General features: G+C 45.7%; 97 protein-coding genes (1 of these 97 only partly in view). 57 read left to right on the forward strand and 40 right to left on the reverse strand.

The features are described 5' to 3' along the window. The 15 genes from BUB19_RS09720 to BUB19_RS09790 form a co-directional block, all read right to left on the reverse strand. On the reverse strand, positions 1–1,130 hold the beginning of the coding sequence (locus BUB19_RS09720) for a hypothetical protein (RefSeq protein ID WP_073094353.1). It extends 1,387 nt beyond the left edge of the window; 1,130 of the gene's 2,517 nt are visible here — the first part of the coding sequence; its start codon is at positions 1,128–1,130; the stop codon falls past the left edge of the window. Beyond that, positions 1,130–2,563 carry a RagB/SusD family nutrient uptake outer membrane protein gene (locus BUB19_RS09725; protein WP_073094354.1) on the reverse strand — a complete coding sequence of 478 codons (1,434 nt, stop codon included), beginning with the start codon at positions 2,561–2,563 and terminating at the stop codon, positions 1,130–1,132. The genes BUB19_RS09720 and BUB19_RS09725 overlap by 1 nt, the downstream gene beginning before the upstream one ends. Before the next feature lie 17 nt (positions 2,564–2,580). After that, a complete protein-coding gene (locus BUB19_RS09730; protein ID WP_073094634.1) occupies positions 2,581–5,760 on the reverse strand; it encodes a SusC/RagA family TonB-linked outer membrane protein in 3,180 nt (1,059 codons plus the stop codon). 29 nt (positions 5,761–5,789) lie between these two features. After that, complete coding sequence (locus BUB19_RS09735) at positions 5,790–7,283, reverse strand: L-fucose/L-arabinose isomerase family protein (RefSeq protein ID WP_073094355.1); 1,494 nt, start codon at positions 7,281–7,283, stop codon at positions 5,790–5,792. A gap of 25 nt (positions 7,284–7,308) precedes the next feature. After that, a complete protein-coding gene (locus tag BUB19_RS09740) occupies positions 7,309–8,565 on the reverse strand; it encodes an MFS transporter (protein WP_073094356.1) in 1,257 nt (418 codons plus the stop codon). A 311-nt stretch (positions 8,566–8,876) separates the two neighbouring features. Beyond that, the gene (locus BUB19_RS09745) at positions 8,877–9,650 is read right to left on the reverse strand and encodes a GntR family transcriptional regulator (RefSeq protein WP_073094357.1); all 774 of its coding nucleotides are present in this window, start codon (positions 9,648–9,650) and stop codon (positions 8,877–8,879) included. 245 nt (positions 9,651–9,895) lie between these two features. Next, positions 9,896–11,032, reverse strand: coding sequence for a hypothetical protein (locus tag BUB19_RS09750; RefSeq protein WP_073094358.1), 1,137 nt, complete (start codon positions 11,030–11,032; stop codon positions 9,896–9,898). A gap of 566 nt (positions 11,033–11,598) precedes the next feature. Next, positions 11,599–13,485 (reverse strand): DUF4838 domain-containing protein, encoded by a 1,887-nt coding sequence (locus tag BUB19_RS09755; RefSeq protein WP_073094359.1) that lies wholly within the window; start codon positions 13,483–13,485, stop codon positions 11,599–11,601. Between the two features lie 46 nt (positions 13,486–13,531). Next, positions 13,532–14,380, reverse strand: coding sequence for a sugar phosphate isomerase/epimerase family protein (locus BUB19_RS09760; protein WP_073094360.1), 849 nt, complete (start codon positions 14,378–14,380; stop codon positions 13,532–13,534). A 35-nt stretch (positions 14,381–14,415) separates the two neighbouring features. Continuing rightward, positions 14,416–15,867 carry a sulfatase gene (locus BUB19_RS09765; RefSeq protein WP_073094361.1) on the reverse strand — a complete coding sequence of 484 codons (1,452 nt, stop codon included), beginning with the start codon at positions 15,865–15,867 and terminating at the stop codon, positions 14,416–14,418. A gap of 135 nt (positions 15,868–16,002) precedes the next feature. After that, complete coding sequence (locus BUB19_RS09770; protein ID WP_073094362.1) at positions 16,003–16,383, reverse strand: PH domain-containing protein; 381 nt, start codon at positions 16,381–16,383, stop codon at positions 16,003–16,005. 374 nt (positions 16,384–16,757) lie between these two features. Further along, positions 16,758–17,864 carry an HTTM domain-containing protein gene (locus tag BUB19_RS09775; RefSeq protein WP_245802821.1) on the reverse strand — a complete coding sequence of 369 codons (1,107 nt, stop codon included), beginning with the start codon at positions 17,862–17,864 and terminating at the stop codon, positions 16,758–16,760. After that, entirely contained in the window at positions 17,845–18,429 is a 585-nt protein-coding gene (locus tag BUB19_RS09780; RefSeq protein ID WP_073094635.1) for a hypothetical protein, read from the reverse strand. Before BUB19_RS09780 ends, BUB19_RS09775 begins: the two co-directional genes overlap by 20 nt. A 22-nt stretch (positions 18,430–18,451) precedes the next feature. Continuing rightward, positions 18,452–19,870: a phytoene desaturase family protein gene (locus BUB19_RS09785; RefSeq protein ID WP_073094363.1), complete on the reverse strand. Its 1,419-nt coding sequence runs from the start codon at positions 19,868–19,870 to the stop codon at positions 18,452–18,454. A 357-nt stretch (positions 19,871–20,227) separates the two neighbouring features. After that, positions 20,228–20,692 (reverse strand): hypothetical protein, encoded by a 465-nt coding sequence (locus BUB19_RS09790; protein ID WP_073094364.1) that lies wholly within the window; start codon positions 20,690–20,692, stop codon positions 20,228–20,230. 325 nt (positions 20,693–21,017) lie between these two features. Between BUB19_RS09790 and BUB19_RS09795 the strand changes: the two genes are divergently transcribed. From BUB19_RS09795 to BUB19_RS09820, 6 genes are all read left to right on the forward strand, one after another. Then, positions 21,018–21,284: a hypothetical protein gene (locus tag BUB19_RS09795; RefSeq protein ID WP_143155995.1), complete on the forward strand. Its 267-nt coding sequence runs from the start codon at positions 21,018–21,020 to the stop codon at positions 21,282–21,284. Continuing rightward, positions 21,281–21,721 carry a response regulator gene (locus tag BUB19_RS09800; RefSeq protein ID WP_317041583.1) on the forward strand — a complete coding sequence of 147 codons (441 nt, stop codon included), beginning with the start codon at positions 21,281–21,283 and terminating at the stop codon, positions 21,719–21,721. Before BUB19_RS09795 ends, BUB19_RS09800 begins: the two co-directional genes overlap by 4 nt. A gap of 457 nt (positions 21,722–22,178) precedes the next feature. Beyond that, the gene (locus BUB19_RS09805) at positions 22,179–24,524 is read left to right on the forward strand and encodes a TonB-dependent receptor (protein WP_073094366.1); all 2,346 of its coding nucleotides are present in this window, start codon (positions 22,179–22,181) and stop codon (positions 24,522–24,524) included. 257 nt (positions 24,525–24,781) lie between these two features. After that, positions 24,782–25,402 (forward strand): hypothetical protein, encoded by a 621-nt coding sequence (locus tag BUB19_RS09810; protein ID WP_073094367.1) that lies wholly within the window; start codon positions 24,782–24,784, stop codon positions 25,400–25,402. Next, the gene (locus BUB19_RS09815) at positions 25,399–25,704 is read left to right on the forward strand and encodes a winged helix-turn-helix domain-containing protein (RefSeq protein ID WP_073094368.1); all 306 of its coding nucleotides are present in this window, start codon (positions 25,399–25,401) and stop codon (positions 25,702–25,704) included. The genes BUB19_RS09810 and BUB19_RS09815 overlap by 4 nt, the downstream gene beginning before the upstream one ends. A gap of 177 nt (positions 25,705–25,881) precedes the next feature. Next, a complete protein-coding gene (locus BUB19_RS09820) occupies positions 25,882–27,123 on the forward strand; it encodes a hypothetical protein (protein ID WP_073094369.1) in 1,242 nt (413 codons plus the stop codon). A 14-nt stretch (positions 27,124–27,137) separates the two neighbouring features. Here BUB19_RS09820 and BUB19_RS09825 read toward each other — a convergent pair whose 3' ends face one another. The 3 genes from BUB19_RS09825 to BUB19_RS09835 all read right to left on the reverse strand — a co-directional run bounded on the left by BUB19_RS09825 (position 27,138) and on the right by BUB19_RS09835 (position 29,063). After that, on the reverse strand, positions 27,138–27,542 hold the full coding sequence (locus BUB19_RS09825; RefSeq protein WP_073094370.1) for a SpoIIAA family protein: 405 nt from the start codon (positions 27,540–27,542) through the stop codon (positions 27,138–27,140). 116 nt (positions 27,543–27,658) lie between these two features. Then, on the reverse strand, positions 27,659–28,057 hold the full coding sequence (locus tag BUB19_RS09830) for a hypothetical protein (protein WP_143155996.1): 399 nt from the start codon (positions 28,055–28,057) through the stop codon (positions 27,659–27,661). Between the two features lie 403 nt (positions 28,058–28,460). Beyond that, entirely contained in the window at positions 28,461–29,063 is a 603-nt protein-coding gene (locus tag BUB19_RS09835) for a superoxide dismutase family protein (protein WP_073094372.1), read from the reverse strand. 277 nt (positions 29,064–29,340) lie between these two features. Between BUB19_RS09835 and BUB19_RS23955 the strand changes: the two genes are divergently transcribed. Beyond that, entirely contained in the window at positions 29,341–29,559 is a 219-nt protein-coding gene (locus tag BUB19_RS23955; RefSeq protein WP_143155997.1) for a hypothetical protein, read from the forward strand. A gap of 74 nt (positions 29,560–29,633) precedes the next feature. Then, the gene (locus tag BUB19_RS09840; protein ID WP_073094373.1) at positions 29,634–31,751 is read left to right on the forward strand and encodes a T9SS-dependent choice-of-anchor J family protein; all 2,118 of its coding nucleotides are present in this window, start codon (positions 29,634–29,636) and stop codon (positions 31,749–31,751) included. A gap of 78 nt (positions 31,752–31,829) precedes the next feature. On the opposite strand, the gene BUB19_RS09845 is transcribed toward BUB19_RS09840, so the two are convergent. Further along, complete coding sequence (locus BUB19_RS09845) at positions 31,830–32,036, reverse strand: hypothetical protein (protein WP_073094374.1); 207 nt, start codon at positions 32,034–32,036, stop codon at positions 31,830–31,832. Positions 32,037–32,468: 432 nt separating this feature from the next. Here BUB19_RS09845 and BUB19_RS09850 point away from each other — a divergent pair, with 432 nt between their 5' ends. The 5 genes from BUB19_RS09850 (at position 32,469) to BUB19_RS09870 (ending at position 38,679) form a co-directional block, all read left to right on the forward strand. Further along, complete coding sequence (locus BUB19_RS09850) at positions 32,469–34,046, forward strand: hypothetical protein (RefSeq protein ID WP_073094375.1); 1,578 nt, start codon at positions 32,469–32,471, stop codon at positions 34,044–34,046. Positions 34,047–34,205: 159 nt separating this feature from the next. Beyond that, complete coding sequence (locus BUB19_RS09855) at positions 34,206–35,438, forward strand: M16 family metallopeptidase (RefSeq protein ID WP_073094638.1); 1,233 nt, start codon at positions 34,206–34,208, stop codon at positions 35,436–35,438. Continuing rightward, positions 35,438–36,076 (forward strand): O-methyltransferase, encoded by a 639-nt coding sequence (locus tag BUB19_RS09860; RefSeq protein ID WP_073094639.1) that lies wholly within the window; start codon positions 35,438–35,440, stop codon positions 36,074–36,076. The genes BUB19_RS09855 and BUB19_RS09860 overlap by 1 nt, the downstream gene beginning before the upstream one ends. A 5-nt stretch (positions 36,077–36,081) precedes the next feature. Then, positions 36,082–37,662: a LysM peptidoglycan-binding domain-containing protein gene (locus BUB19_RS09865; protein WP_073094376.1), complete on the forward strand. Its 1,581-nt coding sequence runs from the start codon at positions 36,082–36,084 to the stop codon at positions 37,660–37,662. A 33-nt stretch (positions 37,663–37,695) separates the two neighbouring features. Then, positions 37,696–38,679, forward strand: a complete 984-nt coding sequence (locus tag BUB19_RS09870; protein WP_073094377.1) for a DUF3078 domain-containing protein — start codon at positions 37,696–37,698, stop codon at positions 38,677–38,679. On the opposite strand, the gene BUB19_RS09875 is transcribed toward BUB19_RS09870, so the two are convergent. From BUB19_RS09875 to BUB19_RS09885, 3 genes are all read right to left on the reverse strand, one after another. After that, on the reverse strand, positions 38,676–39,014 hold the full coding sequence (locus BUB19_RS09875) for a hypothetical protein (RefSeq protein ID WP_084097160.1): 339 nt from the start codon (positions 39,012–39,014) through the stop codon (positions 38,676–38,678). The genes BUB19_RS09870 and BUB19_RS09875 overlap by 4 nt on opposite strands. A gap of 242 nt (positions 39,015–39,256) precedes the next feature. After that, the gene (locus BUB19_RS09880) at positions 39,257–40,396 is read right to left on the reverse strand and encodes a DNA polymerase III subunit gamma/tau (protein WP_073094379.1); all 1,140 of its coding nucleotides are present in this window, start codon (positions 40,394–40,396) and stop codon (positions 39,257–39,259) included. A 147-nt stretch (positions 40,397–40,543) separates the two neighbouring features. Further along, the gene (locus BUB19_RS09885; protein ID WP_073094380.1) at positions 40,544–41,407 is read right to left on the reverse strand and encodes a GNAT family N-acetyltransferase; all 864 of its coding nucleotides are present in this window, start codon (positions 41,405–41,407) and stop codon (positions 40,544–40,546) included. 95 nt (positions 41,408–41,502) lie between these two features. On the opposite strand from BUB19_RS09885, the gene BUB19_RS09890 reads away from it, so the two are divergent. The 4 genes from BUB19_RS09890 (at position 41,503) to BUB19_RS09905 (ending at position 45,492) form a co-directional block, all read left to right on the forward strand. After that, a complete protein-coding gene (locus tag BUB19_RS09890; RefSeq protein ID WP_317041584.1) occupies positions 41,503–43,032 on the forward strand; it encodes a DUF5687 family protein in 1,530 nt (509 codons plus the stop codon). After that, positions 43,029–43,727, forward strand: coding sequence for an ABC transporter ATP-binding protein (locus BUB19_RS09895; protein ID WP_073094381.1), 699 nt, complete (start codon positions 43,029–43,031; stop codon positions 43,725–43,727). Before BUB19_RS09890 ends, BUB19_RS09895 begins: the two co-directional genes overlap by 4 nt. 75 nt (positions 43,728–43,802) lie before the next feature. Then, positions 43,803–45,032 carry a sulfite oxidase gene (locus tag BUB19_RS09900; RefSeq protein ID WP_073094382.1) on the forward strand — a complete coding sequence of 410 codons (1,230 nt, stop codon included), beginning with the start codon at positions 43,803–43,805 and terminating at the stop codon, positions 45,030–45,032. A 4-nt stretch (positions 45,033–45,036) separates the two neighbouring features. Next, on the forward strand, positions 45,037–45,492 hold the full coding sequence (locus BUB19_RS09905) for a hypothetical protein (protein WP_073094383.1): 456 nt from the start codon (positions 45,037–45,039) through the stop codon (positions 45,490–45,492). Position 45,493: 1 nt separating this feature from the next. Here the strand turns inward: BUB19_RS09905 and BUB19_RS09910 are convergent, their stop codons facing one another. Continuing rightward, complete coding sequence (locus BUB19_RS09910) at positions 45,494–46,879, reverse strand: DUF3748 domain-containing protein (RefSeq protein WP_084097162.1); 1,386 nt, start codon at positions 46,877–46,879, stop codon at positions 45,494–45,496. A 137-nt stretch (positions 46,880–47,016) separates the two neighbouring features. On the opposite strand from BUB19_RS09910, the gene BUB19_RS09915 reads away from it, so the two are divergent. The 8 genes from BUB19_RS09915 to BUB19_RS09955 all read left to right on the forward strand — a co-directional run bounded on the left by BUB19_RS09915 (position 47,017) and on the right by BUB19_RS09955 (position 60,797). Next, entirely contained in the window at positions 47,017–49,170 is a 2,154-nt protein-coding gene (locus BUB19_RS09915; protein ID WP_073094384.1) for a TIM-barrel domain-containing protein, read from the forward strand. A gap of 296 nt (positions 49,171–49,466) precedes the next feature. After that, positions 49,467–49,901 carry a hypothetical protein gene (locus tag BUB19_RS09920; RefSeq protein ID WP_073094385.1) on the forward strand — a complete coding sequence of 145 codons (435 nt, stop codon included), beginning with the start codon at positions 49,467–49,469 and terminating at the stop codon, positions 49,899–49,901. Between the two features lie 692 nt (positions 49,902–50,593). Continuing rightward, positions 50,594–53,851: a SusC/RagA family TonB-linked outer membrane protein gene (locus tag BUB19_RS09930; RefSeq protein ID WP_084097163.1), complete on the forward strand. Its 3,258-nt coding sequence runs from the start codon at positions 50,594–50,596 to the stop codon at positions 53,849–53,851. Position 53,852: 1 nt separating this feature from the next. Further along, positions 53,853–55,328 (forward strand): SusD/RagB family nutrient-binding outer membrane lipoprotein, encoded by a 1,476-nt coding sequence (locus BUB19_RS09935; protein WP_084097165.1) that lies wholly within the window; start codon positions 53,853–53,855, stop codon positions 55,326–55,328. 124 nt (positions 55,329–55,452) lie between these two features. Continuing rightward, positions 55,453–57,156 carry a gamma-glutamyltransferase gene (gene ggt, locus BUB19_RS09940; RefSeq protein WP_073094387.1) on the forward strand — a complete coding sequence of 568 codons (1,704 nt, stop codon included), beginning with the start codon at positions 55,453–55,455 and terminating at the stop codon, positions 57,154–57,156. Positions 57,157–57,488: 332 nt separating this feature from the next. Beyond that, entirely contained in the window at positions 57,489–59,297 is a 1,809-nt protein-coding gene (typA, locus tag BUB19_RS09945; RefSeq protein ID WP_073094388.1) for a translational GTPase TypA, read from the forward strand. Positions 59,298–59,458: 161 nt separating this feature from the next. Next, positions 59,459–60,433 carry a 6-phosphofructokinase gene (gene pfkA, locus BUB19_RS09950; RefSeq protein WP_073094389.1) on the forward strand — a complete coding sequence of 325 codons (975 nt, stop codon included), beginning with the start codon at positions 59,459–59,461 and terminating at the stop codon, positions 60,431–60,433. Position 60,434: 1 nt separating this feature from the next. After that, positions 60,435–60,797, forward strand: coding sequence for a hypothetical protein (locus BUB19_RS09955; protein ID WP_073094390.1), 363 nt, complete (start codon positions 60,435–60,437; stop codon positions 60,795–60,797). Here BUB19_RS09955 and miaA read toward each other — a convergent pair. Next, positions 60,782–61,696 (reverse strand): tRNA (adenosine(37)-N6)-dimethylallyltransferase MiaA, encoded by a 915-nt coding sequence (gene miaA, locus BUB19_RS09960; RefSeq protein WP_073094391.1) that lies wholly within the window; start codon positions 61,694–61,696, stop codon positions 60,782–60,784. The two genes, BUB19_RS09955 and miaA, sit on opposite strands and share 16 nt — an antisense overlap. Positions 61,697–61,743: 47 nt before the next feature. On the opposite strand from miaA, the gene BUB19_RS09965 reads away from it, so the two are divergent. From BUB19_RS09965 to BUB19_RS09985, 5 genes are read left to right on the forward strand one after another with little or no spacing between them, the layout of a single operon-like run. Next, positions 61,744–62,502 (forward strand): response regulator, encoded by a 759-nt coding sequence (locus BUB19_RS09965; RefSeq protein ID WP_073094392.1) that lies wholly within the window; start codon positions 61,744–61,746, stop codon positions 62,500–62,502. Then, positions 62,495–62,875, forward strand: coding sequence for a response regulator (locus BUB19_RS09970; protein ID WP_073094393.1), 381 nt, complete (start codon positions 62,495–62,497; stop codon positions 62,873–62,875). Before BUB19_RS09965 ends, BUB19_RS09970 begins: the two co-directional genes overlap by 8 nt. Before the next feature lies 1 nt (position 62,876). Beyond that, positions 62,877–63,155 carry a hypothetical protein gene (locus BUB19_RS09975; protein WP_073094394.1) on the forward strand — a complete coding sequence of 93 codons (279 nt, stop codon included), beginning with the start codon at positions 62,877–62,879 and terminating at the stop codon, positions 63,153–63,155. Further along, the gene (locus BUB19_RS09980) at positions 63,152–63,913 is read left to right on the forward strand and encodes an MBL fold metallo-hydrolase (RefSeq protein WP_073094395.1); all 762 of its coding nucleotides are present in this window, start codon (positions 63,152–63,154) and stop codon (positions 63,911–63,913) included. The genes BUB19_RS09975 and BUB19_RS09980 overlap by 4 nt, the downstream gene beginning before the upstream one ends. 1 nt (position 63,914) lies before the next feature. Then, positions 63,915–65,480, forward strand: coding sequence for an NFACT RNA binding domain-containing protein (locus BUB19_RS09985; protein WP_073094396.1), 1,566 nt, complete (start codon positions 63,915–63,917; stop codon positions 65,478–65,480). A gap of 297 nt (positions 65,481–65,777) precedes the next feature. On the opposite strand, the gene pyk is transcribed toward BUB19_RS09985, so the two are convergent. Together pyk and BUB19_RS09995 are read right to left on the reverse strand one after the other, a co-directional pair. Continuing rightward, positions 65,778–67,208, reverse strand: coding sequence for a pyruvate kinase (gene pyk / locus BUB19_RS09990; RefSeq protein ID WP_073094397.1), 1,431 nt, complete (start codon positions 67,206–67,208; stop codon positions 65,778–65,780). Between the two features lie 13 nt (positions 67,209–67,221). Next, a complete protein-coding gene (locus tag BUB19_RS09995; protein ID WP_073094398.1) occupies positions 67,222–67,650 on the reverse strand; it encodes an IPExxxVDY family protein in 429 nt (142 codons plus the stop codon). Positions 67,651–67,798: 148 nt separating this feature from the next. Here BUB19_RS09995 and BUB19_RS10000 point away from each other — a divergent pair, with 148 nt between their 5' ends. Genes BUB19_RS10000 through BUB19_RS10020 form a run of 5 tightly spaced genes read left to right on the forward strand, consistent with a single transcriptional unit; the run spans position 67,799 to position 73,088 of the window. Beyond that, positions 67,799–68,035 carry an acyl carrier protein gene (locus BUB19_RS10000; protein ID WP_010855324.1) on the forward strand — a complete coding sequence of 79 codons (237 nt, stop codon included), beginning with the start codon at positions 67,799–67,801 and terminating at the stop codon, positions 68,033–68,035. Positions 68,036–68,054: 19 nt separating this feature from the next. Beyond that, entirely contained in the window at positions 68,055–69,308 is a 1,254-nt protein-coding gene (fabF, locus tag BUB19_RS10005; RefSeq protein WP_073094399.1) for a beta-ketoacyl-ACP synthase II, read from the forward strand. Positions 69,309–69,310: 2 nt separating this feature from the next. After that, positions 69,311–70,054, forward strand: coding sequence for a ribonuclease III (rnc, locus tag BUB19_RS10010; protein ID WP_073094400.1), 744 nt, complete (start codon positions 69,311–69,313; stop codon positions 70,052–70,054). Between the two features lie 36 nt (positions 70,055–70,090). Further along, positions 70,091–71,947: an NAD(+) synthase gene (gene nadE, locus BUB19_RS10015; protein WP_073094401.1), complete on the forward strand. Its 1,857-nt coding sequence runs from the start codon at positions 70,091–70,093 to the stop codon at positions 71,945–71,947. 31 nt (positions 71,948–71,978) lie between these two features. Next, positions 71,979–73,088 carry a prolipoprotein diacylglyceryl transferase gene (locus BUB19_RS10020; RefSeq protein WP_073094402.1) on the forward strand — a complete coding sequence of 370 codons (1,110 nt, stop codon included), beginning with the start codon at positions 71,979–71,981 and terminating at the stop codon, positions 73,086–73,088. A 1-nt stretch (position 73,089) separates the two neighbouring features. Here BUB19_RS10020 and yidD read toward each other — a convergent pair whose 3' ends face one another. Continuing rightward, positions 73,090–73,311: a membrane protein insertion efficiency factor YidD gene (gene yidD, locus BUB19_RS10025; RefSeq protein WP_073094644.1), complete on the reverse strand. Its 222-nt coding sequence runs from the start codon at positions 73,309–73,311 to the stop codon at positions 73,090–73,092. Between the two features lie 76 nt (positions 73,312–73,387). Here yidD and BUB19_RS10030 point away from each other — a divergent pair, with 76 nt between their 5' ends. The 3 genes from BUB19_RS10030 (at position 73,388) to BUB19_RS10040 (ending at position 77,846) form a co-directional block, all read left to right on the forward strand. After that, positions 73,388–74,833 carry a BamA/TamA family outer membrane protein gene (locus BUB19_RS10030; protein WP_073094403.1) on the forward strand — a complete coding sequence of 482 codons (1,446 nt, stop codon included), beginning with the start codon at positions 73,388–73,390 and terminating at the stop codon, positions 74,831–74,833. Between the two features lie 80 nt (positions 74,834–74,913). After that, positions 74,914–75,747 carry a PorV/PorQ family protein gene (locus BUB19_RS10035; protein WP_073094404.1) on the forward strand — a complete coding sequence of 278 codons (834 nt, stop codon included), beginning with the start codon at positions 74,914–74,916 and terminating at the stop codon, positions 75,745–75,747. Next, the gene (locus tag BUB19_RS10040) at positions 75,744–77,846 is read left to right on the forward strand and encodes a ComEA family DNA-binding protein (RefSeq protein WP_245802822.1); all 2,103 of its coding nucleotides are present in this window, start codon (positions 75,744–75,746) and stop codon (positions 77,844–77,846) included. Before BUB19_RS10035 ends, BUB19_RS10040 begins: the two co-directional genes overlap by 4 nt. 41 nt (positions 77,847–77,887) lie before the next feature. Here the strand turns inward: BUB19_RS10040 and mscL are convergent, their stop codons facing one another. Beyond that, positions 77,888–78,310: a large-conductance mechanosensitive channel protein MscL gene (mscL, locus tag BUB19_RS10045; RefSeq protein ID WP_073094405.1), complete on the reverse strand. Its 423-nt coding sequence runs from the start codon at positions 78,308–78,310 to the stop codon at positions 77,888–77,890. 125 nt (positions 78,311–78,435) lie between these two features. Here mscL and BUB19_RS10050 point away from each other — a divergent pair, with 125 nt between their 5' ends. The 6 genes from BUB19_RS10050 (at position 78,436) to BUB19_RS10075 (ending at position 86,279) form a co-directional block, all read left to right on the forward strand. Beyond that, positions 78,436–80,514, forward strand: coding sequence for a S9 family peptidase (locus BUB19_RS10050; RefSeq protein WP_073094406.1), 2,079 nt, complete (start codon positions 78,436–78,438; stop codon positions 80,512–80,514). Positions 80,515–80,669: 155 nt separating this feature from the next. Beyond that, positions 80,670–82,097, forward strand: coding sequence for a circularly permuted type 2 ATP-grasp protein (locus BUB19_RS10055; protein ID WP_073094407.1), 1,428 nt, complete (start codon positions 80,670–80,672; stop codon positions 82,095–82,097). Between the two features lie 15 nt (positions 82,098–82,112). Next, a complete protein-coding gene (locus BUB19_RS10060) occupies positions 82,113–83,093 on the forward strand; it encodes an alpha-E domain-containing protein (RefSeq protein WP_073094408.1) in 981 nt (326 codons plus the stop codon). Next, complete coding sequence (locus tag BUB19_RS10065) at positions 83,090–83,830, forward strand: proteasome-type protease (protein WP_073094409.1); 741 nt, start codon at positions 83,090–83,092, stop codon at positions 83,828–83,830. Before BUB19_RS10060 ends, BUB19_RS10065 begins: the two co-directional genes overlap by 4 nt. A 59-nt stretch (positions 83,831–83,889) precedes the next feature. Continuing rightward, positions 83,890–84,747, forward strand: a complete 858-nt coding sequence (locus BUB19_RS10070) for a transglutaminase family protein (protein WP_073094410.1) — start codon at positions 83,890–83,892, stop codon at positions 84,745–84,747. Positions 84,748–85,034: 287 nt separating this feature from the next. Beyond that, positions 85,035–86,279, forward strand: a complete 1,245-nt coding sequence (locus tag BUB19_RS10075) for a metallophosphoesterase (RefSeq protein ID WP_073094411.1) — start codon at positions 85,035–85,037, stop codon at positions 86,277–86,279. Positions 86,280–86,399: 120 nt separating this feature from the next. Here BUB19_RS10075 and BUB19_RS10080 read toward each other — a convergent pair whose 3' ends face one another. The 3 genes from BUB19_RS10080 to BUB19_RS10090 all read right to left on the reverse strand — a co-directional run bounded on the left by BUB19_RS10080 (position 86,400) and on the right by BUB19_RS10090 (position 91,619). Further along, a complete protein-coding gene (locus BUB19_RS10080) occupies positions 86,400–89,450 on the reverse strand; it encodes an efflux RND transporter permease subunit (protein ID WP_073094412.1) in 3,051 nt (1,016 codons plus the stop codon). 3 nt (positions 89,451–89,453) lie between these two features. Continuing rightward, a complete protein-coding gene (locus BUB19_RS10085) occupies positions 89,454–90,527 on the reverse strand; it encodes an efflux RND transporter periplasmic adaptor subunit (protein WP_073094413.1) in 1,074 nt (357 codons plus the stop codon). Positions 90,528–90,872: 345 nt separating this feature from the next. After that, a complete protein-coding gene (locus tag BUB19_RS10090) occupies positions 90,873–91,619 on the reverse strand; it encodes a TrmH family RNA methyltransferase (protein ID WP_073094414.1) in 747 nt (248 codons plus the stop codon). Between the two features lie 5 nt (positions 91,620–91,624). On the opposite strand from BUB19_RS10090, the gene tamL reads away from it, so the two are divergent. From tamL to BUB19_RS10105, 3 genes are read left to right on the forward strand one after another with little or no spacing between them, the layout of a single operon-like run. Continuing rightward, positions 91,625–94,054 (forward strand): translocation and assembly module lipoprotein TamL, encoded by a 2,430-nt coding sequence (gene tamL / locus BUB19_RS10095; protein WP_084097169.1) that lies wholly within the window; start codon positions 91,625–91,627, stop codon positions 94,052–94,054. 21 nt (positions 94,055–94,075) lie between these two features. Next, complete coding sequence (hemF, locus tag BUB19_RS10100) at positions 94,076–94,987, forward strand: oxygen-dependent coproporphyrinogen oxidase (protein WP_073094415.1); 912 nt, start codon at positions 94,076–94,078, stop codon at positions 94,985–94,987. Next, a complete protein-coding gene (locus BUB19_RS10105; protein WP_073094416.1) occupies positions 94,984–95,577 on the forward strand; it encodes a phosphatase PAP2 family protein in 594 nt (197 codons plus the stop codon). The genes hemF and BUB19_RS10105 overlap by 4 nt, the downstream gene beginning before the upstream one ends. Here the strand turns inward: BUB19_RS10105 and BUB19_RS10110 are convergent. Continuing rightward, a complete protein-coding gene (locus BUB19_RS10110; RefSeq protein ID WP_073094417.1) occupies positions 95,561–96,151 on the reverse strand; it encodes a riboflavin synthase in 591 nt (196 codons plus the stop codon). The genes BUB19_RS10105 and BUB19_RS10110 overlap by 17 nt on opposite strands. 124 nt (positions 96,152–96,275) lie before the next feature. Between BUB19_RS10110 and BUB19_RS10115 the strand changes: the two genes are divergently transcribed. The 6 genes from BUB19_RS10115 (at position 96,276) to BUB19_RS10140 (ending at position 100,097) form a co-directional block, all read left to right on the forward strand. Continuing rightward, positions 96,276–96,932 (forward strand): protein-L-isoaspartate(D-aspartate) O-methyltransferase, encoded by a 657-nt coding sequence (locus BUB19_RS10115; RefSeq protein ID WP_073094418.1) that lies wholly within the window; start codon positions 96,276–96,278, stop codon positions 96,930–96,932. A gap of 11 nt (positions 96,933–96,943) precedes the next feature. Next, a complete protein-coding gene (locus BUB19_RS10120; protein WP_073094419.1) occupies positions 96,944–97,480 on the forward strand; it encodes an acyl-CoA thioesterase in 537 nt (178 codons plus the stop codon). Positions 97,481–97,501: 21 nt separating this feature from the next. Then, entirely contained in the window at positions 97,502–98,062 is a 561-nt protein-coding gene (locus tag BUB19_RS10125; RefSeq protein WP_073094420.1) for a hypothetical protein, read from the forward strand. Between the two features lies 1 nt (position 98,063). Then, the gene (locus BUB19_RS10130; protein WP_073094421.1) at positions 98,064–98,387 is read left to right on the forward strand and encodes a DUF3817 domain-containing protein; all 324 of its coding nucleotides are present in this window, start codon (positions 98,064–98,066) and stop codon (positions 98,385–98,387) included. A gap of 9 nt (positions 98,388–98,396) precedes the next feature. Next, positions 98,397–99,419, forward strand: a complete 1,023-nt coding sequence (locus tag BUB19_RS10135) for a hypothetical protein (RefSeq protein WP_073094422.1) — start codon at positions 98,397–98,399, stop codon at positions 99,417–99,419. Positions 99,420–99,602: 183 nt separating this feature from the next. Beyond that, complete coding sequence (locus tag BUB19_RS10140; RefSeq protein WP_073094423.1) at positions 99,603–100,097, forward strand: Dps family protein; 495 nt, start codon at positions 99,603–99,605, stop codon at positions 100,095–100,097. Between the two features lie 87 nt (positions 100,098–100,184). On the opposite strand, the gene BUB19_RS10145 is transcribed toward BUB19_RS10140, so the two are convergent. The 7 genes from BUB19_RS10145 to alaS form a co-directional block, all read right to left on the reverse strand. Continuing rightward, entirely contained in the window at positions 100,185–102,638 is a 2,454-nt protein-coding gene (locus tag BUB19_RS10145; protein WP_073094424.1) for a leucine-rich repeat domain-containing protein, read from the reverse strand. Continuing rightward, the gene (locus BUB19_RS10150) at positions 102,625–103,464 is read right to left on the reverse strand and encodes a hypothetical protein (RefSeq protein ID WP_073094425.1); all 840 of its coding nucleotides are present in this window, start codon (positions 103,462–103,464) and stop codon (positions 102,625–102,627) included. Before BUB19_RS10150 ends, BUB19_RS10145 begins: the two co-directional genes overlap by 14 nt. Continuing rightward, positions 103,461–104,039 (reverse strand): hypothetical protein, encoded by a 579-nt coding sequence (locus BUB19_RS10155; protein ID WP_073094426.1) that lies wholly within the window; start codon positions 104,037–104,039, stop codon positions 103,461–103,463. The genes BUB19_RS10150 and BUB19_RS10155 overlap by 4 nt, the downstream gene beginning before the upstream one ends. Before the next feature lie 25 nt (positions 104,040–104,064). Next, entirely contained in the window at positions 104,065–104,535 is a 471-nt protein-coding gene (locus BUB19_RS10160) for a nucleoid-structuring protein H-NS (protein WP_073094427.1), read from the reverse strand. A gap of 346 nt (positions 104,536–104,881) precedes the next feature. Then, the gene (locus tag BUB19_RS10165) at positions 104,882–106,000 is read right to left on the reverse strand and encodes a TlpA disulfide reductase family protein (protein ID WP_073094428.1); all 1,119 of its coding nucleotides are present in this window, start codon (positions 105,998–106,000) and stop codon (positions 104,882–104,884) included. A 2-nt stretch (positions 106,001–106,002) separates the two neighbouring features. Beyond that, positions 106,003–107,487, reverse strand: a complete 1,485-nt coding sequence (gene gatB / locus BUB19_RS10170; RefSeq protein WP_073094429.1) for an Asp-tRNA(Asn)/Glu-tRNA(Gln) amidotransferase subunit GatB — start codon at positions 107,485–107,487, stop codon at positions 106,003–106,005. A 73-nt stretch (positions 107,488–107,560) separates the two neighbouring features. Continuing rightward, a complete protein-coding gene (gene alaS / locus BUB19_RS10175) occupies positions 107,561–110,197 on the reverse strand; it encodes an alanine--tRNA ligase (RefSeq protein WP_073094430.1) in 2,637 nt (878 codons plus the stop codon). 153 nt (positions 110,198–110,350) lie between these two features. Here alaS and BUB19_RS10180 point away from each other — a divergent pair, with 153 nt between their 5' ends. The 4 genes from BUB19_RS10180 to BUB19_RS10195 all read left to right on the forward strand — a co-directional run bounded on the left by BUB19_RS10180 (position 110,351) and on the right by BUB19_RS10195 (position 113,806). Next, complete coding sequence (locus BUB19_RS10180) at positions 110,351–111,328, forward strand: M23 family metallopeptidase (protein WP_073094431.1); 978 nt, start codon at positions 110,351–110,353, stop codon at positions 111,326–111,328. 289 nt (positions 111,329–111,617) lie between these two features. Further along, the gene (locus BUB19_RS10185; RefSeq protein WP_073094432.1) at positions 111,618–111,968 is read left to right on the forward strand and encodes a MerR family transcriptional regulator; all 351 of its coding nucleotides are present in this window, start codon (positions 111,618–111,620) and stop codon (positions 111,966–111,968) included. Continuing rightward, a complete protein-coding gene (dprA, locus tag BUB19_RS10190) occupies positions 111,952–113,073 on the forward strand; it encodes a DNA-processing protein DprA (protein ID WP_073094433.1) in 1,122 nt (373 codons plus the stop codon). Before BUB19_RS10185 ends, dprA begins: the two co-directional genes overlap by 17 nt. Before the next feature lie 73 nt (positions 113,074–113,146). Further along, positions 113,147–113,806, forward strand: a complete 660-nt coding sequence (locus tag BUB19_RS10195; RefSeq protein WP_073094434.1) for a hypothetical protein — start codon at positions 113,147–113,149, stop codon at positions 113,804–113,806. A 288-nt stretch (positions 113,807–114,094) separates the two neighbouring features. Here BUB19_RS10195 and dnaN read toward each other — a convergent pair whose 3' ends face one another. Then, positions 114,095–115,219 carry a DNA polymerase III subunit beta gene (dnaN, locus tag BUB19_RS10200; RefSeq protein ID WP_073094435.1) on the reverse strand — a complete coding sequence of 375 codons (1,125 nt, stop codon included), beginning with the start codon at positions 115,217–115,219 and terminating at the stop codon, positions 114,095–114,097. Positions 115,220–115,343 lie beyond the last annotated feature (124 nt).

Consider the following 115,343-nt stretch of genomic DNA (forward strand, 5'->3'; position numbering starts at 1 on the left):
TAACGGTCCAGCCAGGGACTGTTGATCCACCAGGGGTCATGGGTATAGTACCTGAAGGGGAACCTGGAATCTGGCAATTCCGCCATTCTGGACATGTACCCGGCCAGCTCTAAACCAAAATCACCATCCAGTGCTGCCCATGGAGAATTGGGTGGCGGCAACATGTTAAAACCTCCCTCATAGATTCCCTTAAGATCTACCGCATCCCTTGCAAGGTCGGCACCTACCGAAAGATTGGTTCCACGGGTCTGGATAGGAAAATCCGGACATTCCTCGCGAAAGAGCATCCAGAATTGCAGTACTTTTTCTGTAGCATCATTTAACTTTTCTTCCTGAAACTCCTTCCCGGAAAAAATCGCACCGGTTGCAGACCATCCTTCTGCCCCAAAGCCGAACCCATTGCTAAACCAGATGTAATCGAAACCCAGGTCAGAAAGAAAATGCTGGCTCTGCCTGCCGAAAAAGGTTCCAAAGGGCGTTTGGTCGGGAATCCCTTCAGGAAAGCCGGCGTAGGCTTCAGCATCCCCTTCCAACACCGAATAACTGCTCACAAAGGTCTTGTGTCCCATGGCATTGCCACCCAATATTTCCGGGTGTTTATCGTATTTAAAAGGGGATTTTGCGAATTCCGGACCGGGATCGAATGTAGCCCCTACCAAAATTGGCTTGCCTGTAACTTTTCTACCGGCCTCCTTCAGCGATTGGACGATAAAAGCCAGATCAGCATATACAAAATCAGGCGGGTCTTCCCGATACAGGTAGGCCCTTTCGTGTAGGGATAGCGACTCGGGTGCTGCGCCAACCTCATGTGCTGTATTGGGGTTACCCATGTATTTGGCCCATTCCAGCGGCTGGTCCGGATGGCCCTTGTAATCCAGGATTTCCGAGCCGTCACCCGTCCACAGCATCACAGACACGGTGTCAGCATGCCGGAGCAGTGACTGCCACTGGGTAAACATTTCATGGGCTACCGCCCGGATATACGCCTTTTCGTTTACCTTAAAAGGCTTAAGGGAAGCCTCCAACGTGATGTTGTTGAAAGGCTTTCCCTTCAGATAATTCTGGGCTTTGGCCTGCCCCGCTGCAAGCATACAGAGCAGGAGTATCCAATACCTACAAACTACATTCATTAGTATCCCGTGTTTTGTCCCAGTTCAGGATTGATGTCAATTTCCCTCAGGGGAATGGGCATCACCAGATTATGTTCCTCAACAGTAAAGTTCATGTTATTCTGCTGGAAATACCCGTTCATGACAGGCAATAGTCTGCCGGTTCTTACCAGGTCGTACCACCGGTGCCCTTCCAGAAAAAACTCAACCCTCCTTTCCTGCTCCAAAGCCTCCGCCAATTCCTGAGAGGACAATCCCGAAAGGTCATCCAAACCGGCCCGATTACGCACCTGATTCAGGTATTCCAGTGATTCCCCGGTATTCCCGGTTTGGTTGAGTGCCTCAGCATACATGAGCAGTACATCTGCATACCTGAGTGCGGTGAAATTCACACCCCCGTCACCTTGTACGCCCGTTGTAAAATCAACAAACTTAAGTCCATACAGCTCATCTTCATATTCCCCGGTGACCAGCAGTACAGAATCTCCGATGGAAGCCTCTCTCCTCAGATCGCCACTTTCATAGGCATCAGCCATATCGGGCGTAGGCAGCACCCGTCCGGAGCCTTGCATTTGATTGGGGAAAATATCCATATCAAACCTTGCCGGAGTAAAAATGCTGGAAAATCCATTGCCCACGCCCAGGTTACCGGACATGAATTTGATTTCAAATACAGACTCATCAAGGTCGTCGTTTCCCGGACTAAACAGGGCTTTGTAATCCTCATTAAGGCTGTAAACACCGCTATCTATCACTTCCCTGAGTACTGTAGCTGCACGACCGTACTCCTGATTGGTCAGGTAGACCTTACCAAGCAGAGTTTTGGCAGCTCCGGTAGAAGCCCGCGATTTTTCCAATCCATCTACGCCGTCCAGCAGCGAAGCCGCCTCCTCCAGGTCCTGTACGATTCGGGCATATACCTCTTCGACCGGCTTGCGGGACATGTCATATTCATTGATCGCTGCCGGACTCCTGAAGGCTACATCTACCAACGGCACCCGGCCGAAGGTTCTCACGAGATTAAAGTAAGCGTAGGCCCTTAGAAAGAGGGCTTCGCCGCGGATCTGATCCTTCGAACCAGCAATCATTTCCACATCGTCCAGCCTGGAAAGGATATTGTTGGACCTGGAAACAGTCGTAAAGCAAATGGACCAAACGGTATTCAGAAAACCATTGGCCGGCGTAAAATTCACCTCGTCCAGCTCCACCTCGGAGACCATGGGTGAGGTCCATTGGATTTCTGCATTATCCGTGGTCAATTCGCCCAGATATACCAATGCGGTACTGTGGAGGTTTTGCAGCCCGGAATAACTACCAATCAATGCCGTCTCAAAATCGTTGGCATTTTGGTAGAACGATCCTTCGCTGATTTGATGTTCAGGTTCCAGTTCCAGAAAATCGGAACAGGATGGCAGCAACAGACAGCTAAATATATATATCCAATATCTTTTCATGACAGTTTTAATTTAGGTTACAGGGTTATTTTGAGGCCGAGGGTATAAGTCCTTGGAAGCGGGTAGTTCAGGTAATCCAGCCCGGCATTGACCACATTGCTTCCCGTGGTAGTAGATTCCGGGTCATAGCCGGGATAATCTGTCCAGGTGTACAGATTGGCTACGTTGGCATATACATTTAATCGCGTTAGCTTAAACCTGCTCACCAGTTCCTGAGGCATTTCATATCCGAGCATCACATTTCTGATCCTCACAAATGAGGCATCAAAGAGAAAGTTGGACGAGGTACCAAAACCGTTGGCATGGTTGCTCCGGATAGCCCGGGGGATGATCCCGTCTCCGGGATCCTCCTCGGATCTCCACCTCCGGTCCTGAATGGCCAACCCATTCTGAACGCTGTTTGAACCCATCAGAGAGCCGCCGGACATCAGATAGGTCTGCGCTCCCTGGGACCCAACCAGGGAAACATTGAAGCTGAAAGCGCCCCATCTGAAATTATTGTCCATACCCCATACAAAGTCAGGCCAGGGATCGCCCACTATTTTGCGATCGTTTTGATTGATCACGCCATTGCCATCCACATCTTCAAATTTAAGATCTCCTGCCTGCGTCCTGGGATGAAACAATGCGGCACCATCGACCTCTTCACTCGTCATGAATACACCTAGCTTGTTGATCAGGAAAAAACTGGATACGGGATAGCCCACCTGTGTGACCTGAAACCCGGATGTCGCTATTCTTCCTCCTTCGGTAGCCAATTTCAATACTTTGTTCCTATTCGCAGTAAAGGTAAAATTGCTGTTCCAGCCGAAATTGGTTTGATTGATATTAACGGTATTCAGACCCAGTTCAAGGCCTCTGTTTTCAATATCCCCGATGTTTTGGGTAGAACTGGTAAACCCGGAAGCCGCTGGCAACTGAACCGCCAGAAGCAAGTCTGTTTTGAGATCTCGGTAAACGTCTGCCGTCAGATTTACCCTATCCTGAAATAACCCCAGATCCAATCCAAAGTTAGTCTGCCTGGAAATTTCCCAGGTAAGGTCATCGTTGGCAAGGCTGCTTGGCACCAGGCCCGGGATCAAGCCGCTGTTGTTGATATAGCGGGTAGTATTCAACAAGCCGATATGGGTATAGTTACCGATCTGATTGTTACCCGAAATCCCATAACTGGCCCTAAGCTTCAAATTGCTCAGGAAATCGGCATCGCTTAGAAATTCCTCCTCAGAGATATTGTATCCCACAGAGAAGGATGGGAAAGATCCCCATTTGTAATTACTGCCAAACCGGGAGCTACCATCTCTTCTTACGGTGGCGGTAAACAAGTACTTGTCATCATGGGAATAATTAACCCTTGCCATTAGAGATAGCAGCGACCATTCATTCAGGGTTTGGGTACCTGCATTTACAATTCCTCCTGAAAGGTAGGTCACATAGTTGGTTGGAAAATCAGAAGCTCCTGCAGAAAGCCGATCGCTGCTGTTTTTCTGGGCTGTAAACCCGACTACTGCATTCAGCGAATGCCTGTTGTCTATTATCCGGTTATAAGTGAAAGTGTTTTCATTCAGCCAGTTCAGATTCTCTATTTTGGTAGCACCGGCAGTGGCCGGGTAGTTCAGAGAAGTATATAAAGGCACAGCGTTTGAGCGCCACAGGCGGGTATTGTTAGAACTAAAATTTACTCCTGCAGAAGTCCTGAACATCAGGTTTTCGGTTATATCTACCTCTAGGTAATTGTTGGTAAATACGTCCATCACCTTTCTTCTGTCCTGGGTTCCTTCACTTACGGCCAGTACATTGGCCAGAAATCCCAGTCCATCGGTTACATCCGCCTGGTTAAAGTAATAATTTCCTTCATCATCGTAAACCGGTATTGTGGGTGAGGCGGCAAGGGCATTGGACAACAAGCCTCCCTGTCCGTAATGGGATTCCGTATTGGCAAAACGGCCATAACCGTATGAACCGTAGGTTGAGGTTCCCACACGTATTTTGTCTGTGATCTGAGCATCAAAATTGACGCGCAGATTGAAACGATTGTAGTCTGAATTAATCACTATTCCTTCCTGGGAGAAATAGCCCGCCGAGATAAAAAAATTGGTATTTTCAGTGCCTCCACGTGAGGAAAGCTGAATATTGCTGACCGGTGCTGTTCTGAAAATGACATCCTGCCAGTCGGTGTCGGTAGTAATGGATGAGGGATTCCGAAACTCCGGCCTTACCCGGGTAGCCACACTTCTGACCTCATTGGGATCATCAATATTGCCTCCTGCATATACCCAGGCATTGTCTCTGCCATCTGCTACAAAATCTGCGTATTGCCTGGCATTCATCAGATCCAGCTTATTGGCCACCTCCTGGTAGCCATGGGAAATGTCCAGGTTGATTTGTGCCTTTTCATAGGACCCTCTCTTGGTGGTAATGATTACTACACCATTTGAGCCACGGGATCCATAGATGGCGGTGGCAGAAGCATCTTTCAATATTTCAATGGACTCGATATCCGATGGGTTTATAGAGGTGAGCGGGTTGATCCTGTTGGAAGTGTTGGAGGCCATGTTTTCCGATGAAAAACTAGATCCGCCATAATTGCTCATATCCGAGTTGCCTCCGCCATCCACCGGATAGCCATCAATGACATAGAGCGGTTGGTTGCCGCCGGTGATGGAACTTACACCCCTCACCAGGATATTCACATTACCCCCGGGTGCACCGGTGGTCTGGTTGATCTGTACCCCCGGTACCTTACCCTGTAGCATCTGGTCAAAACTGACTGAGGAAGGCTGTAAAAACTCTTCGGATGTGATCCTGGAAATGGAGCCGCTCAGGTCTTTCCTCCTTTGGGTACCATAGCCTACGACCACCACTTCATTGAGTTGCTGCTGATCCGTCGCCAGGCGGACATTAATATTGCTCTGGCTTCCCACAGGTACTTCCTGTGTCACATAGCCCACATAGGAGAAAATCAAAACAGAACTGGTACTGTTTACCGCAATCTGAAATTGTCCGTCAATGTCTGTCACGGTGCCATTGGAGGTTCCTTTTTCCAGGACGGTTACTCCCGGAATGGTACTGCCATCTTCAGCAGCGGTCACTGTCCCGCTGATGTTCAGCCGCTCGGTGACTTGCGCAAACAGGTTGTAATGTCCGGGAAAAATCCCCAGCAACAGTACAACCGCCGAAATTTTGAAAGCTGTTTTCATGGTATTTTGGTTTTGGTTATTTTCTTGGTTCAAGACACAATTACCGATTCGATCTGCAGGTAATTGGCTATTTTCTGAATGCTGCCGGCATGATGGCCGATCCCCAGCGCAAAATGATGGGTAGGCCCTTCCTTGACCCACCTGGTGAGAAAGGTCCTCACATCTGGTTTGAAGAAACCCCTGGTATTGGTGTTGCCGGTTGGGGGGATCGGACCTTCGACCGACTCGCCCTCGGCGATGACAAATTTGAATTTTCCTTCATACGTAGACCCTATGCTCAACATGGTAATGGGGCCCTCCTTGATCTTGAACTCCACGCCTGCGCCGAAACCCGGCTTGCCATGGTATTTTTTTAGACTTCTCAATACCGGTTTTCCCTGCGCTATGGAGATATTGTGAGGACCATCATGACCTACCAGTACAAAGTTTTCCTTAAAATCCACGGGATGAAACTCCGCAAAGCTTCCTCCTATTCCCAGGCGATCCATGATCAACATGGCCAGGCAGGTCTTTAGATCTGACTCCCCGCACATGGGAAATCCGGAACTGGTAAGCAGGGAATTGCCAACGATCAGGTTGGACATGACCAGTTGGGTATCACTATTGTCCTCGCCGTTGTAATAATAAGCCAGTCCATCCAGCTCCTCCCGGGCGATAAATTTTTTCAGTGCCAGGGATGCCTTTGCGGCCACGCTCAAATCTGCAGGTTTTAATTTTTCTGATATGGGATCGGATACCGGATCCGGTGTGTCAAAAAACGAGAGAATACGTTCTTCCTCCTGCCTGACCTCAACTTCATTGAGCCCACTGACATACTGGTGAACGATCTGGTTGGCCTCGCACTGGACCACATGCACCCCAAAATGGGCAGTAAGCATGGTCGCATCGGTATGCATGTCCAGCATGGCTTCAATAGGATGGCCGATATGCCCTATCCGGGCTGTTTTAAGTGCATGCAATACCTTCGCTATCCTGCAATACTCGCCAATCAAGGCCTCAGCCTGCGGATCATCGTGCAAGGTACCTATTATGACCTCAGGAACCTGCTTGCCCAGGCGTACGGCTACGCCGGCAAATTCCGGAAGGGAACAGATATCGTCATTGTACAATTGCATGTAGGTGGATGCCCTGGAATAGTCCATCGCTTTATCCGGCTGCAAGGCTACCAGTACGATGGGAACCTCCATATTTTTGATGATCGCTCCAAAGGTGCTGGAGGTAGCATAGGTGAGCATGTCACAAAAAATCAAATCCAGATCAGCGGATTTAAGTTTTGGCACCAGGGCATAGGCGGATTGGGCATCGTCTACGAGTCCAAAATCCACGACCTCCACCTGATGAGCGTGAAGCTTTTCCAGAAAGACCGCCTGCTTTTTCAACAGGTCCTCAAGTAAACCCTCAAACTGAGACCAGTATTTGAAGTATCCAACCCCAAAAACCCCTATTCTGGGTTTCGATTCCATTCGCCGCTCGAGTTGATGGCTTTCAGCTTCCCGATTCATGTCATTTGTCGGCTTGTTCATTTTTCTATCGTTAAAAATTAAAATTTTATCTTTTGTTCGTTTCCGGTAAGGACAGCTTGTTGTCAAAGGCCATTGCCGTAATCCGTGGTACAAAAACCAGCAATATGACAAATGCAAGCGGGTACATGATCCCGGAGACCAGCCATAAGGGGCCATAGGCGTAATTTTGGGCCACCCATCCGATTACCGGATTCAGTATCATACCGGATACTGCCCCGGCGGTACCCGATAGCCCCACTACCGTAGAGGTTGCGTATTTGCCGAAAACATCTGTAATGGCTGTGATGTAATTGGTGATCCAAAAACCGTGTGCAAGCATCATCAGTGACATGAGCAAAATGGCCACTTCTACAGATGAGACGATGGAGATAAACGGTGCCACCAAAGTGACCGCAGCCGCAAAACCCATTACCCATTTCCTTGCGGCATTGATTGACAGGTTACGGGCCACCAATTTGTCCGAAAACCAGCCTCCCAGTATATTTGAAATGCCCAGGGCCAGGAATGGAATCCAAAACAATTCTCCAATCCGCTCGAACGACAGTTCTCTTTCCTGATTGAGGTACTTGGGTACCCAAAACATCAAAAAGTAAAACACCGGATCCAATAAAAACCGGATCAGTATAAAAATCCATACGGTGCGGATTTTAAGCAGGCTTGAAAGAGGCAATTGCTGGCTTCGCTGGGGCTCTACTGATTTTTTACGGTCGAGGTTCTGCAGGCTTTTTTTCCAGGATGTGGAAAACCAGGCGATCACCCAGATGATCCCAAAAATACCCGGAAGAATAAAAGCCCAACGCCAGCCATACTGGCCGGATATGATGATGGTCAATGGAGGAGCGACCACTGCGCCGATTGCGGCACCACCAATGGCAACTCCATTGGCCAGGGCCCGCTCTTTTTCGCCAAACCATTCATACACCGTCTTGGCCGCCCCGGGGAAACACCCCCCCTCTCCCATGCCCAGAAGAAATCTGAATCCCAGCAAATGGTAAAAACTGCTCATTACCCCGTGAAGCGCGCTGGCGATCGACCAAATGCCGACCGACAGGCCCAGCCCCAACTTTCCTCCTACCTTATCTATCAGGCGACCTCCTACTGTAAACATCAGCGCATAACTGATCAAAAATCCGGTATTCACCCAGCCGTATTCCACATCAGAAATATTCAGCTCCTCCTGGATCTTGATGATGGTCATGGACAAGACTTGTCTGTCCAGAAAATTCAGGCCGGTGGCTACAAACACCAGCACCAGTATATACCAACGGATTTTTGGGTTCATTTACTTAACGCTCTAAGTTATAAAAGCAATAATATGACCTTTGAACCTAAAAAACAAGAACCAGGCATCTATTTGGTACATATTTTTGATAAAAAGGTTTTTTACCTAATATAAATCTATTTTTTATTGTAGGTAAAAATTTATCCTAACGCACTATGATAGAAATCGACAAGGTAAAGAAGGTACTGGAAATGATCAAAGTTTTAACGTAATCACCTGAGGGAAAGAGCTGTTGATCCTAAAACCCAAATATGATTCTGAAATAGGTAAAGAAAAAAATCCAGGTGGTGAGAAAAAATATTCGAGGAAAATCAGACCTTTTTTGTTCCAGAATGGACAATCTCATTGTATTCCGGATGCGCAATAATGGCAAATTTGTATTTATCACCGCGGTACAATGATTTTTCCAGCTCCAGCACGTCTCCGGGTTGGCACATTACCACACTATCCAATATGAAAACCGGCAGGGCTTCCGGGGCTTCAAAATAATTGGTACTGTCATCAGAAGGAAGGATAATGGTACTCAGGTTTTGTTTGATATCAGAGATTTTGTGATTGTACTTGTCCTCGTACACTTTAAAATAGGATAAATCAGTTGAAAGCATGTTTATCCGGGGACAGAGCCTGATGGAGATGTATTTGGTTTCGTCCTTGAGCAACAGGTCATCTGCATACCTCAACTGATGCACTTTCAGCACAGGTCCCTCCATGATGTAATGTTTGCCGCTGATCTCCGTCGAAATACCATGATCCAGGATGGTCTTTTCCAATACCACCGTCTTTGGCTGAAAGCCTTCCACCTTGAGTCCTTCGTCAAACCCTCGTCTCGTTGCGTCTATAGAACCCAATACCCGAAGCAGGTGATGGTCTTCGGTTTTGTTCAATACAAAAGTACCCTTACCCTTGATGCGTTGGGCATAGCCTTTGGATTCGATCTGCTGGAGACTTTTACGGGCGGTCGTATTGCTGACGCCAAAAGTTTGGATCAGTTCGTTTTCCGATGGAACTTTATCGCCGGGGAGAAGCTCCCCTGACCTGATTTTATCAATTATCCAATCGCTGATCTTGACGAATTTAGGTTTCATCTGTTGTGGTTTTAAAAAAGGTATTTATTGATATTTTGTTAACGTGCTTCTTAGCAATAGGCCGCTGTTGCCCAATGCCCGTTAGCATTGCAGGCAGCATGTGTTAGGTCTGCAAAAGTAAATTAAAATGATTCAAACACCACGTCAGGAATTAAAAACATGACTTATCGCCCTCATGACCCACATTTTAATAGTTCAATTGGGCAGGTTTATGATAAAAATAATTTCAATTAACATGCAGATGCTTATTTCTTCACCAACAGAAGTTTATAAAACGTGATGTATTCCTGCTCTTCTCCGACAAAGTCATCATCCCTGAGGGCGTAAAAGGGCTTGTCTAGCCCTTCGATATTCATAATTCTCCCAATTCGGTATGGAACAATGATTTCATTGGAAAGAATGGTATCTGGAGAAATGATTTTCAGCACCTGTTTCTGAAAATCCTTGTATTTGGGGAAGTTTTTTGGAAGGTTTAATTCGTTTTGCACGAATATTTCTTCGTCTATTCCTTCTTCATAGTAAACTACTGTCCCTTTTTCTGTAACAAAAAGCTGTCTTATCGCCCCATCAAGCATTCTGCTTCCAGAGATATATTGATATTTCTCCTGGTGTTCGCCATTATCCAAAAACTTTGACGGTTTAAAGTTTACCGTGTGTAGGTAAGAACCTCCATCATTAAGGTCAAAGACATGAATCATCGGTTCATTGCTTAATGCCAGGTGAAGTCTGGTACCCGAAATCCCAAATTGGATCCAAGGTCTTTCAAAGAATTTATCAGAGGAATATCTAGAGGTACTCGGGATCTTGATTAGTGGTACCGAACCTCCTGTTTTCGAATCAATTTTTTCTAACAAAAAATGGTCTCGGATGAAATATGGATCGTAAGGGTTTGCCCCATCTCTGCCAGGATAGTAACTGATCAAGGAATCATTCCAAAAATCCAAACTTCGAAAAAAGCCCCCTCCGTCGTTTGCTTGGCTTGGAAAGGGAAGGGTTATTTCTTGCTTCAACGTTAAATCCCTATTTAGCTCGTACAACCATCCCACGAAACTCGCTGCAAAAAGCCTCCCGTCATCCGTGTACCGTAGTTGGGTTGGGTATAGAACTTTTCCGGGGCCATCCGTTGGGTAAGACCTTTCATAATGAATCTTTCCAGTGGAGTCAAACTCAATCAATTTATTTTCCTGAAAATTAAAAAACACCCCTTTCCCATTTCTAAAATCTCCACCACCAACACTCCCCAGGTAATCTACTTGAATAGAGTCAAGAATCACGAGTTCCCAATCGGTTGACTCTGAACTTTTGCTGGAGAGGTTCGTCTGGTCGCTACACCCATAGACCAATACCACCATTGATAATAAAAAAATACGAAAATTGATCATTTGAAATTGGTTTAGCATATAAACGGTTAAATCGCCCACCTCCTGGACGCTATCTGGTAGGAGCAATTTAATGGTTTTTAGGCTGTATACCTTGGCTTTATTCGCATCTTTTTGAATAAACTAGTTATTACATTTCTTCGCCCTCGCTAAGCATTCCGCTATAGCTGAACCTTCTGTTAGTTTTCGGTATTCTTTTCCTTTAGAAAGTACGAATCCTCACCAATAGACCCGTCTGCCGCCGAAATGTGCGAAATCAACTCCTAACAGGGACCTTAAGCGTAGTAGCTTAAACCATTTAAAAAAATCAACTGGTTATCCGGTTTCCCTTCGGCCCGGAACGCGCCTGATTGTTCCCGAGCCATCAATAGCTTTTAACCCTACTTTCCGCCATTTCGGTTGGCATGGATTGTGGGTCGGGGCCGGTTTGCATCGTAAACAGCCACCGGGCATCTTCTTCATCAGTAGTGGAATTCCAATATTCCAAAGTTGCGAACGTGAAAATTCTTACCGGAGGGGAGCATGATACCAGGTAATAACCGAAATCGCAGTAAATGGTAAAGATTGACTCAGTCTTTTGAACTGACCATTGAATACTTTTCCAGGTATTCCTTCGGGGGGGTATGCCACTCGGAAAGCCGGCTTACATCGGTCCGAAAACAGTGGTAAATGAAGTCGTAAAGCAGTTCGCTTATTTCCTTAGGCAACTTCCTTTTTGCCCCTGAATCCAACATTTCCCACTGCTCAGCCTCATTTTCTTTTTCTATCTCCAGCATGGCATAGCTTACCGGCAATCGTGCAGACCTGACACGTTCAAGTTGATCCGGATAATTCCTCACTGACCATTCGGCTTTTTCGAAAATTCCGTTGTACGCTTGTATAAGGTCCGGAGTGAGGAATGAGTCCTGCTCCTCCTCAGGGCTACCGAAGATGGATAGCTTCCTCCCGGTGAAACCCTTGTTGTGATCATGCAGTAGATTGATGTAGGCTTTTATATGTCCGGCTGCCTGCCCATAATAAGCCAGTAAGAAATCGGTCATTTCCTTTTCCAGATCTACTTCCGGATCATTGACCAATTTGGTCAGCAAGTAAGCCCTCAGAGCAGCAAATTCCCCTCCGGATTGGATGTTTCCCTGAGCAAAAACGGCGCTTACCCGGTTTTCCTTTAAGAACCTGATATTGGGCTGAAGGGTACGCAGGTTTGGAAAGGGGGAAATCAGATTTGAAAACTGAATGTTATAATCCCAGACCAGAATATTATCTGTCAACTTACCCCAGCCTTTCAGGTCTTCGCTGAATGCCGGATCTCCCGACTCAAGGGGTTCGTTTCTCGTGCTCTCTATGCTACAAAGCATGATATTCACATTGTCTGCAGGCACCAGCTCCTTTGGGGGTACGCGGGTATATTGGTAGGCCAGGGTAGAAATAATTTTATCCGGAAACCTTTCGGCCACTTTATTGACAAAGGTGAGCATGGAACCCATCCCCAGGGCAGGATATTCGCTACCATGCGTTTTGTACATTTTTTCTTCCGGTGCAAATGCCGCGTGCTGTGCATCCAGCGCTGCACAATGCTCACAGCGGCAGTAGTTAACGTTGTCATTCTGACTTACAGACCAGTATTTTGCTTCGGGATTCTCATCGATTGCCTTTTGCAGGTTTTCGCAGACAATTTCCAAAACATCAGGATTGGTCAGGCAAAGCTGGGCCTCAGGCTGTACACTTTTGCCATCCCAGGATGGCACCAGCCCGGCATGGCGTTTTCCGTCATAATAGCTGAAATACTCCGGATGCGATTCCCCATACTCTTCAGGATTCAGCAGTTGGTGAAAGGTATGCACCCAGTATCCCCAGGCGATCGGGGAGGATCCTTTGCCGGAAAAAGAATGGAGTCTGTGCCAATCCATGAATTCGGGGTCATAAACATCATTATAAAAGACTTCCCTGTAAGAGAAAACCGGAATTTCCATCTCATCAATCTGCCCCAGGTGAATGGTAGATTGCCTGGGAATATGATCCACTTCTGAAGTGAACTTTTTACAACCCAGGTAATTTTCCAGAAAGGCGTATACCCCATAGATCACGCCTTTCTCAGGTCCACCCAGGATGATCAGTTTCCTGCCCCGGGTCCCTATATAATAGCCCTCCCGTCCAAGTTCTTCAAGAGATAAACCATCAACCTCAGGCCTGTTTACTTTTCCAATGAGGATTTCCAATTCGGAAATACTTCCATCATCGTGATGTACCGGTATAGTGGCATCTGAAATGCGATGCAAATAATCCTGCAAAACCTTGGCCGCCTGGATCTCCTGAACAGCCGCATCCTCGGGAAGCACGATCTGGTATTCGCTTTTTCCCTTTTCCACCAGGCCTAAATCCTGAGCCAGAGACATACCTCCGGTATAAACAGCCACAAGCAGATAAATGATTGTAAAATGAGTTACTTTGGCGTACATGACAAATTGGGTTTGCGTTTATTGAAAAGAAAGTACAGAACTTGCCTCAAGGACTTAGACTGTCAAAATAGGTTACCGCATGCTTTACATCCTTCAGGTTATCCTCCATATTATGCTCACACTCCACATATACCTCCCCCTCAAATCCCTGCCTTCTGAGTTCGGCAACCACCGCTTCGAAATCAATGATCCCTTCGCCCACCATCCTGTCTTTGGCAGATTGCCCATAAGCATCCAGGTCCTTGAGATGAATACTCATCAGGTGACCGTCGAGCTTTTTTAAACTTTCCACGGGATTAAGTCCGCTTCTGACCCAGTGCCCCAAATCTCCACAAGCACCGAAATTAGGGTGGTTTTTGATCGCTGACAATACCGAATCCGGATGCCAGTAAATACTTCCGGCCTCTCTGGAATGCTGGTGAAGCGCAACTTTAATGCTGAACTCTCCGGCAAGCTCATCCACCAGATCCCAATGTTCTCTTTTGGGTTCTGTGACCAGGTATTGGACCTCCAAGGATTTGGCCAGTTCAAAGGCTTTGCGCCAGTCGGCTTCAGTCTGAGCTGTTCCAACGTACATGGATTTCATTTTTAATCCCTTATCCCGCAATAGCATTTTTACTGCTTTTGCCTCTGATGAGCTAAGATCGGTCATGGCTTTGTCTCCAAAATCGCTACCCATTTTATGGAAATCGAAACCTTCTACGTAAGTTACTCCGGCAGCTTTCGCTTTTTCCAAGGAGCTGGAAAAAGGGAACCTGTTGAAGGAGTACAAGGCTACGCCCATGCCCCAGTCGTTCTTTTCTACGAACAGGTTGCGAACAGGGTCGTTTACCACGCTGGCCATACCCAGCAAAAGTACTGGTAAGGCAATGAATACCCATATTTTCTTTCCCATAGTATGTTTATTTGATCAAAAACGGATTTTTTCAATTACCGGAAAGGATTAGTACCCCATTCATACCTTTTGCCCGGGTCAAAGTCAGGGTTAGTCACCGGGTTTTGGGCGTTGGTTTCCGTTTGCCATTTTTTTAAAGCTGACTTCATTTCAGCCAACTTTTCGGGATAACTGAATTTGAGGTCCGTCATTTCGTTGACATCGTAACGCAGGTTATACAGGTCAAACTCCCCGGAAACCAGGTTTTCTATGATTTTCCAAGGTCCTTTCCTCAGGGCAGACATGGGCTGCTCGTGATGATACACGGGATAATGGGTAAACACTTCCCGCTCCGGGTCAAACTTGTTTTCCGTCAGAGACGGCACCATTGAAAAACCGTCAAGTACCTGGTTTTGTGGTCTTGCCCCCTTTCCCAGGTCCAAAAAAGTAGGGTAAAAGTCTACGCTGGAGACAATTGCCTCAGAAGTACTCCCAGGGTCTACCTTCCCGGGCCAGCGAACAATCAACGGAACACGGATCCCTCCTTCATATAGCGTTCCCTTTCCTGCGCGAAGCGGCGCATTGTTTGTGGCAATATAGCGGAGGGGATGACCTTCCGGATAGACCTCCTTGCTGTCACCTCCCAGGAGTGGGACATTGTCAAACCGGTTATCCACTCCCCCGTTATCGGAATAGAAAATAAATACCGTATTATCCGCCAGACCCATTTCATCAATGGCTTCCATGACAGCACCTACACTTTGGTCCACATGAGAAATCATCGCCGCATAAACGGCATTGCTTGCATAATCCGGATCTTTTGGTTTGTTGAGGAATTTTTCAACCAGGTCTTTGTCTGCGTCCAGCTGCACATGCACATCGTAATGAGAGATGAATAGAAAAAATGGATTTTCTTTATTCTCAGCGATGAAATCAACACCCATGCTGGTGAGGGTTTCACTCAGTCGGGCTCCTTCAGCAGATGTATACTCCGGAACAAATCGGGGCTGGTAAAAGCCACCACCTGCATACATATGGGCTTTGTCGTATCCCCTGTTTTGGGGCAGGTGCTCGGGATTATTTCCTAAATGCCATTTGCCAAAATAACCGGTGGTATAGCCTGCCGATTGCATGGCATTGCCGATCGTAATGATCTTATCTGGCAGGTGCTGAACCTGGTGATGGGGAACGGTAACCTCTTCGTACGGACGCCAATGACCGGGAATAAAATCGAAAATGCCTACTCTGGCGGGATATTGACCAGCTTGTATGCTGGCCCGGGTTGGCGAACAAACCGGAGCCGTATAAGCGTTGTGAAAAAGCATCCCCTGACTGACCAATTTGTCAATATTGGGCGTCTCGTTGAATCGATTCCCATAGGCCGGCAAGTCTCTGCCACCGAGGTCATCGGCCATAATCAGCACGATATTTGGCCGTTGCTGTGACATTGATGGAAAGGACAGCAAAATAAAGCAAGTGGACAGAAAGATTATTATCGGGTTTTTCATGAGTAATAGTATATGTTTCCGGAAAATTATCGTTAAACAAAAGAAATTTTCTCCATCATCAGTTATTCTGGCTTGCCAGGTTAAAGGGATACACAAAGCCGTAAAAAGGAGGCTCGAGGCAACTGACCGTGTCGATTACCCAAGTACAAAACCCGCCAGTAATTTTTGTACTTCATAGACATCCACAGATTTATTAAACTTCTTACTTACCGCAGGCTGTGGGTCACTGGAGATCCATATTTTTAATTCTGCATCCAAATCAAACGTCCCGGCCGTCTCTATGCTAAAACGGGAAATGCTCTTGTAAGGCAAGGAAAGGTATTCGGATTTTCTTCCCGTAAGTCCTTGCTTGTCCACAAGGACCAGTCGTTTATTGGTAAAAATGAACGTATCCCTGAAAAGCTTAAACCCCGTTTCTATTTGCTCTTCTGCAGTCAGTATTCTTCCATATTCCCTTTGGAGGTTTTCTTTATTGACGGCACCTGCATTGCCTAATATTGAATTGAATATTCCCATAACCTTGGTTATCAGCGTATCTGTTTAGATTTAATTTACAAGAATAAATCTACTCATTTTTATGTGGAAAACTGTTTTCTCAAGGTATAATAACTGATTTTAACCCTTGCCCTTCTTTAGTAGTTGGAGTTACTGGGAAAACCGTGAAAATTTAAAATAGGAAAATATCGGAAATTGGGAAATTCGGGAATAATACCTTGTTATCCCATTTTGAAAAGATTCGGCAGGGGATGGAAAAAGGCAGATTAATGCTCTATTTTCGCAACTTACCAAGCTTATTCCCAAGAATAATAGCCCAAAAGAACTTTAAAATGTCTTAAGTATATTCCTACCAGGCCCTACACTAAACAAGGAGGAAAGTAAAAAGAGATCAACTAAGATTCTCCTAATTTGATTAAATTATTCGCTAATCGTCTGGTCAATTTATTAAAAAAGTCACGTACAATTTTTGGAGAAACCATAAATATCGAGGGAATGCAAATTAGAAATAATATGAAATGCTGGTGGAATTGAAATAGTTTGGGATAGTAGTCGCTGACAATTACAAAAGCTAAAATAAAAAAGATTGGTAAAAATATTTTTTTATTCCGGATAAAAAAAAGCTGGAATTTTTCTGACAATTGGTTTGTATTGTCGCAAAAAAAATAAATGATGTAAGGTAAGAATACCAGGACGTGTAGTGAAAAAGGTATATTTACTGTCAATAATACCCCTAGATGAAACATGGCTGCCATTCCAATAGCTCTCAAAAATAAGGCAGACCAAAATATTGTAAATATAAACCCCAATTCGAACAACAAAGTACTGTAGTCTAACACTTTATAAATAAATAAATTGTTCAGTTTTACAAAAAACTCGTTTAAGTACAATGGGTCTGCACCTGAATAATACCTTCTTAACATAAAACCAGCTGTAGTTGAGTAGGAAAGATCCAACCATCCTCCGATTAGTTTTGGCAAACCTGCCGTAAAATAACCCCATCCCAATAAAAAAGAAAGAAAGGTTAATGGCCATCCCCTGGGTTCGATTTTTGTTGTTCTATTCATTATCGAATCGATCGAGAGCGCCCCTCCCCAATTGGTGAATGCCATAATTATTGGAAAAATAACGGGGAAAATGTTATGATTAATTTTCCCATAACTGTAGACATAAGTAAAACCAAAAAGTAAGAGTAATCCAAAAATTACAGATGATGCCTTCGTTCGAAACCCTACTAATAAAAAGGCAAAAACGATTCTCAACATCAAATCAAACGTCCACCAAAAATCACTTGAAGTAATTGGCCCGATCAATAGAGAGAGTCCTACAGGTGGGTCAAAAAACACCAATTCAAAACCTGATATTTCAATAAATTGCGGAAGGTCAAAAATAAAAAACCCAAGACAAAATAAAATCCTGGTTAGCCCTAGCTGAAAAAAAGTAGGCTTCCAGGTATTTTCAAGCCAACGGGTAATTTTCTCATTAATTTGTAATATCATCATCAAATGAAAATGCTTTTTGTCTAACAATCTCTCTATATTGAAACCCATCCACCAGGTGATAATATTCTTTGTACTCATTGACCACAAAACCAGTGACCTCGTTAGATTCAAAAGGTCTCCTTTTATACATTAGTTTAGGTATTTCTTTCTCTGCTCCCCCAATCACATTATTTGTTGTCCATTTTTTTAAAGTATCATGGATTTTAACTCCACCGGGAATTAACGATATTATTCTTCGCTTTTGCCTTTTAGATTCTTCCAGATTTGTTCCGGCCTGATTGAAGAAAATGAAATGCATATTATTCCTGTATCTTACCAAATTTTGTGGATTAAAAAGGTCCTGTAAATTCCCTTTCCACACCTCTTCATCCTTGTTCAAATAAATAATCTCAAAATAACTGGCTGGTAAAAGGCCATCATTTATTCCACTTCTCGTAAAGGCGGGCATGTTTAAACTTGGATATGGCTCTCTCACCAACCTTGCAAATACCATCGATACTAAAAGAAAAATAACAGATCCATAGAAGACCAAAGTAATTTTATATTTCTTTATTAAGCTTTTCATATCGTTCGCCTTTTCCGAAAATTTAAAATAAATCTTTAATTGCTCTCTTTGCAGCGTAATAACCACCCATCCCATGAACCCCACCTCCTGGTGGGGTGGATGCAGAGCAAATGTAAAAGTTTTTGAAAGAGGTTCTATAGGGAGAAATCCTCAGAGCTGGCCTGGTAAATATCTGAGACCAGTCCTGAACCCCTGCATTGATATCTCCACCTATATAATTGGGGTTATAATTTTCAATATCCCTGCTGTTGAAAGTATGTTTCCCAATTATGGAATCTTTAAAGCCAGGTGCATATTTTTCAATTTGACTCAAAATACTGCCTGACATATCAACCTCAGATCCTGAAGGCACATGGCAATAGGCCCATGCCGTATGATACCCATCTGGTGAACGGGTTTTATCGAACAGGCTTTGTTGGGATAAAAGCACATAGGGATTTTGGCTATATTTGCCCTCCCAGATCAGTTTCTCTGATTTTTTTATATCTTCCAACGTCCCTCCTAAATGAACTGTTCCTGCCTGCCTAAGCATTTCGGACTTCCAGGGTATGGGCTGGGAAAGCGCAAAATCCATTTTAAAAACACCCATTCCATACCTAAACCTATTCAGTTGCCAGCAATACAATTTAGAAAACTTTTCTCCGGCAATTTTTAGTAGGTGTTTTGGACTAAGGTCAAACATCACCAATCTTGAATCAGGAATTTGGCTTAGGTTAGTTATCATATTCCCTGTTTCAATCTTGCCTCCGATAGCTTTAAAATAATTGGCTAAAGCATCTGCCAGGCTTTGAGATCCTCCCTTTATCATTGGCCAACCACCATAATGTCCAGCTGCCATCAACACCATTCCAATAGCTGATGTAGCGATATTGGTGAGCGGTTGTATACCATGAGCTGCCATCCCTGCCCAAAGTGCCCGGGTTCTGGTTTCTTTGAATTTTTGGGCGAGGTAAGTGGAAGGCTTAAGCGCATTAATCCCAAAAGAACCAAGCTTTATTGGATTATCCGGGATTTTTAACGGTGATAAAATATCGGCGGACAAAGCATCCCAATGATCTACAAGTGGTTTAAATAATTCAATATAGGATTTCGTGTCCCTGCCCAATTGATCAGCGGTTTCGAACAGGGAACGATGTAAGGAAACTACTGTCCCATCCGGTAACGGATGTCCTGCCAGCGTTTTGGGGTGTATAAATTCAAGTCCATATTGAGCAAGCGGTAAGGTCTTAAAAAATGGACCTGCTGCTGCCATGGGGTGGATTGCCGAACAAACATCATGTTTAAAACCGGGAAGCGTAAGCTCCATCGTTCGCATCCCCCCCCCAATTGTTTCTTTTCCCTCAATTAAAAGAACATTTAATCCATGCTTTTGTAAAACAATCGCCGCTGAAAGTCCGTTTGGACCTGATCCAACAACTACGGCATCATAAGTAGTATCCATTGTTGCGTGTTTGGCGTAAATTTACTGCGTTTTTTAGTTCAATGAAAAAAATATTAGATTTTATCCAATAATTACGCTTTTACTATTGAAAAATTTTTGGAATGGATATAAAATTCCTTTTGCAACTTGTTAAAACCCATGCATGGTCTAAAAAACTTTGGACAAGCAGAGCGCCAGACAACAAAAGGGATTGAATTGAACTATTATTGCATATTATCCTTGGATTTGCCGACGGCACTTTGTAAAACAGTTACCTCCCAAAAAGATTTCTTGAAATATAGGGCTGTTATCGATGCTTGTCTATAAAAAAAGCATGGAGAAAAGGTAATTTGATCCGAAAGAGGGCCTTCGCAAGATCTAAGGCCTCCTGGATTCAGGAACAACAATTGGAACACCGCCATTATTCAAACCCTCAGGAAACATTTCCGATTTCGGCCCCTTCCCGGGTATTATAGGCATTCTGGAAGGGAAATCTTCTGGAAACTTTTTAATGGGCAAATCGGAAGAAAATCCTTTAGAAAGGTCAATGATAGGCATATTGTATTGTTCCGCTATTGCATTGTCCCCCCGATGGCGATGACCTGACTTTTCGATTTTATTGGTTAGAGCCCTGGGTTTATAGGAAAAGGATTGTTGTATTTCACTAATGTCAGCATAGGCCAAAAATGGAGCCTTTCCTATTGCCGTGTAATTTGACCCAACAGGTGGCAGGTTGGATTGACCTAAATTGCCCGGAACCACTTTAAAACCCAATAAACTCTGGGCGGAAGCAAAATTGAGACAAATCCATAAAGTACCAGAAAGCAACAGTAACTTAATCATGGGTTTATTAATTTAATTTTCTCTTTCAAAATGCGAGACGTTGGGCAGACCGCACAGCCCGCATCCCTGATTTTCAGGGCTTATGAGGCCACCCTCCCATTGCCCTGTAATATCTTCTTACTATGCCGTATCCCAGGGTCTCTGAGCACCTGCCATTTCGATCCTGCCTGCGGCTGTCAGTTAGTCCTTACCCTTCCGTTTACTTACTGCTCCTGTATAGGTTCGGTATCGCTCAACATAAACCGAACATGAATGACAATTAACAAATACGTAGATTCGGCAAAAAAGTTGATCGCATATTTTCCGAAAATCAAATTCCAAACTGGTGAAAATCAAAATGGTAGCGTTTCAGGAGAATAAAAGCCTATCCAAAGGTGTTTTTTTTAAGTGTACTAGGGTATTTTATACCAGTGGCAGTACTATATTTGATAAAAGAATAGCAATCAGTGATACCCGGTTTAATTTTAAAAATTGCCGTATCTCAGAAGCCATATATGCTCTGAAATGGACACCTGGACTGGAAAAAAGTGACATTGGTATTTGGAAGTTTCCTGAAAATATCCTGCTTTTTCCTCAAAAACGTGACGAATGATGATTCCAACGAAACCAGCTCACATCTTATTGGTAGAAGACAATGAAGGAGACATTCTGCTTACCCTGGAAGCATTTGAGGAAAGTAAAATAATTACTGAAATCAGCGTGGTTAAGAACGGACAGGAAGCCCTGGATTTTCTTAACCAAAATGATTCCTATACGGGCGCCAAAAAACCAGACCTGATACTATTGGACATCAACCTTCCCATCCTTAACGGGCATGAAGTTCTGGCAAACATCAAATCCGATCCTCTCCTCAAAAAGATCCCGGTGATCATGCTCAGCACCTCCGCTAACCAAAAGGACATAGACCTCGCCTATGAGTACCACACGAACAGTTACGTGAAAAAGCCACTAAACATGACTGATTTTTTAGACGCCATTTTAAAAATCGAAGCCTTTTGGTTTCAGCTTTCTACCTTGGCAAGGGATTGATGTTTGATCTGCTTTTTGGATTTGCTAAACCTCCAGGTAACTCTTTTTTTCACCACCAGCTGTACTGATGATGAAAACACAGGGCAAATAATCTACGCTAACGATCGGTAAGGCTTTGTAAATCCTCTCAGCATCCAATCAAGAGTAATCAGCCAGTATTAAACATAGCTCCTGAATCATTTACCTCGGACCCGAATAAGGAACCTCCTTCAAAAACGCCCTTTCCTTCTCTGTGAGCGCTGTGCTGAAGAAGTGGACAGAGGTAGACCTGCTCTACCCTCAGCCGTCAACAGCTTTAAGCCCACAGCATCCCGCAAATTCCCAGTATGCCGCAGCTGTAATTAAATTGAGTTGAACGCCTATTGTAAAATTCTTTCAAATACACAAAAATATCCGAAAGCTGGCTAGGGGTAAAAATCCATTAAGGTGTCATTGAATCAAAAGATATATTGATGGCATGAATACATTTTCTAAAGCTTTTGTTTTTGTCTGCTTTTTTGCCGGGAATTCGCTATGCGCTCAAACATTGACCCAAACGATAAGAGGGAAAGTGGTAGATCGGGTAAGCAGAGCGCCCCTGCCGGGAGCTTCAGTCGTGATACTGAATACCAGCCCTCAGATGGTAGCGATCGCCGATTCCCAGGGCAATTTTAAAATCGAACAGGTACCGGTAGGCAATCTTAGTCTGAAAGTGAGTTTTGTCGGCTATGAAGCAATTGTCCTTTCAAACCTTCTCGTCAACTCCGGGAAAGAATTGGTTTTAAACATTTCAATCGAGGAAAACTTGGGACAAATGCAGGAGTTTCTGGTGGCGGCCTCTGAAAAGGACCGGACAGTAAATGATATGATTGGGGTAAGCGGAAGGACTTTTTCAGTTGAGGAAACGAGGAAGTTCGCAGCGGCAGTCAACGATCCCGGGCGAATGGCCACATCTTTCTCCGGCGTGGTGGGTACGGATGATGGCAATAACAATATTTCAATCCGTGGCAACAGCCCAAACGGGGTACTATGGCGAATGGAAGGAATTGATATTCCAAACCCAAATCACTTTGTCAATCCTGGCAGCTCCGGAGGTGGAATTTCTATCTTAAGTGCTCAACTGCTGGCCAATTCTGACTTCCTTTCCAGTGCCTTTCCTGCCGAGTACGGAAATGCGCTTTCAGGGGTATTCGACCTCAGTTTGCGCAAAGGAAACAACGAAAAGCGTGAATTCACTTTTCAGGCAGGCTTTTTAGGGACGGATATCGCTGTTGAAGGCCCAATCGGGAATAATTACAGCGGATCTTATCTGATTAATTACCGCTATTCTACCCTTTCCCTATTGTCTAAAATGGGCGTTCCCCTTGGAGACTTCGTGACCAACTTTCAGGATTTGTCCTGGAATATCCATCTCCCAGCAAGTGAAAAAACCAGTTTCTCCCTTTTCGGATTCGGTGGCTTGAGCGATCAAAACAGCCTTGCTAAGGAGGACTCCCTGGATTGGACAGGAGAAAACGACCGCTACAGTTCAACCTACTTTTCACATACCGGAGCAGTAGGCATTAAACATGCCTACATGATCAACAAATCCAATTTTCTCCAAACCACCGTATTGGCTTCAGGAAATACTGTCGGTGATAAGGTAAACCGGCTCAACGATCAGTATCATCACCAGGGCTGGACGTATGAAAAATTCAGCAACGCTAAGGTAACTTACAGCAGTGTATGGAATGCCAAACTTTCCTCCCGATCCAATCTAAGAAGCGGAATATACGCCAACCAATTGTTCTACAACCTGCATGAAAACGGCTATAACAAGGACTTGGATCAAATTGAAATAGCCATTGACTCCAAAGGAAGCACGCATAGTCTTCAGGCTTTCTCCCAGCTTAATTTCAAGGCGACAAAAAAATTGACATTGAATGTAGGAATGCATTACCTGCAACTCCTTTTGAATCCTTCGAATTCCATTGAGCCAAGACTAAGTGCAACTTATGCCATTGACGAAATGCAGCGATTAAATCTTGGGTATGGACTGCATAGCCAGGTTCAACCCCTGGGGACTTATTTTGCCGAACTGGAGAAAAACGGGCAGATCATCAAACCCAATGAAAACCTTGGATTGAGCAAATCCCATCATGTCGTGCTGGGTTATGACCGACGGCTAAATACCTATCTCCGAATTAAGATCGAGGGCTATTACCAGTACCTGTTCGATATCCCGATCAAGCCTGGCATCAATGAGACATACGCAATTATCAACCAGCAATGGTCTTTTGTGACAGATCCGTTGATCAATGAAGGATTTGGGAAAAATTATGGTGCGGAGTTTACCCTTGAGCAGTTTACCCACAAAAACCTCTATTTTTTATTGTCCGCTTCGCTTTACAATTCACTTTACAAAACCCAGGAAAATAAGTGGAGAAATACCCGGTACAATGGAAATGCAAACCTTACCCTGACTGCAGGTAAAGCATTTAATTGGAAGAAAAACCGGATTCTCGGAGTGAACATTAAAAGCATCTATGGCGGAGGATTACGGACCACTCCTATTAACCTGGAAAAATCAATAGCCCGGAAAGAAACGGTTTTTGAGGAGGGAAAAGCGTTCGAAGAGCAAAATCCAGCCTATCTCAGAACAGACCTTCGGGTAAGTCTCAAATGGAACCGCCCTAAATCAACCAGAACTCTGGCTCTGGATATTCAAAACGTCACCAACCGTAAAAACATATTCGGAACCGATTTTGAGCCCATGGAGGGAACCATCAAAACAGCCTATCAGTCACCTTTAATTCCTTTGATCAGTTACCGGGTAGAGTTTTAATTGATAAAATGAGCTCAGTCAATAGGACTACCCTTAATAACGGGGAGGCATCTTCAGCATTTGAAATAGGATAACAAATGAAAGGGTATAAAAAAGCAGGCATCGAGTTGAAGATGCCTGAAACAATATTCCTGGATTTATTACCCGTCGGATAACATTAGATTCTCCATATCTGGAGGCCCCCATCGATAATTTCTTATCCAACGCTTGCAGGATTGTAGGATTTGAATTAACTTTGAAATAAAAAGTACTTTTAAATGAGAAATAATTTGGATCACATACGCGATATAGCCGAGATCCGCTCCATGATGGAACGTTCCTCCAAATTCATGTCGCTTTCCGGTTGGGCAGGGATATTTGCAGGAACTTATGCGCTGATCGGAGCCTTAATTGCGACTAAGGTCTATCATTTTCATCCGGTAACGATAAGCGATGCTACAATAAATTCCAGCAGTGCGGAGCTGGTACAATTGATTATCCTGGCTCTTGTCGTACTGCTTATGGCATCCGGAACTGCCATATTTTTTTCTTACCAGAGAGCGAAACAAAGAGGCGAGAAGGCATGGAATGCTACGGCCAGACGCCTGCTAAGCAATATGGCTGTTCCTCTGTTCACTGGAGTAGTAATACTTATATTTCTGCTGACCAATGGTCTTCTTGGCTTACTCGCACCTTTTACCCTGATATTTTATGGTTTGGCTTTGTATAATGCCGGTACCTTTACCTTCAAAGAAGTGAAGATTTTGGGCCTTGTTCAGTTAAGCCTGGGACTGATCAGCATCTGGCTTATCAGCTATGCAATCATCCTTTGGGCTGTAGGATTTGGCCTGGCGCACATCATTTACGGGATTTATATGCACAACAAGTACGAAAGGTGAAAATATCAATAGATGGTTTACATAAAGCATTTGAAAGCCGTATACGGCTCGGTATCATGTCCTCTCTGGCTGTAAATGATCAGGTTGATTTCAATTCCCTCAAGGAATTTCTTGAGCTTACCGACGGTAACCTGGCAAGCCACCTGAAAGCGCTAGAAAAGGAAAAGTTTATTGGTATAAAAAAATCCTTTGTTGGCCGAAAACCCAACACCCAATATTTCATAACAGAAACAGGTAAAAATGCCTTTGAAAAACACCTGGAATCTCTGGAAGAACTGATACAGAACCTGTCCGATAAATAATAAACAAAAAACAATAACAGAAAACAGAAATGCACGCTATCTGAAAAGCAGATCAATGCGCAACCACTTTGAAAAACAAAGTTCTTTTAGAATGTAAAAACCGCCTGTTGGAATCGAAATTCTATTTATCAGCAAATGAGATGTTTTAAATGGCTCAATCCCAAAAAATCCCGTAGTATGAAGAAAACTATAATGACCCATCTGAATGATCCCGGTAAGCTAGAGCAGTTATACCGGTCGAATAAGTCAGCATTTAAACAGGCTTTTGCCGCTCTGTATCCGGAAATACAGGACAGACCACTGGCTGAATTCTGGCATGAGCGACTGAACCATTCCAGCATAGATACCAGAACAAAAAAAGAATGGTGGTTCCTGATTATCCTTGCTATAGCGGCAGGTCTGATTGCAAAATTCCCTGCGCTATTTCAAATAGAAGAAGATTACTTCTATGCCAGAAACATAGGGTTTGTTGTCTTTCCTGTATTAACAGTCTACTTTGCCCGGATGCATCAGCTAGCCATAAAGCGTATGATCCCCATCGTTTTGGCAAGCCTGTCCGGAGCTCTTTTTATCAATTTCTTTCCGGATTATCCGGAAAGCGATACCTTGCGACTATCGAGCCTCCACTTGTTGCTTTTTCTCTGGGTTCTCCTGGGATGGACATTTATTGGAGGGAAAACACATCTCCCCGAAAAATGGCCGGAATACCTAAAGTACAATGGAGAAACCGCCATCATGACAGCCCTGATCCTGGTCGCCGGAGGTATTTTTTCAGCCCTCACAATAGGTCTTTTTGCGACAATAGGTACTGATATTGAGGCGGTATATTTTGATTACGTTGGAATTTTCGGCTTATGTGCAGCACCCATTGCCGCCACGCACCTCACCCGATATAATCCCCAGCTTGTCGGAAGGATATCTCCGCTAATTGCCAGGATTTTCTCCCCTCTGGTTGCTGCCATGCTGGCGATATTCCTCATCGCAATGGTCTATTCCGGCAAAAACCCCTACAACGACAGAGAATTTTTGTTGGTTTTTAACGCGCTTTTGATTGGCGTGATGGCCGTTATCTTCTTTACAGTATCAGGCATTGAGTACAGCCCCTTTCAAAAACGGGAAATACGCGTACTCTTATTGCTGTCGTTTCTTACCCTGATCGTAAATGGAGTGGCGCTTTCTGCCATTCTGTTTAGGATTTCAGAATGGGGCATCAGTCCAAACCGGACTGCCGTACTCGGCGCCAACGTATTGGTGCTGGCTCATCTCCTGCTGGTAACCACCCAGCTTTGGCGGAGCAGGTCAGAGACGTTGAACATCGCTTCCATTGGGAAAGCGATCGGATGGTTCATGCCGGTCTATTTCATCTGGAGCATTCTCGTAACCTTTGTTTTTCCCTTTGTATTTGGATTTGATAGATGACCTTGATGTATCGATCAAGCCCCGAGGGCGCTACGCTCTCCAGATAAATTTCTGTTTGCTGACTGATTCGCCAGCCAGGTCAGGGCAAGTTGCTTTTCGGAGGGTACAAAGTAACGCACCTGCTGAAAACCCAACTTGGCAATCAATTCCATTCTTGGGTTTTTCCAATCCACATTACCTATGAGTGCGATTTTACTGATACTGTTGAAATGGCTGGTATCAAATTTCATTTCCTCCCAAAAGCAAAGAAAAGCAGTGAGATCAAATTCTTCCATTTCCATATATAAAAGTGCTTCTCCATTGGAGGAAACCTTGTTGTTTAGCAGAGGAAGCAGCTTGCCGTAATCCTCATGCGTGATATTTTCCATTACCTTGATAGCGACGATTTTACCTTCGGTAGGACCTAAAATAAGTAACATGATTCGGTTTTTTTAATGATTGGTTTAATCCGCTGAAACCAGCCCGACTGCGTTTGAACGCAATTATAATGATGGACCTTTTCAGTAGATATTGAAGCGTAAACAGGTCTAAAAATTCAGGAAATAAAGCTTCTCCAGGAGTGGTGGAGAATAAACAATAATACCTGATCGCGATTGAAATAATTGTATTCCAACTGTACTAATAATAACCAATTCGATTGATGTATGGCGCTAGCCGGTAAGAGGTACGAATCGCTGATAAAAGGATCCTCCCATTTTTTTTCGAATGAATTTTCCCTTTTTTCTTCCTCTCTGGAAAAAGGGTCATTATTTCCAGGAACAGACAAGGGGATGTGCCGATTTACAATTTCGCTCACTCTGGCGATTACCTTGTCCCCTTCGACCGAACAAAATCTTTCGGTCCCAAAATATGCGCAGGAAATGATTACCAGTCCCAGCAGGGCTGGGGAAAAAAAGCTACGGACATTTTTGAGATATCGCTTGTTACTGTTCACCAAATCCTATACCTAATCAAAGTTTTTATACACATTTTTTCGCCGGGAACTTTTTTCAATTTCGGGCCGGCAAACCGGGAGTTTCAATTTAAATAATAATCAGAATAAAACCGAAGGATAGCCATAATTGAATCAAAAGAGGCCTGATCCTTCCCAACTAGCAGAAACCCTGTCTTTCATTCGGTTGCACCTGGCAAAATCAAGCGCAGGGTTGCATTCAGTTATGCACGATACTTGAAGGTACTGAGCTGCCAATCCATGTGGATAGGAAACAATCCACTTACGCAACAGCAGGAGAAAACATCCAATTCTCCCATTCAGAAAAAAAGACAAGAGGTACCAGCACCGGTACCTCTTGCATTTAAAATATGGCTGTCTTCATTTCCCAGAAAATTCTGCATTATCAGCTTCCGGCCTGGATCACCCCGCATGCCACTCTGGCACCAGCAGCGCCGGAGGGCTGAGAAGTAAAATCATCCGCTTCAGCATGGATAATGACAGCCTTATTCAGGATATCGCTGCTGGATCCATCGCCAATAGTCCAACCTTCTACTTCCATCTCTACAGAACCAGCACCATCTGCTCCCACGACCATGTTGTCTATATCGCCACTGTGGTATTCGTCCTCTCCACGTTTGCCATGGGGATCATCAGTGGGGTTCCAATGTCCACCCGCCGATGTGGCATCTGCAGCGCTGCAGTCGCCATTTTCGTGAAGATGAAGGGCATGTTCTCCCTCAGAGAGATTTTCCACCTCGATGACAAGTTTCACTTTGCCGTTGTCCATTTCCGTAAAGGTAGCGGTGCCGCTGACATTGCTTCCGCTCGCACCGGAAATCACAGCAACTGCAGACCTGGGATCATTTTCCTCAACGACTGCTTCATTATTGCTGATCATTTCTTCTTCCTCGCCCATCTCAGCACTGGAATTGGTATTGCCAGAGCCGCAGGCAAATGCAAATGAGGCGAGTCCTATTAATAATGCGAAATTCAGTTTTTGTAACATAATTAAAATCTTTTAATTTTTGTTGTGGAAGTTTACCGAAAAAAATGTGCCAAATAGGTAAAAAAGAAAATAAGTTTTAGAAAAAGATGTGTACAGTTGAGTTGCGTTTTTAAGATTGTTCTGTTAAAAACATTCAGGTACCTGGTAGCTGTCACTATCTTTATACCCCCGGGGGAGATTGGACTGATCAGTACTTTTTAATTTGACCTGAGTTTTATATTTTTAACAAATTGAGCATCAGTTGTTTTGGTAAATTTGACCGCAGACCAACTGTTCAATGCGAAATCAACAACTGAATGCGGGTACTGAGAAGTTTTCCGGAGGCCGGACCGGAAATCTCTACCAGCCGGTAAGCCAACTTGTTTGCCGCACATCGAAGCATATGGAACCTCAGCTCATGCCAACCATTTCGTGGAAGTATGGCAGGGTAAGTAGAGGGGATATTCTTCTATGCGGATATTCGGGGAGCGATTGTCGTCTGTCAGGTGATAACTGAGGACTGAAGGACACAGTCGGAGAGTTCCTTGTACCAGAACATGTGACAAATTTTACATTCATCCTTTTTCTTCCATGCATCTGCTGCATTTTTTTCTGGTGTTGATGGCTCAATTTGGCAGGCCCACATTTTCGGATTTGCATACCGTTCCGACTCAGGATTCCGTCCGTATACAGGAAGATTTTAACCATTCCTGCACTTCTAATCTCCCAGAAGGTTGGATCGTTTTTAGTGTGTCCGGCAGGCAAAACTGGGATTGTAGCACTTTTGGACACCGAGGGATTGCTACCGATAACGGGTATTCGAATGCGCTGCAAATAAATGGCTTTGCCGGAGCCGTTCAGGAGAATGAAAACTGGCTCATCAGCCCGGAATATGACCTGGGAAATTTTCGTTTCCCATTGTTGTCTTTTTACAGCAGGGTAGCCTTCGACGGACCAAGACCCAAACTTCTTGTTTCTACAGATTATGAAGGCGATGCGCCTGATGCTGCCTCCTGGACAGTACTGGCTGACCGCTTTGCGCGATCGGACAAATGGACTTATTCCGGGCCGGTAAATCTGTCTAAATACAAATCTCAACCCATCCGACTTGCCCTGGTGTACTATTCCTCTCCCGAATCAGGGGCAGCCAGATGGACCCTGGATGACTGGATCATCATCGATTCGCCAAACCCTCCCAAACCAATTCTCAGTACCAATCTTGAAAATACCGCGTACTTTCATTTTGGCACCGTTCCGGCAGGCCAGGCCGGCACCGAACTCAAAACTTTTGATTTTGTCCTGGATGATTCGCCGGGCGAGTTGACCATTGCGGCAGAAGAGGGTTTTGGGATCTCCAGGACGCAATCCGGATTTACCCAGCGCATATCTTACACGGCCAGGGAAGCCGGTCAGCACAACAGGCTGTGGATACGGTTTGAGCCGAAAAACGAAGGTGCTTTCCATGGTCCGCTTTCCTTTTCCTTTGGGGACAGGAGTCAGGAGATCGCCTTTCTCTCAGGCTCAACTCTGGAGCAGGATAAAACCCTGGATATCGTAAGTTGGAATATCGCCTGGTTTGGTTCAAATCTACCCCGGCAGGGACCTGAAGATCCAGAGCAGCAACTGGAAAATGTGCGCAATTTAATAATGAGCATAAACGCCGATATATTTGCCCTGCAGGAGATTACTGACCTGCACCTTTTCGAAAGCCTTGTAGCCTCCCTGGAAGGCTACGAAGCAGAAATCTCACCTGCCGTTTCCTATGGATCAAAATCCTATGACTCGGCCCAGAAGCTGGCGTTCCTTTACAATACTGAGACCATTAGCCGCATTTCCAGTAGCGTACTGTTGACAGGTGTCACCGAAAGCGATCTCAACAACTACCCCAGTGAACCGGATCGTTTCTGGGCCAGTGGCAGGCTACCTTTTATGATGAGAGTCGAAAGCAAGGTCAAAGACGTCACCGAAAAGTTTTCACTCGTCAATATTCACGCCCGCTCCAATAGTGGAGGAGAGAGTGCCACTGATCCCAGGTATGCCATGCGAAAATACGACGTCTCGGTTTTAAAAGATTCACTGGATCACTATTACGGAGCTGAACCTTTACTTGTTCTGGGAGATTTTAACGATGACCTGGACCAAACGGTCTCAGATATCTCCGCCAACACTGTAGCCGACTCTGCAACTTCCTATGCCCGGTTTATGGAGGACCAAAACAACTATTTCTCTCCCACACTGAGGCTCAGCCAGGCAGGATTGAGGTCCTACATTTCGTCAGAACAGCTCATCGACCACATGATCCTCAGCAATGAAATGGCCGAAGCATATATTCCCCAATCTGCAAGAATAATCGTCCCGGAAAATGGAGTCGCCAATTTCCTAAACAACACCTCAGACCACCTGCCTGTAAAGATCCGAATCGATACCAGAAACCTCCTCCGCGATGAGCTGATACTGGATGTGCAGGAGAGCGGCCCTAAAGAAATCGTGATCTATCCCAATCCTGCCAACCAAATCGTATTCATCCAACTCCAAAACCAGCATTTTCAAGTGAGCCTGATCAGTCCAAATGGAAAAATAGTAGAAACAAAAAGCGGTGACGAGGGTTTGGTGCATTTTGACGTTTCGCAGCTTCCCCGGGGCGTTTACCTCATTTGTGTTAAATACCAGGCCAATACCGGAGTTTTTCAAAAATTAATTGTAAAATGACTTTCTCAGGATCAGCCTATACGAAAAAAAAACCGGCCACCCACAATGCATGAATGGCCGGTCTGAACCAACAAAAAATCAGGAAAAGGCTTTCTCTACCCGATACGATTTCCACAGTAAAAATATAAATCCCATCTGGGGAACTATCAGTAGCAGGATTTGAGGCACCACCGCCCCGGATCCCAGGCTCAGATCAACATTCAAAGCATGTGAAATGGCCAGTATCGCCAGCACAGCAACCAATGCAAAAACATTTGCAAAAATTAATTTCGATTGATTTTTCATAACAAGCAAAAGTTAAAAGTTGTAAAATGTCCCGGGATTCATCGCCCCTGAGACTCCAATCCGGGAGGCAATTTCAGACTAAAAATTCAAATTTACAAGTGATTAAAATACTTGAATATCAGAGTTTTATCACATTATTGATTACAAAAAATAATAAATGTAAATCGTTTTCAGGAAATTGCATTTGGATACGGAAATCGCCTTCAAAAAAAATAGAAAAAATTTTAACTCCGGACATGCTTCCCACAATCTTCCGGACAGGGGTTTATTCATTTCAAGCTTTCGCCATATTCCGTTTCCAATAATTTCTTCAGAATCAGAATTAATTTGGTATTAAATTTTGTATATTCCCTCATTAATTAATTAAATCATCTTAAAATTCAAATATGTAAAATTTTTGACTACTGATTAATGAAGTTGGTCATTAAAATAATGTTTTTGACATGTCTCGTTCTTGGTACTGTGATACAGAATTATGCGCAAACCCTGCAGCCTGACCTTAGGGATTGTGAAGGGTCTTGTACCTCTAACAATTACACCATACAATCAGTCTATCTAAGCGATGAGACAGGTAATCCCATTACCAGTTCCCTACTGACCTGTACGCCGGGAACTGAGCAGACCACCTATATTTCCTTTGTTTACATGACCAGTTCAACCAGTGGCGTAAGCAATGGTCGCCTCATTGCTGATTTGTCGGTAGGAGATAGTACCATGCTTCTGAATTATTATATAGGAAATATTCCATCTGCAAAAACCACCGCTGACACCCTGACGCTATCTTCTTTTCCGTTAAATTGGGTATGTGGAGATGAAGTAATATTAAGCAATTCATTGCTAGCTTGGACTACGAGTAGCTCAGGAGATTTTTCCGCCACATATACTTGTAACGACTATCCGAAAGGCCAATGCCAGTTAACTTCAGATATTGTCGTCGATGCTCCCATGGCCGTGCAATTTGAATACAGTTTCGATTGCCCTGCTGATGGTACAAGCACCGTATATTTTACCAGCACTACTACTGGTGGAAGGGAACCTTACAGCTATGACTGGAACTTTACCAATGCCGATCTCAGCAGTGCTTCTAAAGCCGACCCCACAGTCGGATATTATGGTCCCGGTACTGCTGAGCTTACGGTTACTGATGCCAATGGTACGGAAAACACCTACACGTTATCGATTGACGTGCCGGTAGAAATCGATTTGACCGGTACGGTAACAGACCATACGGATGATGAGAATCCCGATGGAGCGATTAGCCTGGAAATTCACAGTACAGGAGATTACTCCTATGCCTGGACCGGTCCGGATGGTTTTGTCAGTGATCAGCAGAATATCAGCGGCCTTATTGCCGGAGATTACTTCCTTACTGTGACTGATAGTTATGGTTGTTCCAGCGAATATGTATTCGAGGTACTGTATTTTGGGGCCTTACCCATTACCTGGGGAAAAGTGGAGGTATCTATCGATCATGAAATGCCCGCGGCCGTCCTTGAGTGGCATACCCTTACCGAAACAGCCTCCAGCCATTTTGAAATCCAAAAATCTGCCGGTTCCATCAATGATTTTAAAGCGATTGGCCGGGTAAAAAGTGCAGAAAACAGTACCAGTATCAGGAGATACCTTTTCCGGGACAATACACCCCACCCAAACGACAGGAGGATATATTATCGGATCAGACAATTCAATCTGGATGGAAGCAGCGAATTCAGCGAGACAGTATCTGCTGTTTTTCCGCAAACCGGCCTGGGATCGGGAAACTGGAAAATATACCCCAACCCCCATCGCAACCAGGATCTTTTTTTACAGTATGTCGGCCCGGCCGATATAAAATCCCCCATGCTGGAAATCAGGCTCATTACTCCTGTGCTGACCTTAGTCCGGAAATTAAACTGGGAAAAGAATGTATTCGTATTGACTGAGGACATAAAAAATCTTCCCAGAGGCCTGATCATCCTGGAAATAAAGTACGGGAAGAAAACTGACCGCCTGAAGCTGATCAACAGGTAGATCAATGTGCGATACTAATTCACTGGTACCTTGGTGGACTTTCCTCCACTTGCCAGCGGGAGGGAACGCTGTACCTATCTACTGCGCATGGCCATTTTTTCCAACCGGCGGTTTCTTTCCCGATTATTGCTGTTATTTTTGTGGATTGAAAGGGGTAGCATGACATACCAGATTAAAGAGCTAGCAAACGGAATACGTATAGTACACCAGGAGGTGACCAGTACCAGAATGGTTCATTGTGGTTTTGTGTTGGACATTGGAAGCAGGGATGAATCCAATGCACAACAAGGATTGGCTCATTTCTGGGAACATATGGCATTTAAAGGCACAAAAAAGCGAAAAGCCTTTCACATCATTAACCGACTGGATTCGGTAGGTGGAGAATTGAACGCCTACACCACCAAGGAAAAGATCTGCTTTTATGCAACAGTGCTCCACCAGCATTGGGATAAAGCAGCAGAGCTGCTTTGTGACATCACCTTCCACAGCACCTTCCCTGCCAGACAAATTGAAAAGGAACGACAGGTCATCCTGGAAGAAATGGCCATGTACCGGGATTCGCCAGAAGATTCACTTCAGGATGAATTTGATGCTTTGTTATTCCCGGATCATTCCCTGGGGTACAATATTCTGGGCACCGAAGAGAGTGTAGGCAATTTCAGTCAGGGGGATTTCCTGGAATTTGTAGACAAACATCTGGACACCTCCAGGATTGTATGTTCGGTGGTCGGGAATATCAGCTTTAAAAAAGCGCTGAGACGTTTGGTGCCGCTTTTGGAAAATATCCCTGCAAAACAAGGCCAACCACGTAGTAACCCCACCAACGGTTACCAGCCCAAAACCAACATCAGCTACAAAGAAATCTCCCAGGTGCACTGCGCCATGGGCAAGCCTGCGCTGTCTTTGACGGATGAGCGGCGCTTTAAATTGTTTCTGCTTAATAATATATTGGGAGGCCCGAGCATGAATTCGAGATTGAACATGGCCCTGAGGGAAAAACACGGCCTCGCATACAGCATTGAGTCCATTTATCAGGCTTTTACCGATACGGGATTTGTCGGAATATACTACGGTACAGAAGAAAAAACAGCCGCAAAAGCCAGGAGGATTGTTTTGAGAGAAATCCGGAAAATCAGGGAGAAAAAACTGGGGACCATGCAGCTCCACATGGGGAAGGAGCAAACTATCGGGCAAATGGCCATGGCAGAAGAAAACTATTCAGGGCTAATGCTGGTATATGGAAAAAGCTTGCTGGACAAAGGCCTGATTGAGCCATTGGAAGACATATTTTCCAAAATCCGCAATTGTACCGCAGAAGACCTGCTGCAATTGGCCAATGAGGTGTACAATGATGAATATTTCAGCTTTCTCACCTATTTACCCAAGAGATGATGATCAGTGAAGAATTATTGGCTTACAGCATGCAGCACAGTACTGCCGAAGATGAGCTACTTGCAGACATCAGCCGCCAAACACACCTGAAAGTACTTAAACCACGGATGTTGTCAGGACCACTGCAAGGAAAGTTGCTCGAAATGCTGGTACGCATCAGTGGTGCAAAGCGGGTGCTGGAAATAGGCACCTATACCGGCTACGCCACCATCTGCATGGCCAGAGGACTTGGTGATAAAGGACGAATTGTAAGCCTGGATATCAATGAAGAGCTGGAAACGATGGTCAGGAATTTCTTTTCCCGGTCCGGTTTGGCGGAGAAAATAGATTACCGGATCGGAAATGCGCTCGACCTGCTACCGCAAATAAAGGAACCCTTCGACTTTGTTTTTATCGACGCTGACAAAAGAAATTATGTCAATTATTACGATTCGGTCGTTGGGGAGATGAAACCGGGAGGCCTTATTCTGGCGGACAATATTCTCTGGTCCGGAAAGGTATTGGCAGAAAACCGGAAAAAACTGGACAAGGACACGGCAGCAATATTGGCCTTTAACGAACGGGTCCGGCAAGACCCCAGGGTGGAGAATGTTGTGCTACCCATCCGCGATGGTATTATGTTGGTGAGAAAGCTATAGGCAAAATGAATAAAATCGTTGCAGGTTGGTTATTAATCTTGGTTTTCGGTCTTTCAGAGGCTTGGGCACAGGTGCCACAGGTACCGCAAACCATTTACTTTGCAGACATGACCTTAAGGCTCAATGCGGCAGCCAGAAAGGAAATCCAAGAGTATGTCGACGCCCAGTACAGCAGCCAATCCCATTTTCAGGTCAAACTGGACAGGGTAAACCTATACATGCCTGTAGTGGAGCGGGTGCTGAGGGAGGAGGGTGTTCCGGAGGATTTTAAATTTCTGGTCATTCAGGAAAGCAGCCTGATCGCAGATGCTGTTTCCACTTCCAACGCGGTGGGCTTCTGGCAATTTAAAAAAACCAGTGCCGAAGAAGTCAACCTGCGGGTAGATCGTGAAATCGACGAGAGGAAAAGTATCGTGGCCGCCACGAGGGGAGCTGCAGCCTACCTCAAAAAGCACTACAGTTACCTAAACAATTGGGCTATCACCCTGGTGTCCTACCAGATGGGGCTTGGCGGAGCCAGGAATTATTATGGCGGCAAATATAGTGGTCAGCGTACCATGGACATTGATCGCTCAACTTACTGGTATCTGAAAAAATTCCTTGCCCACAAGATCGCCTATGAGAGACAGCTAAACCAAATGGTAAGTGATGGAGGCTACCTGCACGAATATCCGGTAATAGGTCCTACAAACCTTAAAAAGGTAGCAAGCAACCTGGGAGTAAGCGAAAAACACCTGATAGAATATAACAAGTGGGCCGTCAGGGGTACGATACCCGGTGACCGGACCTATGTGGTCACCTATATTCTGAACGGAATCGTTCCTGAAAGACCCGTTCTGGCAGACAATTCCCCTGTAGCCAAAGATGAAGGTCTCTCTCCGGTGAAGAAAAATGCCCAGGGCTACCCACAAGTGACTGGGAATACCAATAAAGCCAGGCTACCCGGCCAGATCCGTATAAATGGCATAAAAGGAATCCTTGCATCCGGCGACAGCCACAGTGAGCTGGCAGCGCAAGCAGAAATTAGCGTCAGAAAATTAAGAAGAACCAATGACCTGAAAGCGGATGATCCCATCCAGACTGGTAAATATTATTACACGAAAAGAAAAAAAGCTAGGGCAGAAGTAGCAGAGCACATTGTCCAACCCGGGGAAACCCTTTGGGGTATCTCTCAACTTTACGGGATCCGCCTGCACTCCCTGATGGCAAAAAACCGGATCTACAAAGACAAGCAACTTTTGCCTGGCATGGTACTCCGTCTGAGAAAATACTATAAAAGAAATGAGCCTGTTTCCAGGGTAAAATTACTTCCCCCCGCACCCAAACAAGCGACAGTCAAAACCAGAAAACCGGAATCCCCTGGCAATACCAGGGCTCCCGTCCGGAATACAGTCCTTCCAGAAAACGAAGCTCCTGAAGCGGATTCGGGTCCGATTTTTCACCAGGTCCAACCCGGAGATACCCTCTATGCAATATCCAGAAAATACATGGTCTCCGTTCAGGAATTGAAAGACTGGAACAATATCGGACCGGACAATATCCTTTCGGTCGGACAAAAACTGGAAATCAGGAAACAAATAGAGTAAACACCGTATATTTGCGCCATATTTAAATGAATCATGCCCGGTAGGATTATTTTCTTTTTTGTATTGCTATTGATCAGCAGATCCGGTTTCTCACAGGATATTTCCAAAGCCGACACGGTAATCATCGGAGGAGACACCCTGATCATGCGGGGTGACTCTTTAATCTTTACCACGGAAGCACCCCCGGTTTACTGGGACCGGGGCGGTAACTTTAATTTCAGCCTGCAGCAGGTAAGTTTAAGCAACTGGGCAGCGGGAGGAGCAAGTTCCTTTGCCTTAAACACCGGTGTACAGCTTTTTGCCAACTACAAAAAAGACAACATCATTTGGGACACCAAACTGGCCGTGAATTACGGCATAAACAGGCAAACCGGCAGGGCCTATCCCACCCGGAAGTCAAATGATAATTTCAACTTTTCCAGTAAATATGGCCGGCAGTTGGGAGAAAAAGTCTATCTGTCCACGCAAATTGATGCCAGGACCCAACTATTAGAAGGCTACAGGTATTTCCGACCCTCAGGCGCAGAGCGAGATAGCCGCAACCGAATTTCGGACTTCTTAAGTCCTGGGTATATTCAATCCTCTACCGGTCTGAATTACCAGACTACCCTAAAAAATGACGGCAAATTTTCTACCATCATTTCACCATTTACAGGGAGATTTACCATCGTACTAGATGACTCGCTTAGCCGTGCGGGGGCTTTTGGCGTTATACCCGGAGAGAAAGTAAGACCGGAAGCAGGAGTATCCATGGGTACCACGGTGGATATCCAGTTGATGGAAAATATCCGCTGGAAAGCCGATCTCAACCTTTTTTCAAATTATGAAAAGCTCGGGAACATGGTGGTCAATTTTAATTCTGCCATTAATTTAAAGGTCAACAGGTACATCACTACGAGGATTGAAACCATCCTGATCTACGATGAGAACGTGTTCATCGAACAGGATGACGGCAGTTCTACCCGTGCCATTCAGCTACAGAACCTGATAAATTTTGGCATAGGACTGGATTTTTAAAAATCGGTTTCCAAACCAAAACGGGCAGCCAGATCCTTTAATGCTGGTGATTTTTTCATTAAGAAAACGAATTTTTCACTGGAAGTGTACAGGTTTCTGGATGTGTCTGCCACTGCTTCCCTCACTTCAAAGCCCACTTCCAGATCCGGATGATGCAACTTTCTTCGCAAAATACCTGTCAATTCAGGTTTCAATTTGGCAAAAAGATCCTCCTGAAGGCCCTTACTTAAAAAAAACACTACATGATGGCCGCGAACTTCAAAAGGTTGTTTTAAAAGTGCCATTTCCATGTTTTTGTGGCCCTCACCAAATTCCACCCGCACCTCTTCCAGCATATTATTAACAGCCTGCTCTGTGAGGGCTTCAGCAGGCTGGACCGCTTGTTGCTTCCTGTCTGGTACGCTGTCTTTTTGATCTTCCTCCGCTCTGGCCTTTGGCTTTTCCTTTATTTGATCACGGACGGCTGCCAGGCTCGATGGAATAGCGATTGTTTTTTTGACCGGAACGGTCTCCTGTACCCTGCCGGGAGCGGGTTGGGGATTGGGTAAATCCTCTGCTGCAGGTTTTTCTTCACCCGTTATGCTTTTTTTTTTGAATCTGCCAAAGCTGCCAGATTGATGGCATGAGGCAATTTGGCGAGCTTCATCAAAACCAATTCCACATGCAGCCGCTGGTTTTTGCTGCTTTTATATGCCATGTCGGCCTGGTTGCAGATGTTGAGTGCAGAGAGTAAAAACGAAACCGGTGCTTTGGCAGCCTGGGTAGTGTACCGGCTCTTTACCGCTTCAGAAACCTGGAGGAGCTCTACCGTATCGGCATCCTTGCATACCATCAATTCCCGGAAATGCTCACTCAGTCCCACCAAAAAATCGTGGCCGTCGAATCCCTTCTTCAGGATTTCATCAAAGATCAGCAAGGCCTGCGAAATGCTCTCATCCAACAGGGCTTCGGTGGTTTTAAAATAATAGTCATAATCCAATACATGCAGATTGCCTATCGTTTCCTGGTAGGTAACCTTATTGCCCGCCGAAAAGGTGACAATCAGGTCAAAAATAGACAGCGCATCCCGGAGCGCTCCATCTGCCTTGCTCGCTATCAGCCTTAGCGCCTCATCTTCATAGTTGATCCCCTCCTCTTTTGCGATATAGGCCAGATGCTGGCTGATATCCTGAACCTGTATCCGGTTAAAATCAAAAATCTGGCACCTGGACAGGATAGTGGGTAGGATTTTGTGTTTCTCTGTAGTGGCGAGGATAAAGACAGCATGTTTTGGTGGCTCCTCCAGGGTTTTCAGAAAGGCATTGAAGGCTGCGGTACTGAGCATATGCACCTCATCGATGATATAGACTTTGTACTTCCCTTTCTGAGGAACATACCTGACCTGCTCGACCAGGTTGCGTATCTCATCTACAGTGTTATTTGAAGCCGCATCCAGTTCATGTACATTAAAGGAACTACTGGAATTAAACGCTTCGCAGGAACTGCAGGCATTGCAGGCTTCTCCACTTTCCAGCCTGGACTCACAGTTTATCGTTTTGGCAAGTATCCTGGCACAGGTGGTTTTCCCCACGCCCCTGGGCCCGCAAAACAAAAATGCCTGGGCAAGGTGATTGTTTACAATGGCGTTTTTCAGGGTGGTGGTAATGTGGTTCTGTCCCACCACACTTTTGAAATCGGAAGGCCTGTATTTTCTGGCAGAAACAACAAAATTTTCCATCACCGCAATTTATGAAATTAATTGAACTTAAATTTGTTCCCCTACCCTTTTTAGCTGTTTACAAAAGCTAAAAGGCTGACCGTTTGCTTTTTAAAAAATATTCCAAAATTGAGGGACTTTTCCCACCTTCCCCAAATTGTATGGCTTTCAACCGAGCTCAGGACCCGTTATCAGATAATACTTATGGGGTAGGCCAGGGCAGTGATTGGCATGCAAATACATCCGTACAAGTTCACGCTGCTGGGTAAAACCCTGCTCCTTCAGCCAGCTGTTCATCTCCAGGCGCTCGGAGGCCATATCCAGTACCAATTCCATCCCGGTGCCCCATTCCAGGATGGCTGAGCGGAGAAGTTTTTTTGCTACCCCATCATTCTCTGCGACCATCGGCCCCAGTTGCAGGTATTTACTTCCCTTTCTACTCAGCAAAAAACCATTAATCCTTTCCTGATCCTTCGCCACATATGCGCCCTCCGGAAATGTTGCCATTACGTGCGACAGCACAATTTCCCTGTTTGTACCGAAAATGGGAGTATCATAGGAGGCAATTTCGCCAGGACCAACAGACTCCAATGGGAAAACGGAAGCAGGGAGGCCTCGCTGCTCCGAAAACGGAGCAGGCTTGCGGGTCCATCTGAAAAGCGAATATTCCTTTCTGAATCCCAATTTTTCGTACACCGCTTGCCCGGCAGGAGTAGCATCTAATTTAATGGTCTGCCGATCACTTAACCGGTCAATAAGCTCAAGCATCAGCCGTTTGCTGATACCTCTACGCCTGAATTCCTGCTGTACGAGCATCATCCCTATCCAGGCTAGTTTGGTATCATAAGCAAAAGCCGTTACGGTCGCTACAGTTTTTCCCTCCTTTCTTGCGACCAGGCAAAGTCTGGGATCCCCACCCAGAAACAGCTTCCAGTCTGCTTCGGTTTGGTTCCACCCTTCTGCGGCCTTTAGGGCCATTGCTGCTGGCAGATCTTCCTCCTGCATGTGTTTGATATATATTTCGGATTCCATAGGCTCAGGTATTCTTCCAAAGATGTAATATTTGCCAGTAAACGGGAAATATTTAACAGCAGTTGTTAATTTTTTTATATTTTAGGCCTTGAATATTGATACCAGAAGTACGAAAAAAAATAGACCCCGAAAACCACATGGTGCGTAACCTGATAAAACTGGAAATACTAAAAAGGGTAAGGAGCACATCCTTCGCCAGAAGTGCGGCTATTGGAGTTTTCGTTTTTTTTATTGGTATTTTTCTATTAGGGTACCTGTTTTTATTCGGTCTGGTACTCAACAGTCTGGTAAAAAACATACTCGAAAAAGACGATGCCATTCACTTTATCAATAGCTGTTTGCTGTACTTTTTTTTATTGGAACTCATATACCGGTACTTTATCCAGCAATTACCCGTCATTAGCCTTGGCAGCTTCCTGCACCTGCCCCTGGCAAAGTCCCATATCATCCATTTTCTTTTGGGCAGCAGTTTTATATCTCCGTTGAACATCATTTCTCTGCTCGTTTTCGGGCCATTTGCATTGATGGAGATCAAGCCGCTTTTTGGTGTCGGTCCCGCAAGTATATGGTTGACCGCCGTGGTACTCACAAGCTGGTCCATTCACTGGTTTATACTCTGGTTCAAGCAGCGGTTTGAAGATAGCCTCATAGGGACTTTAGCCGTGTTCACTACGCTCCTGATCAGTCTGGGGGCCAATTACCTTGGTTTATACGACCTGGGAGCTTTTTTTGAACCGGTTTTTACCTTCGCGCTTGAAAGTCCTGTCCCCGTCTTTCTCCTGCTTACCCTTGTGATCCTGAGTTATTTCCTCTGCTTTGCCTTTTACCGTCAAAATGCCTACCTGGAGGAGCTTAGCGAAAGGGAGCATCTGCAGTTTGCCAATAAAAACCTGGGTTTTTTGTCGAAATTCGGGCTGGCAGGAGAGATGGCCAATCTGGAATGGAAACTGATCATCCGGCACAAGAAAAGCAGGACTTACCTGATGCTATGCCTTATTTTTCTCTTGTATGGATTGATTTTTTACAATAATCCGGCCTATCAATCGGCCACAGGATTCAGTTACTCATTTATTTTCGTAGGCACTTTCATCACAGGTATTTTCATGCTCCAATACGGGCAACTTTTTTTGAGCTGGAATTCTCCGGTTTTCGACTTTTATGTCCATCAGAAAAACGGCCTGAAAGCACTGGTTAGAGGAAAATATCTTTTATTTACAGGGATATCGCTCATGAGCTTTGTGCTCTCTATTCCCTATGTTTATTTTGGCTGGGATGTTTTGCTGATACATCTGGCCACTTTTCTGTTCAATATCGGAGTTACCATGCATCTGGTCATCTATCTGGCTTTATGGAAACCAAAACCCATGGACCTCAACAAGGGGTCGATGTTTAACTACGAGGGAATGGGATTGTCTCAGTTTCTGATGTTCATCCCATTGGTCGCTGCGCCCTACGCCGTATTTTTGCCCTTTGCGTTCTGGTTTGGCGATTATGCAGGTTTGCTGGCCATGAGCATCGTCGGATTGTTTGGGATCCTGATTTTTCGAAAAGTATCCACTTCGGTAGCAGAGAAGGTCCTTGAAAACAAATATGAAATATCCTCGGCATTTCGACAGGAATTATGATAAAAATTAATGGCTTGAAAAAAATTTATGGAGCAACTACCGTACTCAATATCCCCGGGCTGACCATCCCTAAAAGCCAGTGTTTCGGGCTGGTGGGGAATAACGGCGCTGGTAAAACCACCTTGTTTCGCATCATGCTTGACCTGGTTCGGGCCACAGAGGGCGAGGTAATGGTGGATGAAGAAAATGTAAGCAAAGGAGAACAGTGGAAAACAAAAGTCGGTGCTTATCTGGATGAAAACATGCTGCTTTCCTTCCTGAGTCCGGAGGAATATTTTACTGCATTACGTAAAATATACCATCTTTCAGAGCAAGACCTGAACCTGCATTTGGAAAAATTTACCGACTTCTTCAATGGTGAAATCCTGGGAAGGAAAAAGTATATTCGTGATCTTTCGAAAGGAAACATCAAGAAAGTGGGGATTGCAGCAGCCATGCTGGGTAATCCCGAAGCCATCTTGCTGGACGAACCATTTGAGAACCTTGATCCAAGTTCCCAGATCCGGCTCAAAAAGCTCATCCTGAAAGAAAAGGATGCCAATCAGGTGACTTTTCTGATTTCCAGCCATGACCTGAACCACGTCATAGAAATTTGCGACCGAATCGTACTTCTGGAAAAAGGAGAGATGATCAAAGACCTGCAGGAAAAAAATGCCATGGCTGAGGAACTGAATGCTTATTTTAATGTAAGCTGAAACATCGCTCCGAAAATTGATGTTTTCTTTTCGGACAGACAGCCCTGACGAAACAAAAGCTAATAAACAACAGACATGAACAAGGCGTCCAACAGACGAAATTTTCTTAAAAAAGCCGGATTTAGCTCATTGGCAACGCTGCTTGGAGCTGAGATCGTATATGCGCTGCCCGATGGGTATACCCCCCTGGTGCTTCAGGGCAATAATGATCCGGTCAAACTATTCGGAAAACATAAAGACATGGTGGTGCTCAACGACCAGCCGTGGAATGTGGAGGCCCAGGCCCACCTGCTTGACGATCCCATTACTCCGGCGGATAAAATGTTTATCCGAAATAATGGAATAATCCCCGAAAATATCGATGTCGATAACTGGACATTGACCATCAGGGGAGAATCCGTAAGCCAGGAAAAAACATATTCGCTACAGGACTTGAAAAGCAATTTCCGCCAACACAGTTACCAGTTGGTTCTGGAGTGCGGAGGTAATGGCAGAAGCGAATACTATCCGCCTGCTGATGGTAATCAGTGGACAATAGGTGCGGTATCCTGCGCTAAATGGACAGGGATAAGGTTGGCGGACGTACTGGCCGATGTGGGTATCAAAGATAACGCTGTCTATATCGGATATTACGGGGCTGATACCCATCTGAGCAGAGACCCCAATAAATATCCGATATCCAGGGGAATACCGATTGCCAAAGCCATGGAGGACCAAACCCTGCTTGCCTATGCCATGAATGATGAGGATATCCCCATTGCCCATGGACACCCCCTGCGCCTCATAGCCTCTGGCTTTCCTGCCTCTGTTTCGGGTAAGTGGATACACAGCCTCGCAGTTCGTGACCGGGTGCATGATGGAGAAAAAATGGCACCGCCTTCCTACTCAGTGCCCTGTGAACCGGTACAGCCTGGAACAAATGTACCCAACGAGGACATGTGCATTATCGAACAGATGCCCGTCAAATCTTTGATCACCTATCCCAGGTCCGGAGCCATGCTCAGCGCATCACAGCGCCTGCCCATACGGGGTCATGCCTGGACGGGTACCACAAAGGTGAGCAAAGTGGAATATTCTGTAGATTTTGGCGCCAGCTGGAAGCCCTGTCGGCTGGATGCCGCTGTCAACCCCTATGCCTGGCAACATTTTGAAGCTGAGGTCTCTTTCCCGCAAAAAGGATATTATGAGGTATGGGCAAAAGCCACAGACAACACCGGACTGAGTCAGCCCATGCTCACTCCCGGCTGGAACCCCAAAGGATACCTGAACAATGCCTGTCACCGTATAGCCGTAAAAGTCACCTGAAAACATGCTACACTTGCCAAACAATCTGAGAATATTGATCGGCGGAGCCGTATTGGCGCTGATACTGACAGGGATCGCAGTCTATTTTCAGTCCCGGACAGACACCCTGCCTGCCGATGGAGAAATAAGAAATGCAGACAAACCACTCGCCGTGGAGGGGATCGAATCTGAAATCAAGGATGGCATTCACGAACCGACGGGATTCATCGCGGATGAAGGCCTTGACCTGGTCATAGCCCATTGCACCGCCTGCCACTCTGCCAAACTGGTGACCCAAAACAGGGCCGACCGGGAGGGCTGGAAAAAAATGATCAGGTGGATGCAGGACACGCAAAATCTATGGGAGCTGGGCGCGCAGGAAGCTGCCATTCTGGACTATCTCTCGGCAAATTATGCTCCTGTAAGCCGGGGCCGGCGGCCGCCCCTAACCGGCATCGAATGGTATGAATTGAAAGACTGACTCAGGGCCATTTGGCTACAAAAACCTGAATGAAATCCATAATTTTTCTATTAAAAGCCAGGCTGTTTCCACTTCGGGAATACGCCAATGCGAAGGGAGCATCTGAAAAAGTCTCACTGATACTTTTGGGGGTACCCGGATTACCCCTACTGTCGATCCTATTGGCGTAAATGGTATTGCCGCAGACATAGGCAAACTCCGGGATGTGAGGGTGCCAGCTCACCATGCTCTGCACCGGTGAATCATGAAAGCTTACCTGTACAGGCTCCCCGCCCAACGCAGGTACCAGGTATATCTGTACGATCCCCCGCTCGTCCCTGGCAAGATAGCTGATAAACTTCCCATCCATAGACGAACTGGCCCAGTGTCGGGGGACAGCAGCCACTCCGGGATATTTACGGTTTTCTGTGTAAGTCAGGCGTCTCCATCTGGCACCTTTCGGCGGCATGGGCATTTTATCCAGGCTTCCCTGAAGGGGACCATACTGGCCTTGCACATGGATTTCTTCAGGAATATCTACAATAAAAACCTCGGTAAACTTCCGCCCATCACCAGCTACCAGATCGCCGAGAAAAGCCCGGGAAAGTTGCCAGGAGCCATCCTTTTTCTGATAACCCTTTCTGCCTACCCACCAATCGCTATAGGCACGGCTGATCTCATCGCTACCGGGTTTTGGTGCTGCTACTACTTCTACCAGCAAGACCGAAAACCAGGTTCCCTGCACATTTCTCCCCTTCAAATCCACATCAACCTTTATCTCAGGCGCTGCTCTTTTGGCCACACCTATTGTTCTCAGGTCATGGGTACCGCCGGTTTTAGCCTCCAGTTTTACCATCAGGGCGTCGTTATAGGTAAATCCGATCCAGTTTCCATCACCGCTCCACTGGTGCCTGTGTGTACCTCCCCTGAGCGCACCGGGCGTAAAAGGTGCTGTCAGATCGCGGCTATCCATCCAGTGATTTTCACTGTGGGAGGATGCATCGACGATCATTCCCAGCCTTCGGTGAGCGGCATAAGCCCTTTCTTCGCTTGAAGGCATCAGGCCATGTATAAAAACCACCTTGTCTTCAAAAGGATGATAACTTACTGCACCCACCCCCGGGCCATGTGCACTGGAGTCCGGTGCCTGGTATACAAGTCTGGTCCGTCCGCTAGCGACATGGACCTTTTCGATCCTGCCGTTCTGCCCTATTCCAGACGGATGAGGCCGGGTATCATAGGCAATCCACTCATCATCGGGAGAAAAATTCTGGTTATGATCCAGCTCATGATTTTGAGAAGCATGGGTCAATTGACGCAGGTGCCATAGATCCTGGGATAATACTGACCCAAAAAGGGATGCCGCCAGGAAAAAAGAGAAGTAATATTTTAAAGATAATGGCATCATGTAAGGAAAACCGGTCAGTTCGTGTTAAATATACTACCCAACACCTCATTCCTACCATTTTTTAATCAATGTTACCGATTATTTTATAATTTCGGATTTGTGCTAAACATTCACCTGCTTAACCTGACACCTGAACAATGAAATATTTCGTTTTCGTCATGATTCTCCTCTTCTTCACCAATCTTTTTCCCATATGCTATGCTCAGGAGATTCGCTGGGAGCCAGTAGCACCTGGCATATGGAAGGGAATTACAGGAAGTCCCGAAGATTTCGATCTGTTGTCTGCAGCCACTCCCGAGCCAAGGATGGAAGCCATCGCCAAATTGGGTGAGGCGGCATTCCCCCTTGATTCCACTGAGACCCTTGCCAGACAAAGCGACGGCAAGACCTATTTGAAATTTCCCTTGGTGCGGGAGGAGCAGTTATTCGGTTTTGGCCTGAACTTCAAAACGGTACATCAGCGAGGCCGAATCCTTCGGCTTCACGTAGACCACTATGGAGGAGTGGATAATGGCAGGACTCACGCCCCGGTACCCTTTTATGTATCCGACAGAGGCTACGGAATATTTGTCAATTCCGCAAGATACCTTGACGTGTACGCAGGGTCTGGCTCGCGGCTGGATAGTAAGGACCCCGCTCTGGCCCGGGACCGAAACACAGACCCGAACTGGACTGCCAGCCCTTATTCTGATGCAGTAGAAATCCTTGTTCCGGCCGATGGCGTTGAAGTTTATTTGTTTGCAGGCCCCACTCCACTGAAAGCAGTCCAGCGGTTTAATCTGTTCAATGGCGGAGGCCCCCTGCCACCACGCTGGGGATTAGGCTTTACCCAGCGGGTCCACCGGCTTTATGATCAGGCCGAGGTGCTCGCAGAAGTAGATGAATTTGAAAAACGAGGCTTCCCGTTGGATTTTGTCGGACTGGAGCCCGGCTGGCTGAGTAAGTCTTACCCCAATACCTTCGACTGGGACCCGGGCCGGTTTCCGGATCCTGAAGGGCTGGTAGCCAGCCTGAAAAAAAAGGGGGTAGGATTAAACCTCTGGATCAACCCTTATGTCTCGCCGGATGCAGATTTTTTTTCGGAGCTAACGCCCTATTATGGCAGCCACACGGTATGGGCCGGGGCTGTGCCGGACCTGACCATGCAGGAAGCACAGCGTATTTATTGGCAGAAATTCAAAAAAGACCATGTTGACATTGGCGTATCGGGCTACAAGATTGATGAGGTAGATGGCTATGACCGCTGGCTGTGGCCCGATGTCGCGTCTTTTCCCTCCGGGCTCGCTGCAGAACAACTCAGGCAGACTTACGGGCTGTTGGTACAAAAGCAAAGTGCCCGTCTTTACCGCGACAAAAACCGAAGAACCTACGGATTGGTCAGGGCTTCCAATGGCGGAGGTGTACGCTTCCCCTATGTCTTGTACAACGATTATAACAACCATAAGGATTTCATTACTGCGCTTATCAACAGTGGATTTTCCGGCATTTTGTGGACGCCGGAAGCCAGGGCGTCCGATTCTGCCGAGGAATGGTTGCGGAGATTTCAAACGGTAGTATTTTCCCCCATGGCCATGATCAACGCCTGGGCCAGTGGTACCAAGCCCTGGACTTATCCGGAGGTAGCATCCGAAGTAAAAGCAATGGCACTATTGCGCATGCAGATGATGCCGTACTGGTACAGCAGTTTTGCACGGTATCATTTTGAAGGCATACCTCCTTTTCGCGGTATGAATCTGGAACCCGGATTTGTAGAAAAACCCGCTGGAGACGGTATTCGGAAAGTGGACCTGGAGGCCAACCCTTATGATGAAGCCACAAAAAAGGAGATCAAAGACCAATATATGGCAGGTCCATCCCTTCTGGTGGCACCCTTTTTTGCGGGTGAAAGCTCCAGAGAAGTGATATTGCCGGAGGGCAATTGGTACGACTTCTACGATGGAAGCTACGCAGGCAACGGTGAGATCATTACTGTTACCGCACGTCTGGACCAGATCCCTGTATTTGTCAGGGAAGGAGGAATCATCCCCCTGACGGGTCCCAGACTGCATGCCCCTGGAGAGGGGGAAACATTCGACCTGGAAATCCGACATTACGGAGAAACAGCTTCCAGTTTTTACCTGTATGATGATGATGGTGTCTCCTTTGCCTATGAAAAGGGAGACTATTCCTGGCGGGAAATCAGGGTGGAAAAAGATGAAAATGGCAACTGGAATGGCAGCATTTCCCGGGCGGAAGCGGGCAAACCTGACCATATCGGTAAAGTAAGCTGGACTTTTATGACCAAACCATAGGTTGTCGACCCATGCTGCTTCTGATGGTCACCAGATTTTGACGGCATAAGGCAAAAAAAGTGAATTCAAATAACTATATTTAATAGAATTAGTTATTCGAGTATGTATCTGTATCAATGAAGTGCCTACAAGTGATGGTCGCCATTCTACTGCGGCTAATCCGACGAGCTTGCAGCGCGGCTCACTGTCACCGGGAAGTGATCAATTGTGGAGCATCTATGAAATGAGTTAAAAAACGACAATGCTGTAAGGCAAGTCTCACTAAACTAAGATTAACCTAATATCAATTGTCTTCTATGAAAGTCATATTACAAAAGAATTTTTTCCTGATTGGACTGCTTCTTGTTCTCTCAGGCATTAACTCCTGTTCTACCAAAGTCACTTTTCCTGTGTCCGCTGTAGTTCCTGCAGCAGAGCCTGCCGCAAAAATAAGCAAAAACAAAACAGGAGGATACGATCTCGAATTGAATGTCAGCAAGCTTGCCTTACCGGAGAGGCTATCTCCACCAAAGAAGCATTACCTGGTCTGGATTGATACTGATCAGGGTTTACAAAAGCTGGGGGAATTGTCCAACAATAGTGGGATCTTCAGGAATCGTGGGAACGCCGCATTTGAAACCAACACCAGCTACCGTCCTACGGTCATATTGGTGACTGCTGAAAACGATTTGGAAACCAGCTTTCCCGGAAGTCATGTGGTATTAAAAAGCAGGCCTATTAAGATAAAATAAGTCGCAATATACTTGTTTTTTGTTTCCTCCCGGTAAGAGGTGAGGCCCCCTATTTCCGCTCTATTCTATCTGAAGTGACGTTTCCGGATAACTGCAGCTTGCCATTGCAGTATCAAACTTCCCACTCCACTCACATAAGACCACTGGTTAAATTTTAAACTTATATCAAAATAAAATAATTAAATTAGTAAACATTTGCTTAATTTTTTACCCATATATTAAATTTTTAACATATTTATTGAGTTTTTAGGTTAAAAAAATAGATCTATTTATTGCGATTTGCTTTTTTTATTTTCGTATGTGACCTATATTTACGACAGTAAAACATACAAGACTTCGTTTGCGCTGAGATGTTATGGCTACAGCTTGCCACAATATACCCGCAAATTGTAACAGCTTAGGAGGAATGTGGAAGGCATCCAGCTTTGGAAAACCTTCTATCAGCCTTTCTGACCCGATCCCGCTTATACCATCCATTTTTTTTATCCTTTCCCTGGTTAACGATTAATTGAATCGCCCATTCAATAGTCAGCCAATATTGATGTCCGGTTATTGGACCAATTTCTGGCTGCAAACTGAATGTAAAATGCCCATCCCGAAATAACCTCGCAGGCCGTAAAGCTGGTAAAACAGCTTGCTGGTTTTCCTGAACCCTGATTTGAATCAATACTTAACCACAAACAAATACAATTATGTTGAATCGTTTACCAAATTTAAAATTCAGGAGACACGTTTTCCTTTGCCTCCTACTGCTTTGCCCGCTGCTCAGCCGGGCGCAGGAAAAAAACATTAGCGGAACCATTTCCGACGAGAGCGGTGAGGGCATTCCTGGCGTAAGTGTAGTGATCAAGGGAACCCAGACAGGGAGCATTTCCGATATGGAGGGGAAATATTCCATCAGCGTACCGCAAGACAAAAGCACCCTCGTTTTCTCTTTTATTGGCTTTCTGAAGAAGGAAATTGCCATCGGGTCTTCGAATACCATAGATGTCACCATGGAAGAAGAAACAAAGCTATTGGGCGAAGTAGTTGTAACAGCACTGAACTTTGAAGAGGATCCGGATAATCTGGCGGCCACAAGCTCGAAAATATCCTCAGAGAGTGTCGTGAAATCCGGCGAAGCAAACTTGATTTCCGGTATGGCCGGAAAAGCTTCCGGTCTGCAGATTTCTGCCCAGGGAGCAGATCCTGGTGCGGGTGCATTGATTCAGATTCGCGGTCAAAGCACGATCACTGGCAATACCCAGCCTTTGATCATTTTGGATGGTGTGCCGATAAGCAATTCCATCGAAGGAGCCGGAGGCGGCGGGGTGGTGCAGCAATCCCGCCTAAATGACATCAATCCGAATGATATCGCTTCTATCCAGGTACTGAAAGGTGCCTCGGCGGCAGCTTTGTGGGGTTCGAGGGCCGCAAATGGGGTTATCGTCATCAACACCAAGAGCGGCAGAAAAGGGGACAAAATAAATATCGGGATCTCCTCTACCCTTTCTTTCGACCGGGTCAATACCTTCCATAGCGGACAGAGTAATTTCGGGCAGGGAATAAACGGTAACTACAGCCCTACCCACCCCAATTCCTGGGGCGACAAAATTGCTGACCGCTCCGGCGCTGCAGACCTGCTGGATGAAAGCGGTCGTTTTTTTGAAGCCCGGGATGGTACGCGATATTACCCCATCCTTCAGAAAAACAACCGGGAGACTTATGTTGATCACAATTTTGACCAGATATATGGTACGGGTACCTTTATGGACAATGCGATCAACATCAGCGGTGGAGATGAAAAGTCTGATTATTATTTCAGTGTGGGAGACCTGAATCAGCAGGGTATGATGCGTGGCAATAACGATTACCGCCGCACCACTCTTCGCCTGAACACCAGCAGGAAGTTCAATGATTTTGTTAAAATCACAAACCGAACCGGCTATACCAGGAGTTTTTCCAACCGCGTAGGCAGGGGGAACAACACATCAGGTGCCCAACTTGGCCTTTTGCGAACTCCGCCGGATTTTAACAACGAACACTATATCGGCAGCTACTATACCGGACCAAACGCCAGCCCGATAGAAAACCGCCAACGCTCCTACCGGCGGTACCTCGGAGATTCTCCCATCCCCATTTTCAATAATCCCCTTTGGACCATGTATGAACCGGAAAATACCTCTCTGGTGCATCGATTCATCAATAGCTTTGATCTGGAGGTCAAACCCGTAGATTGGTTTACCTTTAACACCAGACTGGGCATAGACAACTACAGTGACGAGCGAAAAGCCTACTTTCCGATCAGTGATTCCGCAGGGTCCGGGGAAGGCTTCTATTCCGAATCAATCACCAATGAGTCTGAAGTAAACCTCGACCTGATCGGTAGAGTTGTCAAAAATATCAGTCCCGCAATTTCTACAAGTCTCATTGTGGGTTTCAATGTGAATGACCGAAAATTTGTTTCCAGCGGCGGATCGATGAGAAGTTTCCTGATCCCTAATTCTCCTCCAAATTTTTCGAATGCCACAGAAGAAAACCGGACGCCTGAAAATTTTCAGAGAAATGTTCGGGTAGCCCGGGTCTACTCCAATTTGAACATGAGCCTCCGGGATGCCTTGTTTATAAACGTTTCTCTGGCAGGTGAGTCGGCCTCTACCTTTGGAGAAATGTCCGATAAAACTTTCTACTATCCTTCTTCGGACATTGCCTGGCAATTTTCTCAACTGGAGGCCATCGAAAATGCATCTTTTTTCAATTTCGGAAAACTACGGGCATCCTATGGTGTAGTGGGGGTGCAGCCTCTCCCTTACCGGTCAAACACTACCTTTAGTGCAACAGAGTTTTCGAACTCACCCTGGGGAGACAACATCAATGGGTCGCAATTCGGAAACGGGGCATACCTGATAGATACCGAACTGGGTGATGCCGAACTTCGGCCGGAAAGAAAAACGGAATATGAGATCGGTGCTGACATGAGGTTTTTGAACAACAAACTCCGAACATCCATCACCTACTATACCAACACGGTAGAAGATCTGCTTATACCTGTCTCGCTGGCGCCTTCAGTGGGTTTTGCCTCCACGTACACCAATGCGGCTACACTGGAAAACAATGGCTGGGAGGTCGACCTGGGAATTGACCTGATCAGTAAGGCCGACCTGAGATGGAGTCTGAATGGCAATTTCAACAGAAACAGAAACACGGTGTCCAATCTTGCCGGAACGGAATCTTTGATCCTGGCAGGTAGAGCCGACCGAGCCGATATGCGTGCAGTGGAAGGCTACCAGGCCGGTGTCTTCTGGGGTGGCAGATTTGAGCGGGATGCATCAGGGTCTCTGGTACTGGACGAAAACAATTTCCCCATGGCCGCCCCCACATCCGGCGTGATAGGTGATCCCAACCCGGATTGGAGAGGAGGATTTGGCACCACGGTATCCTATAGAAATCTCAGTCTGGACATTCTTTTTGAAACGTTTCAGGGAGGAGATTTTTTCGGGTTGACCAGGGGTGTGATGTATACCTTCGGCACACATGAAGATGTAGGCAATGAAGTAGTGCTGGACCAGGCACTCAGCAATTATGCCGGAGAAACATTCCCTGCGGGAAGTATCGTCAGAGGTAATGTTCATGATTTTGGAGGAGGCCCTGTATTACTGGACCAGACCTATTACACCTCCCTTGGAAGCGGATTGGGTTCCGCACCGGAACAATTTATCGAAGATGGGAGCTGGACAAGGTTAAGAGCGGTTACTTTGAGCTATCTGATCAATTCCGCAGGATTCAGGAATTTGACGAAGTTTCAATCGGCTGAAATCTCCGTTACGGGAAGAAACCTGCTTTTGTGGACAGGAGTTTCCGGCATCGACCCGGACACCAATTACTCCGGAAATATTTTTGCAAGGGGCTACGATTATTTCAACAGTCCGGGCAGCCGCTCCCTCTTGTTTTCCATTAAGTTAAATTATTAAAATGAACATTTCAAAAACGCTGAAGAAAATGAAATCCACATACATTAAGTCCCTGCTCTTGCTACTGATATCCGGCTTTACCGCCTGTGAAGCGGTAGTTGATGACCTGAACACGGATCCCAACAATCCTACAGATGCTTCAGCTGAGCTGATGCTCACTGGTGTACAACTGGCCGACATGTCCATTCACGAGGGCCATACGGCACGGGTGGCCGGCATGTGGTCGGGTTATTTTACGGGCATTGCCCGGCAGTACCCCGATTTCAGCAATTACAATGCGACCGGTGCCACTTTTGATCAAATCTGGGAAAACATATATGCTGCAGTTGTAAACAATGGCAATATCATCATTGAGAAATCACAAGGCCTGGATAACCGATTGATGATCGGCATCGTGAAGGTAATTCAGGCGCATGCCCTGGGCACTGCAGCGGCCTGCTGGGGCGATATACCGTTTACTGAAACCGGAAATATCAGGACCTTTCCAAATCCAAAATTTGATCCGCAGGAGGAGGTGTACCAAAACCTGCAGTTGATGCTGGATGAAGCCCTGGAATTGCTTCAGTCGGGTCTGGGTTCAGTTTCTCCCGATGCCGACATATTCTTGCAGGGTGACGGTCAAAAATGGATTGAAGTTGCCCATACCCTCAAAGCAAGATTATACCTGGAGCAACGCAACTACCCTGCTGCCTTTGAGCAAGCCGCGTTGGGTATAAGCAGTCCTGAAAACTCCCTGATGGCCCCCCATGGCACGGTTATCAATAGCAATGAAAACCTGATGTTTGCTTTTCTGCAGCGGGGACGATCAGGTGACATGAGCTCTCTGAATACCTACCTGAGCAAAATACTTAATCCGGAAAACGCGGCATACAAAGGAAACCCCAAAACCAACGAAGAGGCGCGGTTTCAGTATTATTTCCTGAACACGGACAACCTGGCCAACATCACGCCCAACACCTCGAGTGAAGAGGGTAACAGCGGGATTTTTGCCCGGGATGCTTCCTTCCCCCTCATCACCTATCAGGAAAATTTGCTGATCCAGGCCGAAGCGGGCATGAGAGCAGAGGGCTTTGAGACAGGGCTGGAACGGTTAAATGCCTACCGTTCCTACCTGCAATCGGGTGCATCGATGCATCCCAGCTACAGTGAGGGCTCCCTGGCATTTCGCTATGAACCCTATGAGCGCGCAGATTTTTCCGAAAGCGGTATGGCGTATAAAGCCGGAATGGATGAAAATGAATCCCTGCTCCATGAAATCCTTTTGGAAAGATATGTGGCGTTCTTCGGCCAAAAGCTTGGGTTTATCGATATCAGGAGGACAAGGATGGAGAAAGCAGGCGTACGTCCTACACCTAATGTGGGAAATGCCCTGCCGGAGAGATTTTTGTACAGCCAGAATGAGATCAACTCCAATACAAATGCACCGTCTCCCGTCCCGGGCCTATTTAACCCTACACCGGTTAATGTTAGTCCCTGATCAAGCGTGCACTTTACAAAAAATACAAAATCAAAAGGCTGAAATCATCATTAGCCCCACTGGGCAATGGTGATTTTTACCTGTTAAAAATTCTACAGCACTCGAAAAATCAACAGATAAAAAGATGAAAAAATCAATTCTAATCAGCCTGGTTCTTTTCGGCATGATTCCTCACCTTTCCGCTCAGGCCCAGATCAGAAGTACCGGCAAGAGCTTCGCAACCAGATCAGAAACCATCGCAAAAAATGGCATGGCTGCTACCAGTCACCCTCTTGCTACTGAGACCGCCCTGGAGGTGCTCAGAAACGGGGGCAATGCGGTAGATGCTGCCATTGCCGCCAATGCGGTGCTGGGTCTGGTAGAACCCACCGGCAACGGTATCGGCGGCGATATATTTGCCATTGTCTGGGATGAAGCATCACAAAAGCTTCATGCGATCAATGGAAGCGGACGTTCACCCAAAAGTCTTGATATTGACTATTTTCAGGAAAAAGGATTTAATGTCATCCCCTATCTGGGTCCGCTGCCGGTATCTGTACCTGGTTGTGTGGATGGCTGGTACACGCTCCATGAAAGATTCGGATCTGTTCCGATGAAAGACCTCCTACAGCCCGCCATCGATTATGCGATCGAGGGGTTTCCGGTGAGTGAAATCATCGCCGCCCGCTGGGCACGTGAAGTTCCAAGGAGAATTCAGTATCCGGGGTTCAGGGAAACCTTTACTTTCGATGGACAAGCCCCGAAAAAGGGAGAAATTTTCAAAAATCCGGATTTGGCCAATACCCTGAGCATGATCGCAGCAGGAGGCAGGGATGCATTTTATAAAGGAGAAATCGCCCGGACCATAGCAGCTTATATGGACGAAAACGGAGGGTTCCTTTCCTACGAAGACCTGGCTGAGCATCGCTCCGAATGGATAGAACCTGTCTCCACCAATTACAGAGGCTACGATATCTGGGAGCTGCCACCCAATGGCCAAGGTATTGCAGCCCTGCAAATCCTGAATATACTGGAAGGTTTTGACCTCAGCGCGATGGGTTTCGGTAGCGCAGACTATATCCACACCTTTACCGAAGCAAAAAAACTGGCTTATGAAGACCGGGCTAAATATTACGCCGATATGGATTTCAATGACATTCCTGTTGAGGAATTGATTTCCAAGGAGTACGCAGAACGGCGAAGAAGCCTGATCGACCCCAATGCTGCGGCCACCACACTGGATGCCGGCGAGCTCAATCAGGGCAGCACCATTTACCTGACCACAGCAGACAAGGAGGGCAATATGGTAAGCCTTATTCAAAGCAATTATGGAGGTATGGGTTCGGGTATGGTACCTACAGGGCTCGGTTTTGGCCTGCACAACCGGGGACAGATGTTCAATGTCAGGGATAGCGGGCATTTCAATGCCTTCGAACCTGGAAAACGACCCTTTCACACCATTATTCCAGCCTTTATTACCCGGGATGGCAAGCCTTTTATGAGTTTTGGGTTGATGGGCGGAGCCATTCAGCCGCAGGGGCACGCTCAGATCGTAATCAATATGATTGATTTTGGCATGAACGTGCAGGAGGCAGGAGATGCACCACGTATCAACCATACCGGATCATCTGAACCCACCGGCTCTGTGATGGAAGATGGCGGGACGTTGTACCTGGAATATGGCATCGATTACGAAGAAATCAGAAGTCTGATCAAGCTGGGACATGACGTAAAATACGGCAGGCCGGATGGCTTTGGAGGATACCAGGGGATCATGTACGATTACGAAAACAAGGTTTACTACGGTGCTTCCGAATCGCGGAAAGATGGCTATGCCGGGGGCTTTTAAGGCACTGCCTGGAAAGGCCATCCAAAGCTGAAGTACAAGGCCCAATTTCAGGCGTAGCACAATGAGAGTAATGGTGTAACGCAAAAATGTACTCCGTTGAACTGACTGCAGGTATACCAAAGGGACTCCGGAATTGGTATACCTGTATTTTTTATCGTCAGTTGGCAAATTTATTGCATGGATCGGGATAGGCAAAAATGCTTTAAACAAGATATTTCCCCGAAATCAGATTCTCATTTTCTGTTGCTGAAATTTTCAAACAGCTAAAATCCAATGATTTCAATAAATTTTCTAAATAAAATTCATACTTTTGCACCTTAATTCAATTTCACATGCAGAGTATCCGTAATATTGCGATTATCGCACACGTTGACCATGGCAAAACAACCCTGGTAGACAAAATCATCCACGCCTCAAAAATCTTCAGGGAAAACCAGCAATTCGAAGACCTGATCCTGGACAACAATGACCTCGAACGTGAACGGGGCATCACCATTCTATCCAAAAATGTATCGGTCAGGTATCAGGATATCAAGATAAACATCATAGACACTCCAGGTCACGCCGATTTCGGTGGTGAAGTGGAGCGGGTATTAAAAATGGCCGACGGGGTTATTTTGCTAGTAGATGCATTTGAGGGCCCCATGCCCCAAACCCGTTTTGTCCTGGGCAAAGCCCTGGAACTGGGGCTCACGCCTATCGTGGTGATCAACAAAGTCGATAAAGAAAATTGCCGGCCCGATGAAGTGCAGGAAGCCGTCTTTGAACTGATGTTTAATCTGGATGCTACGGAAGAGCAGTTGGAGTTTCACACCCTTTACGGTTCTGCCAAAAATAACTGGATGGGACCTGACTGGAAAAAGCCTACAGATTCCATTATCCCCCTACTGGACGCCATTGTAAAATACATCCCCGAGCCTAAAATCGAGGAGGGCACCACACAAATGCAGATCACCTCTCTGGATTATTCAAACTTTGTAGGCAGAATTGCGATTGGGCGGGTAAAAAGAGGCCATATCATCGAAGGCCAGCAATATGCGCTCTGCAAAGCAGACGGGAGCACGAAACGGGTAAAAGTAAAGGAGGTCCATGTATTTGAAGGCCTTGGCAAAAATAAGGTGTCAGAAGTACAGCCCGGAGACATCTGCGCCATAACCGGCATAGAGGGCTTTGACATTGGCGATACCGTGGCAGACCTGGAAAACCCGGAAGCACTACCCAGGATCACCATTGATGAGCCTACCATGAACATGCTTTTCACCATCAACAATTCTCCCTTTTTTGGTAAGGAAGGCAAATTCGTCACCTCCCGGCACCTGAGGGATCGATTGATGAAGGAGACGGAAAAGAACCTGGCCCTGCGGGTGGAACCCACGGACAGCGAGGATAAGTTTCTGGTGTATGGAAGAGGCATACTCCACTTGTCGGTTTTGATAGAGACCATGCGCAGGGAAGGATACGAAATACAGGTAGGACAGCCTCAGGTACTGTACAAGACCATTGACGGGCAAAAATACGAACCTATCGAGACTTTGGTGGTAGATGTACCGGATACTTCCGCCGGCAAGGTGATCGAGCTGGCTACCCAGCGTAAGGGTGAGCTACTGGTCATGGAGCCAAAAGGTGACCTGCAGCACCTGGAATTTAAGATTCCCTCCAGAGGTCTCATTGGTTTGCGAAACAATGTATTGACCGCCACACAGGGGGAAGCCATTATGAATCACCGATTTTCGGCCTACGAACCGTTCAAGGGTCCCATCCCCGGCCGGGTCAATGGCTCCCTGATTTCTATGGAAGGCGGTGCCTGCACAGCTTATGCCATAGATAAATTACAAGACAGGGGCTTCTTTTTTGTAGACCCAGGGGAAGAGTTGTATGCCGGACAGGTAATTGGCGAGCACTCCCGGGACAATGACATTGTCGTCAATGTGCAGAAGGGCAAGCAGCTCACCAACATGCGGGCTTCAGGTTCGGATACCAATACAAAAATTGCGCCGGCCAGAAAATTCTCTCTGGAAGAAGCCATGGAGTATATCCAAAAGGATGAATACCTGGAGGTAACCCCAAAAAATATCAGGATGCGGAAAATCCACCTGAATGAAAACGAACGCAATAAAGCTGCAAAAATGCAGGACGCCTAAAGCTTAGGGAAAGGATGGAATTAATTTTCCATCCTTTTTTTAATTCTGCAGCAGTGATTGCCCATATTTACTTAAATTTACAGGCATAAATGAATGAATAGTCCCGCAGGGAAAAGTGCCTATTCAGGCTCCCTGGTGGAAAGCATACTATAGAAAAGACCATGAAGAAAATTGCAGTATTTACCTCAGGAGGAGATTCACCCGGTATGAATGCCTGTATCAGGGCGGTAGTCAGAACTGGTATTTACCATGAAATTGATGTGTATGGCATCATGTATGGGTATGATGGAATGATCCATGGCAACATCAGGAAAATGCAGTCACATTCGGTCAGCAATATTTTGCAGCGAGGAGGAACCATCCTGAAATCAGCGCGGAGTGAAGCATTCCGCACAAAAGAGGGGAGGAAAAAAGCCTATGAGGAGCTCAGCAAACATGGTATAGAGGGTTTGGTAGCCATAGGTGGCGACGGCACATTCACCGGGGCCAAAATTTTCTTCGAGGAGTTTGGATTGCCCACAGTAGGCTGCCCTGGCACCATTGACAATGATATTTTTGGCACAGATTACACCATTGGTTTTGATACGGCGGTAAACACCGCCCTGGAAGCCATCGATAAGATCCGGGATACCGCCGCTGCGCATGACCGTATCTTTTTTATAGAGGTGATGGGAAGAGATAGCGGATATATCGCCATAGAGTGTGGCATAGGAGGAGGTGCGGAGCTGGTCATGGTACCTGAAACCACCACGACCATAGACGAGGTGGTCAAGTCTCTGAAAGGACTAAGAAAATCCAAAACATCCAGTATCGTGATCGTGGCAGAAGGAGACGAAGAGGGTGGTGCTGCCGAAATCATGGACAAGGTCAAGTCCCGATTTAAGGGAGAAGACAAGGAATTTAAGGTGACTACTTTGGGACACATCCAAAGAGGAGGCAGCCCGACAGCAAAGGACAGGATATTGGGTAGCAGGAGTGGAATGGCGGCTGTAGAAGGTCTGCTTAAGGGAGAGTCTAACTGCATGGCAGGAATTATAAATGACCAGGTCATCTATTCTCCCTTCGATGCATGTATCAACAAGAGTAAACCCCTGAAAGACGAGTACCTCAGGCTTCAGGAGCTGCTGAGCATCTGACATGGGCTTTATACCGATATTCATATCTCTGGGCGGTTTTGTTTTCCTTTTTATCATCCTTGTGCATTACAACCTCTCACAAAAAAAGAAAACCATACAGGCCGGACTGGCAGAGATTTTTCAGGTACTGGATCAATTAAGCCATAACGAGCAGAAAGTTGAAGGTGAAAGTGATCTTGATTGGGCTGAGGAAAGGTTTGCGGCAATACGCCAATCACCACAGGCAGCGAATTCTTCGGACACTATTGCTTTGGCCGGAAGAAAAATTCGTCAAATGAAACAACTCAGACGGGAGCACAATCAGCTGCTGAAGAGCAAGCCCTATTCCTTTGCTGCCCGGCTGACCGGTCACCGGCTCATCTGAGCGGTTACCCAGGATATGATCTCTGTACTTTTCTCCGGGTGAAACCAGGTATAGTCAGGATCTCTCCTGAACCAGGTCAATTGCCGTTTGGCATACCTTCTTGAATTTCGCTTGAGCAGCCTGATCGCCTCTGTTTTGTCATAGTCCCCCTCCATGTAGCCGAAGATCTCCTGATAACCAACGGTCTGCAGCGCATTCAAGCGCCTGTATGGGTACAAGCCGGCGGCTTCTTCAAACAACCCCTGCCGGATCATGGCATCCATTCGCTGCTCTATACGGGAGTATAGCTCTTCCCTCTCCCTGCATAGTGCCAATTTTATCGTCCTGAACGGTCTTTGCTTCCTTTCCCTAACCCGGTAATGACTGTATGGTTTACCGGTGCTCAGGCAGACTTCCAGCGCCCTGATCAGTCTTTGGGGATTGTTCAGATCTACCTTAGCGTAATAGTCAGGATCCAGTTCCAATAATTTTTTTTGCAGATAGACCAGTCCAATCCTTCGGTAGTCAAGATTTAGCTGTTCCCGGATCTGGGGTTGTGCCGGGGGCATTTCATCAAGTCCACCCACCACTGCATCGATGTATAAACCCGATCCTCCTGTTAGGATAATCATATCCATCTCGTTAAATAGCCGCTCTATCAATACCAGGGCATCTTTTTCAAAGGCTTTTACGTCATAGCTATCGTGAATGGACTTGTTGTCGATAAGGTAATGATCGGCTTCCTCCAGGTTTTTTTTTGTGGGTTTGGCAGTACCTACATTCATTTCCCGAAAAAATTGTCTACTATCCGATGATATAATAGCAGTATTAAATTTTTTGGCTAAATTTATGCACAAATCAGTTTTGCCTACAGCAGTTGGACCGGCGACGACTAAAAGTATTTTGTTGATGGGAGTCAAATTTTGTGAAACCTGAAATAGAATCCCGAAGTTAAGTAATTTCAGCTATGAAAAACAAAAAAGTCCTGATCGTTGATGACAATGCCCTGAACCGCAGGGTTTTCGAAAATGTAATCGGACACAATTATTTTTTTGAATCGGCTTCCGATGGTATGGAAGCCATCGAGATGCTCAGAAAAAACAGCTACGATATTGTACTGATGGACATACAAATGCCGAAACTCGATGGCATTTCCTGTCTGAAAATCATCAAAGAAGAGGAGATCACCGATATTCCCATTATTGCCATTTCTGCCTACTCCAACCAGGGGGACCGGGAGTATTTTTTATCCACCGGTTTTGACGATTTCATTGCCAAGCCAGTGAAACCCAAGGACCTGCTCGAAACCATTCACCACCATTTACAGCCTGGTATGCCTCCTGCAGCAGGTAAAGAAAATGAACCGGATAATGAAGCTGATCTCAATGAATCGGTCATTCATCAGCTATTAAAATACCACAATCTGGACAACATCAAAGCGGTATATCACGACTTTCTGGAAGAGGCTGAGAGCCTGACTGAGGAAATAAAAAATTTGGCAGAATTGAAAAAATTTGAGGAAATTGGCGAAAAACTTCACATATTGAAAGGAAATTCAGGGACATTGGGGGTCTTTGTGATCCATAAGGCGACTGCCGGATTTGAAAAGAAAATCAAGCAATCCAGCCACAATGACATTCAGAAAGACATAGCACAGCTTGAGGAAGGCCTGAAAACCTATCGAAAGCTTATTGAAAACGATAAAATATTTACAAAATATGAGTGAGTCCAAAAAAGTGTTGGTGGCAGAAGACAGCTCTGTAATCATCAATTTGACAAAAAACGTTTTGCTTTTTGAAAACTTTCATATTACAGCGGTCAAAAATGGACAGCAGGTGTTGGACAAGCTGGCCAAAGAGGATTTCGACCTGATCTTGATGGACATCAATATGCCAGTCATGGACGGTATCGCCTGTACCAAAGCCATCCGCAAACTCCCGGATGACAAAAAATCAGGCATTCCAATCATCGCCATCACCGGAAATTATAAAAATTTTACCCTGGACGATTTTAAAAAAGCAGGATTGGACGATTACGTGCAAAAACCACTTGATTACGATTTGTTGCTTTCCACGGTGAAAAAACATATTTTCAAATAGAATGCCCATCAAGTATAACAAGAGCTACCTGGACAAACTGGAGAATATTTTTGCTGCTTCTGAGTATCACCTCAGGTATGAAAAAGGTAATTTTAAATCAGGTTACTGTATACTTAAAGACAATAAGATCGTCATCATCAACAAGTACTTTACATTGGAAGGCAAAATCAATGCTTTACTGGAAATCCTGAAAACCCTCGATTTTAATCCCCAATCCTTTGAGAACCAGAAACAGCAAGATTTCCTCATCGAACTTAAACAAACAGAATTGAAGCTTTGAAGATTACATTTTTAGGGACCGGAACTTCCCAGGGCGTGCCAGTGATTGGCTGTAATTGTGAGGTATGCCGATCTATGGATTACCGGGACAAGCGGTTGAGGAGCTCTCTGCATATCGAAAATCAGGGGGCGAGCATCGTGATCGATACGGGACCAGATTTCAGAATGCAAATGCTTCAGAATGCCATACCTCGCCTGGACGCTGTTGTCTACACCCATGAACACAAAGACCATACCGCCGGCCTGGACGATATCAGGCCATACAACTTTAAACAGCAAACCGACATCCCGCTCTTCGGTACGGCCCAGGTCCTGAACCAGATCAAAACGGAGTTTGCCTATATTTTTTCGAAAAACAAATATCCGGGAATCCCGAGGGTGCTGATTCATGAAATCGGCAATGCCCCATTTGAAGTAGAGGGAACTACCTTTACACCCATCCAGGTCATGCACCACAAACTGCCCGTTTTTGGGTTCAGGATCGGAGATTTTACCTACATCACCGATGCCAATTACATCTCGCCGGAAGAAATAGAAAAGATAAAGGGCACAAAAATACTCGTGTTGAATGCCCTGCAGATAAAACCACACATCTCTCATTTCACGTTGAACGAAGCACTTTCTTTTGTGCAGGAAATCAATCCCGAATATGCCTATTTCACGCATATCAGCCACAAATTGGGACTCCACCAGCAAGTGCAGAGCAGCCTTCCGGCAAATGTAGCCCTGGCATTCGATGGATTACAAATCGAGACCTGATATGCACCTGAATTATCACTATTTCCGGTTTCTCTGCCCTGCTCTGGAGGAAAAGATCCGGGGGGCTACCCTGGTTTCCTGCTTTTCTCAAAACAAAGAAGAACTGATCCTGGAATTGCAGTTAGCGGAAAACCGCCTTTTCTTCATCAGAGCCTTATTGCTACCTTCCAATACCTGTCTGAGTTTCCCTTCAGATTTTAAAAGGAGCAAGAAAAACAATATTGACCTTTTCCCGGAAATCCTTCACCAGAAAATAACAGGTGTACACCTGCTGGCCTTCGAACGCGCTTTTTATCTGGAGACCGCAGATGGAACGGCACTGCTGTTTAAAATGCATGGAAGCCGCTCCAACATCCTGCTTTTCGAGACCAGGGACAGCCTCCCTGTGCGCTTGTTCAGAAAAGAGCTACAGGAGGACATGACGATCCGAATTCCTGATTTGGAAAAACCCCTTGACCTGAGCTGGAGCCGGTTTAAATCGCTGGAGGGCAATGCCAGTCAATTTTTACCAACCCTCGGAAAACTGCCGAGAGCCTGGTTAAAAAGGGAAGGTTACCTGGATGCCGGTTTGGAAAGAAGGTTTGAACTGATGCAGGCAGTAATGGACATGCTGGAAAGCCCTTTATTTTCGGTGTTTAAGGAGGAGGGAAAATATCTCCTCACACTTCTCCCCTGCTCCCGGGCTCTCTTGTCCACTTCTGACCCATTGGAGGCAGCAAACGCATACTACCAGAAAGCGGTAGTCCAGCAGGCTTTTGACAATAAAAAACACTCCTTGCTGCGGGCGCTGAGCGAACAACAAAAAAAAACAGCCAGCTACCTGCAGAAAACGCGGCAAAAGCTAGAGGCTCTTGAATCGGCACCGCAGCTCAGCCAGACTGCAGACATTATCATGGCCAACCTCCACCAAATCCCACCCGGTTCAGAGCGGGTTCAGTTATTTGATTTCTATGCCAACGAGCTGAGAGAAATCCAATTAAAAAAAGGCATCAGTCCTCAGCAGCATGCTGAAAATCTGTACCGAAAAAGCAAAAACAAAAAAATTGAACTGGAGCAACTGCGAAAAAACCTTGAAGTCAGAGAAAAACAGCTTGCTGAACTCAATCAGGAACAATTGGAAATACAACAGGTCGACGATTTTCACGAATTGAGGGCAATCACAAAAAGCGAAAAACCAGCTGGTCCGGGGAGCAAGCAGGTGCAATTGCCTTACAGAAAACTGGAGGTGGAAGGATTTGAGATCTGGATTGGCAAGTCCGCCCGCGCAAACGATGAATTGCTCCGACGATACACCTGGAAAGAGGATATCTGGCTGCATGCAAGAGATGTAGCAGGATCCCATGTAATTATCAAACAACAGTCCGGTATGAGGGTCCCTGCGCCTGTCCTGGAAAGAGCGGCCTCACTGGCTGCATACTATTCCAAAAACAAAACTGCCTCTCTTGCCGCGGTAATTTACACACCCTGCAAGTTTGTCAGAAAGGTGAAGGGCTCTCCTGCGGGAGCAGTGATAGTAGACCGGGAAAAGGTCATTATGGTAAGCCCGGAGTCTCCAGACAAGCTATAAAAGAAAAAGGCAGCCCGATTTTCCCGGCCTGCCTTGATTTATTCAAAGATATGGTATCGACTTGAAATCGACCAAACATACACCTAACTCCTTACTCGATCTGCTTTAGCGGGGCTTAAGCAATGCAAGTCCTGTCAATCCCCTGCTACAGGGGGAGCAAAGCACTGTGCTGTATTAACGGGTTATCTGTTGGGATAAAACCGGGTTATCATGAGTTTCGCAAGTCAACCTCAGTCATGCAGGGATAGGTTGCTGCGTACCCTGCAACCATCTCCCGGAAAAAAAACCTTGTCTCCCTCATTCCACTACGTGTATTTTCAGCATATTGGTTCTGCCTTTGGCTTTCAGGGGCATACTGGCGGTATTGATGATGATATCCCCTTCGGCAACATGGTTTTCTTCTTTGAGCTTGTCCTGAATATCCTGAAAAGTAGCATCGGTCGAGACCCGGTTGTCATAATAAAAAGCCCGCACTCCCCAAACCAGGCTCAGTTGGGTCAGGAGCTTTTTGTTACGCGTAAAGATAAAAATGCCCGCTGAGGGTCTGTGGGAGGAAATTCTGAAAGCCGTAAACCCGGATGTGGTAATCCCGACAATAGCCCGGGCCTTCACATTTCTTGACAATCTGCTGGCCATAAGCAGCAGGTTATTGCTCAGAAAGCTCTCGGTATCCTCTGGAATTTTGTACAGATTGTGGTAAATATCGGCGTTAACCTCGATGTGATCGATGATCCTGCTCATGGCTTTTACTGCCGCTATGGGGAATTTTCCGGAGGCAGTTTCCGCAGACAACATCACGGCATCCGCTCCGTCCAGGACTGCACTGGCCACATCATTAGTCTCAGCCCTTGTGGGCCTGGGGTTGACGATCATGCTTTCCATCATCTGAGTGGCAATGATCACCGGTTTACAGGCAATTTTGCATTTTTCCACCATCTTTTTCTGCCAGAGAGGTACGATTTCCATGGGAACTTCTACCCCGAGGTCTCCCCTTGCCACCATGATGGCGTCGGTGGCCTGTATGATCTCGTCGATATTTTCCAGTGCTTCCGGTTTTTCTATTTTCGCTACGATCTTACAGCTTTTCCCTGAATTGGTGATTCTCTCCCTTAGATCAAGAATATCATCGGCTGTTCGTACAAAGGAAAGGGCAATCCAGTCCACCTCGTTTTCCAACCCAAATTCCAGATCGACAATATCCTTCTCTGTCAATGAGGGAGCACTGATTTTTGTGTTTGGCAGGTTGATGCCTTTGCGGGATTTCAGAATACCTCCATGCACCACGGTACAGTCGACATTCTTTCCATCTGTTTTCAATACCACCAATTCCAGGTTGCCATCATCTATCAATATGCGGTCACCCTGTGTCACGTCATTGGGGAGATTCTGATAGACGGTACTTACGAGCGAGGATGTACCCATAACAGGCTCGTTGGTGATGGTGATTGGGTCACCTTGTTTGATGAGCACACCGTTGTTTTCTACTTCCCCTACCCTGATCTTCGGTCCCTGCAGATCCTGGAGTATACCTATATTGAGATTTAATGAATCATTCACTTCACGTATGGTCTTCACGGCTTCTGCGTGAATGGCATGTTCACCATGGGAGAAGTTTAACCTGAAAATATCAGCACCGGCCATGACCAATTCGGTGATGGTTTCTTTGTTATTGCTGGCGGGGCCAAGGGTAGCTAATATTTTGGTTTTATTAAAAATAGGTACTCTCATTTTTATATATGATTTAATATGTTAACAGGTTTTCCTTCGATTTTAATTTATTGATATCAATTTTCACAATACTATGGATGCCGTGTACTCTCGAAAGGCCGTCAATATACGTATTAAAATCCACTTCACAGGTAAAGTCCTGGCAGAGTAAAAAGTAATCCATATACCGCAGCTCCGGAATCAGAAATCGCGACTGTCCCCTCACCGGATAGGACTTGTTTCTGAGCAACTGTATGTAGCCATGTTCTTTTTCCAGTATAAACTGAGAAATAATTAAATCCGGCTGATGGAGAAATTCCATCTCATAGTCCGCAGCTTTTTTTAAATTTATCCCCAGTGAATGGTTGATCAGCCAGGCAAGTTTATAGTCCTTAAGGGGGGCTACCAGGCCTAAAAGATCAAAATCAAATACTGTTTCAACATGAAGTTTATTTTTCTTCATTTAGGAAGAATTTAAAAAAACAAAGTTAAAAATTTTATTCCAACTTCTATCTCTGGAAGAAAGTTCTTAATTTAGTTTGTCATTTTTTTTGACATTAAGATATTAAATAATTTTCTTTGCGGAGTGTTTAAACTAAACTGATCACAAAATGTCTGAAATTGCACAAAAAGTAAAAGCCATTATCGTTGATAAGTTAGGCGTCGAAGAATCTGAAGTCACTCCCGAAGCGAGCTTTACCAATGACCTTGGTGCCGATTCTTTGGATACTGTAGAGCTTATCATGGAATTCGAAAAAGAATTCAACATTTCTATTCCGGATGACCAGGCTGAACAGATCGGTACGGTTGGCCAGGCAGTTAGCTATTTGGAAGCTAACGTTAAATAACCCATACTTAAAATCATTTATGAATTTAAGAAGAGTTGTAGTAACAGGTTTAGGTGCCCTTACGCCAATTGGTAATACTGTCCCCGAATATTGGGAGGGTTTGACAAATGGTGTAAGTGGTGCTGCGCCTATTACCCGTTTTGACGCCTCAAAATTCAAAACCCAATTTGCCTGCGAAGTTAAAAATCTGGACATATCGCAATTTATAGACAGGAAAGAAGCGAGAAAAATTGATCCCTATACCCAATACGCAATGGTAGCAGTAGAGGAAGCGATGTCCGATGCTGCCCTTGATCTGGAGAAAACTGACCTGAGCAGGGCAGGCGTAATCTGGGGTTCCGGTATAGGTGGATTGAAAACCTTTCAGGACGAAGTGACTGATTTTGTCAATGGTGAAGGGACTCCAAGGTTCAACCCATTTTTCATCCCTAAAATGATAGCGGATATCGCGGCAGGATTTATCTCTATAAAATATGGTTTTCAGGGACCCAATTTTGCTACGGTATCGGCATGTGCTTCGGCCACCAATGCACTGATAGATGCTTTCAATTACATCCGCTTAGGTAAAGCAAATGTGTTTATATCCGGAGGCTCTGAAGCTGCAGTCACTGAAGCCGGTGTGGGAGGCTTTAATGCGTTAAAGGCCCTTTCACAGCGAAATGAGGATCCCGCTACCGCCTCACGACCATTTGACAAGGACCGGGATGGATTTGTGTTGGGCGAGGGTGCCGGAGCACTTGTGCTGGAAGAATATGAGCATGCCAAAGCCCGGGGAGCCAAAATCTATGCTGAGTTGATCGGAGGCGGGATGACAGGAGATGCCTACCACATTACTGCACCCCATCCGGAAGGGAGAGGAGCGGCCAATGTGATGAAATTTGCGCTGGAAGATGCCGGAATTTCCCCACAGGAAATCGACTATATCAATGTACACGGTACCTCTACTCCTCTGGGTGACCTGAGTGAGGTAAAAGCCATACAAAAGATCTTTGGTGACCATGCCTATGAGATGAATATCAGCAGCACCAAGTCTATGACAGGTCACTTGCTGGGCGCTGCCGGAGCGGTAGAAGCTATCGCATCGATACTTGCCATGAACAATAACCTTATCCCTCCTACCATTAATCATTTTACCGATGATGAGGAAGTAGATTCAAAACTGAACCTTACATTTAATAAGGCGCAGGAGCGGGAGGTGAATATCGCACTGAGTAACACCTTTGGATTTGGGGGGCACAATTGTTCCATCATCTTCAAGAAAATAAAGGAATAAATTTGAAATTACTTCGGTTGCTCAGGGTTCAGGAGCTAACTTATAACCAGAAAGAAAAAAGGCTTGCGTCCGCTATTAAAAATATAGTGGGTAGCAAGCCTTTAAATTTATCCCTTTACACGCTTGCCTTCAGGCATGTGTCTGTCTCGAAAGAAATCAAATCAGGGGTAAAAATAAGCAACGAGCGGCTGGAGTATCTCGGAGATGCTGTCCTGGGGACCGTAGTAGCGGAATACCTCTTTCAAAAATTCCCTTACCGGGATGAGGGATTTCTTACGGAAACACGATCCCGTATAGTCAATCGGGAATCCCTGAATCAGGTCGGACAAAAAATCGGTCTGCCAAAGATCGTAGAATCGGAAATGGATGGCAGAGTACCCAATTCCTTTAAGTCCCTTTATGGCGACACCCTGGAGGCTTTGATAGGTGCCATTTACCTCGACAGGGGTTACTATTTCTGCAAAAAATTCATCAACAAGAGGCTCATCAACCCCTTTTTCGACCTGGACAATATCATCGCTACCACGACCAATTTTAAAAGTAAAATCATAGAATGGTCTCAGAAAGATAACAAGGAGATTGATTTTGAGTTAAAATCCCTGGACAACAACCAAAGGTTCAAGGAATTTACTGTATGCCTGAACATTGACGGGTCTTCATTTTCAGAGGGAAAGGGACCTACCAAGAAAAAAGCCGAACAGGAAGCTGCCAGAATAGCCTGCGAAAAATTACAAATTACCTTTTAACCCGGCCTTTCATTTATCCGGATAAAAAATAACAACATGTCTTCGATATACCTTGCAGGTGCGACATTGAACCAAACGCCACTAGATTGGGAAGGGAATTTGTACCGGATCCTGCAGTGCATTCAAAAAGCAAAAGATCAAAGCGTAGATTTGCTGTGTTTTCCGGAGCTGAGCATCACCGGTTATGGTAGTGAGGACCTCTTCCTGAGCTATTGGTATCCCAGAAAAGCACTTGCCAGTCTTCGGAAAATTCTGCCTCATACGACTGGTATTACGGTCTGCGTAGGACTACCCTGCAGAATCGAACAAAAGGTGTACAACTGTATGGCTGTACTCGAAAACGGTAAAATACTCGGTCTGGTACCCAAACAATTTCTCGCCATCGATGGAGTACATTACGAATGCCGCTGGTTTACTGCCTGGAAGGCTGGCGAAATGACCAGCCTGGACTTCCAGGAAGAGCAAATCCCATTTGGTGACATGGTTTTTGAGAAAAACGGGCTGCGTTATGGTTTTGAGATATGTGAAGATGCCTGGAGAGGCGCCGAACGCCCCGGATACCGACTCAAAGAGCGAAAAGCCCAATTGATACTGAATCCCAGTGCCAGCCATTTTGCTATGGGCAAAAGTGCGCTACGCGAAAGTCTGGTAAGGAAAAGTTCACAAGCGCTTGGTGCAGGCTACTTTTATATCAATCTCTTGGGGAATGAAAGCGGCCGGATGATATTCGACGGTGAGATCCTGTATGCCGATAAAGGCAAACTGCTGGTCAAAAACCCACTGTTGTCGTTTAAGGATTTCCAACTTATCAGTTTCCGGTATCCTTTATCTGCACCCCATTCTCCTCCCCTGAAAACTGAGGATGGCAATAAAAACGAAGCCTTCGCGGCCGCCGTTGCACTGGCATTGTTTGATTACCTCCGAAAGAGCAGAAGCAAGGGATTTGTGCTTTCCCTGAGCGGCGGCGCCGATTCTTCCTCTATAGCCATTCTGGTGGCAGAAATGGTGCGCAGGGGTGTTCAATGTCTAGGCACTCCCCTTTTTCTGAAAAAAATCCACAGGGATAAGGACATTGACCCCAAAAGCAGCATCAGGGACATTACGGCAAAAATACTTACTACCGCCTATCAGGGTACTCAAAATTCCTCTGAGGATACATTTAACTCTGCCAAATCTCTCGCCGAAAGTATAGGAGCTAAATTTTACCATTGGTCTATTGATGAGGAAGTAGCTTCCTACACGGAAAAAATAGAAAGCGCACTGGGCAGAAAACTGGAATGGAAAAAAGATGACATTGCCCTGCAAAATATTCAGGCAAGGGCCCGTTCACCGATTATATGGATGCTCGCCAATATCAATAATGCCTTGCTGCTGAGCACATCAAACAGGAGCGAGGGAGATGTGGGGTATACCACTATGGACGGAGATACCAGTGGCAGCATCTCACCTATCGCCGCCGTATCAAAAGATTTTATCCTGCAATGGCTCAAGTGGGCTGAGAAAGTTTTGGGCTATAAGGGGTTGCAACAGGTCAATGCATTGCAGCCCAGTGCAGAGCTGAGACCATTGGAACGAAAACAGACCGACGAGGAAGACCTGATGCCTTATGCGGTGCTTACCGCCATTGAGCAGTTAGCCATTCGGGACAAACGATCTCCTGTGGACATTTACCTCAATCTGAAAGAAGAACTTTCTCTTGAACCATCTCTATTAAAAAGCTACATTGCCAAATTCTTTCGGCTATGGTCCAGAAACCAATGGAAACGGGAGCGGCTGGCTCCATCTTTTCATCTGGATGAGTTCAATGTTGACCCCAAGACCTGGTACCGCTTTCCCATTTTGTCAGGCGGCTATCAGGAAGAATTAAAAGAATTGGAAATTACCGAAGAGTAAGTTTAGGCAAGAGCAAAAAAAAGCAAAAGCTATGATTAGCAGTATTTTGTATTACGTAGTATGGAGTCCAAACCCCGCCGTTTTTTCAGGATTTGACAGGCTAAGGTGGTATAGTCTGCTTTTTGCGTTGGGTTTTATTATCTCCCAGCAGATCATGATCCATTTTTTCAGGAAAGAAGGTGAAGATGAGCAATTGGTAGACCGGCTCACCATATACATGGTACTGGCCACCATCATCGGAGCCCGCCTGGGACATGTACTGTTTTACGAACCGGCCCGTTACCTGAGCAATCCCATCGATATTCTCAAGGTTTGGGAAGGAGGCCTGGCCAGTCACGGTGCAGCCATAGGCATACTTTTCGCACTCTGGCTGTACGCGAAAAAAACGCCGGGCCAATCTTACCTCTGGGTAGTAGACCGCATCGTCATCGTGGTGGCGCTGACGGGGGCGCTGATCCGATTCGGCAACCTGATGAATTCAGAAATCGGAGGCAAAGCTACGGGAACAGATTCCGGCTTTGTGTTTGCCCGAGACACGGAAGAAATCCTTCAAACCATGAAGCTGCCCATTTCTTCCATTTCCGCCTATAAACCGGCCGATCGGTCGGGAGAGTTGACCGGTTCAGGACGGGTACCTGTGAATATCGATATAGAAATCAATAAAGGAGGCTTTGAGGAAGCAAACCTGCGCAGTGTGCTCGAGAGAGATATCAAGTACGCCCTAACCCGCTTTGGTAGTTCAAGGAAATACATGGATGAGGATCCGGAGAGTCCTCTTGACCTGGAGATCAGGGATGAAGGCAGCCATTACCTGGCTGTTGTCAAAACTTTTGGTGTAGCCAGACATCCCACACAAATCTACGAATCCATCACCTACCTGTTGATTTTCGTTTTGCTTTTTCTGGGATGGAGAAAGTATACTTCCGACATTCCTGAAGGCCTGTATCTTGGCTTGTTTCTGATATCCGTGTTTGGAATGCGCTTTGTCTGGGAGTTCTTTAAGGAAAATCAGGTGGAATTTGAAGATAACCTGGCGTTCAATATGGGACAGGCCCTCAGCATACCTCTGGTCCTGGCAGGAATAGGACTGGTGCTTTATGCACTGAAATACGGTAATAAGAAGAAAGCTGTACGGGAATAAATCATGGCACGGGATCGTGTCCCTGCCCACCCCAGGGATGGCAGCGGCCTATGCGTTTGATTCCCATCCAGCCTCCCCGGAAAATACCATGTTTCATGATCGCTTCCTTCATATACTGACTACAGGTAGGATAATACCTGCAAGACCTGGGAAACAAGGGAGATAGGAGATATTGATAAAACAAGATGGGAAATACGGCGATTTTCTTGACTATTTGTTTCACTTTTATCGTATTTATAACATACAAGAAAAAAATTAGCGTTAAAGTTCTGTCTCTACCTATCAACTTTCCCGTCATTTTGACAAAAAAACCACTATTTTATCTTTTTGTGTTCCTGGCTGCTTTCGCCAGTCAGCCTCTGCAGGCCCAGGATGGCCCTGAAGCCCTGGTTCCGGAGCAGGCAGACCCGCCGGAGCGGGTGACGGTAAATAATATTTTTGTAGTAGGAAACGAAAAAACACGAAGAAGGATTATCCTGAGGGAGATGGATATTCAGCAGGGGGCAGTCTACGATTGGGAAGACTTTGTGGACCTGCTCCTTGCAGATCAAAAGAAAATTTACAACCTTCAGCTTTTCACTACCGTCACACTTACCCCACTTTTTCTGGATGACAGCCAGGTAGAATTGCTGGTTTCACTTAAAGAAAGGTGGTACATTCTGCCCAGTATCATTTTTAATCTGGCGGACAGAAATTTTTCGGAGTGGTGGATCAACCAGGAAAGGGATTTTTCGAGGGTAAACTATGGTATCAAGCTGGACCACAATAATGTGGGTGGCAGGAATGAAAAGTTCAGGATTATCGGACAATTGGGTTTCACCCAGGCAATAGACCTGAACTACAGCATTCCCTATTTTGACAAAAACCAGGTGCATGGCTTAGCTGCCAAATTCAACTATTATACCAACAAAAATATTCCCATCCGGTCTGTAGACAACAAACAGTTTTTTTACAGAAACCAGAACGAAGAGGTATTGCGCAAAACCCTCAATGCCTTCCTCACCTATAATTTCAGAGGAAGTTTTTACAACACCCACTTTCTGACCCTTGGTCTTCACAATACACGAATTCATGAGGATGTATTGGAGCAAAACCCGGACTATTTTACCCACGACAGTCAACGATTAAAATATTTCCAGGCCAGCTACCGCTACCGGCACGACCACCGGGACAATGTGGCCTATGCGCTACAGGGCACCCTGTTGGACATGAGTATCACCCAGTATGGCCTGTTTGCCGGAGACGATATCTCGGAAACAGAATTTTCCATTCAGGCCAGCAAATACACTCCCCTGGGTGGTAAATTCTATTTTGCCACGGGAGTATCAGGTGCTGCATTTTTTAGTCCCAGACAACCCTATACCCTTGTCAGGGGTATAGGATACCGACCGGATTTTATCAGAGGCTATGAGGTGAATGTGATCGAAGGACAGCAGACTTTTGTACATAAAAACAGCCTGCGTTATGAGTTGCTGAATGTGGCTTTCGACATCTCGGACTTCATGCCTATAGAAGAATTTTCCATTTTTCCTTTTCGGCTTTACCTCAGCGCAAACTTTGATCAGGGCTACGTGCGGGATGCCAATCGATTGCCGGAAAATGCACGGCTGACCAACAGGTATCTGTCCGGATTTGGGCTGGGCCTGGACCTGATCGGAATCTACGATGCGGTATTCCGGTTTGAGTATTCCTATACCAACACCGGACCAGGCAACTTTTTCATCAACGTAAGGGCACCTTTATAAATCTCTTTTTTGTTTTAAAAATACATTTTTTTGTATTATATTACTTTTCGGATTTATTTTTCCCAATTTTTTTTTCAAAAATGGAGAAATGGGTTTTGTCTGCTGTCCTTCTACTATCCTTCCAGATCTGGCATGGTAAGGCTCAAAACAGTATGGATCATTTCCCAAAAGGAGCCAGAAGTGTGGGTATGGGCAATGCCAGCCTGACATTAAACGATCCATGGGCCGTATTCAACAATATTGGCGCCCTGGCAAACGCCCCTGACGAGATCGCGGCATTTGCGGGATACGACCACCGATTGGGCCTCAGCGAACTGACCACCCTTGCTGCCGGAATGGTCCTCCCCAGCGAAAAACTGGGAAACTTTGGTTTTGGGCTGTCCAGTTATGGAGGAGCCCTGTTTAACCAGCAGCAGATAGGAATCGGCCTGGCCAATCAATTGGGACTGGCAAGTCTGGGAATCAAACTGAGCTATTTCCAAACCAATATCGAAGGCTTTGGCAGAACCGGCCGGCCGGTAATCGAATTTGGAGGCACCGCCGAAATCATTCCCGGTCTCTTTTTCGGGGCACATATGTACAACATTACCCGCTCCGCCATAAGTAAAAGCAGCGGAGATTTTCTACCTACCAGCCTGAAAGCAGGTATCTCCTACCGCCCTTCTCAAAACCTGATGATCAATCTGGAAACCGAAAAAGAATTGCGTTCCCCTGCACAATTCAAGGCAGGACTGGCCTATAACTTTGAAGAAAAGTTTTGGGCTCGAACAGGCATCAACACCCAACCCAATAACTTATTCTTCGGTATTGGATTCAGGCCCAGGAGGTATCAGATCGACTATGCGTTAAGCCGCCACTACTTGCTGGGGTTCACGCACCATTTTTCCGTTAACTATAATCTCTCAGCTCCTTGAAACCGCTTATTTTTTCGGGAATTTTCGTATTGCTCCTTGTTCCAATGCTTGCTGCCCGGCAAATACCAACAGGGGAATTGGATTTGGAAAGCTTTGTAGAAGAACGCTTTTCTTTTCAGGAAGAAGATATCGACTACGAAGACCTTTATGAAAGCCTGCTACAGGTACACCTGAATCCCCTTGATTTGCAGGAAGCTACTGCAGATCAACTAAGCGCATTATATATTCTGAGCCCCATTCAAATAGACTCCTTTTTAGCTTACCGCCAAAGATTCGGACCCTTAATTTCGGTATACGAACTGCAGGCCATCCCTGAATGGAGCCTGGAAACAATCGAAAATATATTGCCATTTGTACAGCTCGAGCCGGTCTCATCCCGGCAGCAAATCCCCGGTCTCAGCCGCATAAAAGCTGCTGAAAACGCCTACCTGATTTTTAGACACCGGCGGATTTGGCAAACCCGAAAAGGATTTACCCGGCCGGACACGCTACACAATGGGCAGCCAGGCAGTCGCTATCTCGGTGGTCCGGATGACCTGTACCTGCGGCTGCGACTACAGCAGCCAGGTGATTTCAGTATCGGCTTTACGGCTGATAAGGATGCCGGGGAACAATTTATCTGGGATAAACAGACAAAGCGGTATGGTTTTGACTTCCTGTCATTTCATATCATGCTGTATGATAAGGGCCCCTGGAAAACGATCACGCTGGGGGATTACCAACTACAATTTGGCCAGGGCCTCGTGTTTGGGTCCGGCTTTTCGGTGGGAAAAGGTGCTGAGACCATTGCTACTGTACGGAGAAGCTCCCTCGGGCTGAGGCCCTATACTTCTGTATTGGAAGCCGGGTTTTTCAGGGGTGCCGCTGCAACCTACAAGTCCGGAAATATCGAATGGACCGGCATGTATTCTCTCGCTCCAAGAAGCGCCAATGTGCAACTGATCCCGGACAGCCTGCAATCCGCAGAAAGCTATCTATCCTCGCTGGTGGGATCGGGTTTGCACCGCACCCCCAGCGAAATCCAGAAAAAAGGACAGGCAAGAGAACAAAACATCGGATTTAATCTGCAATACCAAAGCAACAATCGGGGTTTTCAAATAGGAAGCAATCTTCTCCATACCCTTTACAGCCAGCCCCTACTACCAATGAAAAGAATTTACAACCAATTTGAATTCAGCGGCAGGACTAACTATACGGGCAGCATCTACCTTTCCTACAATTTTGCCAACCATTATTTCTTTGGTGAATCAGCCATGTCCAAAAGCCGGGGCCGGGGGTATATTTTTGGAATCATGAGCAGCTTAAATCCACATATAGACCTGTCTCTGGTTTGGCGGAAATATGATAGAAATTTCCATTCCTTCTATGGAAATGCCTTTGCCGAAGGGTCGCGACCCATCAATGAAGAAGGCTTGTATCTGGGATTAAACTTTAGACCCGGCAGAAAAATCAATTGGTCTGCCTACTATGACCACTTTTCCTTTCCCTGGCTGAAGTTCCGGGTATATGCACCTTCCTCCGGCAACGAATGGTTGACACGCTTTAGTTACCGGCCGCACAAAAAACTGCACACCTTTATCCAATGGAGAGCTGAAACCAAGAGCAGAAACCTGATGGCTACCGAACAAACCGGAAATTCCTATTTGCTTGCGACGGGTAAACGCAACAACTTCGTCTGGAGTCTTTCCCTTCAGCCAAACCAATGGTGGCAATTCAAATCCAGGGTGCAACACAGTTCATTTACTATCAACGGCCAAAACACCCAGGGATTTGCCCTGCTGCAAGATCTTTCAGCCCATCTGGGCAATTGGAAATTCAGTGGAAGGTATTCGGTTTTCGATACGGACAACTTCGAGAACAGGCAATTTTTGTACGAAAAAAACGTGCTTTGGGCCTTTTCTATACCTGCCCTTTACGGACAGGGTTCCCGTTTTTACCTGCTGGGTCAGTACCGGCTGAATCGAAAAATAACAGTTTGGCTGAGATGGGCCAAAACCGTTTACACCAACAGGGAATCTATCGGCACAGGTCTGCAGGAAATACAGGGAAATGAAATCACAGAAACCACTTTTCAAATGAGGTATCAATTTAACCGGTAAAAGCTCTTCCCGAACTTTTACCGGTGCTACATAGGATTTCATCAACCCTGTTTCTTCAACAAATCTCTGATTTCTTCCAGCAATACTTCTGTTTTATTGACAGTAGGGGGTGGAGGAGTAGGTGCGGCTTCTTCCTTTCTTTTCAGGTTATTGATCAATTTCACGATCATAAATACAGCAAATGCGACAATTGAAAAATCAACGACAAACTGGATAAAATTGCCATAATTTATGGTTACAGCCGCAATCTCAGTTCCTGACGGATCCAGGTATGCCTCTTTCAGGACTACCATCAGGTCAGTAAAATCCACGCCACCCACCAGTAACCCGATTGGGGGCATGATAATGTCATTCACCAGGGAAGACACTACCTTTCCGAATGCCGCACCGATAATCACGGCAACTGCAAGGTCAACTACATTGCCTCTGACGGCAAAATCCTTGAATTCTTTGATCAATCCCATACTTTTGTTGTTTGAAGTAAATAAAGCGTTGCATAAAATATAATAATAAGCCTATCAATATAGCTAAAATTAAAAAACTTTACAAAATACAGGCAAAACAAAAGCTGAAATCAGGATCCGAAAAAATGGCAAATAAGAAAAATATAACCCCTCCCATCGCAAAAATCCAACCGACTACTTTGCTCCTGCATGAGCATTCCCGAATGGACAATTATTACTGGATGAAAAACCGGGAAGACCCCGAAGTGATCGACTATCTCCACTCGGAAAACGAGTATACCGAAAAATGTCTACTGCCCACAAAGTCTTTGCAAGATACACTTTTCGAAGAAATGAAGGGCCGCATAAAGGAAGATGATTCCAGTGTCCCGTACTTCAAAAACGGCTTTTTCTACTATCAAAGATTTGAAAAGAGCAAAGAGTACCCTATACATTGCAGAAAGGAAGGGCAGCTTTCGGCGCATGAACAAATACTTTTGGACGTCAATAAGCTTGCGGAGGGAAAGGCCTACATGCATGTCAATGCCCTCGCCGTCAGTCCCGATACCTGCATGCTATCCTACGCAGCCGATGAGGTGGGCAGGCGAATTTATTCCATTTTCTTCAAAGACCTGCAGTCGGGCCAGCTGCTCGAAGACCACCTGGTCGGGGTTACCGGTAACATGGCCTGGGCCAATGACAACAAGACCTTGTATTACAGCAAGCAAGACCCGCAGACACTGAGGTCCAACCGGGTTTTTAAACATATCCTGGGAGAGGATCCCGCTAATGACAGCCTGGTTTTTGAAGAAACAGATGAGACTTTTACGGTAAGCGTGAGGAAATCAAAATCCGGAAAGTACCTGTTCATTAACAGCAATAGTACCGTATCCACAGAATCCCGTTTTCTTGATGCCGATCAGCCCGGGGGCAATTGGGAACTTATCCAAAAAAGGGAAAGAGACCTGGAATACGAGGCCGATCACCACGAAGACCATTTTATCCTTCTTACCAACGCCGACGGAGCGAAAAATTTTAAATTGGTAAGGACTCCTGTTGCCTCACCGGGCAAATCCAATTGGGAGGACCTGGTTTCGGGCCGGGAAAACGTGTTCCTGGAAGAATTTGAAGTATTCCGGCATCACCTCGTGATCAGCGATCGTTTCAATGGCCTGAGCAGGCTGGAAATACGGTTCTGGGACGGAAGAAAAAGCCACACCATCCGCATGCAGGATCCGACTTATGCAGTATGGATTGGCAACAACCCCGAATATTATACCGAGGTATTGCGATACGGGTACAATTCGCTGACCACACCCTCATCCATTTACGACTATCACATGGATACCCGGCAAAAAAATCTGATGAAGCGGCAGGAAGTAGTGGGTGGACATGACCCGGAAGCGTATCAATCTGAAAGGATCTGGGTGACTGCATCGGATGAACAGCAAATTCCCGTCTCCCTCGTGTATAAAAAAGACGTTTTTTCCAAAACCGGTAAAAACCCCCTGTTGCTATACGGCTATGGAGCCTATGGCCTGAGTACAGACCCCTACTTCAGCTCCAGCCGGCTTAGTCTGCTAGACAGGGGCTTCGTTTTTGCCATGGCCCATGTTCGGGGTGGACAGGAAATGGGCAGGCATTGGTACGAGGGAGGCAAAATGATGCAGAAAATCAATACCTTTACAGATTTTATTGCATGTGCGGAGCACTTGATCCGGGAAAAATATGCGCATCCCAAAAAGCTTTACGCCATGGGAGGAAGTGCTGGTGGATTATTGGTTGGAGCCGTGATCAACATGCGCCCGGATCTTTTTCATGGGGCCGTTGCTGCAGTTCCCTTTGTAGACGTAGTCACCACCATGCTGGATGAGAGCATACCACTTACTACCGGAGAGTATGATGAGTGGGGAAACCCAAACGATCGCCAGTATTACGATTACATCTGCTCTTACTCCCCCTATGATAATGTAGGTGCGAAGTCCTACCCTCATCTTCTGGTCACTTCCGGATTTCACGACAGCCAGGTACAGTATTGGGAACCCACCAAGTGGGTGGCCAAAATCAGGGCGCTGCGTACCAATGACAACTTCCTGCTTTTACACACCAATATGGAGGCGGGACATGGAGGCGCATCCGGCAGATTCCGGGCATTGAAAGAGCTGGCCATGGAATATGCTTTCATCCTCTGGTTGTCAGACTCAGGGAAAACTCTTAAAAAATAAGCCCCGAAAAAGCCAAAGTTTGCTAAAAGCTATAAATTTTGCCTGAAATCTACGATGTATAGTCCTGATAAATTGCAGTTTTAAAAATATTTGATTACTTTTTTAAGCTATTATTTTAAAAACCACTACTCAAATATTCATTTTAAAAAACCAAGATGAAGGTAATCCACAACGACCAGCAGGCCTATTATGATGAAATGTACGCAGCAGATCAGACACTGAGGGAGCATTACAGGAGTTTCGGGCAGCTCATTAAAACCAGTTCCGCCAAAAAACTAAGTCATCTGCAATATTCTGCCGACAAAGCACAAATGGCCATGGGCATGACGTTCAATGTATACCATGACAAGGCAGGACAGGAAAAAATACTACACCTTGACATCATCCCCAGGATCATTCCTGGAAGTGAGTGGCAGATACTGGAGAATGGCCTCAAACAAAGGATAGAAGCAATAAACCTTTTTCTGCAGGACATCTACAACGAACAAAAAATTCTTAAAGACAAAATTATCCCCAGCGAACTGATCCTGGGAAGTAAAGACTATCTGAAACCTTGCATGGGACTCAAGCCCCCAAAGGGAATTTGGTGCCACATCACCGGTACCGATCTGGTGAGGGATAAAGACGGCGCATTTTACGTGCTGGAAGACAACCTGCGCTGCCCCTCGGGAGTATCCTACATGCTGGAGAGCAGGGAAATCATCAAGCGGGCATTCCCGGAGCTTTTCAATAAGCTGGGGGTAAGGCCTGTATCAGATTATTGCGCCAAACTGCTGGAAATGCTTCAATTCCTTTCAGACAAACCGAAACCAGTGATCGGTGTTCTGACACCCGGAGTATACAATTCGGCATACTTTGAACATTCCTATCTGGCTCAGCAGATGGGTGCAGAGCTGGTCTCCGGCATGGACCTGCTGGTAGAAAACAACAAGGTGTACATGCAAACGACCAAAGGTTTGGAGCAAATTGATGTATTGTACCGAAGGGTAGACGACACATTCCTGGACCCGCTGGCGTTTAACCCGGAATCGATGTTGGGAATACCTGGCCTTTTTGAAGCCTACAAGGCTGGAAATATCGCCTTGGCCAACGCTCCGGGTACCGGGGTGGCAGACGATAAGGCAGTGTATGCCTATGTACCCAGAATTATCCAGTACTACCTCAGGCAGGAGCCCATTTTAAAAAATGTTCCCACCTACCTTTGCCGGGAAGAAAAAGATCGGAAATATGTATTGGACAACATAGCAGACCTGGTAGTGAAAGAAACGAATGCAGCGGGGGGATACGGAATGCTTATTGGTCCCAAGACAGATCAGACAGAGCATGAAAAATTCAGACAACTGATCAGGTCCAATCCAAACAATTACATCGCCCAACCCACACTTTCCCTTTCTACGGTACCATCTATTGTAGACAACAAATCTATAGAGAGCAGGCATGTAGATTTAAGACCTTATATTCTCTACGGAAAAGATATAGAAGTCATACCGGGCGCATTGACCAGAGTCGCTCTGAAAAAGGGTTCTCTGGTCGTCAATAGTTCTCAGGGCGGCGGAAGCAAAGATACCTGGGTATTGTATTAACCAAGAACAACCGATATGTTAAGCAGAGTAGCAAATTCGATTTACTGGCTGGGCAGGTACCTGGAAAGGGCCGAAAACTATGCCCGCTTTATTGACGTCAACTTCAACCTGATGCTGGATCTCCCGGGAGACCTGAAAGAGCAATGGGAACCCCTGGTCATGGCCACGGGAGACAGCGAACTGTACCAATCCACGCATGCAACCTATGACATGCAGGAGGTGATCTATTTTCTTGCCTTTAGCGGCGACAATCCAAACTCATTGATCAGCTCTATCTCTAAAGCCCGCGAAAACGCCAGAATGATCCGTGAAAACCTGAGTAAAGAGACCTGGGAAAAGCTGAATGAAACCTACCATTTTGTAAAGAAGGCTTCTGAAAACAAAACCTGGAAAAAAGAGGACCCCAGGAATTTCTTTGAAAGTGTAAAGTCTCAGATATTGTTGCTATATGGCCTTGCAGACAGTACGGTAGCCAGGACCGAAGGCTGGTATTTCAGGCAATTGGGGCAATACCTGGAGCGGGGGGACAAAACGTCCAGAATCCTGGACGTTAAGTACCACATTCTGCTCCCTTCCCCACAGGAAGTCGGTTCACCACTTGACTTTCTGCACTGGATGGCCCTGCTGAAGTCTGTTACAGCGTTCAATACGTACAGAAGGCTATATGGCAACATTGACCCCTCCGGAGTGGTAGAGTTTTTGGTGCTGAACAAGTACTTTCCACGCTCTGTATTTTTCTGCCTCAAAGAAGCAGAACAGAGTCTGTTTAAAATATCCGGATCCAATGGTTTTGGCTATTCAAACAGCGCAGAAAAATCGATGGGAGAACTAAGGTCCAAACTGGAATTTGACGATGTAAACGATATCATTTCTACCGGGCTGCATGAGTACCTCGAACACCTTCAGGTGAAAATCAATCACATATCCAATCAGATTAACGACAATTATTTCCAAATAAAAGATAACTTTGTAAGCCAAACCATGGAGCAAGGATGACATTTTGTATTGGAATAAAAACGAAGTATGGGATCGTAGGTTTATCGGATACCAGAATCACCTCAGGGAATGAAACCACCACCTCAAAGAAACTATACACTGTCAACAGGAAAAAGCATGCTTTTTTTATCATGACTTCTGGTCTGAGATCTGTCCGGGACAAGGCGATCACCTACTTTGGGGAACTCATAGAAAAGGAAGATGCTACCTATGACAAATTATACAAAGCGGTCAATGGCTTTGCAGATCAGGTTAAGCGTGTAGCAGAGGAAGACATGGATTCATTGGAAAAATCCGGTTTTTCCTTTAATCTCTTCTCCATCATAGGGGGGCAGTTGGAAGAAGACAAAGAGCCCAAACTTTATTTGCTGTATCCACAGGGCAATTGGATAGAAATCCGGCAGGGCACCCCTTTCGTCATCATCGGCAATACCGGATTTGGCAATCCGGTACTGCGGCGCTCATTAAAGTACGATGCACCGCTGTATTTTGCGCTCAAAAGTGCTTTCCTGGCATTTGATGCTACCCGGATCAGTTCCAATGACGTGGATTATCCCGTAGACACGGTGGTCATGGAAAATGACACCTACAATATTATTGAAAACCGGTTTGAGCAGCAGGAATTGCACCATCTTTCTGAATTCTGGAACGATACTTTAAAGGAAACCATTAATAACTTACCGGCAGAGATCCTGAAAAAAGCATTTTCTCATGTCGAACTGGAAGAAAGCGAATAATTGCCGCAAAAATGAAAAGAAAATGATGCGGGGTTTCTTTTTCAAATAATTGCCAAACCATGCGTCTGAAAATCCAACACGATACCGTATACGATTACCACCGCTCTGTGGGCCTGAACCCCCACAATATATATCTCAAACCACTACCCAGAAACTATCTGGAAATCAGCAACTACGACCTGCAGATACAACCTGAACCAGAAGGTCTGAATGAACGGTACAGCATAGAAGGCAACCCTTACTTTCAGGTTTGGTTTTCGGGGGAGACAAATATGCTTTCCATTAAAGTTTCCTTCGAATCCGTGCATCTGGCGTTCAATCCATTTCTATTTTTGGTAGACCAATGGTTTATCGATCGGCTTGATCTTGCCGCCGAAATTCCATTTCAATATCAGGATGATGACCTTCCTATACTGCGGGCTTACATGGAGCACAGTAACAACCCACTACTCAGAAAATACGGCAGGGACAAATTGACCGGCCCCGACCCCATACAATTTATTACCGAACTTACGGCTGCCATCCATGCGGACTGGAGACACATTATCCGGGAGGAAGAAAATCTGTGGCCTGCAAGTAAAACTTTTGCGGCCGGAAGAGGTTCGTGCAGGGATTTGTCCTGGATGCTGATAGAAATCCTCAGACATCAGGGCCTGGCGGCGAGATTTGTAAGCGGATATGCCTATAATCCCGAACTTGACGAAGGCCACGAACTACATGCATGGGTAGAAGCCTTTCTTCCGGGTGCCGGCTGGGTCGGTATGGATCCCAGCCTGGGCCTGATGACAGATGAACATTACATTCCTTTGGCCTGCAGCTTTCGTCCCGGAAATACCCTGCCCGTTCACGGAACTTACGGAGGAGAGAATTTACGGGCAGCAAGCTTGTCTGCATATGTGCGCATTGAGGCCTTTTGATCGGAATGCCGGTTAATCGCAGGCGTTTAAAAGCAGCATATTCGTATGCTGGAATATGTCATCATTGTGGGCATTTCCAACATGAATAATGACATAATGGTAAACTACTAGTCACTCTCCACCGGTTTACACTCCTGGCTATATGGCTTTCGTCCCGTCACGGGTCTCCAATTACCAAGGCCCATATTCCGGTTTTCAGGTACATTCACTAACCGATTTTCACAATTTACTCTCGAAAATCAAACCTTTTATGATCTTTTGCGATTAAATGAAGGTAATCGTAACCAATGCGTCAAGTGGGAGGAATCATATTTATTATTATTTTAATGGCAGTCATGTTTTTAATGGATTGGTATGTATATCAGGCCGTAAAAACCCTGCTGCCAGACAACAATCTTGTTGTAGGTAAAATAATCTACTGGACTTTTGCCGCCGGGATTGGCCTCTGGATAGGATTTACTTTTTTTACCATCATGAGGGAGGGACACATTTCTACCCGATCACAGTTGTCCCTGAACCTGTTTCTTACCCTCTTCGTAACCCAATTGACCGTAATCATTTTTCTCTTTGGAGAGGACATCTTCCGAACATTGAACGCTGTCTATCAGTATCTGACATCCACCGATACGGGTAAGGCTGCCAGCCTGCCTTCCAGAAGGAAATTTGTCAGTCAAATAGCCATCTCTATTGCGGCAATCCCATTTACCGGATTTGTGTACGGTATCTTTAAGGGAAAATATGATTTCCGAACCATACGGAAAACCGTTTATTTCAAAGACCTACCGGAAGCATTCGATGGGTTTACCATCACCCAAATCTCGGACATTCATGCGGGTAGTTTTACAGACTATGATGCAGTAAAAAGGGGGGCCGGGCTGGCTGCTGCACAAGGGTCCGATTTGTTTGTCTTTACCGGTGATTTGGTAAATCACAAAGCAGATGAGATTGATCCCATGATGGATTCATTTGCTCAGATCAAAGCCCCGTACGGACAGTTTTCCATCCTGGGCAACCATGATTATGGAGACTATACCTCCTGGCCCAGCAGGGAAGCAAAACAGAAAAACTTCCAGAGCTTAAAGGAAAAACACAAAAAGCTGGGCTATGAGCTATTGCTGGACGAAAGCAGGCTAATCGAAAAAGATGGTCAAACGATCCGGCTGCTGGGAGTTGAAAACTGGGGCGTAGGCTTCCATGCAAAAGGAGATCTGGAAAAATCGCTGCGAGATGTCGGGCAGAATGAATTCAAAATTCTGCTTTCCCATGACCCCTCCCATTGGGACGAACAGGTAAAAAAACATCCGAAAAATATCCATCTTACACTAAGCGGACATACGCACGGCATGCAGTTTGGGATCGAAACTCCGGTCATACGCTGGTCTCCTGCACAGTACCGTTATCCCAACTGGGCCGGGCTGGCAGAGGAAGCTGGCAAATTCCTGTATGTCAACAGAGGCTTTGGCTTTCATGCCTTTTCGGGCCGAGTAGGAATCTGGCCCGAAATTACGGTAATAGAATTGAGGAAAGCTTAAATTCAAAACACAAGTACCTCTGACCCCGAAGAGCTTCGGGCCCTCAGCAACTGACCTGGGCCAGCAGCAAAAATGAATTTCGCCTGCAGCTTTCCAGACCGGAAGGGGAATTGGCAGGCACTACCCTGCGAATGCCTTTTTGCTAACCCTCCTGGCAGCCAGAAACCAATAGGCCAGAGGGACAAAGTACAACGCCGTGAATGTACCGATCGTCAACCCCCCAATTACAGAAAATACCAGGGGCCTTTGCAGATCAGCACCGAGCCCGGCGCTGAATACTACCGGAAGTAAAGCCAGAATAGTCGTCACTGAAGTCATCACAATAGGTTTTAACCGGATCTCTCCCGCGGTGTAGAGCGCTTTCTCCAGCGCCGGAGCAAGTCCGATTCCCTCAGTCGCATATTGCCCTCTGAGTCGGTTGATGGTATCAATCTTCAGTATGGCATCGTTTACCATGATCCCCAACATGACTACCAGACCAATCGCAGACATCACATTCAGGGAGGTTCCGGTGAGCCAGAGCACCAAAAACGCTCCTCCTATCCCTAGTGGAAGGGTGAGAATTACGATCAATGGCTGCACGAAATTTTCGAACTGAGCTGCCAGAATAAAATAGAGCAACAGGATGGCGACCAGCAGTATACCCATCAATTGCCGGATGGTCTGCCGATCCTGAAAAAATTGCCCGGTAAAGTCGATGGACAGGTCCTGATCCAGGGCCCAATTTCTAATCTGATCATCGTACTGATCCGGATCCGGGCTGTCCAGAATCAGGGATTGGTAAATACCAGACCGATCTGCCGTTACAAACTTATAATTTTCATGGTAAGAGAACCGGATGAAGCGATCCAGGGAATAGGGCACTCCTTCCTCTCCATAAAGGAAATTTCGCTTTAGCAAGGTTTGAAAATCGACCTGATCGTTGAGCAACAATACGGGGGTGATTTCACCAAACCGCTTGATATCTGTAATCAAATAATTACCGAATACCTGCTGAATTTTTTCTATGAGTTGTTGCACATCAAGTCCATATAGGGCCAGTTTTTCCAGGTTGGTTTGAAATACTACTGAGGATCCTTTCTGCAGGCCAGGCCCTTTAGCCCAGGAGTCTACCGGAAAATCCTCGAGCCGGAGGTCCATTATATCCGCCGAAATTGGTTGGTTTGTGCTCAGGTCCTTCCATCGTACTTCGTAGTAGGGCCGGTCGGAATTGAACAACTGATCGAAGGCATTTGGTGCATCCCTGAGGTCAATACTTGCCAGCGGGAAACTGCTCTGTAATTGACGCAGAAGTCTTGCGCTGACTTCCTCTTTTTGATCCCTGCTGTCAAATAGCAAATAGATGTCGGCTTGCTGAATTGCATTTTCCCCCTCGAACAGTAGAAATTGTCTGAGGCCCACGTCACTCTCTGCCAGCTCAAACTCCCCCTCAAACTCCTCCATTAACTGATTTACCCTGTCCCGGTTTTGGCTTGCACTGATGGGCTCATTCCAGTCCAGCGACAGCATCACGTCAAATTTTTCTATAGGAGGAAGACCCTCCACATCAAGCAGACGACCTGTAGCCAGAAGCAGGGGGATCAACAGCAACAAGAGAAAAAGCGACAGGGCTCTTCGGGCAAATAATGCCCGGTATACTGTCTTGTATCTTGCCAGCAACCACAAAAACAAACGGCTATCCTGCCTTGATGCTTCTTCCTTCTTGTCTTTAAAAAACAAATGGTAAAGCAAGGGCAGTAGGATAAAGGCTACCAAAAGGGAGACGGATAAAATGGCTGCCACGGATACGGCCTGATCAAAAAACAAAGCACCCGCAATACCGCTAAGGAAAACCAAGGGTACAAAGACCGCCAATGTGGTAAGCACAGAACTGATCAGGGCAGACATGACCTCATTTACTCCCCTGACACAGGATTCAAAAAGCGAAAGTCCTTCTCTATTTTTTCGGCTGATATTGTCCAGTACGATAATGGCATTGTCGATCAACATGCCCAGCCCCAGTGCCAGGCCGCTTAAGGAAATCACATTGATGGAGATATCGAAAAAATAAAAAACAGAAAAACTGATCAGGAGGGAAGCTGGAAGGCTGATGCCGATAATTATCGGCGTCCGGTAGTTGCCCATAAAAACAAATAAAATCCCAAAGGCAAAAAGCCCCCCAAAAAGCAAACTCGTCTGCAGGTTGTTGATCCCCGCATTGAGCAGGGTGGACTGGTCTTGTGTCAGCGCAAATTCTACCTGAGGGTAGTCCTTTTCAAACAGACTTACCGCTTCGTAGACCAGGGGCATGATCTCGTTCATTTTAGCGGCCGACTGTTTGTGGATGGTCACCACCAGCCCCTCTCTGCCCTGATAGAGATGGAAGCCTGCTGGTTTGGCCAGATCATATTTCACCTCAGCGACTTTTGCCAGATTGACGGTGTATCCCGAGGGGCTGCGAACAGGAAGATTTCTTACATCATCAGGCGTCTCAATGCGGGTGGCGAGCCGGAGATAGTAACGAAATTGGCCATCCTCCACACTTATGCCCGGCAATTCACTATTTCCGGCTTCAATTGCCTGGATAAGATCGGCCTCCTGCATGCCTAAACCGGCAAGTACGGGCTTATCGGGGGTAACGACGATGACGCGCTCCTGGCGACCATTGATATCAACCAGGGCCACGCCATCGAGCTGTTCGAGCCTTTTTTTGATTACATTCTCTGTAAGCAGGGATACTTCTGCAAAGTCCACCCCCTCGGATGGGACCACCTGCAGACGTACGATTGGGATGTCATTGGTGTTGATCCTCACTACCTGAGGCCTTGGCATGTCATCCGGCAGGCTATTGGTAAGGCGATCGATTTTTTCGTTTACGGCAATGTATGCCAATTCCATTTGGGTCTGATAATCGAAGCTGAGGCGGACATTTCCTACCTCTGACCCGGCCTTGCTCTCCATATCCTGCAAGCCATTGAGCGTGACCATGCCCTCCCGGATGGGACGCAACACATTTTGCTCAATGGATTCTGGGGAGGTATTGGGATAATTGACTTTGATCACAATCTGCGGAACATCGATGGGTGGTAGCAGGGAAATGGGCAGGGTGCGAAACAAGATGATGCTGAAAATAAGCAATGCCAAAAAGGTCATCCCTACGGCTATCGGCCTGGCAATTAAAAATCGAACCATATCTTATTCCGTTAAAACCTGTACCGGAGCCTGATGGGCCAATTGTACATTATTGCTGATGATTACCTGCTGGCTGGCTACCAGTCCATCCAGAATTTCCATCTCCCGGCCATTGTCTTTCCCCACTTCTACATAATTCCAGATTGCTTCGTTGTTATCTATGGTGAATACCACCGGGCGGCCGGACCGGTACACCACTGCTTCCTTGGGCACTACCAGACTATTATTCTGAGGAGAGCGGATCACCGCCCTGGCATTCATACCTGGCAGCAGTCTTCCCGATTGGTTTAAGGTAAGGGTGACCTGCACCAGGCCGTTTTCATCGACCCTGGGATTGATGCTGCTGACCTTGCCGGTGATGCCAACTCCCGTTCCAGACACGGGATATACTTCTGCTGAATGCCCCTTATCTACAAAACCGATGTCAGACTCAAGCACTTTAACTTTCATTTCAAGGAGCCCTGTACTTAATACCAGACAAACCTCATCGCCTGCATTGACCAAACTACCCTTTTTCAACTGCAAATCTGCAATGGCGCCGCTGATCGGTGCTTTGATATCGGTTTTTTCAAGATTGCGCTCGGCTTCCTTTACCGCAATCTCTGCCGCCAACAGGCCGCTTGAAGCTTTCCAGAATTCATCCCGTTCGGAATTACCCAAAGAATCCAGCAAATAGGTTTCGACATCCGCCGCAATTCGCCTGCTTTGATATTCTGCTGTGGCAGACCGCAAATCAACCTGGGCCCGGTTCCATTCCATTTGACTTTCCGTCTTGTCCAGGCGGGCTATCAGATCCCCTTCGGCCACTTGTTGCCCCTCCTGCACGACCACGTCCAGCAGATAGCCAGGCCTTTCCACGATAACCATCACTTCATTGGCAGCTTCAATTTTCCCGGTTGCATTGATCAGGTAGTCAAAGGACTTCGTTTCGGATTGGCCCACCCTTACTGTAGTGGCTTTTACTTCGTCTCTGAAGTTTTCCATCGGCACCTCCTGGCTCTCCGCCTCCGGCTCAGTACAGGAAATCAATTGTCCCAGGATCATTGGGATTACAAAAATCAAAGTGGCTTTTTTCATTGCAGGTAAATGTTTGAAGCAGTGGATATAGATTTACAGGCGGATTGAAATCTTAAATAACTAAATTATTAAATTAACTGCAAGCGATTGGTATTAAATTTTGTTAAATAAAAAATAACGGAACTGTCAACAGGCGTGCTGAGCCTTCCGGGAAAGCACTCAATTTCCCAGTATCCGCAAACCAAAAACTGATCTATGCCTTACTGGAAACATCAGATTTTCCCAGTTCCGCCGGTAAAATTTTTTTACCCCAAACCAATAAACACATGGTATATATTTTAAAGCGATAGTTGCATTGATACATTTTCGACCTCTGCTGTAATGTCCCTCACCAGGAGATCATCGTCAGTTGGCCAACCGCCTGAAATTGTCGCAAAACACTGCAGTAGCAATGGCTACATTGAGTGATTCTGCAGCACCAAATCCGGGGATGGTAAGCTTTCGGGATATCAATGTGTGCAGTTCAGGCCTGATCCCCTTAGACTCATTTCCCATCAGCAATATTCCAGTTGCTTGTCCATTGAAATCATGCAGGGAATCTCCTTCGAGAAAAGCACCATATACCGGCAGGTTCAGACCGGCAAGTTTTTCAGCCAAATCCACATACTGAAAGGAAATCCTGCTAAAAGATCCCATGCTGGCGTGCAGTACCTTGGGGTTGTACAGGTCGGCGGTCTCCGGAGAAAGCAATATCTTTTCGATTCCGTACCAGTCTGCGATTCGGATAATGGTACCCAGGTTTCCCGGGTCCCGTACATCATCCAGGGCCAGTACCAGTTCGCCGGGTTTGATTTTCACGGGAAGATTTGGCTTGATATCTGCCACAGCAAGGGCGTGTTCATTGCTGGAAAAAGTCCCTATCCGCCTCAATTCCGCGGCAGTGGTCCTGATTTTTTCTCCTTCAAACCGCTCAATCAAATCCGGCTGCTCTGAAAGATACCGGTCGGTAAAAAGTAAATGAGAAATGTTAAAATCTGAAAGCAGCAACTCCGTTACATTCTTAGCCCCCTCTACAAAAAAAGCCATTTCTTGTTTACGGAATTTTTTCTGTTGCAAGGATTTAATAAACTTAACTGTATTTTTGCTTAGCATTAGCCATGAGTGTTGAAGTGAAGAAAATCAAATATATAAACTTTCTTTTTTTGATCCTGTTGCTGTGGGGCTGTTCGATGACCAGGGGGCTAAAACCAAACGAATTGCTGTTGCATAAAGTCGACGCAGAAGGCATAGAAAAGAGTGATGCAGAAGCACTCAGAAACCTGATCCAGCAAAAGCCCAATACGAGAATACCGGTTTTGAATCTTTCTCCAGGGGTAATGGTGTACCAACTGGGCACCGCTTTTTATGACAGCCTTAGGCTAAATTCACGCCTGCGCCAAACCCGTCAGGAGGAGAGGGAACTGGCAGCTTTGATAGAGGAAGGAAATTCTTCGGGAAAAGTGGAAAAAAGGTACAGAAAACTGGCAAGTAAAATCGATAACCTGCAGCGAAAACTGGAGTATGGCAATTGGTTTATGCGGACAGGCAATGCGAAAGTCATTCTTGATAGTGCCAAAGTGGCCGCAAGCAGGCAACAAATGAATATCTACCTTCAAAACAATGGCTTTTTTGAGGCAAAGGTCAGCAGCCGGATTGACACCGTCGGCAAAAAAGCAGAAGTGACCTACCTGGTGGAAGAAAATGAGGGTTATCTGATAGATAGTGTTTTTACCAAATCAGACGATCCTGCAATCTATCAGCTACTCGAACGACACCAGCGCACCAGCCTGATCAGGAAAGGGAAAAAGTATACCCAGGCTGACCTGACCAATGAACGGCAGCGGCTGGAGGACCTATTAAAAGACAACGGCTATTACACCTTCTCAAAGTCCTATATAGAATATAATGTGTACAAGGACACCTTGGAAAAAGAGGTAGTGATAGAGCAATTGATCAGAAAACCCGATGATGGAGGCAACCATCAGGTATATACCATTGACTCGATCATCTTTACCATTGCCAGTCCCAATGACATCATTCCTGACGAAAAAATTCAAACCGAATGGGACGATGTCCAATTCATCATGTATCAGGACCGATACGCGGAGAAAATAATCCGATCCCGAATTTTTCAGAAAGAAGGGGACGTTTACAGTAAAAATGAGGTAATCGAAACCCAAAGACAACTGGCCAACCTGGATGTATTTCGATTTGTAAACATCTCCTTTGATACCCTGGACAGCCGGATCCGTACGAGAATTTTTACCCGGCCAAATCAAAAATTCCAGATCACCAACCAACTCGGCGCCAGTGTCACAGAACAACTCCCGGGTCCATTTTTCAGCCATTCTCTGAGAAACAGAAATCTTTTCAGGGGCCTGGAGATTTTTGAGTTTAACTTCAGGGCAGGATTGGAAGGAGTGGCTTCGGCGACTACCGAGGGAGGCGTATACAGAAGCAGGGAACTATCTACCTCTGCTTCCATTATCTACCCGCAGTTCCTGGTCCCTTTCAATTTTGGCACCCTGGAAAGGTTTGGTCGGTACAATCCCAGAACCAGAACCTTGCTGGGCTACAGCTATGTCAATCGGCCTGAATACGTGCGTGATGCCCTAAATACCATACTGGCCTATACATGGGCAACCAGAAACCTGCGGCACCAGTTTTCAGTCAACCTGCTGGATGCCAACCTCATCCGGTCTAATCTGGATTCTCTGTTTCAATCCAGGCTGGAAGAATTACAGGACCAGGGAAACAACCTGATCAATTCCTTTCTTCCCTCCTATGTCAGCAGCATATCGGGCCAGGTCATCATCAATTTTAATCAGTACGGTCTTTATCGCAGAAGTCAGGCTTCTCTGTGGCGATTATTTGTAGAGAGCGGGGGGACTACTTTCAATTTTATCGATCCGGAGAGGCTGGCAGACCGGAATTTAAAATATTTCCAGTTTTTGAAGTTTCAATCTGATTTCAGGCGCTACATTCCGCTTAGCAACAACAGTACCTTTGCTTACAGGCTAAACCTGGGCCTGGCCAAACCTTATGGGATCAGCGGGGGTGTGCTTCCTTACGAAAAATACTTTTTTGCCGGCGGCAGTACCAGCATCCGCGCATGGCAGCCTCGAAGACTAGGTCCTGGAAGCTTTACGCCAGAGGTCCGCGAAGATGGCACATTTGACTACCGCTTTGAGCAACCCGGAGAAATTCTTTTTGAGGCCATGTTTGAATTCAGGAGGAAACTTTTTGGTTATTTTGACGGAGCTTTCTTTATCGATGCGGGAAATACCTGGACCTTTGCTGTAGACCCGTCGCGGGAAGGAACGGATTTTAGGTTCGATAGATTCTACAAGGAACTGGCAGTGGGTACGGGTGTGGGTTTGCGCATGGACTTTGAATTTCTTGTCCTTCGGCTGGATATGGGGATCAAGGCGTATGATCCGGCAAGACCGGAAAAGGAACGCTTTATCCTGGATAACATTTCCTTCAAACAGCCGTTTGGCGAAAAAGGGCAGCAAGTATTCAATATTGGGATAGGATATCCCTTTTAATCTCATTTTGAGCTATCAGAAATGGAAGGAATAAACAAGGAGATAATCCGGGATAAATTTAAGACAATACAAACACATATATGCGGGGAGCTGGAGGCAGCAGACGGAGGAGGCAAATTCCGTGCTGATAAATGGACCCGTGCCCAGGGAGGCGGAGGGACCACACGTGTGATGGAAAATGGCAATATCATTGCCAAAGGCGGAGTGGCCTTCAGTGCGGTACATGGCGCTACGCCTGAAAAAATCCTGAAAAAGCTGCAGCTGGAAAAGTCGGATTTTTTTGCTACCGGGGTATCCATTGTTATACATCCTATCAATCCCTTTGTGCCCATTATCCACATGAACATCCGTTATTTTGAAATGGGGGACGGAACCTATTGGTTTGGCGGTGGTATAGATCTCAGCCCACATTATGTAGACCCTGCTGACGCCCGATATTTCCACCAGCAGCTCAAACAGCTTTGCGATAAGTACCACCCGGGTTTTTACCCCAGATTTAAGAAATGGGCGGATGACTATTTCTATATCCCACACCGGGGAGAAACCAGAGGAGTAGGTGGCATTTTCTTTGACAGGCTGATTGCAGATGAGGATCTGCCTCTGCCAAAATTGCTTTCCTTCGTGGAAGAAGTAGGGTATTTGTTTCCCGAAATTTACAGCGACCTGATGAAAAAGCACTCCGGGCGGAGCTATGGAGAAAACGAACTGCAATGGCAGGCTTTGCGTAGGGGCAGGTATGTGGAATTTAATCTGGTATGGGATGCAGGCACCAAATTCGGACTGGATACCGGTGGCAGGACAGAAAGTATCCTGATGAGCATGCCTCCACAGGCGCATTGGGCATACAACTTCAAGCCCGCTCCCGGGTCAGCAGAAGCGCTTACGCTTGATAGGTTAAAGAAAGACATCGACTGGATAAATTCAGTAGTATGATTGAAAAATTAAAAGCCTGGGATGAAGCCCTGTTTTTGTTTCTGAACCAGTTGCATCTGCCCTGGCTGGATCCTGTAATGCTGGCGCTTACGGGACGCTTTATCTGGACACCTCTTTACATTTTTTTAGTGTACCTACTTGTAAAGACCTACAAAAAAGACAGTGTTTGGTATATTCTGGGGTTGGTACTTGCGGTTGTTCTGGCAGACCAACTGACCTCCGGTTTTATGAAACCATTTTTTGAACGATTACGCCCCTGCCATGACGCGAGATGGGAGGCTATGGTTCGGAATTATGCCGGATGTGGTGGAAGGTATGGTTTTGCTTCTTCCCATGCCGCGAACACCTTTGCCCTGGCGGCTTACCTTTGGAAAACAAGCAAAGCCCAGATCAATGGTATTGGCTGGTTATTCCTCTGGGCCGCAATCGTCTCCTACACAAGAATTTATCTGGGGGTACACTACCCGCTGGACATCCTGGTTGGCGCCTTGGTTGGGGCCGTCCTGGCCTGGTTAGTAGCATGGCTTAGCCTGATCGCACGGGATTCATGGAAAAGAAAAACTGATTCCGCGGCTACTGATACCCCTTGATCACCCTTTGGATATACTTCCCGATAATATCAAATTCCAGGTTCACCTGGTCTCCCAGCCTCAGCTTGTGAAAATTTGTATGCGCATAGGTGTAGGGAATAATGGCCACGCTGAATCGGCCCTCTTGTGAATTGAAACAGGTTAGGCTGGTCCCATTCACACATACGGAACCTTTTTCTACGGTGATGTTGCCCGTCTGACCATTGTAAGAGAAATCAAATATCCAGCTACCATCCTCGTCCCTGATTTGCATTACCGTTCCGGTCTGGTCCACATGGCCCTGAACGATATGCCCGTCAAACCTCCCATCAGCGGGCATGCAGCGTTCGAGATTGACGATATGCCCTTCCTCCAGTTTACCCAAATTGGTTTTTTGCAACGTTTCTGCTATGGCCGTTACGCGGTATATTTCTTTGTCCACTGCCACCACCGTGAGGCAGACACCATTATGGCTTACTGACTGGTCAATTTTTAGTTCTCCCGCCAGGGAACTCTGAATATCAAAATGCACATTGCTGCCCTCAGATTCCTTGTGCATGATTTTTCCGACAGATTCTATTATTCCTGTAAACATGTTTCAATTTCTTTAAGCAAAGCAGAAGATACAGCTTTTCGAGATAATACCGTTTCTATGGCAAAGTAAGCCATTTTTAGCGTTAACTTTGCCATTGAATTGGTATTAGATACGCGCAAAAGTCATGTTAAAACTGGAAGACAGCTACATTCATAAGGGGCAGAGGAGAAATCTTGTCCATACTTTGCGGCACAAAGGCATCAAAGACGAGGCGGTGCTGGAAGCAGTCAACACTTTTCCCCGGCATTTTTTCTTTGACTCGGCATTGCTAAGCCATGCCTATGAAGACAAGGCTTTCCCGATCGGAGAAGGGCAAACCATCTCCCAGCCCTATACGGTGGCCTTCCAAACTTCGCTGTTACAGGTCAAACCAGGGGATAAAGTTCTGGAAATAGGTACAGGTTCAGGATATCAGGCAGGAATATTGTACGGAATGGGCGCAAAGGTGCATACCATAGAATTCAATAAGGTCCTATACGAGCGCACCCGTAAATTCCTGCCAAAAATTGGTATCCGGGTAAGCCACTATTGCGGGGATGGTAGCAAGGGATTGCCGGAACAGGCTCCTTTTGATAAGATCATCGTAACGGCGGGTGCTCCGGCCGTGCCCAAGACCTTATTGAAACAATTGGCGCTCGGCGGGTTAATGGTAATTCCCGTGGGAGACAGGAGTACCCAGCAGATGCTCCGCCTGACCAAACAAACGGAAAAGAAAATTCTGAAAGAAAATTTTGACAATTTTGCATTCGTACCGCTCCTGGGGGAAGAGGGCTGGCAATAAAGCAGGAACATATGGAAGGGAACAAAAAATATGTGCAGGAATCTGAGGTAATCATGACCGAAATGGTCCTGCCAAACGACACCAATACCCTGAACAATCTGATGGGAGGTAAATTGATGCATTGGATGGATGTGGTAGCTGCGATTGCTGCGCAGCGCCATTCCAATTCTATAGTCGTGACCGCATCAGTAGACAACATTTCGTTCCGAAACCCTATCGCACTGGGGAATGTAGTTACCCTCCAATCTCAGGTGACCAGGGCATTTACCACTTCGATGGAAGTATACATCGAAGTATCTGCGGAAGACATTCCCGTCAATAAAAAATATGCTTCTCACAGGGCTTTTTTCACTTTTGTGGCGGTAGATAAGGAGGGTAAGCCGATAAAGGTTCCCGAATTGATCCCAGTCGGAAACAAGCAGGAAGAATTGTATGCAGGTGCTTTGCGGCGCCGGCAGTTGCGTCTGATCCTGGCCAACCGTATGGATCCGAAGGATGCTACCGAATTAAAGTCACTGTTTGATCTGGATGGAGTCAACAAGAAATAATTATTTTGTAATTTTATTGAAATGAATAGCAAAGAACTTTCTCTTCTCCTTAGCGAAGACATTTTTGTGATCAGGGACGAAATCACTGAAAAGATAGCCGCTGACGAAATGGCTTTAAGGATGAAGCTGGCCGCCGAAAATGTCGATCTGGTCGAAGAATCTCCCATTGAACCTGAGTCCGCAACCGAGCGGGATCCTGAGCCCATCCAATATGAGGGCAGCTTTCAAAAATCGATTTTAGTGATTCATCAGGGTGAGACATTGCCGGAGCAGTCGCGGGATTTTCTGTTTAAGGTGTTCAGAGCTGTCAATCTCTCGCTAAGGGATATCGCATTGGTCTCCGAAAAGGCCCTGAAAGACAGCAATGAAGATCCTCTGGCGCAGCTCGAACCCAACAAAATGATTCTTTTTGGCAGCTTGCACCACCCCTTAATGAAAATGAAGAAAGACAATTATCATATCTCTCAGGAGCCAGTGGAATATTTCTTTGCTGATGAATTGGAAGAATTGGAAAACAATGAAGGATTGAAGCGAAAACTCTGGAATACACTACAGGTATTTTTCAACATTAAAAAACAATAACATGACAAATGAAGAAAGATTGGCTATTTTAAAGCGTTTCAGAATTATCAGCCTGACAGAAGGAGTTTCCATGCTGATACTGGTTTTCATTGCCATGCCCTTAAAATGGATATTTGAATTACCGGCTATGGTCACCTACGTCGGCTGGATCCATGGCATACTGTTTATCCTATACATACTGGTGCTCTTCCCTACATCCCGGAAATTGCGCTGGACCTTCCAAAATGCATTGTTTGCACTTATTGCATCGGTACTTCCCTTCGGACCCTTTTTATTTGATCGAAAATTGAAGAAACAGGAAGCGGTAATGGAGGAGCGAAAATAAAGGGCGAGCATGGCAGTCATCAGTAAAAAGAAGATTGTTTATCCCATCAGCGAAAATCTGAGGCATTACCTGATCAAGTATGGTCGGGAAGTTGATATCCCTATACACTATAAGGAATTGCTGAGGTACAGTAATTCCATCGCGCTCTATGATTTTAAGGGAAACGATACACTGTGGGAAACAGTCTTTTACGATGAATCCGACAGAAATGAAATCCACTTTAAAGTTAAAAAAATCTACGCACTCCTGAAGGCCGATGGAGACATGAGTGTCATGCAACATCTCTACGTAGACAGGATCGATCTCTGTACCTATGGCAATACACAACCATTCCGGGTACGGATTGTCAATCGCATCAATGATAATTTCGACTATTTCTATATCAAGAATGCAGATGCATCCCGGGTATATGGTTTGGAGCTGGAGCACCTGCTGTCGCCCAACAGAATCGGCTACCTAGTATATAAAGACTCACTGATAGAAGAACATATCGCGGGCATTCCTGGCGAACAGTTTATGAAACAGCAACTCCATGACCCTTTGCTGAACCCCATTCGCTTGTCCAAGGAATTTGTCAAATTCAATGAACGGTGCTTTGTGCGGCTGCTTGGTGACATGCATTCTTCCAATTTTGTGATCGATGTAACTCCGGACTTCGAAGAAACCCACTACCGGATAAGATCCATCGATTTTGATCAACAATCATACGAAGGAAAAAAAGCCATTTACCTACCCCAATATTTCAAACAAAACAATGCGCTTATCCAACTGGGCATCCGCCACATCACCCCGGAGTCCATGGCCCAATACCAAAAGGAGGAGCGTGCCCTGATCGCTACCCGGCTCAAGAGCTCTCCAAAAGAAATTGCCGATATCCTCAACAGCATGGAGCAGGACACGATCTCCACTGAGACGAATACCTCCACCCTGAAACAGGAATTGGCAAGACACTATAGCAATCCGAACTTTTTGAAATGTCAGAATATGGGTGAGATCTTGAGAATGAGTCTGAATCAGGTTTTGCAGCGGTAAAATATGTGATTATCACAGCCTTTTTTAAATTAATGTTTTGTTTATCATTACATTGGCAAAAATATCCAAACAAAATACCTGAATTTTCGTTAATAGGAGTACTACGTAAAACAACAGATTGGCATAATTTGTGTTGTTTTACCGGATAATATCTTTTACAAACAATTAAAATAATTGACCATTATGAGCATTTCAGCAGAGAAAAGGGTTTTTAAAAAACTAGGATATAATAAAGAAGAATCAGAAAAAATTGTCGGATCTCTCAACAAACTTTTGGCGAATTACCACGTGCACTATCAGAAGTTGAGAAACTTTCACTGGAATGTAACTGGCAGCGATTTCTTTGACCTGCACGAAAAATTTGAGGAATTGTACGACGAGTCTTTTGCGAATATCGATTTGATCGCTGAACGGATCCGTGTTTTTGGAATGACTCCGTACAGCTTGATGAAAGATTACCTCGAACATGCCGACATTGAAGAAGTTGGCACCGATTTGAGTTCCAAAGCGATGGTGGAAGAGGTATTGAAAGACTTTCAAATCCTCGTAGACAACATGAATGAATGTGCTGTAAAAGTGGCCGACCTTGGTGATACAGCTACAGAGGACATGTTGATCGCATTTATCAAGAGTCTGGAGCTACACCACTGGATGTTGAGCTCTTTTATCAAAGAATAGAAAAAAGCCCCTGAGGGGCTTTTTTTTTGCTTATCCGTTAATGGCTGATGGTCAGCAAAAATCCATCAGGTTCCGCTATTTTAATGCTCAATAGTACCTCACCTCACAGTCAGGCAACATCTCTCTGAACCGATCGATATTCCTGCTACTGATTCGGGTATTGTAGCAGATGAGGTTTTCGAGGTTAATCATGTGACTGATTGGCTTCAGGTTTCTCACATTAGTACTGGCAATATCCAGACTCCGCAGGTCGTATAGCATTTCTATCCCTTTCAGGTTACTGATATTGGTACCGGACAGATTCAGTTGCCTGATCCTGCCAAGATTATTCAGGGGACTCAGCTCCTCCACGGATGTATTGGAAACATCCAGAACCTCGAGATAGGCCAACGGCTCCAGTACAGAGAGATCTGTAAATGGTGTTTCTACAATTTGCAGGGATTCCAGTCTTTCCAATCTGGATAGCGCAGAAGGATCCTGCAAAGGCACGCTTCTTATACTGAGCTCCTTCAGGTTAAAAAATATCAATAAAGGTTCGAGATCATAAATATTGGCGCCATCGATAGAAAATCTTTCGCTTGCCGTGATCTTGTGCAGTGTTTCTGTATCCGGAGAGCCGGACAGGTCAAAATAAGACTGAAACAATCCGCTCCATTCGCTTTCCAGGCCGGTCCACCAACTTTCAAGTGCTGCGGTCCGGAATATAATATTGGCCCCGGGGATCAACCTGGCAAGTTCGAAAACCTCCCAATCCGGCACTTCAGTATTGTCCAGGTAAACCAGCTCAAGTGCTGTCAGTGTTTTCAATGGGTCAATGGAGCTGATTTGGGTATTCACAAAGGACACCTTTTTGAGTCCTTTCAGCTCCTGCAGTGCCCGCAGGTTTGACACAGCCGATTTATCTCCATGTATGTGTGTGAGGGTTTTTATTTCCGCCAAAGGAGACAAGTCTTCCACCATGGTGTTTTCGAAAGAGATGAAGACGGCATTCTTGAATTTCAATGCCGGCCTGAGGTTGATGACCTTGCTGCCATCTAAATTCAGGGAATCAATATTGACCAACTCGGAAAGTTCTTCTATACTGGGTTGCCCCTGCCCCAAATTGGGAAATCGCTCTATGAAAACCTGGTTCCAGCCATTGGGAAGCGTATTCCACCAGGTTTGCAGGTTTTCCACATTGTGGATCAGCAGAATTCTACGATTTACCCTGGCAAAGGATTCAGCGGCATTTTCGGAAATACTGGTCCGGTCTGCGTAGATCCTGGTCACAGATTTGGACCCGCTCAATGGATCTAATTGACTCACTTCAGTTCCATTGATGTTCACTCTCCAGAGATTTGGCAAAGCGGCGAGTGGTGAGAGATCAAGTATATTGGTGGCCTCCAGGTTTATTTCTTCCAGGCTTTTCAATTCTGACAAGAACCCGAAATTGATCAGATAGTTACCACTGAGATTGAGTTTTTTTAGGTTTACGAGATTTTTGAGGTTCTCTATATTGTTAAATCCGCTTTCATCCAGATCCAGGACTTCCATTTGGGCAAAGTTTTCCATCACCGCAAAGCCCTGCAGTGCCGTCTTGGATGCTTTAAATATCTTTAATCCCTTCAGGCTGGTCAGCTCTTCAATGTTGTCAACTGCTGTGCCTGAAATATCCAGGTAAACAAGCTTGTCCGAATATTTGATAAACTGAATATCTGCTGTAGGTGTGTGGGATACGTCCAGATGAGACAAGTAGGTAACATTACTCACCGGGGCCAATTCTTTAATCTGGGTGTGACTAATGTCCAGATACTTGAGGTCCCTGAATACCTGAATGGGGGAAATGTCCACAAGCAGTCGGTTTCCCGAAAGATCGAGGGAATCCAGGCCGGAGATTTTGTACAACATATCCAGCTCTACTGAATCTTCCTCCTGTATGCCAAACTTCTCTTTCAATAAGCTTTCCCATTCCAGTGAGAGCGAAGACCACCATTCCAGCAGTTCTTCATCTCTGCTAAGCTTGGTGGTGTAGATACTGGCTATTTTCAGTTCATTCGAATCGTGGTCCAGATTGATCTCAATGTAACGGGGTTTGGTGTTCTCTATATTTTCGTTTTCCAATCCTGTACCAGTCAGGGTCCTGTCCAGGGAAATCTCAAAAAACAACTCGTCATTGTCATTTAACTTAGGTTTTACCTCCTTTACCTTAAATTCAAAGGAAACATCCCTGAAAAAAAATTCAATGTCTTTCAGGTAGGCAACAACATTTTTGTTGGTAATGACCTGTCTGTCTGTAAGCAAATCATCTTCGATTTGCACATTTTCATCCCTGAAAATTTTTTTATAACTCTCCCGGATGATTACATCTTTGTCTCTTGCCGAGGTTTCTCCACTTCCTACGGTATTGAGAAAATACTGCAAAAACCTGACCTGATCTTCGGCTTGCTGGCTAAAGTTCTTTATTTCCTGTTTGCTGTACTCCCCCAGCTCCTGAGCCAGGATCAGCGGCATACTGCTAAAAAAAATAAGTAGCAGAGAAATATTTGTTTTAATTGCGGTCATAGATGTAATTCAATATAATTTCTTTATCTCCCTCTTCAAGTTTCAGCAGATTGGCGATGAGCCAGCCGGTATTGAATCCAGGCCGATTGAATTGGGTAAGTTCAAAATACCACTTATCGATTTGAAAAAAATGAAATTTGGTATCTTTCACTGTTTCGAACTTCATCCTGTTGCTTTTAATTTCAAACAGAAATAAGGTAAGATAATCCGGTTGAAAACCATCTGGCGTATAAGATTCTGGGCGGGGATTGTCCAGCATGGCTTTCTTTAGATTCATAAAGCCTAACTCGTGGCTGAGCGGATGTAAAAATTTCTTATCGTCTCCCTCAGGTTTGTTAAACGCATCTGAGAAGGGAGGAAAATTTACATTTTCTATCACCCATTCATAACCCAGGCCCTGAGGCTGTAATTTCAAAAACAGGATCACATCCTGCTTTCGCCCGTTGTAATTGAAGACTGTATTGACCTCTGCAAACCACTCTCCTCCATGAAAATTTAAATACTGCGGATAGGTATCAGAAACCACATGCGCAATAAATTCTCTTTTCAGCTCATTTGAAATATCTGACGTTTCGTTATCAAACAGAATATTGATGAAGGATCTTCGCAATGCCTTGTCACGGTAATTTTCATCACCAGGATTATACCTGATATCTCCCTCTTTGCTTTCCTCTGCGTTGAATCGTCTAAAAAATTGGTTGACTTGTTTGGTTGCGGCAGCAAACCTGCCGTCGTCTATAACCCGACCGGAGCTATCAAAGGATTGCCCCGGTGCGGAAATTATAGAAATAAATAGGGTAGTTAAACTTAATAATATTAATCTCATGCTGATGTTTCCGTCACTCTCACGTCTCCCAGCAACACATCCCAAAACTCTATGGTTCGTCCGGAAATCTGCGTTTGTTTCTTTTCAACGTAAATGGTGATGTCTTTTTTTGTAGTATCTCTGTAGTTCAATCCGGCTTCCTGTGAAGTACCCTCAAATCTCTGGTAAATGGTAATTACACCCACATACCTGCCATCCGGCTGCCTCTCAAGGTCACTGATATAATGGATATCATACCAACTGATATTTACACGGTCATAATTCAACGCCATCAAACGTTCGAAATACCGCCTGATTTTGTAATAGGCAATTTCGTTTGTATTGATGGAGGACACGCCCATTTCAGCATCCGGCGCAAACAGTTCTTCTGCCCTGTCCATTACTCTGGTGGCCTCGGAAAATTGGGTCTCCTTGCTTCCGATAATACTGATATATTTACTCAAATCCTTAACCTTTTCCAGAGCCAGGGAATCGATGGCCTGCTTTCGCTGAGGACTTATGTTTTCATCCTGGGCAAATACCGAAATGGAGGTAGCCAGGAAAAAGATCAAAAGGGATGGAATATATTTTTTCATAATCGCTTTATTCTTTTTTTGTTAATTATCTTCTTCTTAGTTCTAGTTCGGTAACTTTCCCTGATCCATCCATCCTGATATCACTGATAAAATTCAGGTTTTTCTGGGTATCCTTCAGGTAATTGAGGTAACGCTCGATAGTCGTAGGCTCATCGTAATCCTTGACGCCGGATTCTTCATGAATAACGATCAATACAGGCGTATTTTGATTGGAAAACATTCCCAGTGCTTCTCTGATCGTATTATTTGCGCTTTGAAGGTTCGAGGCATTTGCCACTGCATCGAAATAATTCTCCAATTTTCCTACAGCCACTTCTTCTGCAGAGGGTTGTTCCGGTTCAGGCTCAGGCGCTGGCGCCGGCTCTTCTACGGGTGCTGGTTCTGGCTCTGCTTCCACAACCTTTTTCTTGCTTTTACAGGCTCCCATGGCCAGTAGCAAGAATAGCATGACGGTCAGTGACCGAGTTAAGGGAAATTTCAGGTGTCTTTTTTTCATAAGAGTTGAATGGTTTTAATAGTAAGTGCAAAATCTATTGGAAGATGAGGTAAGGCCGTTTACCTTACTCTTCATTTGGATTTTAATGTGTAGTATTTAATTTTTATATGAACAATACCAATAAATTTAGTATCCAACGGATATCGTGCGCCTCAATGGGTGACTATTCCTCTGCTACAGCATATACGGTAATTCCCATGATCTGTCACAGTTGGATGCATTGCAAGCACGATCAATTATAGTAAATATTTTCGGCAAACACATGCCTGAAAGTCGTTTTTATACTGTTTTCTGTATTTCACAACGAATATTTAACGGCAATCCCTTCGATTAATGTAGCGAATTTTTATTCAAACAACTCCTCCAACTTGCGCTCCAACGACCTGCCTCTGAGGTCTTTTGCCAGGATTTTTCCTTCCGGGTCAATCATGTAGGTGGCAGGAATGGCATTGATCTGATAGGTTGCAGCAGCCTCCGAATTAAAATACTTCAAATCCGATACCTGAGTCCACTCAAGTCCATCTTCCTCTATAGCATTGACCCACATTTCTCTGGTACGGTCCAGCGAAACTCCGAATACTTCGAAGCCATCATCCTTGTATTTGTTGTACAGCCGAACCACATTGGGATTTTCATCCCGGCAGGGTTTGCACCATCCGGCCCAAAAATCTACCAGCACATACTTGCCCCTCAAGTCTGAAAGATTTACCGTCTCACCGTCCGGATTGGGAAGAGAGATCTCCGGAGCAGGTTGCCCGATCGAGAGGGCCCGCAATTCATCCAGCTCCTGCTTCCAGGAATTGATTAGCTGCATGTCTGGGTATTTGCTTCCTAATTCTACAATGACACTATCCATATAGTTAAAATCGGTCCGCGGGTTCAGCATGCCCAAGCCAGCCAGGGCAGCGAAGCTGCCTTCCATCTGGGCAATCGCCTCCTTCACCCTCTCCGCGTGATTCAATTCCAATTCCATGGCCTGCTCCTGGATGGCCTGAATTTTATCCTGATCTTTATCTGCCATCGCCTCGTAAAACTCAGAATTTAGTGCATTTCCCTCTTCCTGGTATTGAGCAGTAAGTTCATCAATCTTCAACATCAGCTGGCTGTCCTTTGAGCCGGATATTTCAAGATCATCTGTCTGAAAATCATAGTTAACTGCTGCATCCTGATCATAAAGTGCCAGACGTACGGTCTTTTCTCCAAAAAGGTCGAGTTCATAGAAATTCGGATTTTCCAGGCTCAGCTCATAGGAAAACCTGCCGCTTTCGTTCACTTTTAGGGTATCCAAAACGCTGACCCTATCAATATTGTATACTGAAAGGAGCAATTGTCCTTCGGGAGCATTTTTTAATTGTCCCGAAATGGTGACCTTTCCGTCAAAATCCTGCTTGTCCTGTTCGCTACAGGCAGAAACAAAAAAGGCCACGATCCCGATTGAGAGTATTGCTTGAATTAAATGTCTCATGTTCACCGGTTCAATAATTCTGATAATATTCTACTTGCCACTTTTGGGTCTGCTTTTCCTTTGGATTTCTTCATTACCTCTCCCATAAACATCCCCATAAGGCCCTTTTTACCTGATTGGTACTCCTGGACCTTAGCTGCATTGTCTGCCAGTACCGACTCGATCAGTGGGCGTATCGCACCTTCGTCACTTTCCTGTATCAGATTCATTTCCTGGGCAATCTCCAGCGGAGATTTTGCGGGTGTCCTGAGCATCTCTGGATAAATTTTCTGCGATGCCACGGTATAGCTCACCTTTCCTGCATCTATCAATGCTATCAGAGAAGCCATTTGTTTGGGATCTATCGGAAAGTCCCCGATCCCCAGGGTAAGTTCATTCAGATAGGACTTAACCGGTCCCATCAACCAATTGGAAGCACTTTTGTAATTATCGGTATGGTGACACAAATCTTCAAACCACAGGGCAATTTCCTTCTGGTCGGTAAGCACACCGGCATCGTATTCCGGCAAACCGTAATTGTCTACAAATTTTGCAAAAAGCTCACGCGGCAATACGGGCATATCGTCTCTGATGGAATTTAACCATTCGTCAGAAATCACCACCGGGCTTAAATCCGGTTCCGGGAAGTACCTGTAATCGTTGAGATCTTCTTTTGTACGCATACTTCCGGTACTTCCTGTAGTCGCATCAAAGGTCCTTGTCTCCGAAACGATATCTTCTCCCCGCTCCAGGAGACCTACCTGTCTTTCAAACTCATGCTCTATAGCTCTGGCCACGTTCCGGAAAGAATTCATATTCTTTACTTCCACTTTCTTTCCCAAAACCTCGTCTCCTCTCAGGCGCACCGATACATTGGCATCACATCTTAAAGAGCCCTCTTCCATATTCCCATCACATATCCCCAGGTACTTGACCATCTTTTTGATTTCAGTAAGTACATTGTAGGCCTCCTCAGAGGATCGCATATCGGGTTCTGTTACAATTTCTATCAGGGGTACACCGGCACGGTTAAAGTCTACCAGTGTATCAATTTCTCCCGCAAGATGAATCGACTTACCGGCATCTTCTTCCATGTGTATGCGGGTCAGGGCCACGTTTTTCTTTTCTCCGCTGTCCAAAACAATCGGCACGTGCCCGCCTACACAAATGGGGTCTTTGTCCTGGGTCAATTGGTACCCCTTGGGCAAATCGGGATAAAAATAATTTTTTCTGGCAAATACGTTTTTCCGTGTAATGGAAGAATGGCAGGCCAACCCCATTTTGATGGCATATTCCACAGCTCTTCTGTTTACTTTAGGTAATGTACCCGGATGTCCCAACGTAATCACTGAGATATTGGTATTGGGCATATTGCCATACGCTGTGGAATCTGAGGTGTACATTTTGCTCTTCGTGAGCAATTGGGCATGCACTTCAAGCCCGATGACGAGCTCGTATTTTTTCCTGGTCTCTTCTTCCACCGGGGAAACAGACTTCTCTTCAATCATGATTCAATCATTACATTAATCGTTCCAAAATTGGCGGAGATTTCACCTAAAACCAAATCTGGAACGGGTAAAATTATTTCTCAGCTAGCTGGAGCAGGGCTTCTGCTTTTGTCAATACCTCAGGTAATCCCGAGGAGTCTTTTCCACCGGCCGTCGCGAAAAAGGGTTGACCTCCCCCACCACCTTTAATCTCGCGGGCCAGGGTTTTGACCATCTGTCCCGCATCGAGTCCTTTTTCCCGTACCAGCCCATCGCTGATCACCACTGCAATCTGTGGCTTACCACCTATGTCGGCCGCCAACACTGCTACCAAAGCCCCCATTTCATTTTTCAATTCAAAAGAAAGCTTTTTTAAAGCGTCTGAGTGGGGCAATTTAATCAAACCCAGGATTAATTCGTAACCGTTCAAGGATTTTGCCTGATTTTTCAGACTTTCCTTAATCTGCTCTGTCTCCTTAAGCTGCAGCCCTTCAATTTCTTTCCTCAGGCTGCTCCGCTCATCGATCAACTGCTGGATGGAACCCAACAAATCTTTCGGAAACTTCAGTATTTCCTGTGCATCCTGCAATAACTGAAGCTTTCGGTTAACGTACCCTTCGGCCATTTTACCGGTCACAGCTTCTATTCTCCGCACACCCGAGGAGATGGACGTTTCCGAGACGATCTTAAAGTATCCGATCTCGCCGGTTGCACCCACATGTGTTCCCCCACACAACTCTATCGAAAATGTGGGGTCGAAAGCAATGACCCGTACCTGATCGCCATATTTCTCCCCAAAAAGGGCTGTGGCCCCCATCGCCTTTGCCTCAGAAATGGGCACATTTCGCCGCTCATCCAAGGGGATGTTTTCCCGGATTTTTTCGTTTACCAGGCATTCCACCTGATCCAACTCCTCCACGCTCAACCTGGCAAAATGGGAGAAATCAAACCTTAACAGTTTTTCATTCACCAGGGAGCCTTTCTGCTGCACGTGCTCCCCCAAAACCTGCTTTAACGCCGACTGCAGCAGGTGAGTCGCCGAATGGTTGTTTCTTGTCCTTTTTCTCTTCTCCGCATCTACCTCACAGAAAAACTCGCCTTTTGTAAATTCAGGCAACCTATCTACCTGATGCACAATGAGATCATTTTCCTTTTTGGTATCGAGGACGCGTATGGTCTCGTTTCCATTGGACAGCGTACCTGTATCCCCTACCTGCCCGCCACTCTCTGCATAAAAGGGTGTCTCGGTCAGCACCAATTGAAAACTACTCTTCTTTTTATCCTTTATTCTTCTAAATTTAATGATTTTTGCCTGGGTGCTCAGTAAGTCGTATCCGACAAATTTTGACGTATCCTCCTCAGATACCTGTACCCAATCACCTGTCTCTGAACTTGCAGCCGATCTGGAGCGCTCTTTCTGTTCCTCCATGGACTCCATAAATCCCTTTTCATCGACAGAAAGACCATTTTCTCTGGCAATAAGTGAAGTCAAGTCCAGGGGAAAACCATAGGTATCGTACAGTTCGAAAGCGATCTGGCCCGGAATCACCGCCTCATTCCTCGCTTTCAGCGCATCCTGAATACCCTCCAGATTTTTCAGGCCCTTATCCAGGGTCCTCAGGAATGCCATTTCTTCTTCCTGTATTACTTTCCCGATAAAATCTTCCTGCGCCTTCACTTCCGGAAAAAACTCTCCGAAATGGGCGGAGAGCAGGGGCACCAACTGATACAGAAATGGCGATTTGAGGTCAAGAAAGGTGTACCCATACCTCAGTGCTCTCCTCAGAATTCTCCGGATCACATAGCCTGCCTTATTATTGGACGGAAGTTGGCCATCTGCAATGGAAAAAGATATGGCCCGGATATGGTCCACGACCACCCGGAAAGCGATATCGGTCTTTTCGGAATATCCGTAGGAAATACCTGAGAGCGTTTCAATTTTACTGATGAAAGGGGCAAACAAATCCGTGTCGTAATTCGACTTTTTATTCTGGATCACCCTGACCAGCCGCTCCAGTCCCATCCCGGTATCTACATGCCTGGCAGGCAACTCCTGCAGGCGCTTATCAGAAAATCTGTTGAATTGTATAAATACCAAATTCCAGATCTCAATCACCTGGGGATGGTCTGCATTGACCAGCTCCCTACCCGGCAACTTGTCTATTTCCTCCTGTTCCCGCATATCGATATGGATTTCTGAGCATGGACCACAGGGACCCGTCTCTCCCATTTCCCAGAAGTTATCTTTCTTGGATCCATACAATATTTTCTCCTTCGTTACCAGGCTTTCCCAGATGGAAAAGGCCTCTTTATCCTCTGCTAATCCATCCTCGGAATCTCCACCAAAAATGGTGACGTACATGCGCTCAACCGGCAAGTGATATACATCTGTCAACAATTCCCAGGCCCAGTGGATGGCCTCTTTTTTGAAATAATCGCCAAAGGACCAGTTTCCCAACATCTCAAACATGGTATGGTGATAGGTATCCACGCCTACTTCCTCCAAATCATTGTGTTTTCCTGAAACCCTAAGGCACTTTTGACTGTTAGTAACCCGAAGATGAGCCGGGATATCATTGCCCAGAAAAAAATCCTTGAATTGATTCATCCCGGCATTGGTAAACATCAGGGTGGGGTCATTCTTAACAACGATCGGTGACGAGGGAACAAATTGATGCTTTTTAGATTGAAAAAATTCAATAAATTGGCTTCTTATTTGTTTGGAATTCATGTTTATTTAGCTTAAACTTGACTGGTTGGAATTTTTGGTATTTTTGGATTATCTTTGTACCCAAACACCCAATTGAAAGTTTTTGAGCAAGTAAATTGATCACCCGGGTTTTTCGGAATACAAAATTAAAAGTTTTAACGTACTATTTGATAAATGAGTAGAATAAAATATTACTACGATCCCAAAACCTGCAAATACGAAAGGTACGTAAGGAGTAAATGGGACGTAACCCTAAACGTGTTGGGTTTTTTATCCCTCTCTTCCATACTTGCGGTAGGCATTCTGCTGGTATTCCATTATTATTTCGACAGCCCCAAAGAATTGATGCTGAAGAAAGAAAACAGGGAATTGAAATTGTACTACGAGCTGCTGGAGCAGGAGGTGGGCCAACTGAATACCATGATGGCCGACCTTCAGGAAAGAGACGACAACCTGTACAGGGTTATTTTTGAGTCGGAGCCCATACCCAATTCTGTAAGGAAAGCGGGCTTTGGCGGGACAGACCGCTTTAGAGAGATCAAGGAAAAAGGCCTCAACCAGGAAAAGATGATCATTTCAGTTTCCAGTAAAGTGGAGACCCTCAAAAGGCAGCTATATATCCAATGGGAGTCGTATAACGAACTTTCTGAGACGGCCATGAACAAGGAAGAATACTGGGCGTCTATCCCTGCCATCCAGCCCATACATAATGAAGAACTAAACAGATTGGCCTCCGGATACGGTATCCGGCTTCACCCCATCTTAAAAGTGAGAAAAATGCATACAGGTGTAGACTTCTCTGCGCCAAAAGGCACTCCAATTTACGCGACCGGAGACGGTGTAGTTAAGCAGGTGCGCACCGAATTTGGAGGATATGGCAAATCCATTATCATAGACCATGGGTTTGGCTTCAATACCCGATATGCGCACATGAATGATTTCAATGTAAGAGTTGGCGACAAGATCAAGCGGGGCGACAAGATCGGAACGGTAGGTAATACCGGATCATCCACTGCACCGCATGTCCACTATGAGGTGATCAAGGACGATAAATATGTCAATCCTGTTAACTATTTCTTCAAGGATCTGGAGCCCAGCGAATTTGATAAAATACTGGAACTTGCCTCCAGAGAGAACCAGTCGCTCTCCTAAAGCCAGGCGCCGGCAAAGACAATACAGAAAACCTTCCCTTCATTAGAAATGGGGAGGTTTTTTGCTTTTACCCATGTCAATGATTTCCTCTGACAACCGATCATGGTCGGCCGGGAATCTGTAAAATCCCCTCAGCTAAAAAATAATACTGAGGGCCTCCGCCTGAACATCTGTTGGGGAAAATGAGACTCCCGACTTAAAATTTGAGAATTTAGATAATATATTAAACAAATAGCCATTCCATATAATAGATAATTTTTATATTTTTGAATACAAAAAGTCCGGTCCATTGCCCTACAGAGAAAAAGAAATAGAAAAGAAATACTACTCCATCGGCGAAGTGGCGGAAAAATTCAGAGTAGCTACCTCGCTGATCCGGTATTGGGAAGGTGAATTTGATATCATTAAGCCCAAAAAGGATAAAAAAGGTAACAGACGATTCACCCGGGATGATTTGGAGAAGATTCAGCTCATCTACCACCTGGTGAAAGAAAAGGGTTATACCCTGGCTGGCGCTCAGGAGATCATCAAAAAGGACCTGCACAAAATTCAGGATACCGCTGCCATGATTCAAAGATTGCACGAAATCAGAGGTTTTTTGACAGCTATCAGGGACAATCTGGATGGCAACGGAAAGTAAACTATTGTACAGCCTGGCCCTAAGCCTCTTTCCCAACTTAGGGCCCGGCACTTTCAAGACAATCCTCAATTATTGCGGGACGGCAGAGGGATTTTTTGACCTGACTCATGGCAAGGCCATGAAGATCCCGGGCATTGGTCCAAAGTTACTGGCCTATAGAAAAGGAAAAGATGCCTACCTAAGGGAGGCAGAAGAGATCATTGAGCAGGCGGACAAACAGGGCATCGACATACATGGCTACCTGGATGAGAATTACCCCGCCAGATTGAAAAATATTCCGGACGCTCCTCCACTCCTTTTTTCCCTGGGCAACATGGACCTCAATCCGGCAAGGACAGTAGGCATCGTAGGCACCAGAAATGCCACCGCATACGGGCGAAATATCACCCAAAAAATCACTGAGGAACTGGCCAGATTCAATCCCACCATTATCAGTGGTCTGGCATATGGCATAGATGTGGAAGCCCACCGCTCAGCGATCGCCAACCAACTGCAAACCATTGCCGTGCTGGGTTCGGATCTTAACACCATCTATCCCGCGGCACACAAAAAAACAGCTCAACAGATGAGGGAAAAAGGTGGCCTTTTGACTGAGTTCAAGATGGGAAGCCCAATGAATCCGAGCAATTTCCCTCAACGAAACCGTATAATTGCAGGCTTGTCTGATGCCCTCATTGTCGTAGAAGCAGCCAAAAAAGGCGGTGCACTGATCACTGCCGAGATTGCCTATAGTTACAACAGGGAGGTTTTTGCCGTACCGGGAAACCTGCAGTCTCCCTATAGCGAAGGCTGTAACAATCTGATCAGAAGCATGAAAGCAGGCATCTACATGGGCGCTGAGGAAATTGTAGAATCCCTTTCCTGGGACAAAGAAACAGGAGCGACGGCATCCGCTAAAACAATGCCCGACACGTCTGATTTAGATCCCATAGAAATGAAAGTGCTGGAGAGGCTGTATGAAAAAACGGCAGCCGAAATCGATTGGCTTAGCAGAGACCTCAATATACCTGCCCCCGAGCTGGCCATCAAGTTGCTCAACCTGGAATTTCTCGGTTTTGTCAAGGCCATCCCGGGAAAAAAGTACCAATGGACCGGATCCAATTAAGATATTTCCTCGGTTACGCTACTTTACTAGGGATAATTGGTTAACTTGGTAAACTACCACTAAAACGAAAACCATGAAAAATTCTTTTACATTCTTAAGCTGTTTATTGATACTGATGGCTTCCTGCACACCAGAAACCAAAGAATCGTCGGATAGCCTGCCTATGAAGGTAGCCAGAGCCTATGGTTTTGATCAACTCGATGAGGTCAAATCCATTTCCTATACCTGGAATGTGCGAAGAGACAGTGCCACCGTGCTGGTAAGGGATTGGGCATGGGATATGGAAAAGGGTGAAGTATCCTATTCCGGGCCGGACACCTCAGCTACCTATCTGATTGCTGAAAAAACTGCAGCATTGGAAAGTGTGGATCAAAAATTTATCAATGATAAATATTGGCTGCTATTCCCGTTTCAGTTGGGATGGGATGATGGCTATGAAGCCGAGGTTGTAGAATATCAAACTTCGCCAATAAACGGAGAGGCAACTACCAAAATCATTATCAGGTACAACGATTCTGACGGCTACACGCCGGGGGATGCTTATGACATCTATATCGATGAGCAGTACATGATCAAAGAATGGGTATTCAGACGCGGTGATGGACCCGAAGGAAGGGCCTTTACCTGGGAAAATGTAGCCGAATTTGGGGGGATTAAGATTGCGCAGGACCACCGACTGGAAAACGGAGAAAAGATCATCTGGTTTACAAATGTGGAAGTAGAGAAAAAATAGTGTTTGACCCATTGTTTGGGTCTTTGCTATACATACTGGCTGAACAAAAAAGCCTGAAGGTCCAAACAAAGAAAATTCCTGAAATCCGCTTGTTTATTTCTCCCCAGAGTGTAACTGGCAATGACCGAAACAGGAAATCAAATTGCGACTGGGATAGGCAGATATACCGGCTGGAGCAACCACATTCACCTATACCTGTACAGCCGGATGTTTGCCGTACCGAGACTGATAAGCGAACAAAAAATATAGGAAGGGACAAAATGAATTTTTTTGTCCCTGTTTTTTTTACTACACGTAATTGCTCAACATGACGGGCATGACCAGCATCAGTATATCCTCATTTTCATTCATGTCCGAAGGCAATATCAAACCCGCCCGGTTGGGAGCGCTGAATTTTAGTGTCACCTCTTTGGCCGTGATGTTATTGAGCATTTCTACCAGAAATTTGGCATTAAAACCGATTTCAATATCGTCACCTTCATGTTCACAGGAAAGCCTTTCATTGGCCTCGTTGGAAAAATCAAGGTCTTCTGCAGAAACCTGAAGTTCACTGCCGGTTAGTTTTAACCGCACCTGATGGGTAGTTTTATTGGCATAAATGGCTATCCTTCTCAGAGATCCCAAAAATTCCTGCCTGTTGATCACCATATCATTGTTGTTGTCCAGAGGAATGACGTTTTCATAATCCGGAAAGCGCTCGTCAATCAACCTGCAGATCATTTTGATATGGTTGAATTTGAAATAGGCATTACTGCTGTTAAACTCTACCGTGACAGGTACATTCTCCGCAGGCAGGGTACTTTTCAGCAGATTGAGTGCCTTTCTCGGAACGATAATACTGGCAGCTTCCGGAGAGGCGATATCTACCCTGCGGTAACGGATCAAGCGGTGCCCGTCTGTGGCCACAAAGGTGGTGTTGGTCTCGCTGAGATTGATGTACACGCCCGTCATGGCTGGTCTCAGCTCATCGTTACTTGTTGCAAAGATGGTATTGGCGATGGCATTGCTCAGCACCTCTGTAGACATTTCTACCGAAGACGCATTGGTGACACCTGGGATCCTGGGAAAATCCGTGGCATTTTCTCCCGCCAATTTATAGCGCCCATTGTCTGAGCTGATCTCTACGCTATACGTCTCCTTGTCTATACTAAAAGTGACCGGTTGCTCGGGTAGGTTCTTCAGGGTTTCAATCAAAATCCTGGCTGGTACTGCAATATTTCCATCTTCCTTGGCCTCTACTTCTATTTCAGTCATCATAGAAGTCTGTAAATCTGAAGCGGTAACGGTAAGCTTGCTGTCTTTGATTTCAAACAGAAAATTTTCCAAAATCGGCACAACCGGATTGGTCGTCACTACTCCGTTTATGGATGACAGGTGCTTCAGAAGTGATGAAGAAGAAACAATAAATTTCATATGTATAAACTTTTTTAGTAGGTCAAATATAAATCACTGTTAGATAAAAGCACCACAAAAATGATGATTTCCGGAACCGAAAACCTTGCCCTTTGGCTTTATTCGATTCGTTTCCAACATCCAA

Origin of the sequence: Cyclobacterium lianum (assembly GCF_900143075.1) — a bacterium.
Lineage (GTDB): Bacteria > Bacteroidota > Bacteroidia > Cytophagales > Cyclobacteriaceae > Cyclobacterium > Cyclobacterium lianum.

Coding starts and splice junctions, on each gene's coding strand:
- mscL (WP_073094405.1), bottom strand. CDS start 78,310: ATGGGATTGATCAAAGAATTCAAGGATTTTGCCGTCAGAGGCAATGTA.
- BUB19_RS09875 (WP_084097160.1), bottom strand. CDS start 39,014: ATGCTGGAAGAGGTGCGGGTGGAATTTGGTGAGGGCCACAAAAACATG.
- BUB19_RS09845 (WP_073094374.1), bottom strand. CDS start 32,036: ATGAAAAATCAATCGAAATTAATTTTTGCAAATGTTTTTGCATTGGTT.
- BUB19_RS09880 (WP_073094379.1), bottom strand. CDS start 40,396: ATGGAAAATTTTGTTGTTTCTGCCAGAAAATACAGGCCTTCCGATTTC.
- alaS (WP_073094430.1), bottom strand. CDS start 110,197: ATGAATTCCAAACAAATAAGAAGCCAATTTATTGAATTTTTTCAATCT.
- gatB (WP_073094429.1), bottom strand. CDS start 107,487: ATGATTGAAGAGAAGTCTGTTTCCCCGGTGGAAGAAGAGACCAGGAAA.
- BUB19_RS10160 (WP_073094427.1), bottom strand. CDS start 104,535: ATGAAAAAAAGACACCTGAAATTTCCCTTAACTCGGTCACTGACCGTC.
- BUB19_RS09910 (WP_084097162.1), bottom strand. CDS start 46,879: ATGATGCCATTATCTTTAAAATATTACTTCTCTTTTTTCCTGGCGGCA.
- BUB19_RS10020 (WP_073094402.1), top strand. CDS start 71,979: ATGATTAGCAGTATTTTGTATTACGTAGTATGGAGTCCAAACCCCGCC.
- BUB19_RS10120 (WP_073094419.1), top strand. CDS start 96,944: ATGGAAGGGAACAAAAAATATGTGCAGGAATCTGAGGTAATCATGACC.
- BUB19_RS09730 (WP_073094634.1), bottom strand. CDS start 5,760: ATGAAAACAGCTTTCAAAATTTCGGCGGTTGTACTGTTGCTGGGGATT.
- BUB19_RS10000 (WP_010855324.1), top strand. CDS start 67,799: ATGTCTGAAATTGCACAAAAAGTAAAAGCCATTATCGTTGATAAGTTA.
- BUB19_RS09900 (WP_073094382.1), top strand. CDS start 43,803: ATGAACAAGGCGTCCAACAGACGAAATTTTCTTAAAAAAGCCGGATTT.
- BUB19_RS09760 (WP_073094360.1), bottom strand. CDS start 14,380: ATGGGAAAGAAAATATGGGTATTCATTGCCTTACCAGTACTTTTGCTG.
- BUB19_RS09770 (WP_073094362.1), bottom strand. CDS start 16,383: ATGGGAATATTCAATTCAATATTAGGCAATGCAGGTGCCGTCAATAAA.
- BUB19_RS09780 (WP_073094635.1), bottom strand. CDS start 18,429: ATGAAAAGCTTAATAAAGAAATATAAAATTACTTTGGTCTTCTATGGA.
- typA (WP_073094388.1), top strand. CDS start 57,489: ATGCAGAGTATCCGTAATATTGCGATTATCGCACACGTTGACCATGGC.
- BUB19_RS10180 (WP_073094431.1), top strand. CDS start 110,351: ATGAGTAGAATAAAATATTACTACGATCCCAAAACCTGCAAATACGAA.
- BUB19_RS09735 (WP_073094355.1), bottom strand. CDS start 7,283: ATGAACAAGCCGACAAATGACATGAATCGGGAAGCTGAAAGCCATCAA.
- BUB19_RS10125 (WP_073094420.1), top strand. CDS start 97,502: ATGAATAGCAAAGAACTTTCTCTTCTCCTTAGCGAAGACATTTTTGTG.
- BUB19_RS23955 (WP_143155997.1), top strand. CDS start 29,341: ATGCGAAATCAACAACTGAATGCGGGTACTGAGAAGTTTTCCGGAGGC.
- hemF (WP_073094415.1), top strand. CDS start 94,076: ATGGAAGGAATAAACAAGGAGATAATCCGGGATAAATTTAAGACAATA.
- BUB19_RS09775 (WP_245802821.1), bottom strand. CDS start 17,864: ATGATGATATTACAAATTAATGAGAAAATTACCCGTTGGCTTGAAAAT.
- BUB19_RS10145 (WP_073094424.1), bottom strand. CDS start 102,638: ATGACCGCAATTAAAACAAATATTTCTCTGCTACTTATTTTTTTTAGC.
- BUB19_RS09885 (WP_073094380.1), bottom strand. CDS start 41,407: ATGGAATCCGAAATATATATCAAACACATGCAGGAGGAAGATCTGCCA.
- pyk (WP_073094397.1), bottom strand. CDS start 67,208: ATGAGAGTACCTATTTTTAATAAAACCAAAATATTAGCTACCCTTGGC.
- BUB19_RS09810 (WP_073094367.1), top strand. CDS start 24,782: ATGAGAAATAATTTGGATCACATACGCGATATAGCCGAGATCCGCTCC.
- BUB19_RS10080 (WP_073094412.1), bottom strand. CDS start 89,450: ATGGTTCGATTTTTAATTGCCAGGCCGATAGCCGTAGGGATGACCTTT.
- tamL (WP_084097169.1), top strand. CDS start 91,625: ATGAGTGTTGAAGTGAAGAAAATCAAATATATAAACTTTCTTTTTTTG.
- BUB19_RS09930 (WP_084097163.1), top strand. CDS start 50,594: ATGTTGAATCGTTTACCAAATTTAAAATTCAGGAGACACGTTTTCCTT.
- BUB19_RS09915 (WP_073094384.1), top strand. CDS start 47,017: ATGAAATATTTCGTTTTCGTCATGATTCTCCTCTTCTTCACCAATCTT.
- BUB19_RS09820 (WP_073094369.1), top strand. CDS start 25,882: ATGAAGAAAACTATAATGACCCATCTGAATGATCCCGGTAAGCTAGAG.
- BUB19_RS10155 (WP_073094426.1), bottom strand. CDS start 104,039: ATGAAAAAATATATTCCATCCCTTTTGATCTTTTTCCTGGCTACCTCC.
- pfkA (WP_073094389.1), top strand. CDS start 59,459: ATGAAGAAAATTGCAGTATTTACCTCAGGAGGAGATTCACCCGGTATG.
- BUB19_RS09985 (WP_073094396.1), top strand. CDS start 63,915: ATGCACCTGAATTATCACTATTTCCGGTTTCTCTGCCCTGCTCTGGAG.
- BUB19_RS10105 (WP_073094416.1), top strand. CDS start 94,984: ATGATTGAAAAATTAAAAGCCTGGGATGAAGCCCTGTTTTTGTTTCTG.
- BUB19_RS09855 (WP_073094638.1), top strand. CDS start 34,206: ATGACATACCAGATTAAAGAGCTAGCAAACGGAATACGTATAGTACAC.
- BUB19_RS09725 (WP_073094354.1), bottom strand. CDS start 2,563: ATGAAAAGATATTGGATATATATATTTAGCTGTCTGTTGCTGCCATCC.
- BUB19_RS10140 (WP_073094423.1), top strand. CDS start 99,603: ATGAGCATTTCAGCAGAGAAAAGGGTTTTTAAAAAACTAGGATATAAT.
- BUB19_RS09755 (WP_073094359.1), bottom strand. CDS start 13,485: ATGTACGCCAAAGTAACTCATTTTACAATCATTTATCTGCTTGTGGCT.
- BUB19_RS09840 (WP_073094373.1), top strand. CDS start 29,634: ATGCATCTGCTGCATTTTTTTCTGGTGTTGATGGCTCAATTTGGCAGG.
- BUB19_RS09865 (WP_073094376.1), top strand. CDS start 36,082: ATGAATAAAATCGTTGCAGGTTGGTTATTAATCTTGGTTTTCGGTCTT.
- ggt (WP_073094387.1), top strand. CDS start 55,453: ATGAAAAAATCAATTCTAATCAGCCTGGTTCTTTTCGGCATGATTCCT.
- BUB19_RS09785 (WP_073094363.1), bottom strand. CDS start 19,870: ATGGATACTACTTATGATGCCGTAGTTGTTGGATCAGGTCCAAACGGA.
- BUB19_RS09825 (WP_073094370.1), bottom strand. CDS start 27,542: ATGTTACTTATTTTAGGTCCTACCGAAGGTAAAATCGTCGCTATCAAG.
- BUB19_RS10050 (WP_073094406.1), top strand. CDS start 78,436: ATGGCAAATAAGAAAAATATAACCCCTCCCATCGCAAAAATCCAACCG.
- BUB19_RS10075 (WP_073094411.1), top strand. CDS start 85,035: ATGCGTCAAGTGGGAGGAATCATATTTATTATTATTTTAATGGCAGTC.
- BUB19_RS09975 (WP_073094394.1), top strand. CDS start 62,877: ATGCCCATCAAGTATAACAAGAGCTACCTGGACAAACTGGAGAATATT.
- BUB19_RS10135 (WP_073094422.1), top strand. CDS start 98,397: ATGGCAGTCATCAGTAAAAAGAAGATTGTTTATCCCATCAGCGAAAAT.
- BUB19_RS10065 (WP_073094409.1), top strand. CDS start 83,090: ATGACATTTTGTATTGGAATAAAAACGAAGTATGGGATCGTAGGTTTA.
- BUB19_RS09750 (WP_073094358.1), bottom strand. CDS start 11,032: ATGATCAATTTTCGTATTTTTTTATTATCAATGGTGGTATTGGTCTAT.
- BUB19_RS09745 (WP_073094357.1), bottom strand. CDS start 9,650: ATGAAACCTAAATTCGTCAAGATCAGCGATTGGATAATTGATAAAATC.
- BUB19_RS09805 (WP_073094366.1), top strand. CDS start 22,179: ATGAATACATTTTCTAAAGCTTTTGTTTTTGTCTGCTTTTTTGCCGGG.
- BUB19_RS10110 (WP_073094417.1), bottom strand. CDS start 96,151: ATGTTTACAGGAATAATAGAATCTGTCGGAAAAATCATGCACAAGGAA.
- nadE (WP_073094401.1), top strand. CDS start 70,091: ATGTCTTCGATATACCTTGCAGGTGCGACATTGAACCAAACGCCACTA.
- BUB19_RS09800 (WP_317041583.1), top strand. CDS start 21,281: ATGATGATTCCAACGAAACCAGCTCACATCTTATTGGTAGAAGACAAT.
- BUB19_RS10055 (WP_073094407.1), top strand. CDS start 80,670: ATGAAGGTAATCCACAACGACCAGCAGGCCTATTATGATGAAATGTAC.
- BUB19_RS10085 (WP_073094413.1), bottom strand. CDS start 90,527: ATGAAAAAAGCCACTTTGATTTTTGTAATCCCAATGATCCTGGGACAA.
- BUB19_RS09740 (WP_073094356.1), bottom strand. CDS start 8,565: ATGAACCCAAAAATCCGTTGGTATATACTGGTGCTGGTGTTTGTAGCC.
- BUB19_RS09790 (WP_073094364.1), bottom strand. CDS start 20,692: ATGATTAAGTTACTGTTGCTTTCTGGTACTTTATGGATTTGTCTCAAT.
- BUB19_RS09935 (WP_084097165.1), top strand. CDS start 53,853: ATGAACATTTCAAAAACGCTGAAGAAAATGAAATCCACATACATTAAG.
- BUB19_RS10090 (WP_073094414.1), bottom strand. CDS start 91,619: ATGCTAAGCAAAAATACAGTTAAGTTTATTAAATCCTTGCAACAGAAA.
- BUB19_RS10060 (WP_073094408.1), top strand. CDS start 82,113: ATGTTAAGCAGAGTAGCAAATTCGATTTACTGGCTGGGCAGGTACCTG.
- BUB19_RS09870 (WP_073094377.1), top strand. CDS start 37,696: ATGCCCGGTAGGATTATTTTCTTTTTTGTATTGCTATTGATCAGCAGA.
- BUB19_RS09895 (WP_073094381.1), top strand. CDS start 43,029: ATGATAAAAATTAATGGCTTGAAAAAAATTTATGGAGCAACTACCGTA.
- BUB19_RS09955 (WP_073094390.1), top strand. CDS start 60,435: ATGGGCTTTATACCGATATTCATATCTCTGGGCGGTTTTGTTTTCCTT.
- dprA (WP_073094433.1), top strand. CDS start 111,952: ATGGCAACGGAAAGTAAACTATTGTACAGCCTGGCCCTAAGCCTCTTT.
- BUB19_RS09765 (WP_073094361.1), bottom strand. CDS start 15,867: ATGAAAAACCCGATAATAATCTTTCTGTCCACTTGCTTTATTTTGCTG.
- BUB19_RS09970 (WP_073094393.1), top strand. CDS start 62,495: ATGAGTGAGTCCAAAAAAGTGTTGGTGGCAGAAGACAGCTCTGTAATC.
- BUB19_RS09920 (WP_073094385.1), top strand. CDS start 49,467: ATGAAAGTCATATTACAAAAGAATTTTTTCCTGATTGGACTGCTTCTT.
- BUB19_RS10130 (WP_073094421.1), top strand. CDS start 98,064: ATGACAAATGAAGAAAGATTGGCTATTTTAAAGCGTTTCAGAATTATC.
- BUB19_RS09995 (WP_073094398.1), bottom strand. CDS start 67,650: ATGAAGAAAAATAAACTTCATGTTGAAACAGTATTTGATTTTGATCTT.
- BUB19_RS09850 (WP_073094375.1), top strand. CDS start 32,469: ATGTTTTTGACATGTCTCGTTCTTGGTACTGTGATACAGAATTATGCG.
- BUB19_RS09835 (WP_073094372.1), bottom strand. CDS start 29,063: ATGTTACAAAAACTGAATTTCGCATTATTAATAGGACTCGCCTCATTT.
- BUB19_RS10195 (WP_073094434.1), top strand. CDS start 113,147: ATGAAAAATTCTTTTACATTCTTAAGCTGTTTATTGATACTGATGGCT.
- BUB19_RS10070 (WP_073094410.1), top strand. CDS start 83,890: ATGCGTCTGAAAATCCAACACGATACCGTATACGATTACCACCGCTCT.
- BUB19_RS10035 (WP_073094404.1), top strand. CDS start 74,914: ATGGAGAAATGGGTTTTGTCTGCTGTCCTTCTACTATCCTTCCAGATC.
- BUB19_RS10150 (WP_073094425.1), bottom strand. CDS start 103,464: ATGAGATTAATATTATTAAGTTTAACTACCCTATTTATTTCTATAATT.
- BUB19_RS10165 (WP_073094428.1), bottom strand. CDS start 106,000: ATGAGACATTTAATTCAAGCAATACTCTCAATCGGGATCGTGGCCTTT.
- dnaN (WP_073094435.1), bottom strand. CDS start 115,219: ATGAAATTTATTGTTTCTTCTTCATCACTTCTGAAGCACCTGTCATCC.
- BUB19_RS09965 (WP_073094392.1), top strand. CDS start 61,744: ATGAAAAACAAAAAAGTCCTGATCGTTGATGACAATGCCCTGAACCGC.
- BUB19_RS09905 (WP_073094383.1), top strand. CDS start 45,037: ATGCTACACTTGCCAAACAATCTGAGAATATTGATCGGCGGAGCCGTA.
- BUB19_RS10115 (WP_073094418.1), top strand. CDS start 96,276: ATGTTAAAACTGGAAGACAGCTACATTCATAAGGGGCAGAGGAGAAAT.
- BUB19_RS09860 (WP_073094639.1), top strand. CDS start 35,438: ATGATCAGTGAAGAATTATTGGCTTACAGCATGCAGCACAGTACTGCC.
- fabF (WP_073094399.1), top strand. CDS start 68,055: ATGAATTTAAGAAGAGTTGTAGTAACAGGTTTAGGTGCCCTTACGCCA.